This window comes from Rhizobium sp. CF122 (assembly GCF_000282035.1).
GTDB lineage: Bacteria > Pseudomonadota > Alphaproteobacteria > Rhizobiales > Rhizobiaceae > Rhizobium.
This window is the reverse complement of record NZ_AKKA01000082.1, coordinates 1-89,999: the sequence shown is the minus strand read 5'-3', so window position 1 is coordinate 89,999 and position 89,999 is coordinate 1. Positions and strand designations below refer to the sequence as shown.

Here is an 89,999-nt window from a genome sequence, read left to right as displayed (position 1 = left end):
GTTTCTCCACTTCGCTTGCCGCGGATCCGTGATCCGTCAAAATTGGCCCATTTTGAGGTGCCCCCGAAATTGGCCAGCGGCCAGCGGGAGGCGGTACTTCCTTGTGCAGGTTGCATCGTTGCCCTTGCCCTGTTGTACGGTAAGCGAATCGTTGCCGCGGCCGAACTGGGCTGTGCCGGATTCATTGTATTTGCCGCTTTGGACGGTCGTCGAGCTGTTCCGTACACCGCGCTGCCCGGTGTACGCTGAAGTTACGGAAGCCGTTCTGGAATGTGCCGGCGCTGTTGCCCCAGCCGCTCTGGTCCGTGATGGACTCATTGTCCGCCGCGTAGACTGCGGAAACCGATGAAGGTGCAAACACGGTTGCAGTTACTAGGCCCTTGATTTTCATTGTATCTCTCCTCTTCCTCCCGCCGGAATTGACGGTTGAGAGACACTACCGCATCGCCAATCGCGCAAGGGCTGCAAAGCCTGCCTAACGCAAGAGGGAAGTTTCTAGTTTGAGCCAAGCAATATGGCACCAAATTGGTTGGAGAGCATGGCACGTGGTCTGTTGCGCCATGCAAATAGGGACCTTCGCCAGAAAATTGGGACAGAGTAGCGGCAGGGTTGTCCTGGGTTGTCCGCGCAACGCAGGCAGCACCTCAGTTATGCGCTTGCGAAGCCGGCCCTGCGTCGCACGATCCGCTACCTGCACTAAAGGGCGGCTGTGGACACCGAGAAAGGTTATCCGGCAAGACGATGATTGGGGGATCGGCCGGAACCCTCGATCAGGGTAATGTTCCTGCCCTCTGATTTCGCCCGTAGCAGTGCCGCGTCCGCCCTTTGCAATAATGTGGCGGCTGGCTTGCCATCTTCCGTCGAGGCAATCCCGATTGACACGGTCACCGTGCCCAGCGGTCGTCCCTGATAGGTAATGGGGGTGGCCTCCACCTCCGTGCGAAGCTTTTCCGCAATCCCGAAACCGGCGTCCTTTGTTGACTCGGGCAGAATGATCGTGAACTCCTCGCCGCCGAAGCGATAGACGGAGCCTGATTTGCCGGCCGTTTCGGTCATGAGCGTCGCGACTTGCCGCATCACGTGATCGCCGGCATCGTGTCCGAACTCGTCATTGAAGTGCTTGAAGTGGTCGATATCCACCATCAGGCACGCGCTCGGACGATCCAGGGAATCTCGGCGCAGGCGGTTCATTTCGTCATCCAGCGAGCGTCGATTCAAAAGGCCCGTGAGAGGATCCCTCACGGCAAGGTGCGTCAACCGATCTCTGAGCTGCAAATTGGCGATCGCCAGCCCGATATTCTCGGCGATGATTTCGATGTAGAGCCTAGCGCTTTCCATCGCTTTGCCGCCATCCGCTCCCTCGAAATAAAGGAGACCGACCGTGTCGCCTTGGGCAGACAGCGGTATGCAGATACAAGCATCATCCCCGGCCTCCAGATGTTGACAGGGCACATCGCCGCCCGAATGATCGCTGACATGGGGCCTGCCTCGCCTCAACCCCCAGCATTCCGCCGGCGCCAAGATGTCGTGTGACCGTCTCGGCTGGCGCCATTGGCTGGCAGATGTTAGTGCCGACCGGCTGCTGTTCATGAGGTAGAGCTGCCCGGCGAGGTGTGGAAAAATCCGTGGCGCGAAAAGTGAGACCACCTCGGCAAGCTCCTCGTGTTGCTGGCAGGCCTGAAGCCGATGCATCATTTGAAGGATGTGGTCCTTCGTCTTCTGGTCACGGCGCCGCTCGGCATCCAGGCGCTCTCGTTCGAGGCCATTGTCTCGGAAGATCTGGATCGCCTCGTTCATCTCCCCGATTTCGTCGCGACGACTATCGGGGAGCACCTCGACGTCGTAGTCCTGCTTCGCCAGTCGATTGACGATGCCGGTCATTCGGAGCAGCGGTGTTGCAACCCGACGCTTCAAGACAAAATACAGAACCCCGATGAAAACGGCGGCGGTTAGCCCGAGCATGGATTTGGCTATGTTGTCCCAGAGATCGGTGCGCGCCCTTGCGCCAGCGAACTCGTCGGCGGCGCGGGTTGCGACAAGATCGATGAAATGCTGAACGCTTGTGAGCAGGTCGGTCTGCAAGCGTTCGTGCTCCGGTCCGAAAAGGGTTTGCCGGGCGCCATCGCTATCGCCGTCTCCGTAGTCAGCAACCGCTTTTTCCTCGATCTGGTCCAATGCTTCCGCATCAGTTTCCAGGCGGCGCAGTGCAAAGAGCTCCTGTGGCGACAGGTCGGTCGACTTCAAGCCCTTGATTGCCTCTTCGCGAGCGCGTTCCTCTCCCTGGGCGCCGCGAAATGCCTGAAGATGGCGCTCTTCTCCCCGCATCACGAACAGACGAGCATCCTCGGTGGTCTGTTCGGCTGCTAGGGCGAGCTGATCGACAAGTTCGTCGAGCCGCTGCCGCGTCTCCACCGCGGCTCGTTCACGCACGGCACTGTGGGCGGACAAAATGAAGGCTCCGCCCGAGAGAACAGTGAGCACAACCGTAACGGCATATGCCCAGTTGGTGATCGTGCTGATCCGCATCTTGTCCCGTGCTCCGCGACACGTTGGTTCGCCTGCGTAGGCGTCCTGCAATGCTAAACTAGAGCGATAAATGAGCACTTAATTCAGACTAGCCAGTAGAAACGCCTGGCTGGCGCTAGCGAAAGCGTCGCCGGCAGTCTAACACGTTGTCGATGGTTACCGCCGCCCTTTTGTCTATTTGACGCGACGCCCTGGCCTTCGCTCGCCGGGGTTGCCGACTATTGATCCGACGCGCAAGAAAAAGTATTCCTTTTGTCGACAAAAGGATTCCAGATGACTGACAGCGACACGAATTCCACTCCCGAACGCAAGCGCGGTTCTGGCGTCAAGATGGTCTATGACCTCCTGCGCGACGAGATCCTTGATCTGGTTCTACCGCCCGGCAGCCCGATCGATGAGGTACAGTTGGCCGAGCGGTTCAAGATGTCGCGCACACCGATCCGCGAGGCGCTGGTGCGGCTCGCGGGCGAGGGGCTGATAGATACGTTGCCCAATCGTTCGACCATGGTCTCGAACATCGATTTCCTTAACATGCATACCTTCTTCGATGCCTTGGTGCTGATGTATCGCGTGACCACGCGTCTAGCCGCCCAGTATCACCGCGCCGAGGATCTGCAGGTGATCCGCGCACATCAGGCTGATTTTGCTGCCGCCGTGGCAGCACAGGACGCCTTGGCAATGATTGCCACCAATGCCGCCTTCCATTCGGCCATCGCCGAGGCTGGACGCAACGCCTATTTCACGGGCCTCTTCAATCGCCTTCTCGATGAAGGACGGCGCATTCTGCGGCTCTATTACCAGTCTTATGAGGATCGCTTGCCGCAACGTTTCGTCGAAGAGCACGAGGACATTATCGCTGTCATCGCCGCGCGCGACAGTGAGGCCGCCGACCGCTTGGCGACAATCCATGCTGAGCAGATCGTACAGCAAATACAGAAGCTTTTTGCGCGCGGCGGAAAGTTGGATATCGCCCTTTGATCAGCTGCATAATTTTTGTCGACAAATAATATGCAAGTGGTATAACCGCCTTCGAAGACACGGGGACGGCGCCATTGGACGCTCGACTGTCCCTGTCCGTCCCGCCAGGCAACAGGAGTTTCCCAATGAAGGCCAAGATTTTCTCCGGTGTAATTCCGGCTCTGATGACCCCCTGCAAGGAGGATCGTACCCCCGATTTCGACGCCCTCGTTCGCAAGGGACAGGAGTTGATTGCCCAGGGCATGTCGGCCGTCGTTTACTGCGGCTCCATGGGCGACTGGCCGCTGCTGAACGATGCGCAGCGCATGGAAGGTGTCGAGCGTTTAGTAAAGGCCGGTATCCCGGTCATCGTCGGCACCGGCGCTGTCAATAGCGCATCTGCCGTCGCGCATGCGGCTCATGCTCAGAAGGTCGGAGCAAAGGGCCTGATGGTCATCCCGCGCGTCCTGTCGCGTGGTTCGGTAATTGCCGCCCAGAAGGCGCACTTCAAGGCAATCCTCGCTGCCGCCCCGGACCTTCCGGCGGTCATCTACAACAGCCCCTACTATGGCTTCGCCACTCGCGCGGATCTGTTCTTCGCGCTGCGTGCCGAACATCCGAACCTCGTCGGCTTCAAGGAGTTCGGCGGCGCGACTGATATGCGTTACGCAGCAGAGAACATCACCAGCCGCGATGATAGTGTTTCGCTGATGATCGGCGTCGATACGGCCGTCTTCCACGGCTTCGTGAACTGCGGTGCGACCGGCGCCATCACCGGCATTGGCAACGTGTTGCCGAAGGAAGTGCTGCATCTGTGCAACCTGGCGCAGGCGGCGGCTTCCGGCGATGCTGATGCCCGTCAGCGGGCACTGGAGCTCGAGCAGGCGCTTGCCGTCCTGTCTTCGTTTGACGAAGGCCCGGACCTCGTGCTCTTCTTCAAGCACATGATGGTGCTGAAGGGAGACAAGGAATACACGCTTCACTTCAACGAAACCGACGTCCTGATGGACAGCCAGCGCGGTTACGTCGAATCTCAGTTCAAGCTCTTTAACACTTGGTACGCTGAATGGAGCAGGCTCCCCGGTGCCGTTGAGAAGTACAAGGCCTGATTTCAAAAGCTCTCAAATCGAAAGGCCCTCCGTTTGGAGGGCCTTTTTGCATATCGGCAATCATCGGCGGTGGCTCAGGCCACTGCCTCCAAACCGAGCGCGAAAAGCCGTTCGAGCTGCTTGATTTCGACGTCGGTCAGCGTGATGCCGTCGGCCTCCGATTTTGCGCGCGCCACATAGCGGCGCTGCGAGGGCAGGCGGGCGCCCTGACCAACGATCGCCTCGAACAATGTCTCTGCTCGCGCAAATGGATTGCCCGGCCGGCCGGCGGCGAAGGCTTCGGGGGAGAAGGCAATGATCAACTCACCGTGGAAGGGGGCAAGCGTCGTTGTGCCGAGGTAGTCCAGGACCTCAGGGCTTGTCAGGTCGCCGATCATGATGCCGGCCAGCAGCTCGATCATCGTGCCGATAGCCGACCCCTTATGTCCGCCGAACGGCAGCATGGCGCCGGCAAGCGCAGCTTCCGGATCGGTCGTGGGATTACCGTCGGCATCGATCGCCCATCCCTCGGGCAACGACTTGCCGGCCCGCCGATGCAGTTCGATTTCCCCGCGCGCAGCGACAGACGTTGCAAAATCGAAGACATAGGGCGGCTGGCCGACGCGCGGCCAGGCAAAGGCGAAGGGATTGGTGCCGAGCAGCGGCTTGTTGCCGCCGGTCGGCGCAACGGTCGCATAGCTCGGGCACATGACCAGGCCGGCAAGCCCCTGTTCGGTCAGCGCTTCCGCTTCCGACCAGAGCGCGGAGAAATGCGTGCAATCGTTGATGACGAGTGCGGCAAGTCCGCAGGAGCGGGTACGCTCAACGAGGGCCGGTAGGCCGAGTTCGAAGGCCGGATTGGCAAAGCCGCCCTTGGCATTGACCTTTACAATGGCCGAGCCCTCCTGCAGCAGCAGCTCCGGCACCGCATCCGGCTTCACCTTGCCAGCCTTGACGGTACGCAGAGCACCCTCGATCCGATAGATACCGTGCGATTTGCAGGCATCCCGCTCCCCGGCCACGATCACGCGAGCGAGTGCGCCGGCTTGGGTCTCGTTGAGGCCGGCGTTGCGGAAAATCGCATTGACCCTTTCCTGCAGGGCCGGGACGGTCAGGGTGGTGTTATCGCTCATCTTGTGTCTCTCATGGATGGCCCGGCCGCCGATGGCGATCGAGTGTTGATGTTATAAATACATAGAGTATACAAAGATCCGGAGTGCGCAATTCGCCTGCGAATGGATTTTCGCGTAAAGCACCCCGGGCTCTCAAGAAAGGAATCGCAGATGGTCTTCACTCCCAATGGAAAACACCTCGTCGCGGGCGAATGGCTCGACGGAGCGGGTACTTTTGCATCCGCGCCGGCGTATGGTCCAGTGCATCAGTTCGCCGTCGGTACGGTCGACTTGGTGAATCGCGCTTGCGAGGCAGCAGAAGATGCGTTCTGGAGTTACGGCTACTCCACGCGCGCAGAGCGGGCGGCGTTCCTTCGCGCCATCGCTGACGAGATCGAGGCTCGCGCCGAGGCAATCACAGAGATCGGTAGCCAGGAAACGGGGCTGCCTGAAGCCCGCTTGCAGGGCGAACGCGGTCGCACGACCGGCCAGCTACGGCTCTTCGCCGACCATATCGAAAAGGGTGAATATCTCGACCGCCGCCGCGACACAGCACTGCCCGACCGCCAGCCCGCACCGCGGCCGGAGATCCGGCTCATTCAGCGCCCTGTCGGCCCGGTCGCCGTCTTCGGCGCTTCGAACTTCCCGCTGGCCTTCTCGACCGCCGGCGGTGATACTGCGGCAGCACTTGCCGCGGGTTGCCCTGTTGTGGTCAAGGGCCACTCGGCGCATCCGGGGACTGGCGAAATCGTCGCGCAGGCTATCGAGGCGGCCATCCGCAGGACGGGTGTCCACCCGGGCGTATTTTCGCTGATCCAGGGCGGCAGCCGCGACGTCGGCCATGCGTTGGTGCAGCACCCACGGATCAAGGCGGTCGGCTTCACCGGCTCGCTCGCCGGCGGGCGCGCACTCTTTAATCTCTGCGCCGCGCGGCCGGAACCTATTCCGTTCTTTGGCGAGCTCGGCTCGGTCAATCCGATGTTCCTGCTGCCCGAAGCGTTGAAGGCACGTGCCGAAACGCTCGGCCAGGGCTGGGCGGGGTCTCTGACCATGGGTGCGGGCCAATTCTGCACCAACCCCGGCATTGCCGTGGTGACAGAGAGCGCTGATGCCGATCGCTTTATCGCCGCGACAGTCGAAGCACTCGGCAAGGTGGCGCCGCAGACCATGCTGACGGATGGGATCGCGAAGGCCTATCAGGACGGGCAGGCGCGCTTTACAACTCGCAACACGGTCAAGTCCCTGTTCACCAGCGAATCCTCCGGCCGCTCGGCCGCTCCCAACCTGTTTGAGACGACTGGCGCACAGTTCCTCGCCGATCACGCTCTAGGCGAAGAGGTCTTCGGGCCGCTTGGCCTCGTGGTTCGTGTGCAGACGATCGATGAGATGGAGCAACTGGCTCGCGGTTTCGAAGGTCAGTTGACGGCGACGATTCATATGGATGCAGGCGACATTCCCGACGCACGCCGTCTGCGCCCCGTGCTGGAGCGCAAAGCAGGACGCGTACTGGTCAATGGATTCCCGACCGGGGTCGAGGTGGTCGATTCTATGGTTCACGGCGGACCCTATCCGGCTTCGACGAACTTCGGGGCCACCAGCGTCGGCACGATGTCGATCCGGCGCTTCCTGCGCCCGGTCTCGTACCAGAACATGCCCGAAGGACTTCTGCCGGAAGATTTCCTCGGCTGATTCCCATCAAGGGTAGAAAAGCAAGGGCGGCCACGACTTGGCCGCCTTTTTTTGTCGACATGACCGCTATTTGACTTATACTTTTTGCATACTTTATGTATTTTAGCATTGATTTGCGCGCGCCGACGGGGAATAGTGCGCCTCGCTGTCAATGGACAATCCAACTCTGGGAGAGAGAAAAAATGAAATCCTCGGTCCTCGCCTTCGGTCTTCTGGCCGCCACCCTTCTGACCAGCCCGGCCGAGGCCGACAAGCTGGACGACATCATCGGCTCGGGCACGCTGCGTTGCGCCGTCGTGCTGGACTTCCCGCCGATGGGTTCGCGCGACGAGAACAACAATCCGATCGGCTTCGACGTGGACTATTGCAACGATCTGGCCAAGGCGCTCGGTGTAACAGCCGAAGTCGTTGAGACACCGTTCCCCGAGCGCATTCCGGCACTGATGTCCGGCCGCGTCGATATCGGCGTTGCCTCCACGTCCGACACGCTTGAGCGTGCCAAGACCGTCGGCATGACGGTTCCCTACTTTGCGTTCGAAATGGCAGTTACAGCCAACGAGAAATCGGGCGTTAAGTCCTTCGAAGACATGAGGGGCAAGGTCGTCGGCGCCACGGCGGGCACCTATGAAGCGATCGCGCTCGAGCAACAGGTCAAGGCCTGGGGCACCGGCGAGTTCCGTCCTTATCAGACGCAGGCAGACGTCTTCCTCGCGCTGAGTCAGGGCCAGATCGATGCCACCGTTTCCACCTCGACGGTTGCGCAGGCAAACGTCAAGACCGGCAAGTTCGCCGGCATCGCAGTGGTCGGCAAAGCCCCATTCGACATCGACTACGTCTCGCTTTTCGCCAACCGCGAGGAATACGGCCTGATCAACTACCTGAATCTGTTCATCAACCAGCAGGTTCGTACTGGCCGCTACGCCGAACTTTACAAGAAGTGGGTCGGCGGCGACGTCCCGTCGCTCGCGGTCAACGGCGTCTACCGCTAATCCGGACCGTTTCTCCCACGGCGCGAGGTTATCCCTCGCGCCGTAGCTTTACGAAAAGGTGAGACGGGCATGTTCAACTACACCTTCCACTGGAACCAGGCGCTCAAGGCATTGCCGCAAATGCTCGACGGCGCGCTGGTCACGCTGCAGATTGCGCTCTTGTCCATGATCATCGGGCTTGTTTGTGCGATCGCGCTGACTTTGTTCCGGCTATCCGGCAACCGCATCCTTGGTGGCTTCGCCACCGCCTGGGTCGAGATCGCGCGCAACACGCCAGCGCTGTTCCAGATCTATATGACTCATTTTGGTCTCGGCAACTTCGGCATTCACCTCACCCCGTTCACCGCGCTCCTGGTTGGCATTGCTTTCAACAACGCCGGTTACCTGGCCGAGAATTTCCGCGGCGCCCTGAAGGCGATCCCAGACACGCAGACACGCGCCGGACGTTCGCTTGGCATGACGTCCATGCAGGCTTTTCGCCTGATTGTCTTGCCACAGATGCTGCGGGTGGCCTTTCTGCCGGCGACCAACCAGATGGTCTGGGCCGTCCTGATGACATCGCTCGGCGTGACCGTCGGCATGAACACCGACCTTGCCGGCGTGACGCAGGAACTGAATGCGCGCTCCTTCCGCACCTTTGAATTCTTCGCCTTGGCCGCCGTGATCTACTACGTCATCGCCAAGGTTCTGACCCTTGCTGCCCGGGCGCTTGCCTGGCGTATGTTCCGCTACTGAGAGAGGTGAGAGATGTTTAACACTGCCCTCACCTGGGGTGACCTGGCCTTCCTGGCGCAGGGCGCGGGGATGACGCTTGCAGTCACCGCCGTTTCAGTCGCTGCGGGAACGGTCCTCGGAATCCTTTTCGGGACGATGCGTGTCGAACTCGGACCCTATTGGTCGGCACCGCTGACCTTCGCGCTCGACGTCTTCCGCTCGGTGCCTCTGTTGATCCAGCTTGTGCTCGGCAATGCTTTGCAGTCGATCATGCGGCTTGGCTGGCCTCCGTTCACCACTTCCTGCGTGGTGCTGTCGCTCTATACGGCCGCCTATTGCACGGAGATCGTGCGCGGCGGCATTTCCTCGGTGCCACCAACCACGCGTCGTGCGGCTCGCTCACTCGGCCTGACCTGGTGGCAGGATATGCGCTATATTGTTGCGCCGCTTGCTACCCGCGTTTCGCTGCCGTCCTGGATCGGCCTGACGCTCGGCGTCATGAAGGATTCCGCGCTGGTGCTCTGGCTCGGCCTGATCGAGTTGCTGCGCGCGTCGCAGATTCTCGTCACCCGGCTGCAGGAGCCGCTATTCATTCTGATGATCTGCGGCGCCGTCTACTTCATCATCAGCTTCCCTATCGCCCGGATTGGCCGGTATCTCGAAAAACGGTGGTCCCCCAATGATTGAGATTGAAAACGTCCGCAAATCCTTCGGCCCGTTGGAGGTACTGAAGGGCATCAACCTCACTGTCCCGAAGGGCGAGGTGCTGACCATCATCGGCGGCTCCGGTTCGGGGAAGTCGACGCTGCTGACCTGCATCAACGGTCTTGAAGGCATCGACAGCGGCCGCATCGTTGTCGATGGGACCGACGTGCATGCCAAGTCCACCGACCTCAACAAGCTCCGTCGCAAGCTCGGCATCGTCTTCCAGCAGTGGAATGCGTTCCCGCATCTCACGGTGCTCGAAAACGTCATGCTCGCGCCACGCAAGGTACTCGGTCTTTCCAAGGCCGAAGCCGAAGCGATCGCCGTAAAGCAGCTCACCCACGTGGGCCTCGGGGAGAAGCTCAAGGTCTATCCGAACCGCATGTCCGGCGGCCAGCAGCAGCGCATGGCGATTGCCCGCGCGCTCGCCATGTCGCCGGAATACATGTTGTTCGACGAGGTCACCTCGGCGCTTGACCCGCAGCTGGTTGGCGAAGTGCTCGACACGTTGCGCATGCTCGCCTCCGAGGGGATGACCATGATATGCGTCACCCACGAAATGAAGTTCGCGCGTGAGGTTTCAGACCGGGTTGCCTTCTTCCACAAGGGCGTGATGGCCGAGATCGCTCCGCCGGAAGAGCTGTTCGGCGCGCCGAAGCATCCGGAGCTGCAAGCTTTCCTTGCTGCCACCCATTGAGGCTATGATGAACAATCAAACCCAACCTGATGTCATCGTGATCGGCGCGGGGGTCGTTGGGCTATCCGCGGCGATCGCAGCGCAGGCAAGAGGGCTTTCGGTGGTCGTACTCGACCGAGAGGGGCCCGCTGCCGGAGCATCGGCAGGCAACGCCGGCGCTTTTGCCTTCACCGACATCCTGCCGCTTGCCTCGCCCGGTATTCTGAAGAAGGCGCCGAAGTGGCTGCTCGATCCGCTCGGGCCGCTGTCGGTACCGCCCGCCTATGCCTTGCAGATCGCGCCCTGGATGTTCCGGTTCTGGCGCGCCTGTGCGCCGGGCCGCGTCGCCCATTCCACAGCGGCGCAGACAGCGCTGATGGATCTTTCGAAGGCGGAGCTTGAGCCGTTCCTGCAGCAGACCGGCACCGCTGCCATGCTGCGGAAGGATGGCAATCTGCAGGTCTACGAGGGCGAAGCTGAATTGAAGGCCTCGCTCGCCGGCTGGAAGGCGCGGGAAGCGCACGGCGTCGAGTTCCATCACCTGGATGCGGCCGGGATCGCGGAGATCCAACCCGGCCTCGCCCCGCGCTTTACGCATGGCACCTTCACGCCCGGGTGGTATTCCATCGCCGATCCCAAGCTCTATACACTTGCCCTGGCGGATCACTTCCGCGCCATGGGCGGCACGACTGAGCGCGCGGAGGTAACGGCATTGCGTCCCGTCGAGGGCGGCGTCGATGTTGTGAGCACCGGCGGCGGTTCGCGACGTGCCGCGCGGGTGGTCCTGTCGGCAGGCGCCTTTTCCCATCAAGTGACCCGCACGATCGGCGAAAACATTCCGCTCGAAACGGAGCGCGGCTACAACACCACGCTTCCTCTCGAGGCTTTCGATCTGCGAACGCAGATCACGTTCGGTGGCCACGGCTTCGTCGTTACCCGGCTATCGACGGGTATCCGCGTCGGTGGCGCCGTCGAGCTTGGAGGGCTCAAGCTTCCGCCGAACTTCCGTCGCCCAGAGGCGATGCTGGAGAAGGCGCGCAGTTTCCTGCCCGGGCTGGAGCCCCAGGGCGGCGTGCAGTGGATGGGGTTCCGCCCGTCCTTGCCCGACAGCTTGCCCGCCATCGGCCAAGCGCGCGACACGCAGCGGGTGATCTATGCTTTTGGTCATGGCCACCTCGGCCTGACGCAGTCGGCAGGCACCGCGCGGATCGTCGCGGATCTGCTGACAGGCAAGAAGCCCGCCATCGACATCGCGTCCTTCTCGCCGCAAAGATTCTGACGAAGGCCAAAAGCGCGCCAACCGCGATGTTGGTTCGCAACGCCCCCGTTGGTGACCGTCCTCTCTCCGCTCAAGGCTTCGCGTGAAATGAACCAGTCCGCGCTCGATCGCAGCATTCTCGGCGGCTTCGCCAAAGGTCCAGTCATTGCCACCAAGGAGGCCTTGAGCTTCTGGGGTGGGGTCGACCCGGCGACCGGCAGCGTGATTGACGTGCACCACCCGCTTCACGGGACCTGCCTGACCGGTGGCATCCTGATGATGCCGTCGAGCCGCGGGTCCTGTACGGGTTCCGGTGTTCTCCTCGATCTTGTACTGACAGGGCGTGCACCGGCGGCTTTGGCTTTCTCCGAGGCCGAAGATGTGCTGACGCTCGGCGCGCTAATCGCGTCGGAAATGTTCGGCAAGCCGCTGCCCGTCCTGCGGCTTGGGCCGGAAGCCTTCGCCGCGCTCGCCCGCGCGAAGACCGCTGCGCTCAGCGATACGGCCGTTGTCGCTGACGGGTTGGAGATTCCGATTGCTCCGCCGGCGACCGCTGCGCTCGACCTCACCGATTCCGATCGCGCCATGCTTGAAGGACGGCAGGGCATCGCCGTGCAGCAGGCCATGCGCATCATCTGCGCGATGGCGGCGCAGCAAGGTGCGCACGGGCTCGTGGATGTTATGCAGGGCCACATCGACGGGTGCATCTACGCCAGCCCGGCAAATCTGACGTTTGCCGAGAAGATGGCCGATATGGGCGCGCGGGTTCGCATACCGACAACCATGAACGCCATCTCCGTGGATCGTGCCAATTGGCAGACGCAAGGCGTACCGTCGACCTTCGGCGCCCCGGCTGCGCGGCTCGCCGATGCCTATGTCCGGATGGGCTGTCGGCCGACTTTCACGTGCTCTCCCTACCTGCTCGACAGCGCGCCAAAGGCGGGCGAATCCATTGCATGGGCGGAATCCAACGCGGTGATCTTCGCCAACACGGTCCTCGGGGCGAGGACGGCAAAGCACCCCGACTTCCTCGATCTCTGCATCGCGCTGACGGCCCGCGCACCGCTCTCCGGCGTCTATCTTGACGAGCACCGGAAGGCTCGGCGGATCATCGATATCGAACTGCCTGAACAGGTCGATGACGCCTTCTGGCCGCTGATCGGCTATCTCGCCGGTCGCGCGGCGCCGGACCGCATTCCGCTTCTGCGCGGTCTTGGCCCCGCCCAGCCGACGCAGGACGATCTCAAGGCTCTGTGCGCCGCCTTCGGCACCACCTCTGCGGCGCCCATGCTGCATGTCGAAGGTGTTACGCCCGAATCTGCTGGCGCTGCGCGGGACGATGCCGATCGTGCATCGATCTCCCGCGCCGACATGGCTGCGGCCTGGACGGTTCTGAATGGCGGGCCTGAAGAGGTGGAACTCGTCGCTATCGGCAGCCCGCATGCCTCCTTGTCCGAGTGCCGCGCTTTGGCGGAGGTTCTGGCTGGCCGCCGCCGGCATGCCGACGTCGCGGTGATCGTCACAGCCGGTCGTCAGGTCATCAGTGATGCCCGCAACGAAGGCCTGCTCGGCAGGCTGGAGGAAGCGGGCGTGCAGGTTTTGCCTGATCTTTGCTGGTGCTCGATTTCCGAGCCGCTATTCCCGACGCACACGCGTGCCCTGATCACGAATTCGGGCAAATATGCTCATTACGGTCCCGGACTTTCGGGGCGGGCCGTTCGTTTTTCCAATCTTGCCGATTGCGTCACGGCGGCCCTGACGGGCCGCGTCGCCGCCCGGCTCCCCGAGTGGCTTTCCTGAGGAGGTATTATGCGCAGCACCAAGACCATCCATGTGATTTCCGCCCATGCGGAAGGCGAGGTGGGCGATGTCATCGTCGGCGGCGTCACGCCCCCTCCGGGCGAAACGATCTGGGAGCAGAGCCGCTGGATCGCCCGGGACGGGACGTTGCGCAATTTTGTGCTGAACGAACCGCGCGGCGGCGTCTTCCGTCACGTCAACCTGCTGGTGCCCCCAAAGCATCCCGATGCCGATGCCGCCTTCATCATCATGGAGCCGGAAGACACGCCGCCGATGTCCGGATCGAATTCGATCTGCGTGTCCACGGTGTTGCTGGACAGCGGCATCCTGCCAATGCAGGAGCCGGTCACTGAGATCACTCTGGAGGCCCCCGGTGGCCTTGTTCGCGTACGTGCCGAGTGCCACAACGGCAAGGCCGAGCGGATCTTCGTACAGAACCTACCGAGTTTCGCGGAACGGCTAGATGCGAAGCTGGAGGTCGAGGGCCTGGGCACGTTGACCGTCGACACGGCCTATGGCGGCGACAGTTTCGTCATCGTTGATGCGGCCGCTATGGGCTTCAGCCTGTCGCCTGACGAGGCGCATGATATTGCCAAGCTCGGTGTGCGCATCACCAATGGCGCCAATGCCGCACTCGGATTTCATCACCCTGAGAATCTGGATTGGAAGCACTTTTCCTTCTGCCTTTTCGCCGGTCCCGTAGAGTGCACCGCCGAGGGCCTGCGTGCCGGCGCAGCGGTTGCGATCCAGCCCGGCAAGGTCGACCGCTCGCCGACCGGCACGGCGCTATCGGCGCGCATGGCCGTGCTGCACGCGCGTGGTCAAATGAAGCTCGAAGATCGTCTGACGGCTGTCTCGTTGATCGGCTCCACCTTCTCCGGCTGCATTGTCGGCACCACGGAAGTCGGCGGCCGCCCGGCCATCCTGCCGGAAATTTCCGGCCGCGCCTGGATCACCGGCACGCATCAGCACATGCTCGACCCATCGGACCCCTGGCCGGAGGGCTACCGCCTCACCGACACCTGGGGCGCCCGCTGAACGTAAAAGAGGCCTGCCCGACGGCGGGCCTTCTTTCCAGAACTCGCTTGCTCAACGATCCATGTGATAGCAGGCAGCAGTCTGCCCTGGCCGAACCTGCTCCGTTGACGGCATTTCCTTGCGGCAGATATCCGTCGCCTTCCAGCAGCGCGGAGAAAACACACAGCCCGGGGGCGGATTGAGCGGCGAGGGAGGATCGCCCTGAAGCCGGATGCGCTGACGGTTCCGCGCGAGCTTCGGGTCGGGCACCGGTGCGGCCGAGAAGAGGGCCTGTGTGTAGGGATGCGCTGGCCGGTCGAACACGGTGGCGCAATCACCGGCCTCGACCACCTTGCCGAGATAGAGCACCAGAACGTCGTCGGAGATCAGCCGGACAACCGAAAGATCGTGGCTGATGAAGATCAGCGTCAGCCCGAATTCCTTCCGGAGCTTGCGCAGGAGGGTGATCACCTGCCCCTGGATCGACACGTCGAGCGCCGAAACGGGCTCGTCGCAGATGATGAGCTTCGGTCGCGTCACGACAGCGCGGGCGATGCCAATACGCTGTGCCTGGCCACCCGAGAACTCGTGCGGATAGCGGTTGATCATCTCCGGCACTAGGCCGACGGCACTCATGATTTCCCGTACGCGCGTCAGCCGCTCCGCTTTCGTGAGCTTCGGTTCGAAGACGGTGAGCGGTTCGGCAATAATGTCGCCGACGGTCATACGCGGGTCGAGGGAGGCGATCGGATCCTGAAAGATGATCTGCATGTCGCGGCGAGCGGCACGCATTTCCTCGTTCGACAGGTCGAGTAGGTTGCGCCCCTGCCACAGGATGCGTCCCTTCTGCGACTTCAGGAGACGCAGGATCGAGCGGCCGAGCGTCGACTTGCCGCAACCGGACTCGCCGACGATGCCGAGCGTCCGGCCCTCTCTCAGGTCGAAGCTGACGTTGTTCACGGCGGTCAGCAGCGTCGGCGGTTTGAAAAAGCTCTTTGACGCAATCTCGAACTGGGTGGTGAGGTTCTCGACTCTCAAAAGCGATCGGTCAGCCATGGTTCAGAACCTCCTCACGGCGCGGGAAGGGATGAAAGCAGGCCGCGGAATGGCCTTGCGCCAGCATCTCGAGCTTCGGCGACGTGTCGATGCAATCGTTCTGCACCAGGGGACAGCGCGGCGAGAAGCTGCAGCCCTTCGGCAGGTGTTGAAGATTGGGTGGGCGGCCGGGGATGACGGCGAGCTGATCGACGTCCTGGTCGGGCCGGGGGATCGAGGCGTGCAGCGCCGCTGTATACGGATGCGCTGGTACCTCGAAGAGCTCGTCGACCGGCGCTTCCTCGACGATCCTCCCGGCATACATGACGGCCACCCGGTCCGCGAGGCCCGCAACGACGCCCAGATCATGGGTAATCATGACAAGAGCCGTGTTCATTTCCGCCGTCAGATCGTTAAAGAGATCGAGGATCTGCGCCTGGATCGTTACATCAAGCGCCGTCGTCGGTTCGTCGGCGATGAGCAGCTTCGGTTTGGTCAGCAGCGCCATGGCAATGACGATGCGCTGGCGCATGCCGCCCGACAGCTCATGTGGGTAGAGGTTGAAGCGCCGCGACGGGTCGGGAATGCCGACACGCTTGAGCATATCCAGCGCCTCGGCAGAGGCGGCCCGCGCCGTAAAGCCGCGGTGGACTTCCAGCTGTTCCGTCAATTGGCGGGAGATCCGCAGCGACGGATTGAGTGCCGTCATGGGGTCCTGGAACACCATGGCCATGTCTTTTCCGCGGAGATGGTCGAGCTCGCGCGGCTTCAGCGCCAACACGTCCTTTCCTTCGAGCAGCGCCTTGCCGCTGGTGCGGCCGTTCTTGGCGAGCAGCCCCATGACGCCGAGAAAGGTCTGGCTCTTGCCCGATCCGGATTCGCCCACGATCGCCACGCGCTCGCCGCGCCGGATCGAAAGGTTCATGTTCGACACGGCTTTCACCTCGCCATCCGGCGTCGCAAAGGTGATTGAATAGTCTCTCAGTTCGAGAAGCGTATCGTTTTTGGTTTCTTGTTGCATTCTATCGATCCTTCGGGTCGAACGCGTCGCGCAGGCCGTCGCCGATGAAAAGCAGGCTCATCAGCAGGGCGACGAGGAAACAGGCCGGGAAGATCAAGAGCCACGGCATGCTTTCCATGGCGTCGGTGCCCTCGGCGATCAGCGTGCCGAGCGAGGTCAGCGGTTCCTGAACGCCGAAGCCAAGATAGGACAGGAAGCTCTCTGTCGCGATGATTTCGGGGACAGTCAGCGCGGCAAAGATCACGACCGGCCCGACGAGGTTCGGAATGATGTGTTTGAGGATGATCTTGAACGGCTTCTGACCGGACGCGCGGGCGGCTTCGATGAACTCGCGCTGCTTGATCGAGAGTGTTTGTCCGCGCACGATTCGCGCCATGGTCAGCCATTCCAGCGCACCGATTGCTGCAAACAGCAGGTAGACGTTGCGGCCGAACACCACCATCAGCAGGATCACGAAGAGAATGTAGGGCAGCGCATACATGATATCGACGAAGCGCATCATGATCGCATCGAGCCTGCCGCCGATGTAGCCGGAGACTGCTCCATACAGTACGCCAATCACCACCGAAACGATGGTGGCGGTCGCCGCAACCGCCAGCGAAACACGGGTGCCGTAAAGCACGCGCGCAAGTAGGTCTCGGCCATTCGGATCGGTTCCGAAATAGTGGCCACTCTCCATATCAGGCGGCATCCGGAAAGCCGCCCAATCCGGTTCCTCATAGTCGAACGGAATGAGGTACGGGCCCAGAAACGCGGCCAGGATCAGGAGGACGAGAACAATAATGGCAACGACGGCTGCCTTGTTGCGGGAAAGACGACGCAAGGCATCGCCGGTCAGCGAGCGGCTCTTGTGGGAGAGCCCTTCGGCCTCGAGAAGTTCGGCCGCGAGCAGCTCTCTCTTTGCGGGATTGAGGATCATCGATTTCTCACTTTCGGATCGAGCCACGCATAAGCGATGTCGACGAGAAGGTTCAGAAAGACGATCAGGACCATGTAGAAGATGACCGTGCCAAGAACCATGCCGTAGTCGCGATTCAGCGCTGCGTTGACAAAATAGCGGCCGATGCCGGGCAATCCGAAGATGCTCTCGACAACGAGTGAACCAGTGAGGAGGTAACTCGCGGCCGGACCGAGATAGGAAACAACCGGCATCATGGCAGGCTTCAGCGCGTGACGCATCACGGTCAACCGCGGACCGATGCCCTTGGCCTTGGCGGTGCGGATGTAGTTCTGGTTCATCACTTCGATCATCGAGCCGCGGGTCATGCGCGAGATGCGACCCGCATGCGGCAATGCCAGCACGACGATCGGGATGACGAGGTACTTGAACGAGCCGTCACCCCATCCGCCGACAGGCAGCCAGCCGAGACGGATGCCGAAAATCAGCTGCAGGATGGGCGCGATCAGAAAGTTCGGAAGAACCAGGCCGACGAGAATGACCAGGCCGAGGAGATAGTCAGGCGCCTTATTCTGATAAAGCGCCCCAAGACAGCCGACGGTCACGCCGATGAGGATGGCAAGGATGAAGGCGAGGCCACCAATCGTGAACGTGTAGGGCAGGCCGATCATGATCTGCTGGGCAACGGTAAAGTCTTCGTTGGCAAACGATGGCCCAAGGTCGCCCTTCAACACGTCGAATAGGTAGATCAGGTATTGGTCGATCAGCGGCTTGTCGAGATTGTAGTGAGCCGCGAGGTTCTTCAGGATCACCGGCGGCAATGGCCGTTCGCCATCGAATGGGCCGCCGGGAGCAAGGCGCAAGACAAAAAAGCTGAGTGTAACGGCGATCCACATGACGGGGATCGTCGACAGCAGACGACGGAGTGCGTATTTGATCATGGTCTTGGATCGGCCCTTCCCACAGCAGGCGGGAAGGGCCGGCGTTCCTTATTCTTTGATCGACAGCCAGCGCGTGCGATGGATGTCCTGAATATTGTCTTCGAAGCCCTGAACCTTCGGCGAGACGACATTCTTCGAGACATAATAGTACAGCGGAATGGCGGCGCTGTCGTCGAGCGCAAGCCGCTCAGCCTTCTTAAAGATCTCGGCGCGCGTTTTCAGGTCGGTCTGAGCGTTGGCCTCCTTGATCAGCTTGTCATATTCCGGATTGCTCCAGCGGCCGTAGTTCATCGAGACGCCGGAAACGAGCAGGCCGAGGAAGTTGTCCGGATCGTTATAGTCCGCGATCCAGCCGGCGCGGCCGATCTCCACCTGACCATGCTGCATTTCGTCGTAATGCACCTTGGTTTCGGTGTTGTAGAGCTCGATCTGAACGCCGAGCGGCTTCCACATCGAGGCGATGGCGACCGCCACGCGCTTGTGGTTGTCGTTGGTGTTGTAGCGAAGCTGTGCCTTCAGCGGGTGGTCAGGTCCGAAACCTGCTTCCTTAAGCAGCTTCTTCGCCTCTTCAACCTTCTCCTTATATGGCATGTCCTTCCAGCTGATATAGGCTGGATCGCCGTAGTTGGCCGTTCCCGGCGGCACCCAGGAGTAAGCCGGCAGTTCGCCGGTGCCGAGAATCTTCGGACCGATCACTTCGCGGTTGACGGCCATCGAGAGGGCCTGACGGACGCGCTTGTCGTCGAATGGCGGCTTCGTGGCATTGAGGACGTAGTAGTAGCTCGCGAGGAATGGCGTGACGTGCGCCTGACCCGGCAGGTTCTTCTTCATCCACTCGTATTGATCGGTCGGGAAGTCGGTCATGATGTCGAACTCGCCGGCGCGATAGCGCTTCAGAGCCGCTTCCTGGTCTTCCAGGGTGAAGAACTTGACGCCGTCGATCTTCAGGTCCTTCTCGCCGTAGTACTGGTCGTTCTTGACGGTCGTGACGGACGCGCCCGGGATCCATTCGGTCGGCTTATACGGACCGTTGGTGACGATGTTGCCAATCTTGACCCAGTCATTGCCCTTCGCCTCGACCACGTGCTTCGGCAACGGATAGGCGGTGTAGTGCATCAGCGAGTTGACGAAGTAGGGCGTCGGGTTCTCGAGCGTGATCTCGAGCGTCTTGTCGTCGATCGCCTTGACGCCGAGTTGGCTGAAATCGGTGATCTCGCCCTTGTTGATCTTCTCCGCGTTCTTGATCGTGAACTGCAGATAGGCGTATTCCGCGGCATTCTTCGGATCGAGAAGGCGCTGGAAGGCGAAAACGAAATCCCCCGCGGTCACCGGCTGGCCGTCCGACCACTTGATACCGTCGCGCAGCTTAAAGGTATAGACCTTGCCGTCCGGCGAGACAGTCCAGCTTTCGGCCTGGCCCGGGATTGGATCGTCCTTCGGGTCTTCCGTTACGAGGCCCTCGAAGATGTCGCCTGCAATGCGGTTCTCATAGTCGCTCGACAGCTTCTGGGGGTCGAGCGACTGCGGGTCGCCACCATTGTGGATATTGAGCGTCGCTGCATGCGCCGACACGGCCAGCAGTGAGCCAAACACTGCTGAAGCCAGGAATTTTTTCGTAAGGAAGTTCATTTGGGGGCCACCTTTCTAGGCTTTGCGCCTTTTATTAGTCGTTTGTTCCCGTGACCAGTTACGTTCAGGTCAATGCGCAACCTATCGTAAAGGTCTGGCGTTGCAAGCCCCCAAATGAATCAGCGAACGACGCTTCCTGAGGCTGTGATTTTTGGTCTCCATCCCATCACCAGGCCACAAAATGGGCGATTTTTCGCGGCAGCGAGGCATTTCGATCGAATGGGCGTGTTGCGCGAGTAGCAATCCGTGGTTGAATAAACTGACTCTAGCCGGCTTAGCTTTTGACGCCTTTGCGGTGAATTGCATTGATAAATCAATGGCGAATGCGTCCATTTGGCGTCTGTTTGCGACATGTGGTCGCCATCGATTTTTGAAATGTTGCGTTGTCCCCGGAGGTCCCACGAAAGACCAGGCCAAAATCATCCAAAGGGACTCAGAGAATCATGATCCGAACAAGGCCCCGCTTGTCTATGAACCAGGCGCCGCCCGAACGATACCCGCACCTGAGCTCCACGTCGTTGACGGCAGGTTTAAAAAAGCCCTTCTGTAGGACAGGGCGTGTGAGCCTGGAAAAGTAGAGCGATGCTGGCCAGCATCGCTCTACGCCAATCTCAAAGAATCTGCAGCGTCGGGATCGCCACCACGAAACGTCCGTCCCATGCTCGGATGTAGTCGTTCGATCTGACGATCTCTTCTGTAAGATTCCAGGGCAGGATAACGAGATAGTCCGGCTTTGCGACTTCGATATGGCTCGGCGCATAGACAGGAATATGGCTTCCCGGCAGCAACTTGCCCTGCTTGATGTCGCTGCGATCGACGACAAAGGCGATGTCGTCGGCGCTGACGCCGCAGACGTTCAGGAACGTGTTGCCCTTGGCTGCGGCGCCATAGGCGGCGACCGTTTTGCCTTCGGCCTTCGCACGACGAAGGAAGTCTTTGAACGCCTCGCACACACCCTCGATCCGGGTACCAAACCGTTCGTAGGTCGCCATCTCCTTGAGGCCGAAAGCCTCTTCCTTTGCACGGAGCGCAAGCAGCCTGTCCGTCACAGCGCGGGTGCCTTCCGCCTTTTGAGCGAAGATGCGCAGCGAACCGCCATGCGTCGGAATTTCCTCGACATCGAAGACCTTCAGCCCGCAGGCGCCGAAAATGCGCTCGACCGCGAGCAGCGACATGTACGAGTAATGTTCGTGATAGATCGTGTCGAATTGGATGCCATCGATCATCGTCAGAAGATGCGGGAATTCGAATGTCGAGACGCCGTCCGGCTTCAATAGGATCGCAAAACCACTGACGAAATCGGCGATATCAGGCACGTGCGCGAGGACATTATTGGCGGCCGTCACGTCGGCGCGTACGCCGCCCTCGACCAGCGCCTTAGCGGTTTCCCTGCCGAAGAAGGCCACCTTGGTCGCCACGCCGCGGGCTTCCGCGATCTTCGCAGCGTTGGCGGCCGGCTCCACGCCGAGCACCGAGATGCCTTTGGCTGCGAAATATTGCAGGAGATAGCCGTCATTCGACGCGACTTCGACCACTGTCGAATCCGCCGAAAGTCCGAAGCGTTCCGTCATCATCTCGGCATAGCGCTTGGCATGCTCGAGCCAGCTGGTCGAGAACGAAGAGAGGTAAGCGTAGTCGGCGTTGAAGATTTCGTCCGCCGGCACGTTCTCGGTCGTCTGGACCAGAAAGCACTCCGAGCAGACCATGACCTTCAACGGGAACGCGCGCTCTTTGGCGATCGCTGCCGCGTCCGGCAGAAAGGAGTTGGACCACGGTGTCGATCCAAGATCCGCGACAACGGTCGTCAGCGGCGCTGAGCAGAAACGGCATTGGTGAGACATGTGGTTAGGAGCCTTTCGTGAAAGCATCAATCTGGCCCGCGACGAGCGAGAACACGTCTTCGCCCCGGCGCCATTGATCGTACCAGCGTGCAGCCCAGTCTATCGCCTCGGCTTGGCTCAGCCTTGCCCGCCACGCCAGGCAGCGATAGGCTTCGGCAGGATCGAGACCAAGCGCATGCATCTCTCGCGGCTTGTCTGACGCCGAGGTGTCCTGCCAGTTCTGTCCGAGCCCCATGGCTGCTTGGACCGATGAGGCGACAACGCCGACGGGGATTTGAGCTTCGCCGGGCGATGGGCCGAAATTAAGCGCGTCTGCCGATGCCGTGCCGGCATACAGGGCCTCGCAGAACAGGAAATAGCCGTTTAGGCAATCGAGCACATGCTGCCATGGGCGCGTTGCAAGCGGGCTGCGGATATCAAGAATCTGTCCGGCAACGGCGGCGCGGACGATGTCGGGAACCAGGCGGTTCTCCGAGAAGTCACCGCCGCCGAGCACGTTTCCGCCGCGTGCCGTGCCGACATGCACTCCCTTCTGGTGGAAAAAGGAATCCCGATAGGTCGCGGTAGCGATCTCGGCTGCGGCCTTCGAGCCGGAGTAGGGGTCATGCCCGCCAAGTCGATCCGTTTCGACGAAATGCCGCCCGCTTTCGTCGTTGCTGTAGACCTTGTCGGTCGTCACGACGAGGATGGCCCTAAGCGCCTCTAGCGGACGCGCTGCCTCGAGCAAGCGTATCGTTCCCATGACGTTGACATCGAACGTATCAACCGGCTCGAGATAACTGCGTCGCACCAGCGGCTGCGCGGCCATATGCAGGATGATATCGGGATTGCACTCGCTGAGCGCCTCCGTGAGCCTCGTTCCGTTGCGAATATCGCCGATCGTTTCGGCAGCCAGTCCGGCGGGGCCTGCCAGTGCATGCAGCGATGGTGTCGCCGCCGGCGCGAGCGCATAGCCTGTTACCTCAGCGCCAAGCCGTGCAAGCCATATCCGCGCCCACGTCCCCTTGAAGCCGGTATGGCCTGTCAGGAAGACGCGCTTGCCTGACCAGAAACGCTGATCCGGCAGCCGGCTCATGACCAGACTTTCCACGGCGCATGGCCGCTCTGCCAGAGCTCCTCGAGCTGGTTCTTGTCCCGCAGCGTATCCATTGGGCGCCAGAAGCCGTCATGCGGGAAGGCCATCAACTGGCCGTCGCTGGCAAGTCCTTCAAGCGGCGCACCCTCAAACGGAATGAGATCTCCCTCGATGCGATCCAGCACCGTGCGGTTGAGCACGAAGAAACCGCCATTGATGCGTCCGTTGTCGCCTGCTGGCTTCTCGGTGAAGCTCTTGACCTGCCCGCCCTCGGTCAGCAGCGCGCCATAGCGTCCGGGGGGCACGACGCTGGTCACCGTTGCCTCGCGTCCGTGGCTTCGGTGGAATTCGGTCAACGCCTTGATGTCGACATCGGCAACGCCGTCGCCATAAGTCAGACAAAACGTATCATCGAGATAGTTGGCGACACGTTTCAGGCGTCCGCCGGTCATCGAACCCTCGCCTGTTTCCACAAGCGTCACGCGCCAAGGCTCGGCCTTGGTGGCGTGATAGGTGGTCTCGCCGCGCTCCATGTCGAAGGTCACGTCCGCCGAATGCAGGATGTAGTTGGCGAAGTATTCCTTGATCATGTAGCCGCGATAGCCAAGGCAGATCACGAAATCGTTGAAGCCGAAATGGCTGTAGATCTTCATGATGTGCCAAAGAATCGGTCGCCCCCCGATCTCGATCATCGGCTTCGGTCGCAGGTGGCTCTCTTCGGAAATGCGGGTACCGTATCCACCCGCGAGAATGACGATCTTCATAGCAGTGTTACCTAGGCTCGACGCCGAAGAAAACCATCCGGCGCGACAGTTACCATCAGTTTGCTTTCAAAGTCGCGATCGATCTCGAATTCCGAATGCGACTTGAGATAGGTGTGTACAGCCGTTTTCGGATTATCGCCGACATTCCAAGGACGATCGGCAAAAAAGCCTGGCGGCAGATCTTCGACGAAGGTATCGAAAACGACACAGTAGCAGTCGGGGGTAACGAGCGGCGCGTAGGCTTCGAGTTCCGCCAGAACATGCTCATGAGTGTGCATCGAATCGAGGCAGACCATTACGCGTTCGTAGCCGCGTGCCATCGCCTTGACCTGATCGACGACGTCACGGGCAATCGACGAGCCCTGCAGCATCGAAATTCTGCTGGACATCGGATGAGCTTCGATCGCCGCCCTGTTATGGGCACGGATGTCGATATCGATGCCGATGACCTTCCGCTTTGATACCCTCGGGTCGATCGTAGCTCCCGTGGCGATCGCGTCACACATGTCAAGCATTGCGAGGAGCGAAGCACTCAGAACCAGCGAGCCGCCATGCGCAATGCCAGTTTCGATGATGAGGTCTGGCCGCGTGCGCCAGACCAACTCCTGCACTGCCTGGATATCCTGCGGGTACTGGATGATCGGGCGGCCCAACCAATCGAAGTTATAGACATAACGCTTATCCATAGACAGTTCGCGCCAATGGCGGGATGCCTTCTGGAAGTCGACGTCTGCGTTGTAGGTGGCAGCTGTTGCTGCTCGCTCGTCCATGAATTGCTTGATGGGATCCATATGAAATCCTCTGTTGCCGCCGTGTTCGTGCGCGGATCCTAAAATGTTGCGGACGAATGTTCCAGAATCGTCGAAATCCGCTGCAACACGGGTTGTGGGTGAAAGCCAAACTCCTCGCGTATGCGACTCGTAGCAATTGGCGGGAAGCTGCTCATGGGAGCGTTGTCGTCTACCGAAAAAGAGCAACCGGTTTGTGTCGAGATTGCTGAGATCCATTGTGCGTGACTGATCTGCATGCCACTTGCGACATTGTAGATCTTGTGCTGCCCTGCCAGGCTGATGCGGAGCAATAGAGCCGCAACATCGTCTATCCAGATGTAGTCTTTGGAGGAGTTGAGGTCGGTCTTGAGCTGGATATGGCCACTTGCTCCTTCGCGGCACAGAGCGCCTGCGAAGCTCTCTGTCGCTGCAGTTTGCGGCCCCACCACATTGGATAGCCGTGCGATCCGAACGTTGGTTCGTCCGCTGGCCAAGCATACCGCCTCACCGGCCAGCTTCGAAATGTTGTAAAGGTCGGATGGATCCTCGGGCAAAACTGAAAGCGACCTATCCTCTGATGTATCCGAACTGCGGACGTAAACGCGCGTGGAGGAAAGATAAAGGAATGACTTGAAGTCCGCCTGCCTGAGGAGGTCCGCTGCGACGCTGACATGCGCTTCAATTGTGTCAAACGGCCGCTCTCGAAAATCCGCCGTTAGGCCGATGGCGTAGATAACGTGCGCCCCATTGCAGGCATCCACCAGGGACTGGGAGCGACCGGGCACGAGAGCAGTATGCCCCAATCCTGTGAGGTAGCGCGCCACGTGGCTGCCGACAAAGCCAGTTCCTCCCAGAATGGTAAAGTTCAATTTCGCTGCCCCACGACCTTCAACGGATTGCCCGCGCAAACGGTAAACGGCGCCACTTCGCCGCGAACCAATGATCCGGCTGCGATCACACAGCCTTGACGCAAGATCGCTCCATCCAGGATAACGCAGTTTGCGCCAATCCAGACATCATCCTCGACAATGATACCTCCCCGGCTCGGCAGAAATCCCTGCTCCCGAATCAGTTTCCCGCTATCCTTATAGGCATGGTTGACGGGCGCAAACGTGCAGTTAGCGGCAATAAGAACATTGTCTGAAATCGAGATGCCGTTACCGGTGTAGAACACGCAACCGCTGTTGACGTAGGAGAAACGTCCGATCTGGAGATCTCCCGTTCCACCGGCCGGCTTGATCTTGACGAAGCTGTCGATCATCGATCCTTCACCGATGGAAATCGAAGTTCCTCGTGTTGAATCCTCGATATCGGCCAAGGCACTTATCCGTGCCGTGGGATGGATAGTGATCACAGCGTTTCTCGTTCTCGATTCGCGCAGGGGACTGCTCGCTTATACAGATGTGCGTAGCCAACTCAATGGCCTGAGGCGAACTTGGTGTACGTCTTGAATTGCCGGCGCTATGGAGTATGACGCTAGATAGCGTGCTTGCTTCTCGGTCGCGAACAGATGTCCCGTTTCACCCGCATCCCCACTGCCCTCAGCAACCTCGTCGTCATCGAGCGTCAGCGCCTCGGCGATGAGCGCGGCTTCTTCTCGCGTTTCTTCTGCACTGAGGAGCTTTCCGATTTCGGCGTCGGCTGCATCGCGCAGATCAATCACACGATGACACAGGCAAAGGGGGCCATTCGCGGGATGCATTTCCAGCAGGCCCCGCACGACGAGGCGAAATTCGTCTCCTGCCTCGCCGGAGCCGTGTTCGATGTGGCTGTCGATCTGAGGCCGGGTTCGCCGACCTATCGCCAATGGCATGGTGAGGTTCTCTCCGGCGAGAACGCTCGTTCGATGATGATCCCGCCTGGTTTTGCCCATGGCTTCCAGACGCTGACCGAAAACTGCGAGCTGATCTATCTGCACGACAAGCCTTACGCGCCGGGGGCCGAAGGCGGGGTCAACGCGCTCGACCCCAGGATCGCGATAGCCTGGCCGTTGCCCGTCGCGCAGATGTCCGAGCGGGATCGCAACTTCCCGATGCTCTAGGAAGCGCTGCGGCTGTCGGTACGTTTGCCGTTCGCGGCTGTTAGGTTTGACGCCGGACTGCCTGCCGCTAGATTGAGCATGACGAAAGGAGGACGTGATGAGCGAAGTCATTCTGCCTTGGGAGGGCGGCTGCCGATGCGGCCGCGTGCGACTGAAGATCAGCGCCAAGCCGCTGCTGACCATGGCCTGCCATTGCACGGGCTGCCAGAAGATGTCGTCGAGCGCCTATTCGCTGAGCGCCGCGATTCCGGCGGAAGGTTTTGCGATCACGGAAGGGGAGCCCGTGATCGGCGGTCTGCACGGTGCCGAGGCGCATCACTATTTCTGTGGCCACTGCATGACGTGGATGTTCACACGGTCGGAGGGAATGGATTGGTTCGTCAACCTTCGTCCGACGATGCTGGACGATCCGCGCTGGTTCGAACCGTTTATCGAAACCTGGACGCGCGAAAAGTTGCCCTTCGCCGAAACCGGCGCCGTCCGCAGCTATGAGGCGCTGCCCGAGATGGACGCCTATGAAGGACTGGTGAAGGAGTACATGGCCTGCAACTGAGGCAAGGCGGGATATGTAGCAGCCCGGCCATGCGTCGCGCCGGCCGGGCTGAAAATGGTTCCTTACTCGTCGCCCATCTTGAGCGCAGCGATAAAGGCTTCCTGCGGGATCTCCACCTTGCCGAACTGGCGCATGCGCTTCTTTCCTTCCTTCTGTTTTTCCAGAAGTTTGCGCTTGCGGGTGGCGTCGCCGCCGTAGCACTTCGCCGTCACGTCCTTGCGCAGCGCCGAGATGGTCTCGCGGGCAATGACGTTGCCGCCGATCGCTGCCTGGATCGGGATCTTGAACATGTGCTTTGGGATCAGCTCCTTTAGCCGCTCGCACATGTCGCGGCCACGCTTTTCGGCGGCGGCGCGGTGTACCAGCATCGAGAGAGCATCGACCGGCTCGCCGTTGACGAGGATCGACATCTTTACGAGGTTGCCGGCGCGATAGCCTTCGAGGTGATAGTCGAAGGACGCGTAGCCCTTCGAAATCGACTTCAGACGGTCGTAGAAGTCGAAGACGACTTCGTTGAGCGGCAGCTCGTAGGTCACCATCGCGCGGGTGCCGACATAAGTGAGTTCGGTCTGGATGCCGCGGCGGTCCTGGCAGAGCTTGAGGATGCCGCCGAGATAGTCGTCGGGCGTCATGATCGTCGCCTTGATCCAGGGTTCGCGAATCTCGTCAATCTTGACGACATCGGGCATGTCGGCCGGGTTGTGCAGCTCGCGCTCGCTGCCGTCCGTCATCGTCAGCTGGTAAACGACCGAAGGCGCGGTGGCGATCAGGTCGAGATTGAATTCACGTTCAAGGCGTTCCTGGATGATTTCGAGGTGCAGCAGGCCGAGGAAGCCGCAGCGGAAACCGAAGCCGAGGGCAGCCGACGATTCCATCTCGAAAGAGAAGGACGCATCGTTGAGGCGAAGCTTGCCCATGGCCGCGCGCAAGTCTTCGAAATCGGCCGCATCGACCGGGAAGAGGCCGCAGAAAACCACAGGCTGGGCCGGCTTGAAGCCGGGCAGGGCTTCGGCGGTCGGGCGCTTGTCCTCGGTGATTGTATCGCCGACGCGGGTATCGGCGACTTCCTTGATCGAGGCGGTGATGAAGCCGATCTCGCCGGGGCCGAGGCTGTCGGCATTGACCATCTTCGGCGTCAGTACGCCGACGCGCTCCACCTGGTACTTGGCATCCGTGCCCATCATGCGGATCGTCTGACCCTTGGTCAGCACGCCGTCGATGACACGGACAAGAACCATGACGCCGAGATAGGTGTCGTACCAACTGTCGACGAGCAGTGCCTTCAGCGGCGCCTTTTCGCCGCCGGGGCTCTTTGGCGCCGGCAGCTTCTGCACGATCGCTTCCAAAACGTCGGGGATGCCGAGGCCGGTCTTTGCCGAAATAAGCACTGCTTCGGAGGCATCGATGCCGATCACTTCCTCGATCTGTTCCTTGATGCGGTCAGGCTCGGCTGCCGGCAGGTCGATCTTGTTGAGGACAGTGACCAGCTCGTGGTTGTTGTCGATTGCCTGATAAACGTTCGCAAGCGTCTGCGCCTCGACCCCTTGGCTGGCATCGACGACGAGCAGCGAGCCTTCGCAGGCAGAGAGTGAACGGGAGACTTCGTAGGCGAAGTCGACGTGGCCGGGCGTGTCGATCAGGTTCAGGATATAGGTTTCGCCATCCTTGGCCTTGTAGTGCAGGCGCACCGTCTGGGCCTTGATGGTGATGCCGCGCTCGCGCTCGATATCCATGTTGTCAAGCACCTGCTCGGACATCTCGCGCTCGGCCAGGCCGCCGGTCGATTGGATCAGGCGGTCGGCAAGCGTGGATTTGCCGTGGTCGATGTGGGCCACGATCGAGAAGTTGCGGATATGGGAAAGCGGAGTCGTCGGATTGGTGCTCATGCGCGCCATATAGCAGCGCCGCCCCTTGCCGCAAAGCGGAAAAGCAGGAGTTCGTTTACGATAAATGACTGTTTCTCGGACGGAAACGCAGCGCTTGATTCCATCATCAGACTATGCATTTCTATTATAGTGGAGAAAGTGGATTCGGTGATGGATCAGGGATTGGAAATGGCGATCGGCGTTCGCATCCGCAAGCTGCGAGTGCAGAAGAAGCTGACGCTGGATGATCTCGCCAACGAGTCGGGCGTCAGCCGCGCAATGATCTCGCGTATCGAGCGCGGCGAGGCGAGCCCGACCGCGTCGCTGCTGGCGCGGGTCTGCGCAGCACTCGGTCTATCGCTTTCCGCCTTCTTTGCAGAGGAGGGCGAGGTTTCGCCGCTGTCGCGCCGGCAGGAACAGCAGGTCTGGCGGGATCCGGAGACGGGTTATGTCAGACGCTCCGTCTCGCCGCCGGGAACCGCCTCGGACGTCGATATCGTCGACGTCGAATTCCCAGCCGGTGCCCGCGTCAGTTTCCCGCCGCATGCGGCCAGCAGCGGCATGATGCAGCATATCTGGCTGTTTGATGGCGAAATGGAGATGACGACAGGCGAAACGGTCTACCGTCTTCTGCCTGGCGACTGCCTGTTCATGCCGGTCAGCGAAGGCCATGTTTTTCACAACCCCGGCAACACTCCCGCCCGCTATTGCGTCGTGCTCGACCGGCACGGGCGCTAATTCATTTCAGGAGAAAATGATGACAGCAATAATTCGCCTGCTTGATGCGGCAGAAGCCCGAACGGCGATTCCTGACCTTTGCGAGGTGCTGACCGATTGCGTGAATGGCGGCGCCTCGGTCGGCTTCATGCAACCCTACACCAACGCCGATGCCGAGCCTTATTGGCAGGGCGTCGCCGATGCCGTTGCGTCAGGCGCGACGCTGCTCCTCGTGGCCGAGATCGACGGCAGGGCAGTCGGCACGGTGCAGGTCGGGGCGGCGCAGATGCCGAACCAGCCGCATCGTGGCGATCTGAAGAAGCTGCTGGTGCATCGCTCCGCTCGCGGCAAGGGACTGGCGCGCCTGCTGATGGATGCCGCGGAACGCGAAGCCGCCGGGCGCGGCAAGACGCTCCTCGTGCTCGACACGGCAACCGGCAGTAACGCCGAGGCGATCTATCCGCGGCTTGGCTGGCAGCGGGTCGGTGTCATCCCGGATTATGCTCTGTGGCCGGAAGGCGGCCTCTGCGCTACGACGCTTTTCTACAAACGTGTTGCTTGAAATCGCCTAGGCGGGCTTGCGCTGCGGGTCGTCGAGCGCGGGATTGTAGAACAGCGATAGCGTCAGGCTCCTGGCGATCCGTTCGGCGGTCGCCATGAACCAGGCTTTGGCATCCAGGCTCGGGGCGATATCGCTGAGCGTCTCGGAAAACAGCGCCAGCCATTGCGGGAAGAGATCGGGTGACATGTTCGCAACACCGGTATGCGCCTGAACCGGCTTGCCGCCATAGGCGCCACTGCGGAACGCGACAGACGACCAGAAGCTCTTCATCTTCTGCATATGCTCGGGCCAACGGCCGGAAAGCCGGGCGTCGAACACCGGTCCAAGCGTCGGATGCTGCAGCACGCGGCCATAGAACGTCTCGACCAGCCGATCAATGAACGCTTCGTCGATGCCCATCGCGTTCATTTCGGCTTCGGCGCGCTCGCGAATGGCGGCCGCATGCGCTGCACGGCCCTGTATTTCGGTACCCATCATGAACTCCGGCACGTCGCAACCCGCGACCTCGCTCATATAGGCGGTTGACGCCTGAAGATGAAGGCACTGCGACGCAAGGCAGCATTGCGCGTCAATAGCCGCTTCTGTTTTCGCTTCTGGGATCGTCGACCATCTTCTCGCGATAGATGTCGCCCTGCCGCGCCCTCAGCCGCCATGGCCGGGCCCTCTGAAGCGGAATGTCGTAGAGAGGGTCATCGCAATTGAGCACGGCGATGGCCAAGCTTGGTTCGGGAGCGGCCGGACACTGCGTCACCCATTTTCCATCCGGGCCGATGACGCCGGCCGGCCCTTTGGCAGCCTTCTGCGCCGGCGTCGCACCGCCTATCCAGATGCAGTTCAGCCCCGCATGGGCGCGGAGCACAACCCGGAAATACTCGGCAATGCCATACGAGGAAGAGCACGGCATCGACACCGAGATTCGCATATTCCTGGAACACCTCAGGAAACGTAGATTCGATGCAGATAGCGCAACCGAATCGATAGCCGTCAACATCGAAGGTGATCGGTGCGGTGCCAGGAGAATACCACCCGCCAAGTTCGCTGTTCGACAAGAACCTCTTGTCGTAGCGGGTGAGAAGTGTCCCGGTGTCGGAGAAGACATAAAGGCTATTGTGCGGCGGGTGGTCTCCGGCCAGCCGATGTGCGCCACCGACGACCGCAAAGATGCGAAGATCGCTGCACAGATCCGCGACCGCCCTCAGTTTGCATCTGGAACTTCGAATATCCCGAAAGCGAGCCTTCACAGAAGTTGATGACACGCACGCCGCTGGCGGCCGCGGCTGCTATGATGCTTCCGACTGCGCTGCCATTCGCCGTGATGTCGGGAGAAACCGAGGTCTGTGCTGCGGCGATCTTCAACGGCGCACCTCTCGTGATTCGCTCCGCATCTTCCGCCGATTTCACGCGGCGTGGAAGCGAGGTTAGGGTGTAGCAACGCCGCGTAGCACGCCGACCAGCGCTTTCCCATCGGTGAAATAGGGATCGCCGCCACCGTTGCGGCCGGTCTTCGTGGCGCCTATGCCCGCGATCTCGTAGGTCGACGACAATTGCCCGGCTGTCTGAAGATCACCGATGGTCAGATCCCGTTCGGCGTCGACATCGGGTGCAATGTGATGGGTGATCTGGCCGGTGTCGTGGCTGAAACCGACCCCGCGGTCAAAGCTCGCCGAGCCGAGCCACAGTGGGCGCCCACCTTCACCGGTACTCTTAGTTTCCCAGAAACGGACGTGGTTGCGCTCGTCGGCGCTCTTGCCCACGGCCTTTTCAAACGCCAGATCCTGCTTGCGGCCCTCGAACAGCAATGGGCTCACGGGAGCGTCGAGGTCGGGTCGATCGAGCACGACGCTCAAGCCGATTTCGGCCGATGTCCGCAGCGTGATCTTGTCGGCTGGATCCCATCCTGCCGCTGCGAATGCTCGAAGCACTTCCTCCCTCGAGCCGACAAGCCCCACATTGATGGGGTCGCCGGGAATGTCCTGTTCGGTGGTTGTCACCATCGGACCGAATTCCGCGACGCGGCCGGCATCGCGATGGATCCATATTTCAGGAATGAAGAAATAGGCGACAACCAGATACGCAACCAACAGGGCCGCTACACCGCCAATCGCTGTCCGCGTTCTCGTCAAACGTCTCATCACACACCCCACCCGGTCTCCACATTATCATACGATCGTCCGGCGATGCACCATCTATCGCGTCGATGCCGCGTCCGCATGTGCGCTCATGCGCACATCGGCATCGCTACTGCGTCTCGCACCCTTGCCATCCGCCCCCGTTGCGCTTAGCTCTCGGGCATCACGAATCCGGATGTCGAATGCCGCGCAAGGTCTCCCTGTCCCGTCTCAAGCTGACCGACTTTCGCAACTACGCGTCGGTCTCGCTGTCGCTCGACGGTCGGCATGTGGTGTTGACAGGAGACAATGGCGCCGGCAAAACCAATCTGATGGAAGCCGTTTCCCTCCTGTCGCCGGGCCGCGGTTTGCGCCGTGCTACCTATGGCGACATTACCCGCGTCGGCGCGAATGGCGGCTTTTCGATTTTCGCTGAACTCGACGGCATGGAAGGCGAGGTGGAGATCGGTACCGGCGTCGACACCACCGATGATAGCGCCTCCCGGCGGTTGCGCATCAATGCCACGCCGGCAAAGTCGGCCGACGAACTGACCGACCATTTGCGCCTCCTGTGGCTGACGCCCTCGATGGATGGCCTCTTCACCGGCGGCTCGTCCGAGCGCCGCCGTTTTCTCGATCGCTTGGTGCTCTCGCTCGATCCTGCTCACGGCCGTCGCGCCAGCGATTTCGAGCGCGCCATGCGCAGCCGCAACAAGCTGCTCGACGAGCGCCGCTTCGATCCCGCTTGGCTTTCCGGCATCGAACAGCAAATGGCGAGCCTTGGTATTGCCATGGCGATGGCGCGCCAGGAGATGCTCGGCCTTCTCGCCCGCCTCATAGAGGAAACGCACGATACCTCCCCATTTCCGGCTGCGGCGCTCGAACTCGCTGGCTTTATGGACAGCCAGTTCTCGCGGCCCGCTGTCGATCTCGAGGACGAGTACGCCGCCATGCTTGCCGAAAGCCGTTATCGCGATGCCGCCGCCGGCCGCACGCTCGACGGCCCGCATCGCGGCGATCTCATCGTCCGCCACCGGCAAAAGCAGATGGAAGCGGCGCGCTGTTCGACCGGCGAGCAAAAGGCGCTGTTGGTGGGGCTGATTCTCGCCCATGCCCGGCTGGTTGCCAATCTCACCGGCCACGCGCCGATCTTGCTGCTCGACGAGATCGCCGCGCATCTTGACGAAGGCAGGCGTGCTGCCCTTTTCGACCTCATCGACGCACTGGGCGGTCAGGCCTTCATGACGGGTACAGACCGCGCGATGTTTTCCGCCCTCGGTGAGCGTGCGCAATTCTTCACCGTTGCCGACGGAAAGGTTTTCGAATGACCGATGTCGCTTCCCCCTCAGCCAAAGGCCGTGTTAGCATCGCGCTTATGGAACCCCTCAGCCCGGAAGAAATCGCGCGATATCAGCGTCATATCCTGCTTCCCGAGATCGGTGGCGCAGGCCAGCAGAAACTGAAAGCCGCCCGTGTGCTGGTCGTCGGCGCCGGTGGACTGGGAGCGCCGGTCCTGCAATATCTCGCCGCCGCCGGTATCGGCACGCTCGGCATTGCCGATGACGACCGGGTTTCGCTTTCCAACCTGCAACGGCAGGTGATCCACGATTCCGGCACGATCGGCGAGCTGAAGACGGAAAGTGCGGCCTTCGCGATCGCCCGATTGAACCCGCACGTCAATGTGATCCGCTTCGAGGAGCGCTTTTCACCGGACTCTGCCCGCCGCCATCTCTCGGGTTTCGACCTCCTGATCGATGGCTCGGACAATTTCGATACCCGCTATACTGCAGCTGACGCCGCCGAGACGGCACAAATCCCGTTGGTGACGGGTGCCGTCGGACGCTTCGACGGCTCCGTCACGGTGCTCAAACCCTATGAGACGGCGGAGGATGGCACGCCGAACCCGACCTATCGCGATCTCTTTCCGGAGAAGCCACCGGCTGGTCTGATCCCGGCCTGTGCGCAAACCGGCATCATCGGCGCGCTGACCGGCGTGATTGGCACGCTGATGGCGATGGAGGCAATCAAATTGATTACCGGCACCGGTGAACCGCTAATCGGCCGGCTACTGCTCTACGACGCGCTTGCTGCGCGCTTCGACACGATTCGCTATAAGCGGCGGCGCCCGAGGCAGAGCCAAGCGTCATGAAGATCGTCCGCATCGACGAAGGCTTTCAGCGATGGGACGAGCTACTGGCACTGATCCTGTCGTCGTTCGCCTATATGAACGATCGCATCGATCCGCCATCCTCTGCCTTGAAGCTCACGCCGGCGACGCTTGCCGACAAGGCGTGCGCCGAAATCGCCTATGCGGCGATGCAAGGCGACACCTTGAGCGGCTGCATCTTCCTGCGGCCGGAGGAGGATTGCCTTTACATCGGTAAGCTGGCGATCGCGCCGGAGTCGCAAGGCCGGGGCGTCGGCCGTCGGCTGCTGGCGGTGGCAGAACAGGCGGCGCAGGACCGCGGTCTCGCGTCGCTGCGGCTCGAGACACGCATCGAGCTCGTCGAAAATCACGACGTCTTCTCGCGCTGGGGATTTGAGAAAGTCGCCGAAAACGCACATCCCGGCTTCACCAGGACCACCTCGATCGAGATGCGCAAGCCGGTCTCGGCCTAAAGCAATTCCAGGAAAAGTGCGGCGCGGTTTCTGTCCGGAATTGCGTAAAAACAATAGGATAAGCAGATCAGTGATTCCGCGAAGCACTGAACTGCTTTAGCGGCCTGGCAGCACGCGGTTCGGCGGACGATGGCCGTCGATGAAAGTGCGGATATTGATGATCACCTTGTCGCCCATGTCGATGCGGCCTTCGATCGTCGCCGAACTCATGTGCGGCAGAAGTACGACCTTGCCTTCATTGGCCAGCTTGATCAGCTTCGGATTGACCGCCGGCTCGTTCTCGAACACGTCGAGACCAGCGCCTGCCAGCTTGCCCTCTCGCAGGCTCTTGATCAGCGCCGCCTCATCGATCACGTCGCCACGGGCGGTGTTGACAAGATAGGCCGTCGGCTGCAGCAGCGCCAGACGGCGCGCCGACAGCAGATGAAAGGTCGCCGGTGTCGACGGGCAGTTGACCGAGACGATGTCGACACGTGCCAGCATCTGGTCGAGGCTCTCCCAATAGGTTGCCTCCAACTCGTCTTCCGTTGCCGGGTTGACCCGCTTGCGGTTGTGGTAGTGGATTGAGAGTCCGAAAGCCTTGGCGCGGCGGGCGACGGCGGTGCCGATCCGGCCCATGCCGACGATGCCGATGCGTTTGCCATGGATGCGCCGCCCGAGCATCCATGTCGGTGACCATCCAGCCCATTCACCCGGCTGATCGGTCAGCACGCGCGCACCTTCCCCCAGCCGGCGCGGCACGGCGAGGATGAGCGCCATGGTCATGTCGGCCGTGTCCTCGGTCAGCACGTTCGGCGTGTTGGTAACCGTGATACCCTTGCGAGCTGCCGCCTCCACGTCGATGTGGTCGGTGCCGTTCGAGAAGCTCGCAATCAGCTTCAGCTGTGGTCCGGCCTCCTCGATCAGGGCCGCGTCGATCCGGTCGGTGACCGTCGGAACCAGTACATCGGCGCTTCTGACGGCAGCAATCAGCTCGGCTTTGGAGCGCGGCGCATCGTCGATATTGAGTTCCGCGTCGAAGAGTTCGCGCATACGCGTCTCGACCGCATCGGGCAGCTTCCGCGTGATGTAGACCTTCGGTTTTTTCTTCGTCGTCATGTGCGCTGGCGCTAACTTGTTCAGAGGTCCTTAACCAAGACGCGGGATAATTTTCCCGTTCCGGGCAATTTCTACCAGACCCGCGCGCGAAGACAAACAAAACTCGTCCAGCGTGCGTAGGAATGTCGAATTCCCGGAATCAGGCAGCAGTCCTGCCCTCCTCTGAGCAAACGGAAGCCCCATGCATAGCAAAGTCCTGAAATCTTGCCTCGCCCTTGCGATCGGTTTCGTACTTTCGGCGGGAACTGCTGAAATGGCCACCGCACAGGCGGCAAAGGGACCGAGCGGCCTGCCGCTGCCGCGTTTCGTCACGCTCAAGTCCAAGCGCGTCAACCTGCGCATTGGCCCCGGCACGGACTATGCCGCCTCGTGGATGTATCTGAAGGCCGGCCTGCCCGTCGAGATTATCCAGGAATACGATAACTGGCGTCAGATCCGCGATGCGGACGGCACCGAGGGTTGGGTCAACCAATCGTTGCTGTCGGGTTCGCGTGCGGCGATCGCTGCCCCGTGGATGAAAGGCAAGGGCAAGTCCGTCTACGTCAACATGCGCCGCGACGCCCTGCCGTCGGCAAGCGTCGTTGCCAAGCTGGAGCCCGGCGTCATGATGAACATCGGCGAATGCAATGGCGACTGGTGCTTCGCCAAAACCGACGGCGCCGAAGGCTGGGTGGCGCAGTCGGAAATCTGGGGCGCTTATCCGGGCGAAGCCTTTAAATAAGGTTCGCCTGCTTGCCGGCCTCGGCTAGCGACTTCATCGGACGCGGGCCGATCTGCTGGATCACGATGCCGGCCGCAAGGCAGCCGAGCTTGCCGCACTCTTCCAGCGTCCGGCCCTGCGTGTAGCCATAGAGGAAGCCGGCGGCGAACAAATCGCCCGCGCCGGTCGTATCCACCAATTCCTTGATCTTGATCGCATCCACATAGAAGCGATCGTTGCCCTTCAGGATCACCGCGCCGTTCTCGCTCATCGTCACGGCTGCGATCTTGCAGTCCTTGGCGATGCTGTTCAGCGCTTCTTCGAAGTCGTCGGTTTCGTAGAGCGCCAGCGCTTCCTGGCGATTGGCGAAGACGATATCGATAGTGCCGGAGCGCATCAGGTCGAGGAATTCGCCGCGATAGCGATCAACGCAGAAGCTGTCGGAGAGCGTCATCGACATCTCGCGGCCGTTCTCATGAGCGATGCGAGCGCATTCACGGATCGCTTCCTTGGCGCGCGGCGGATCCCAGAGGTATCCTTCGAAATAAGTGACCTTGGACTGGGCAACCACCTCGGCCTCGACGTCCTCAGGCCCGAGTTCGACGCAGGCGCCGAGGTAGGTGTTCATCGAGCGCTCGCCGTCGTCGGTGACGAAGATCATCGAGCGCGCGGTCGGCGGGAACGTCCCCTTCGGCTGCGTCTGATAGTGAACGCCCTGCGCGCGGATATCGTGGGCGAAGATCTCGCCGAGCTGGTCTTCCGCGACCTTGCCGAAATAGGCCGCTTTGCCACCGAAGCTCGCGACGCCTGCTGCCGTGTTGCCAGCGCTGCCGCCGGAGGCTTCCACTGCCGGTCCCATGCGCGCATAGAGAAGTTCGGCGCGCTCGGCGTCGATGAGATTCATTGCCGCCTTGGTGATCTCGTTGTTAATGAGGAACTGGTCGTCGCAACGCGCGATGATATCGACGATGGCGTTGCCGACAGTCAGAACATCGAATTTGGTCATGAAAGGGAAGGTCCCGGTTTTGGTGATAGCCGGTGACCGGTCTTAGCGAATTTTTGCCGCATGGGAAGCGGAAATGCCGCTTCGAGCGTCCATCCTGTCACAAAAATCCGCTCCTGCCGATGCGACGAGCCCTCCGTGGCATTGTAGTGGTCCGGCGAGAGGTTATTCAGGCGACCGCGGCATAGATGAGGTCGGGGACCACAAGCCACTCGTTCTTGCGCAAGGCGGACACATCGAGCCTGCCACGTCGATCGCGGCGGACAACGCCGACGAAGCGATAGCGGCTGCCTCGAATGTCGATCACGCGAGCGGGGATCGGCTTGCCGTCGATATGGCCGATAACCGGTCCGTCGGACCGCAAGCCGTTGAGGAAAAAATACTCATGAGGGAGGCTCCTGCTTACCATCCTAATTGCCTTTCGTCGTTTGGTCGCGCGCCCGGTGCAAACTCGTTGCGGACGCGCTTCTCATCGTCGAGGTTGGCCTTCTCCAAAGGAACGTCGCTTTTTGATGGCGGCCTGGGAAAAAGCCGGCGTGTTTTCTTGATCTCCACGACAAATGGCTTCCTTTGGCGACGCATGTACGGTTCCTGCCGGTTGGCAAACGGCGATGTGAAGATGCCGTCGACCGTTGACCGACGTTCGCCACGTCCCGTCATAAGGATGGGGACAAAGCCATAGTCATGCCATTCGGACGCCGGGCGCCCGGAATTAAAATCTCATATAACCTGAAACGGCCGCATGGCCTGTGGCGGGCGATCTAGTGCTCGATCTGCTGCTCTGCCACAGCGCTGGCGATAATCTGATCGGAGCCCTTTGCATAGAGCGGAAGTGTCAGGGTGATCGCTTCGCTGCGCCCGTTGATGGTGGCGGTATAACGCTTATAGACGCGATCCTGTCCTTGCTCTTGACCTGCCGAGATAGCGTTCGCCTTCTCGACCAAGGCCGTCTCGAAGACGGCTGCGTCGACGTCGCCCAATGCGACCGTGCAGCCTTCGACGATCTTGCCGCCGACCTCCGCCCGTGAGATCACGAGCGCTCGAAAGCTCTCAGCTTCGCCACCATTGACGATCCATCCTTCCAGCGTCTCCGGGTTTTCCATCGGTGTGAAAGTCAGCGCCAGGTCCTGTGCCATTGAAGGCCATTCCTCTGCCTTCGCGCGCTCGGACGTGCGCTCGAAATCTGGACCGGAGGAAACGCAGCTGTCGTAGAAAAACGCAAGTTTGGAGCTCGCATCATCGGCAAATGACGGTCCGGTAGCCGCAAGCATGAAGAGGCCGACAGTAAAGCTACGCTTCATATTGTCTCCGCACGTCAAAGCCAGTGCGGCCCTTCGGCCGCACTGATCATTTCAAAGCTGCCGGATATTATCGGCAGAGGTTCTGCCGGTCCGACGATCCTGCGCCACTTCGAACGCTATGTTCATGCCTTCCTTCACGGCGTCGATTCCGCCTCTTTGAGCCGCCGTGATGTGCAAGAAAATATCGGTGCCTCCGTCATCCGGCGTGATGAACCCAAAGCCCTTGTCCTGGTTGAACCACTTGACTTTACCTGTTGGCAAAACTTACCCCCATGTTGGTCTCCCCAGCCATAATGGGACATCGCACGATTTTGCCGGCCGGCACAAGAGCGTTGACGACAGGGATGTTGTGGCCGGCCGCGCCGGCGACATTTCATGCGTCGATCAGCGTTGTGCCTTTGGTGGGAAGCAGTCGCTTTGCGCCGCCGACTTCTTCGCAAAAATGCCGTCCTGATGTCATCCCCGCGTCATTTTCCGTCCCTATAAAATCCTCAACGAGATTGGCATGAGCGGCTTGCGGGCCGCAGCCAATGAAGAAGAGATGATGCCCTTCGACGATACCGGAGCGACGCTGACCACGGATGGACTGGCAGTATCGCGAACCGGCTGTCCGGCAAGGCCGGATGCGAAAAGCGGGCGAGGCCCGCTTTTTTTGTTTTTGTGACCAGCGTGTTTGTCATCCCGTCCGATTTGCTGCTACGCATAATCATCTCTCGCAAGGCAGCCGCATTGAATGACAGCCATCATCTTCGACGTCCTTCCCATCTTCATCATGATCCTTATCGGTTGGTTGACCGTGAAATTGCGGCTGATGAAAGCGGAGATCGGCGATGCGCTGAGCGAATTCGTCTTCAAGATCGCCGTGCCGCTATTGTTGTTCCGCACGATCGCCGAGGCCGATTTTCACGGTGCTTCGCCGTTCCGCCTCTGGATCGCCTATTTCGCCGGTGTTGCAGTGACATGGGTCGCGGCCCATATCGCCGCGACGCGTTTCTTCGGGCGCGATGACCGCATTGGCGTGCTCGCCGGCGTGTCGTCAGCCTTCGCCAACACAATCTTCATCGGCCTACCGCTTGTTCAGCGAACGGTAGGCGACAAGGGCCTCGTGCCGCTCTCCATCTTGATCGCGGTCCATCTGCCTGTGATGATGATCATCGGGACCATCATGATGGAGCGCGCCGAACACAAGATCGCCGGCAAACAGGAGCGCAGCATCGCCAAAGTGGTGCGCCAGATCGCTCAGAATCTCCTCAGAAACCCGCTGGTGATCGGCCTAGCCGGGGGTGCTGCGATGCATCTTGTAGGCCTCACCATGCCAGGGCCCGTGGAATCCATCGTCGATCAGATTGCCGGCGTTGCCGGGCCGGTTGCGCTGATCTCACTCGGTATGGCGCTCGAAAAATACGGACTATCCGGCAACGCGGGCATCGCCAGCGTCACCTCTGCCTTCAAGCTGCTGCTGTTGCCCGCCTGCGTCTGGACGGCCAGCCATCTGGTCGGGCTCGCCAGTGACTGGACGGCCGCCCTTGTACTGATTTCGTCCGTTCCGACGGGCGTCAACGCATGGCTGATCGCCAATCGTTTCGGCGTCGGCCACAGCCTAGCGGCATCGACGATCACGCTGACGACGGCGCTTGGTGCCATCTCCGTATCGTTCTGGGCGTTCTTGCTCGGCGCCTAGCGCAAAGAAAAAGCCCGGCTTGGGGCCGGGCTGCAATGTTCCTTCTGGAACCGAGTAGCACTTACTGCGTCGCGCTATCCGGTGCGTTTGCATCGGGAAGCGGAACCGGCGAATCGGCCAGAGTGTGAAGGTAGAGGATGACGTTGGCGCGATCCGTGTCCTTCGGAAGCCCCGCAAAGCCCATTGCCGTGCCGGCAACATACTTCTTCGGCGCTGTCAGGAAGTGGTTCAGATGGTCGAAAGTCCACTTCTCGCTGCCGCCCTTGGAGAAGTCCTTCATAGCTGACGAATAGGCAAAGCCCTCGTGTGTGCCGATTGGACGATCGACGAGACCATAGAGGCCCGGGCCAACTTTGTTTGGCCCCCCCTTGGTCGCGTCATGACAGGCCTGACACTTCTTGAATACAGTTTCACCGGCCTTGGCGTCCGCCTTTGCAAGCAGCTGCGCGATCGGAACGGCTGCAGCCGGTGCGGCCTCGCCGCCACCAGAGGCGGGGGCCTCTTCGGCGACGATCGCGAAACCTTCCTTCTCGGGCGTCTCCGAATGAAAGATCCCCTCCGACGCGATGGAGATAGACATCAGGACGAAAACCGTCCCGAGCAGTGCCCCCACCGCCGTATTCACGTATGAATTCATCTGCAATGCTCCCCTTGCAGCCGGCAGACATAAAACCGGACCATCTTGAAATCGCGCGGAACCTATGTCTTTTGGCTATTCGTTGCAACAGTCTAAATGGGCTGCTGCGTGAGACTTTTTGACACCTTTCCGCCCGGATTAGAAGGCCCGAACAATGACCAGTCCAAATTTAGATGACGTGCTCGTGCTGATCCCGGCCCGCATGGCGTCGACCCGTCTTCCGGGCAAACCGCTTGCCGATATTTGCGGCCTGCCGATGATTGTTCAGGTGGCCCTGCGTGCCAGGGAGGCTGCGATCGGTCGTGTTGTCGTCGCGGTTGATGATCAGCAGGTCTACAATGTCGTCGCCGAGGCGGGCTTCGAAGTCATCATGACAAGCAAGGATCATCAGTCCGGTTCGGATCGTATCTATGAGGCTCTCATAAAGGTGGATCCGGAAGGGACGGCCAAGTTCGTCGTCAACGTGCAGGGCGACTTGCCGACTATCGAACCGGAAACCGTTCGTGCCGCGCTGCGCCCGCTGGAGGACCCGAGCGTCGACATCGCAACACTCACGATCGCGATCGATAACGAGGCAGACAAGACCGCGCCGCATATCGTCAAGGTCGTCGGTTCACCGCTCTCCGAAAGCCGTCTGAAGGCTCTCTACTTCACGCGCGCGACAGCACCCTACGGCGACGGACCACTCTATCACCATATCGGCCTCTATGCTTACCGCCGGTCGGCCCTGGAGCGTTTCGTCACGCTTGGACCATCGGCGCTGGAAAAGCGCGAGTCGCTCGAACAGCTGCGTGCTCTGGAGGCTGGAATGCGCATCGATGTCGAGATCGTTGACACGGTTCCGCTCGGTGTCGATACTCCCGCCGACCTTGAAAAGGCGCGGCGCATTCTCTCCGCAAGATCGAAGTGACGGATTTTCCATGAATATCAAGACCAACAGGATCGCCTTTCAGGGTGAATTCGGCGCGAACTCGGACATGGCGTGCCGCGACATGTTTCCGACCATGGAACCGCTGCCATGCCAGACGTTCGAGGATGCATTCGTGGCGGTTGAGAATGGCGATGCCGATATCGGGATGATCCCGATCGAGAACACGATCGCTGGTCGCGTTGCCGACATCCATCACCTTCTGCCGGAGTCCCGCCTGCACATCATCGGCGAGTATTTCATGCCAATCCGCTTCCAGCTGATGGTGCTTCCAGGCGTCACCAAGGATGAGATCCGCACGGTTCACAGTCATATCCATGCGCTCGGCCAGTGCCGCAAGATCGTTCGCTCGCACGGCTGGAAGCCAGTGATCGCCGGCGACACCGCGGGCGCCGCAAAGCTCGTCCAGGAGACCGGAGACCGCTCGATGGCGGCGCTTGCGCCGCGTCTTGCTGCGGATCTCTATGGCCTCGACATCGTGGCCGAGAACGTCGAGGACACCGAAAACAATGTCACCCGCTTCGTCGTCCTCTCGCGCGACGAGGAATGGGCGCATCGCAACTCGGACGAAGAGAAGCTTGTCACCACGTTCGTCTTCAACGTCCGCAACATCCCGGCCGCGCTCTACAAGGCGCTCGGCGGCTTTGCGACGAACAACATCAACATGACCAAACTGGAGAGCTATCAGCTCGGTGGCAAGTTTGTTGCGACGCAGTTCTATGCCGACATCGAAGGACATCCGAACGATCCAAACGTCCGGCGCGCACTGGAGGAACTGCGCTTTTTCTCCGAGAAGGTCCGCATCCTGGGCGTCTACAGGGGCCATCCGATGCGGGGCCAGCTACAAAAATGAAAGGGCGCCTCCGGGCGCCCTTTTTTGTTTACTTATCTGGCTCACACACACGCAAGCGATGCCCGTCCGGGTCGAGAACGACGAAGGTCGGACCGAAATCCATGTCTGTTAGATCCTGCGCGATGGGCAGCTGGCGTTTGCGCCAGTCCTCGTAAAGCGTTGACACGCCGTTCTCTCCGGGAACCATGAAGGCGATCTCGGCGCGGCTGCCGGTGGCGGACGGCTGCGGCGTAACCTTGCTCAGGCGCCAGAGGCCGAGCGTAAAGCCGCCGTCGAGTGCGAAAGCGACGAAGTTCGGGGCTTCGGCCACCGGCTCGCGGTTGAGCAGGGACTTGTAGAAACTAGCGCTTTCGGCGGGGTCCTTGACGTAGAGAATGATAAGGTTCGGGCTATTCATCGGGTGATCCTCGTCGTGAGATGATGGCAGGCGAAGAAATGCCGCTGCACTCATCGGCAGCGGCGGCGGTCGGTTATGCGTCTTGGGAGTTCGATCTTGCAGTCTATCCTTCGTGGCAGGGGCGACCCCAGTCCACAAAGCCGAGATCGCGTTTCATCGTCTCGGACAACGCTTCCGGATCGAGCCGTGGATACTTGCTCCGTGCCATCTGGCGCGACGCGTTCAGCATCATGCGAAGGAGCGTGGATTGCGGGTATCCTGCATGGTCGGGGCTGTCCTCGACCGGATCAATTCCACGCGTCGATCGGGAGAGTTTCAAGCTCGTCATCATCGGTCCTCCTGTTGGATTGGTACCGATAGTAGCGCTGACTACTGTCAGTTTATGGCAGTAGCATCGAGATCAGTGCGCAATTTCCTGCTGGTCCCGCCATTCCTTCAGAAGCACCGCGCGTCGGCGCGGATAACGCCCGTCCTGTGGGATCATCTCGACGATTCGGTCGGTGCGGAAGTGACGGTAATCCTGACGCAATTCGCACCAGGCGACAACAACGCGCACCTGTTCGAAATAGCTCAGCGCGAAAGGCCAGATATTGCGGACGGAGACGGTGCCGCTCTCGTCGGAATAAGTCAGCGTGAGGATGCGTTCACTGCGGATTGCCTTGCGAATGGCGCCGAGGTCGGCCTTGTCGGCGACGGGCGGCTTTAGGTGGACGAGCAGCGTCGATGTTTCGATTTCGTCGCGCATCTCTTGCGGTAGCACATCCCCGATCTTGGCCAGCGCGTCTGTACCGGCAGCGGCAAGCCGCGGATCTGCGGCACGCGCGACCCATCGCGAACCGAGTACGAGCGCCTCGATCTCGTCCTGTGAAAACATCATCGGCGGCAGCATGAAGCCCGGCTTAAGTACATAGCCGAGGCCCGGCTCTCCTTCGATCAAAGCGCCCTGCGCCTGCAGGCTCGAAATGTCCCGGTAAAGTGTGCGGATGCTGACGCCGGTCTCCGTTGCGAGCACGGCACCACTGACCGGGCGGCGATAGCGTCGCAGGGTTTGCAGCAGCGTCAAAAGGCGTTCGGAGCGCGCCATGTCATTGGCCTTATTCTATCTGGCCTTATTGCCTTTTCCACTCTACCCAATCGCGCATCAGCCGATGGGCGATTGCCCCCTTGGGAGGCGGTGCCTTGCCGGTTGCACTGGGGCGCTCGAGCATCTCCAGCGTTTCCTCGCACGTGAACCAACGGCAGTCTTCCAGCTCCTGGCTGTCGAACTTGACGTCCTTGGACTTGGCTTCGGCGTAGCAGCCGATCATCAGTGTATGCGGCATCGGCCAAGGCTGCGAGGCGTGATAGCGGATTCTTCCCGTATGAATTCCGGATTCTTCCAGTGTCTCGCGTCGCACGGCGTTCTCGATCGTCTCTCCCGGCTCCACGAAACCGGCGAGACAGGAATACATGCCCGGCGCAAAATGAGGGCTGCGGCCAAGAAGGCAGAGATCGCGCTCCTCGTCGATGACAAGCATGATCACGACGGGATCGGTGCGCGGGAAGATTTCGTGTCCGCAGGCAGCGCACACGCGCTTGTAGCCGCCGATATGGATCTCCATGGTCGAGCCGCAGCGCCCGCAGAACTTGTTGTCCCGATTCCAGCGGATGAGGCTTGCTCCCTGGGCGAACTCCCCGAGCAGGACTTCGTCGATCAGCATTTCGCGGAACAGCGAACGTCCATCTGAGGGCTTGTAATGGCTGGCGAGTTCCTCTTCCGCCACACCCACCGGCACGGCGAGACGCGGCTCCCCGGTCTTGCGATAGCCGAGCAGCACCGTTTCGTCCCAGTTCGGCTGCAGGTCCTTCAGTTCATAGCGTGCAAACAGCGGATCGAGCACCTGCCCGTCATGTTTGAGGACCAGCTTGTCGCCGGCGAAGGCGAAGATATGCGTCCCTTCCTTGGCCAGGGCCTTGTCGACTGACGTCTCGTCGCGATGTTCGGAATCGCGGATCAGGTCGTTGGCAGCAAAGGCAGTCAGGCTGCTGGGTTCCGGATGCGGAACATCCGAATCGAAAAGCGAACGGCTCATGATGAAAGGGCTTCCCGCAACTTCTCTATAAGGTCATCTCTCTTATCCGCCGCATAAGGTTCCGCCTTGCCAAAGCCCCAAACCGGATTTGGCCAATTGGCGTCGCCTTCGAAGCGGGCAATGACATGAACATGAAGCTGGCGGACGATGTTGCCAAGAGCCCCGATATTGATTTTTGTGGCGCCGGTCGTCTTCTTCAGCGCGGCGGCGACCATCTCTGTCTCGAACGTCAGCAACACCTGATCGAGTGGGGTCAACTCGAACACTTCGGTGACCTCGGACCTCCGCGGCACGAGGATCAGCCACGGCCAGCGGGCATCCTTCGACAGCCGGAGATCGCACAGCCCCGTCTGCATGACGCTGTCGCTGTCGCTTTCCAACCGACGGTCGAGCTTGAAATCATCCAACAGGCATTCCTCCATGTTTTCTTGAGGCTAGCAGTTTTTTTTGAGCTTGGCTTGCTTTTGATGGCGATATTGCCGATATGTGCATCCGGGAGGTTGGTGGTGGACGAGCCACTCGCCAACCGGGTCAGGTCCGGAAGGAAGCAGCCCTAACGAGCCCGGCACGGGTCATCGTGCCAGCCTCCCACCCTTCTCTCCATCCTTTGCCCGATTAGTCCGGGCGCTAAGCAGGGCGATGAGCGACACCGAGCGACAGTCAAAAGATGCCGCCTCGACTGGCACCGGATACCGGGTGCTGGCACGCAAATACCGCCCCAAGGATTTCACGGATCTGATGGTCGGCCAGGAGCCGATGGTCCAGACCCTGACCAACGCCTTCGAGACCGGCCGTATCGCGCAGGCCTACATGCTGACCGGCGTTCGCGGGGTCGGTAAGACGACGACTGCCCGCATCCTTGCTCGCGCCCTGAACTACAAGACGGCCGAGATCGACAAGCCGACGATCGATCTGCGCATCCCCGGCGAGCATTGCCAGGCGATCATGGAAGGCCGGCATGTCGACGTCATCGAGATGGACGCCGCCTCTCATACCGGTATCGATGACATCCGCGAGATCATTGAGCAGGTGCGCTACCGCCCGGTTTCGGCGCGCTACAAGGTCTACATCATCGACGAAGTGCATATGCTCTCGACGCAGGCCTTTAACGGCCTGCTGAAGACGCTCGAAGAGCCGCCGGAGCATGTGAAGTTCATCTTCGCCACCACCGAGATCCGCAAGGTTCCGATCACGGTCCTGTCGCGCTGTCAGCGCTTCGACCTGCGCCGCATCAGCGCCTCTGATCTCGTCGGCCTTTTCACCACGATCGCATTGAAGGAAGGCATCGAGGCTGAGCCCGATGCGCTGGCGATGATTGCCCGTGCCGCCGAGGGCTCGGCGCGTGATGGCCTATCGCTGCTCGATCAGGCAATCGCCCATGGTAGTGGCGCGGTGTTGGCTGAAACGGTGCGTGGCATGCTCGGCCTTGCCGACCGCGCCCGCATCGTCGATCTCTTTCATCACATCGTCAAAGGCGATGTCGCAGCAGCGCTCAGCGAATTCGAGAGCCAGTACGAAGCCGGCGCCAACCCGGTTGCGGTGCTGACCGACCTTGCCGATTTCACGCATCTGGTCACCCGGCTGAAATATGTGCCGGATGCGGCGAACGATCCTTCGCTGAGTGAAATCGAACGCACCAAGGCTGCGGAATTCGCACAGGGCGTGGCAGTGACCGCGTTGTCGCGCATCTGGCAGATGCTGCTGAAAGGCATTCCGGAGGCCGAAGGCTCCTCGCGCCCGGCCGGAGCCGCTGAGATGGTACTGATCCGACTGGCGCATGCCGCGCATCTGCCGGCGCCTGAGGATGCTGCCCGTCGTCTCGCCGAGTTTTCCGAGACGAACGGTGACCGGCGTCCGTCCGCCCCATCGGGCAATGGCGGTGGCGGCGCAACGGTGAACTATCAGGGCAATCTGGCGGCACGATCGACGGAGTCGATCCCGCGTCCGCAGCCCGCCGGCCCGACCGCCATGCTGCGTGCGGTGCCCAATCCGGATCCCCAGAGCATGCCGGTCGGTCGCGTTGAGACAAAGCCCACCGAGGCGCCGAAGCCATCGGTGCCGGTCAATTCCATCTCTGATATCGCCAATCTGGCCGGCGAAAGGCGCGACGCCAAGATCAAGGCACTGGTGCGCAACTTCGTTCGCCCTGTTCGCATTGAGCCCGGCCGCCTCGACGTCAATTTGACGGAAGGCGCCCCTGGTACGCTGTTGAATGAACTGGCGGTCAAGCTCAAGGAGTGGACTGGCATCCATTGGATTGTCAGCCTCAGCCGCGAGGCGGGGCAGCCGACGATTGTCGAGGCCGAAGCCAGCGCCAAGGCGCAGCAGGTCAGCGACGCCCGCCAGGATCCGGATGTGGCGGCGATCCTCGCACAGTTTCCGGGCGCCAAGATCATCGACGTTCGCGTGCGGGCGCCGGAGCCCGATGAGGAAGAGGAGGCTAAAGCGCCCGCCGCTGCCGAATCCGACGAGGGCGATATCCTACCAGGCGACGACATAATTTTCTAAAGTATCGAGAAGGAGCGAGACGATGCGCGACATCATGGGCATGATGGGCAAAGTCAAGGAAATGCAGGCCAAGATGGAGAAGATGCAGGCGGAGATCGCCGAACTCCATGCGGAAGGCAAATCGGGTGGCGGTCTCGTCACCGTGATTCTCAACGGCAAGGGCGAGATGCAGAGCCTGAAGATCGACCCGTCGCTGTTCAAGGAAGACGATGTCGAGATTCTCGAAGACCTGATTGTTGCCGCGCACAAGGATGCCAAGGACAAGGCGGAAGCTGCTGCTGCTGAAAAGACCAAGGCGCTGACCGCCGGCCTGCCGATTCCTCCCGGCTTCAAGATGCCGTTCTGACCCGCCAGTGGATCAAAAAGGGCGGTGTCGGTTGCGCTGGCATCGCTTCCGTCACGCAATAAGGAGGATTGCAGATGACGTTGACCAGTCTGTTTGTCTTTGCCTGCGCGTTGTTCGTGGCGGCCGGCTCTCCGGGCCCGAGCGTCGCTGCGCTCGTCGCCCGTGTCATCTCCAAGGGCGCGCGCGACGTTCTTCCCTTCTTGGCGGCCATGTGGCTTGGTGAGGCGATCTGGTTGACCTGCGCCGTCGCCGGTCTCGCCGCAATTGCCGAAACCTTCCATTATGCTTTTGTTGCCATCAAGTGGCTCGGCGTCTGCTATCTGCTTTATCTCGCCTGGAAGATGTGGTTCGCCTCGCCGGATAGTGACGGTGAAACGCTGCCTGATGCGCAATCACCCTTGAAGCTTTTCCTTGCCGGCATGACGGTGACGCTCGGCAACCCGAAGATCATGATGTTTTACATGGCGCTGCTGCCGTCGATCATCGATATCCGCGCTGTGACCATTGTCGGCTGGGCCGAACTCGTGGCGACGATGTTTCTGGTGCTGATCGTCATCGATATCAGCTGGGCACTGCTTGCAGCCAAGGCGAGGGGGTTCCTGAAGAGCCGCCGCGCCGTGCGTATGGCCAATCGCGCCAGCGCCGGCACGATGGCCGGCGCTGCAATGGCAATCGCGATGCGCTAGGCTATCTCTGTGAGATGTGCCGCTTGGGGGCCGGTGGCGGTGGTGCCGGCGGTACCCAGGTCAGGATCATATTGGCAACGCCGGCCGCAATATTGAGCCCGGATGTGCCCTCCGCCGAGACCGGTTGCAGAGCGATCGAGCCTTCGAAGCCGCCGATAAGGACATTGGCTCCGACACCGAGGCCGACCGTCGCGTTGGCCGCAACGCCGGAGTAACTGCCCTGCAGAGCCCCGTCGAGCCGGTTGGTCGGTGCATAGACGAGCCAAATCATTCCTCCGCCGGCGAGAGTGCCAATATCGATGCCGAGTTTGGTGATGGTACCAGTATAGCGTTCGCTCGGCCGTCCCGGTGAAGATGGAGTGAAGATGCAGTTGAGCGTCCGTTTCGAACCGATGATGACGCCGAATCCAGGAGAAATGTCACAGCCCAGCGAGCCGACCTTGACGCGGGCTGCCGCCGGCGTTGCTGATAGGAAGGTCGTGGCTGTTGCGGCGATAACTGCAGCCGCGATAAATCGTGCGATGGACATGCGAGCCTCCTTCGATTTACACCCCGTGCGTGAAAATCTAGGACCCTCGGCCTCGTCAACAAGTGGCAGTGGTCGAAATCACGTTAGAGGTAGTGTCGCGCCAGTTTCACCAGTTCGCGGCCGATCGGCTTCATCGGTTCGCCGCGCAATACGAGGGAGGTCGTGACCGCGCCATAACGCGCGATGCTGTCGACGATGATTTCAAGCTCGGATGGTGAAGGGACCAGAACCTTGAGCACGAAGCAATCCTCGCCTGTCAGTCTGAGAACCTCGACAATCTGTGGCATTTCCGAGAATTGCTTAAGACAGGCGCGGATATGTTCGTGGGTGGTACGCAGCCGAATGACTGCCATCATGCCCAGCCCGAGTGCCGCAGCATTAACGCGAGCGCCATAACCCTCGATGATTCCCCGTTCTTCCAGACGCTTCAGCCGCTCGGACGCGGCCGGCTGCGAAAGACCGACCTTGCGCCCCAGTTCGGAAACGGAAATGCGCCCGTCTGCCTGCATGATCTCGACGATCAGCATGTCAGTCGGGTCGAGTTGTCGGTTCACGAAATCGGCCATCTTTATTCGCCTTTAATTCATCGGTTGAACGATGGTTTCTCCGATGATTTCCTATGTCGTTTGCCGACTATCTCACGCAGCTTATGCGCGGAGCAACAGGAAGGAAGCGATGAGAGATATCATCATGGTGCCTGGCATTGGCGGATCTGGCGAAACACATTGGCAGTCGCGATGGGAGGCGACCGACCCGCGCATGCGTCGTTTTTCGCCCTCGAGTTGGGATCTGCCGGATCTTGACGATTGGATTGCTGCGCTGGACTGGGCTGTCGGCCGATCGAAGGCCGAACCGCTTCTCGTCGCCCATAGTCTTTCCTGCCTGCTGGTTGCGCACTGGGCACAGCGTACCACGCATCGCGCCAGCGGTGCCTTGCTGGTTGCGCTGCCGGACCCGCGCTCGGCGGCTTTCCCCCCGGAGGCTGCCGGCTTTGCCGATCCACCTGTCGCGGCCCTTCCATTCCCGTCGCTTGTCATCGCCAGCAGCAATGATCCTTTCGGCTCGATCGACTACGCGCGAGCAAAGGCTGATGATTGGGGCAGCCAATTCGTCGATCTCGGCGCCCGCGGTCACATCAACGGGGCGAGTGGGCTGGGCGATTGGCCTGAGGGGAGGGCAGCTTTGGCGGAGTTTGAGGCACACTTGCGCTAGGCGCTAGACTGTGCCTCCAGAATATTGCGCAGCTTGTAGTGAATCGGAGCCGAAAGATAGCGGCTGCGATCTTGCGCTGTGAGCATCCTACCAAAGGTGGCGATCATCTCCGGCATCGTGACCTTCTCGCCGTTATAGGGCAGATAGTCGACCGTCATTCCGGCCGCGACTGGGCCACCGTGAAGAACGCGGCAATAGACGCCTGGCCGCGCTGCCTGCGTATAGCGCTTGATGAACCGGGGGTCGCCCATGCGAGCGGCAAATGTAGAGCAAGGAATGCGCGCGCTGGTGACCTCCAGAACAAGATCGCCGGCTATGAATCGATCACCGACAGACACGATGCGGTTATCGAGACCGTCGATCACCATGTTCTCGCCGAAAGTGCCCGGCTCGATCGGTCGCCCAAGCTCCTTCGTCCACCAGTCAAGGGTCAGCGATCCCTCGAGATAGACGGCCTGGTCGACACCGCCATGGTGCTTCCGATTACAGATGGCGTCGCTCACAAGCCCCTCGGCGTCGACGAGCACGCTGCCGCCGACCCGATGCTTGTAGATGCCCGTCTTGTAGCTCTTGCCGGGCAGCCGCTCGGCATTGCCGATGCAGACGGCGAGGATTTTCATCGAGCGGCGCTCCCAACATGTTTCCGTTTTTGCAGCATATGGGCTAATAACCGCTCATGGCAAAGCGAGTCACCGGCCCCGAAATCGAAAAACTGATCCAGCTTCTGGCAAAGGTGCCCGGCCTCGGGCCGCGCTCCGCGCGCAGGGCTGCGCTTCACCTCATCAAGAAGAAGGACCAACTCCTCGGCCCTTTGTCGAATGCGATGGGTGAGGCCTATGACAAGGTCAAGATCTGCTCCCATTGTGGCAATGTAGATACGGTTGATCCCTGCACGGTCTGCACGGACGACCGGCGCGACCAGTCCGTCATCATCGTCGTTGAAGATGTCTCCGATCTCTGGGCGCTGGAGCGCGCGGGCGCCTTGAACGCGGCCTATCATGTCCTCGGCGGCACCCTGTCGCCATTGGATGGCGTTGGGCCCGACGACCTCAACATCCGCGGCCTGATCGAGCGCGTCAGCGCCGGCGGCATCCGAGAGCTGATCATTGCCGTCAATGCGACCGTCGAGGGACAGACAACAGCACACTATATAACCGACCAGCTGAGCGGCCTGGACGTGAAGATCACGCGCCTCGCCCACGGCGTCCCGGTTGGCGGCGAACTCGACTATCTCGATGAAGGGACGCTCCAGGCGGCGCTCAGGGCACGCACGGCAATCTAGGGGGAAGCATGAACAAGCGCATTTTCGGCCGCCTTTTGATCGCAACGGCGGCGCTGCTGCCGCTGCTGTGCTCGCCGGCGCTCTCTGCATCCAAAGCCGATGTCGAGGCGCAGTTTGAAAGATGGGTGCAGACCGATCTTTGGCCGGAGGCGCAGAAGAATGGAATTTCCGAGAAGGCGTTTCGCGCAGCCTTTGCGGGCGTCGAACTGAATTGGGGCCTCACCGATCTCGCTCCTCCCGGCTTCCCGCCGCCGAAGCAGCAGAAGCAGACGCAGGCCGAATTTTCTTCCCCGGCACCGTATTTCAACGAGGATCGGCTGAAGCGGCTGGCCGCTACCGGTCGTAGTTTTGCCTCGCAATATGCCTCGACGCTGAAGAAGATTGAAAGAACCCACGGAGTTCCCGGTTCGATCGTGTTGGCCGTCTGGGGGCGTGAAACAGGCTTCGGGGCCGCCAAGATCCCGAACTCTGCGATTGAGGTGCTGGCGACGAAGGCCTTCATGTCGACGCGCAAGGAAATGTTCCGCACTGAACTGCTCGCCGCCCTGCACATCATCGATCGCGGTGATGCGACGCCAGCTGAATTCAAAGGATCATCGGCCGGCGCGCTCGGCCAACCGCAGTTCATGCCGACCAGCTATCTGAAGTATGCCGTCGATTTCGACGGCGACGGCCATCCCAATATCTGGACCTCGGTGCCCGACACGCTTGCCTCGATCGCCAATTTCCTCGTCCAGAAGGGGTGGCAGCGCGGCCGTGGCTGGGGCTATGAAGTAACGATTCCCGCTCAGGTTTCCTGCGCGCAGGAGGGGCCGGATCTCGCCAAGCCCGTCTCGCACTGGGCCTCGCTCGGTATCGAGCGCATATCAGGCAATGCCTTCCCTTCCGACGAAGGCAAGGCGTCCGGCATGATGCTCGTTCCGGCCGGCCGCGACGGGCCGGAATTCGTCGTTACGCCGAACTTCTACGTGATCAAGGAATACAACAACTCCGACCTCTACGCGCTCTATATAGGCAACCTCGCGGATCGGATTGCGTACGGTTCCGGCGCCTTTCAGGGGCCGTGGGGTGATGTCGGCAGGATGCTGCGCTCCGACGTCGCAGCCATGCAGAAGGCGTTGGAGAAAAAGGGGTACGATGTCGGCGGCTCTGACGGGCTGCCCGGCTACAAGACGCGTCGGTCCATCGGCCAGTGGCAGGAAAAGAACGGCATGAAGCCGACCTGCTATCCGGAGGCGTCGATGATCGGCAAGTTGAAGTAAGTCTATAGGTTGCGCTTCAGGCCTTCGTGGCTCGCGACAAACCCCAGCTTCTCATAGAACCGGATCGAATCCGTCCGTGATTTGTCGCAGGTCAATTGTACTAGACCGCAGCCGCGCTCGGCGCAGCGCGCCATAGCCCATTCGATGAAATCGGAGCCGAGGCCTAAGCCGCGTGCATCTCTGGCAATCCGCACGCTTTCGATCTGCCCGCGCCACATACCTGTCCGCGACAGGCCGGGAATGAACGTCAACTGCAAGCAGCCGATTACGCGATCATGCTGATCCGCCGCGACGGCGAGCAGTTGGTTGGCATCGGATTCGATTGCCTTGAGTGCGGCAACATACCTGGCATCTGGTGGATCCGAGACAATTTCGCGCGTGGCTCCGAGATCGTCATCTGAAAGCAGGCCGATGATATCAGTCAGATCGGAATGACGGGCAGGGCGGAAGGAATACATGTCTTGCCTCAATGGTGCAGATCGATCGGCGCCTTGTAGAAGACGTCATCATTGGGTGGAATGGCTTGGCGCTCGATCAGCCGGTGCACCTGCGGCAGTTGCTCGCCGCGGTGGAGCGCCCGCAGCCCTTCGATGTTTTCCGCATCAGCCTGCGTGCGGCGCTGATTGTGCCTGATGTATTCGACCCAGGTCGGCGTGTGATAGGTCTCCGTCCATCGGCCCGGCTTTTCGAGATCGCGCATCAGCGCCCAGTTGCGGGCGCCATCGCGAATGCGTATGCGCCGCCGCTCGCCCATTAGCGCCAGAAATTCGCGAACATCCGCATCCGCGATTTCATAATCGATCTGGACGACGATCGGGCCGCTGCGCGGCGTAATATCAAGGCCGAGCGCCGGCTCCGTGAAGCGGTTCAGCGGATCGAGATTGAGCGAGGCGAAGGCCGGCATGGCAAAGCGCAGCCCGACTACGATGCCGAAGAGCATGACAACGGCGGAGACCAGCAAGGCGTCGGAGACACCATAGCGATCGGCGGCCACGCCCCAGAGCCAGCTGCCGCCGGCAATGCCGCCAAAGGTCACCGTCTGATAAAGCGACAAGGCGCGACCGACGACCCAGCGCGGCGTCGACAGCTGCACAATCGTATTGAACAGCGACAGCGCCAATACCCAGCACGCGCCCGATATCATCAGTCCGGCACAGGTCAGGACGGCAATCGCACTGAAGGCGGCGATCGCGGCGCTCAGCGCAAAGCCTGCGAAGGAAATCCGCACGATCGTCTCGCTCGAAAAGCGTTCGCGCAGCCGATCATTCAGCATCGCGCCGCCGATTGCGCCGATGCCGAAAGAGCCGAGCATGAGACCGTAGGTCAGCGGCCCGCCGACAACGAGGTTGATCGCCACGATCGGCAGCAGGGCGAGAATCGAGCTGGCGCTGATCCCGAAGATCAGGCCACGCAGGAGCACCTTTTGCAGGTTGGGTGACATCGCCACATAGCGAAGACCCGCAAACACCGCGCTGCCCAGCGTCTCCCTCGGGAGGGTGGAGGCCGGCAGGCTCGGCTTCCAGCCCATCAGCGCGTAAATCAGCGCGAAGTAGCTCAGGGTGTTGACGGCAAAGGCCGCTGCCGCGCCGGCTGCGGCGACGATGACGCCGCCGATCGCGGGGCCGACGCTGCGAGTGATGTTGAAGCCGACGCTGTTCAACGTGACTGCGCCCGGCAGGTCGGCGCGCGGCACCATGTCGCCGACGGACGCTTGCCACGACGGATTGTTCAGCGCCGTACCGCATCCGATCAGAAACGTGAAGAAAAGGAGCAGCCACGGCGAAAGCCAGCCGAGGTAGGCTAAGACGGTGAGTAGCGCAGAAACCGCGAGCATGAAGTATTGCGCCGTCAGCATGACGCGGCGCCGGTCGAAGCTGTCGGCAAGGGCACCCGACACGAGAGAGAAGAGCATGATCGGCAGCGCTGTCGACGTCTGAACCAGCGCGACCATATTCTCGGATGCCGTGATGGTCGTCATCATCCAGGCGGCGCCGACCGCCTGTATCAATCCCCCGAAATTCGAGGCAAGGCTTGCAAACCAGATCGTCCGGTAGGTTTCGTGCCGCAACGGCGCCAGTGTTGACGAAGTGTAAGGCACGATCCCTCCCGATGCCGGTCCCTCAAAGCCAATATATGGCGAAAGATGCCTCTGGCTAGCGCCGGGGCGCATCCGGAAGGTTGGCGACGGAGCTTGCAATTCTGGAAAAATCGGCCTATATGGCTCTCAAATCTTGATCGTTTTGATGAAGAGTGGGCCGCAAGGACCCGCTCTTTTTTATTACTGCGATCATCCACAATGCATGAAATTGCGAGGAGCGCATCGCTTGTCGGATCCGACGAAAGCAGACAATGAATTTGAGCCGCGGTTGATCACCGAGACCGGTCTCGACCAGCGTCTTGCCGACATTATAGAGCCCGTATTGGTGGATATCGGGTTTCGCCTGACCCGCGTGCGGATGCTCAACCAGAACGGCGCCACCCTACAGATCATGGCCGAGCGCAACGACGGAACGATGACTGTGGAGGACTGCGAGGCGGTCTCGATGGCCATTTCTCCGGTGCTGGATGTGGAAGATCCGATCGATCGGGAGTATCATCTCGAGGTGTCTTCGCCGGGTATCGATCGTCCGCTGGTGCGGAAATCGGATTTCACCCGCTGGCAGGGACACCTTTTGAAGTGCGAAACGTCGATCATGATCGGCAACCGCAAGCGCTTCCGCGGCAAGATCGTGGAGAGCGATGCGGATAGTTTCACGCTCGAGCGTGACCAGGTTGCCTATGGCGAAGAGCAGAAGGTTGTTATCCCCTTCACCGCGCTCAGCGATGCGAAGCTCATTCTGACCGACGATCTGATCCGTGATTCACTGCGCGCCGACAAGCTGGCGAAGGCAGAGGCCGCGAACCAGAACGAAGCGGAAGACGAAGAATAAACCGATCAACTTGTGGCTCCAGGGACGGGAACCCGGGACGCCTAGACGGAGAGAAAAGACATGGCAGTCAGTGCGAACCGGCTCGAACTCCTGCAGATCGCAGATGCAGTGGCGCGCGAAAAGGTCATCGACCGCGAGATCGTGCTTGCCGCAATGGCAGACGCGATCCAGAAGGCAGCGCGCTCCCGCTACGGCACCGAGTCCAACATCCGCGCCGACATCAACCCGAAGACCGGTGAAATCCGCCTTCAGCGTCTGCTGGAAGTTGTCGACAAGGCCGAGGACTATTCGACCCAGATCCCGCTCGAGCTGGCCCGCGACCGCAACCCGGATGCTGCCCTTGGCGATTTCATTGCCGATCCGCTGCCGCCGATGGATTTCGGCCGGATCGCTGCCCAGTCCGCCAAGCAGGTGATCGTCCAGAAGGTTCGCGAAGCCGAGCGTGATCGCCAGTTCGACGAATTCAAGGATCGCGTCGGCGAGATCGTCAACGGCACAGTCAAGCGCGTCGAGTACGGCAACGTCATCGTCGACCTCGGCCGTGGCGAAGGCATCATCCGCCGCGACGAAATGATCCCGCGCGAAAACGTCCGCTATGGCGATCGCGTCCGTGCGTACGTATATGATGTTCGCAGAGAGCAGCGCGGCCCGCAGATCTTCCTGTCGCGCACGCATCCGCAGTTCATGGTCAAGCTCTTCACCATGGAAGTGCCGGAAATCTACGATGGCATCATCCAGGTGAAATCGGTCGCCCGCGATCCGGGTTCGCGCGCCAAGATCGCCGTGATCTCCAACGACTCGTCGATCGATCCGGTTGGCGCCTGCGTCGGTATGCGCGGCTCGCGCGTTCAGGCCGTCGTTGGCGAGCTTCAGGGCGAAAAGATCGACATTATTCCGTGGTCGCAGGATCCGGCAACCTTCGTCGTCAATGCCCTGCAGCCGGCCGAAGTCGCCAAGGTCGTTCTCGACGAAGATGCAGAGCGCATCGAAGTCGTGGTTCCGGACGAACAGCTGTCGCTGGCCATCGGCCGCCGCGGCCAGAACGTTCGCCTGGCCTCGCAGTTGACCGGCTGGGACATCGACATCATGACGGAAGCCGAAGAGTCCGAGCGCCGTCAGAAGGAATTCAACGAGCGCACCAACCTGTTCATGGATTCGCTCGACGTTGACGAAATGGTCGGCCAGGTTCTGGCGTCGGAAGGCTTTGCGGCCGTCGAAGAGCTTGCCTACGTCGACCTTGACGAAATTGCTTCGATCGACGGTTTCGACGAAGACACGGCACAGGAAATCCAGACGCGCGCCCGCGAATACCTCGAGCGCCTGGAAGCCGAAATGGACGAAAAGCGCAAGGCGCTCGGCGTTTCCGACGAGCTGCGCCAGATCGACGGCATGACCGCCCAGATGATGGTCGCGCTCGGCGAAGACGGCATCAAGACGATCGAGGACTTTGCCGGCTGCGCCGCTGATGATCTCGTCGGCTGGAGCGAACGCAAGAACGGTGAGACCAAGAAGTTCGAAGGCCTGTTCTCCAAATTCGACGTTTCGCGCGTCGAGGCCGAACAGATGGTCGTTCAGGCTCGCCTTGCGGCAGGCTGGATCACCGAAGAAGACCTCGCCAAGGACGCGGAAGCTGAAGAAGCTCCCGAGGCCGAGCAGGAAGTATAATGTCCGCGCGTGAGCCGACCGTTTCTCCTGAGGACGACGATCTTGCAGGATATGACGTGAATGGTCGCATGTGCATCGTGACGCGCGAAAGCGGATCGCCGGATGAGCTGATCCGCTTCGTCGCAGCTCCCGATGGGACTGTCGTCGCCGACCTGAAGCGCCAGCTTCCGGGACGCGGCTGTTGGGTCAAAGTCGACCGTTCGCTGGTCGACAAGGCGGTGGCGAAGAAGCTCTTCGCCCGCGCTTTAAAGGCGGATGTGAAGGCGGCAGCCGATCTCGGCGAAACCGTCGAGACGCTGCTCGGGCAGCAATTGATGCAGATGATGAACATGGCTCGCAAGGCGGGCCAGTTCGTCACAGGCTCCGCGAAAGTGGATGCCGCAGTCAGGAGTGGAGCCGCGATCGCCGTGTTCCACGCAACGAATGCCGCCGAGGATGGCGTGAGAAAAATAGACCAGGCTCGCAAGGCTTGGCATCTCGGAATGGAAACCGAGGAAGAAATACCTTCCTTCCGTCTCTTCTCGGAGGACGAAATGGAAGGGGTGATGGGCCAGAACACTTTTATCCATGCTGCAGTGCTTGCAGGGCAGGCGGGTGAGGGTGTAGTGAAGCGCGCAAAGATGCTCGAACAGTACCGTAGTGGCGGTCAGTCCCGGGCACCGGGCGGCGCTGGCCGGCAAAAACAATGATACGGTCACCGGCATCGGCCGGCTGCTACATCATTGATCGACAGTATTTGAACGACAGGGTCTGATGACGTCATCGCTCCCTGTCCGAAGGAACGGGAACGAATGACCGATAGCAATGACGACAAGACACTGAACGGACCGGGCAAGAAAACTCTGACCCTGAAGCCGTCGGGAATGAGCCAGGGCACCGTGCGCCAGGACATGGGCCGCGGTCGCACCAAGGCGGTCGTTGTCGAGACCCGCAAGCGGCGTCCGATGCGTCCGGAAGACGAACGCCCGATCACGCCCGTAGGCTCCGCCCCGGCTCGCACCGAAGCTGCTCCGAGCACGCACCAGCCGCGCGCACCGCAGGCGCCGCAGCCGCGTATTCATCCGTCGGGTGGCCAGCAGTCACGTCCGCAGCAGCCGTCTTCGCAGCCGCCGCGCCAGCAGGATCGTCCGCGTCCGGTGGTATTGAATCATCTTTCGCCGGAAGAAATGGATGCACGCCGTCGCGCACTTGCCATGGCGCAGGTTCGCGATGCCGAGGATGCGGTCCGCCGCGCCGAGGAAGAAAAACGTCGCGCCGCCGAAGATGCTGCACGCCAGGCCGCGGAAGCGGAAGAGGCCAAGCGCCGCGCTGCCGAAGAGGCCCTGCGCGCTGCCGAAGCTGCTATTGCTCCTGCTCCTGCTCCGGCTGCGGTCGAAGCACGTACGGAAACGCCGCGCGTTCAGCCATCGGTCCCGGTCGCGCGCCGGCCTGATGCTGCGCCAGCCGCGGCTCCGGCAAGGCCTTCTCCGGCCGGCGCCCCTGCACCGGCCGCCGCTCGTGGTCGTCGCGAAAGCGAAGATGATGACCGCGGTGCACCACGTGGTGCACCGGCTCGTGGCCGCGTCGTTCGTCCCGAACCGGCCAAGCCCGTAACGACCCGTCCGAAGACCGACGAGGAGCGTCGTCGCGGCAAGCTGACGATCAGCACCGCGGGTGTTGACGATGACGGCAGCGCACGCGGCCGTTCGCTCTCGGCCATGCGCCGCCGCCAGGAAAAATTCCGCCGCAGCCAGATGCAGGAAACCCGCGAAAAGGTTGTTCGCGAAGTCATCCTGCCGGAGACCATCACCATTCAGGAACTGTCGCAGCGCATGTCCGAACGTGCCGTCGACGTCATCAAGTACCTGATGAAGGAAGGCCAGATGATGAAGCCGGGCGACGTCATCGACGCCGACCTTGCTGAACTCATTGCCGGCGAATTCGGCCACACCGTCAAGCGCGTCTCCGAATCCGACGTCGAACTCGGCATCTTCAATGTTGCCGACCAGGAAGGCGATCGCGTTTCGCGTCCGCCGGTCGTCACCATCATGGGCCACGTCGACCACGGCAAGACCTCGCTGCTCGACGCTATCCGTCATGCCAACGTGGTTGCCGGCGAAGCCGGTGGTATCACGCAGCATATCGGCGCCTATCAGGTCGAACAGAACGGTCAGAAGATTACCTTCATCGACACCCCCGGCCACGCCGCCTTCACGGCAATGCGTGCCCGCGGTGCGCAGGCGACCGACATTGCGATCCTGGTCGTTGCAGCTGACGACAGTGTCATGCCGCAGACGATTGAATCGATCAACCACGCCAAGGCGGCCGGTGTTCCGATCATCGTGGCGATCAACAAGGTCGACAAGCCGAGCGCCGATCCGCAGAAGGTGCGTACGCAGCTCCTACAGCACGAAGTCTTCGTGGAATCGATGGGCGGTGAAGTTCTCGATGTCGAAGTTTCGGCCAAGACGGGCTTGAACCTCGACAAGCTGCTGGAAGCCATCCTGCTGCAGTCCGAAATCCTCGATCTCAAGGCCAATCCGAACCGCACGGCGGAAGGTACGGTCATCGAAGCCCAGCTCGACCGCGGCCGCGGTTCGGTCGCCACGGTTCTTGTCCAGAACGGTACGTTGAGGCCGGGCCAGATCATCGTCGCTGGCGATGTCTGGGGCCGTGTTCGCGCGCTCGTCACCGACAAGGGCGAACACGTCAAGGAAGCCCCGCCGGCCATGCCGGTCGAGGTGCTCGGCCTTTCCGGTACGCCGCAGGCCGGTGACAAGTTCGCCGTCGTCGAAAACGAAGGCCGCGCCCGCGAGATCTCGGAATACCGCCAACGTCTCGCCCGCGACAAGGCCGCGGCCCGCCATTCGGGCCAGCGTGGCTCGCTGGAACAGATGATGACGCAGCTGCAGTCCGCCGGCGTCAAGGAGTTCCCGCTGGTCATCAAGGGCGACGTGCAGGGTTCGATCGAAGCGATCGCCGGTGCTCTCGAAAAGCTGGGCACGGACGAAGTTCGCGCCCGCATCGTTCACTCCGCCGTCGGCGGGGTCACGGAATCGGATATCTCGCTTGCCGAGGCATCAGGCGCCGCGATCATCGGCTTCAACGTCCGCGCAAACGTGCAGGCTCGCACGCTGGCAGAGCGCCAGGGCATCGAAATCCGCTACTACAACATCATCTACGACCTCGTTGATGACGTGAAGGCGGCGATGTCGGGTCTGCTTTCGCCGGAGCGCCGCGAAACCTTCCTCGGCAATGCCGAGATCCTCGAGGTGTTCAACATCACGAAGGTCGGCAAGGTCGCGGGTTGCCGCGTTACCGAAGGCAAGGTCGAGCGTGGCGTCGGCGTCCGCCTCATCCGCGACAACGTCGTCATCCACGAAGGCAAGCTCAAGACGCTCAAGCGCTTCAAGGACGAAGTCTCGGAAGTGCATTCCGGCCAGGAATGCGGTATGGCTTTCGAGAACTACGAAGACATCCGCGCCGGTGACACGATCGAGTGCTTCCGCGTCGAGCACATCACCCGTACGCTCTGATCGTGTGATATTGGAAATTTGGACGGGCGCCGGATCATGTGAGGCCGGCGCCCGAACCTTTTGAGGCAAAGAAAAATGGCAACAAGACCAACAACCTCCGCACCTTCGCAGCGCATGCTGCGCGTCGGCGAGCAGGTTCGCGCCGCTATCACGCAGGTTCTGCAGCGCGGCGAAGTGCGCGATGACGTGATCGAGAAGACCGTCATTTCAATCTCGGAAGTCCGCATGTCGCCCGACCTGAAGATCGCGACGGCCTATGTGACGCCGCTCGGCGTGACGGATCATGATGCGGTAATTGGTGCGCTGAACCGCAATGCGAAGTTCATCCGCGGCCGGCTCGGCCCGCAGCTGCGGCAGATGAAATACATGCCGGAAGTTCGCTTCCGTGACGATACGAGCTTCGACAATTATAAGAAGATCGACGAATTGTTGCGCTCGCCAGAGGTGAGCCGCGACCTCGATCACGATACTGAAGACGAATAGTAGAAGAGACTGATGTCCAAACCACGTAAACCGAAAGGCCGCCCGGTCTCGGGTTGGCTGATCCTTGATAAGCCGGTCGATTTCGGCTCAACTGAAGCCGTTTCCAAGATCAAGTGGCTGTTCAAGGCGCAGAAGTGCGGTCACGCCGGTACGCTCGATCCGCTGGCCTCGGGCATGCTGCCGATCGCCCTTGGCGATGCGACGAAGACTGTTCCCTACGTGATGGACGGTCGCAAGATCTATGAGTTCACCGTGACCTGGGGCGAGGAGCGCGCAACCGACGATCTCGAGGGCGATGTGACGGAGAGTTCCGACAAGCGCCCGAGCGAACAGCAGATCCGCGACCTCCTGCCCAAGTATACCGGCGTCATCAGCCAGGTTCCGCCGCAGTTTTCTGCCATCAAGATTGCCGGCGAGCGTGCCTACGATCTGGCGCGCGATGGTGAAGCCGTGGAGATCCCCTCGCGCGAGGTCGAGGTTTTCCGTCTGACGCTGTTGTCCTGCCAGGATGCCAATACCGCGCATTTCGAAGTCGAATGCGGCAAGGGTACCTATGTACGCGCGCTGGCGCGCGATTTTGGTCGTGAACTCGGCTGTTATGGTCATATATCAGGTCTGCGCCGCAGCTTCGTTGCGCCCTTTGCCGAAGAGACCATGGTACCGCTCGCCGATCTCGTCGCGCTTGAGGCGATCGAAGACACGGATGAGCGGCTTGCTGCCCTGGATGCTCTGCTGATCGATACCAGCGAAGCGCTTTCCTCGCTGCCGCATCTTGTTGTCAATGACGACCAAGCGCATCGGTTGAAGATGGGTAATCCGATCCTCGTGCGTGGTCGCGACGCGCCGGTTGCCGAAAGCGAAGCCTACGCCACGTCCCGTGGCAAGCTGATCGCGATCGGCGAGATCGGCCAGGGCGAGTTCCGTCCGAAGCGCGTCTTCGGCTGAGGTTTTATAAACCTCCGGTTTTGGCCCGCTGCAGGCCGACCAAACCACAGATAGCAATTGTCAACTTTCGCCATTGGGATATGTTTCCCTGATCTGGGCCAAGGGTCCTTCAGATCAGGGAGACAGTCATGCGCAGACTTGCAGCCGGCATCCTGATGTTCTTCGCAGCGGTTTTGATGGCCGCCAACGCTTACGCTGCGGAGCGCTGGGCGACGTTGCCAGCCTTTCCGGCAATGCCCACTGCAAAGACGAGTGGCATGGCCCCCGCCAACGACATCAAGATGTATTATGCCGAATACGGCGAGGGTGATCCGATCCTGTTCATTCACGGCGGGCTCGGTAGCGCCGATGTCTGGGGCTATCAGGTGGCTGAGTTTGCGAAGGATCATCGCGTGATCGTGGCCGACAGTCGCGGACACGGTCGTTCGACGCGCAACGGGCAGCCGTTCGGCTATGATCTGATGACCTCAGATTATGTCGCTTTGCTCGAATACCTGAAGCTCGACAAGGTGACACTGGTCGGATGGTCGGATGGCGGCATCATCGGGATCGATATGGCGATGAAGAATCCGGAGAAGTTGACGCGCGTGATTGCGCAGGCTGCGAACGTGACGACCGATGGCGTGAAGCCCGACGTTATGACCAATAAGACCTTCAGCGACTACATCAATACGGCCGGCGAGGCTTACAAGAAGCTCTCGCCGACGCCGAACGATTACGATGCTTTCGTCACCCAGATCTCGGCGATGTGGGCGAGCCAGCCGTCGTGGACTGCCGATGACCTCGGCAAGATCAAAGTACCCGTCACTCTGGCGATTGGGGATCATGACGAGGCTGTCAAGCTTGACCACACCGAGATGATGGCCAAACAGATTCCAGGGTCGAATCTGGTCGTCCTCAAAGACGCGAGCCACTTCGCCATGCTGCAGGATCCCGAGGGGTACAACGCAATGATACGCGAGGCGATGGCCGGCCGGTGACGAATCGGCCATCTGCGGCATGCCTCTTTCCATTGCAGCGCATTTGGTTTATACGCAGCGCCAGCAATCGGGCTCTGCCCGGATGCATTCGCGGCCGAAGCTGGACGACATCCCGGCTTTTGGCGACCTAATCTCCTCTCATAGAAAGGAACATCCGATGTCGATTACTGCTGAGCGCAAGACGGCTCTCATCAAGGAATACGCAACGTTCGAAGGCGACACCGGTTCTCCGGAAGTTCAGGTTGCCATCCTGACCGAGCGTATCAACAACCTCACGGAACACTTCAAGGGTCACAAGAAGGATAACCATTCCCGCCGTGGCCTGCTGACGATGGTTTCGAGCCGCCGCTCGCTTCTTGACTATCTCAAGAAGAAGGACGAAGGCCGCTATACCAAGCTGATCGGCAGCCTGGGTATCCGCCGCTAAGGCTTCTCGGCGGGCGCTCCTCTTTCGGACGCCCGCCGGATTTTTTCGGGGAGACTTCCCCATCCCGCCACGCGTGGCGGACTGCCCGGCAGACCCGGATGGGCCGGTTCTGCCAAACCAACCGTTGACCTGTCATGGGGCAGGATTGCCGGATGCTTTTGGCCAGAGCTTCACAAGCTTTGGCCCGGTCTCTTCGGAGATCGATGATGCAAAGCCTCCCGTTGTCTTGCCCATGATGCGTCACACCGATTGCAGTTGACCGTGCGCCGTGCCTTGGAAGGCGACGTGCATGTTCCTGCATTGAAGGACAAGACATATGTTCGATACTCATAGTGTGGAAATCGAGTGGGCAGGCCGCCCGCTGAAGCTCGAAACCGGTAAGATCGCCCGCCAGGCTGATGGCGCCGTTCTCGCGACCTACGGCGAAACCGTGGTTCTCGCCACGGTTGTCTCCGCCAAGGCGCCGAAGCCGGGCCAGGACTTCTTCCCGCTGACCGTCAACTACCAGGAAAAGACCTACGCAGCCGGCAAGATCCCCGGCGGCTATTTCAAGCGCGAAGGCCGTCCGAGCGAAAACGAAACCCTCGTTTCCCGCCTCATCGACCGCCCGATCCGCCCGCTCTTCCCGGAAGGCTACAAGAACGACACGCAGGTCGTCGTCACCGTCATCCAGCATGACCTGGAAAACAACCCGGACATCCTGTCGATGGTTGCTGCCTCGGCAGCTTTGACCCTCTCCGGAGTCCCCTTCATGGGCCCGGTCGGCGGCGCTCGCGTCGGCTACATCAACGGTGAATACGTCCTCAACCCGCATCTCGACGAGATGGACGAGTCGATCCTCGACCTCGTCGTTGCTGGCACGCACGATGCTGTTCTGATGGTTGAATCCGAAGCCAAGGAACTCAACGAAGAAATCATGCTCGGCGCCGTCATGTTCGGCCACCGCGGCTTCCAGCCGGTTCTCGACGCGATCATCAAGCTCGCCGAAGTGGCCGCCAAGGAGCCGCGCGACTTCCAGCCGGAAGACTATTCCGAACTCGAAGGCGAAATGCTGAAGCATTTCGAAGCCGAGCTTCGCACCGCCTACAAGAACACGCAGAAGGCTGAGCGCTACGCTGCCGTCGACGCCGTCAAGGCGAAGGTCAAGGCGCACTTCCTGCCGGAAGAAGGCGAAGCCAAGTACACGGCCGAAGAAGTCGGCGCGATCTTCAAGCACCTGCAGGCAAAGATCGTTCGTTGGAACATCCTCGACACCAAGAGCCGCATCGACGGTCGCGATCTCGAAACCGTTCGCCCGATCGTCTCCGAAGTCGGCCTCCTGCCGCGCACCCACGGCTCGGCGCTCTTCACGCGCGGTGAAACACAGGCGATCGTCGTTGCGACGCTTGGCACCGGCGAAGACGAGCAGTATGTCGACTCGCTCACGGGCATGTACAAGGAGCGCTTCCTGCTCCATTACAACTTCCCTCCCTACTCGGTTGGCGAAACCGGCCGCATGGGCTCCCCGGGCCGCCGCGAAATCGGCCACGGCAAGCTCGCATGGCGCGCTATCCGTCCGATGCTGCCGACTGCTGAGCAATTCCCCTACACCCTGCGTGTCGTTTCCGAGATCACCGAGTCGAACGGCTCGTCCTCGATGGCAACCGTCTGCGGCACCTCGCTTGCTCTGATGGACGCCGGCGTTCCGCTCGCTAAGCCGGTTGCCGGTATTGCCATGGGCCTGATCCTCGAAGGCGACCGCTTTGCGGTCCTCTCCGACATCCTCGGTGACGAAGACCACCTCGGCGACATGGACTTCAAGGTCGCTGGTACGGCCGACGGCATCACTTCGCTGCAGATGGACATCAAGATCGCCGGCATCACCGAAGAGATCATGAAGGTCGCTCTCGGCCAAGCTCAGGGCGGTCGCGCCCACATCCTCGGCGAAATGGCAAAGGCCATCACCGAGAGCCGCGGCCAGCTCGGCGAATTCGCTCCGCGCATCGAAGTCATGAACATCCCGGTCGACAAGATCCGTGAAGTCATCGGCTCCGGCGGCAAGGTCATCCGCGAAATCGTTGAAAAGACGGGCGCAAAGATCAACATCGAAGACGACGGCACGGTCAAGATCGCCTCTTCTTCCGGCAAGGAAATCGAAGCGGCCCGCAAGTGGATCCACTCGATCGTTGCAGAACCGGAAGTCGGCCAGATCTACGAAGGCACGGTCGTCAAGACCGCCGACTTCGGCGCGTTCGTCAACTTCTTCGGCGCCCGCGACGGCCTCGTCCACATCTCGCAGCTTGCTTCCGAGCGTGTTGCCAAGACGCAGGACGTCGTCAAGGAAGGTCAGAAGGTCTGGGTCAAGCTTCTCGGCTTCGACGAACGGGGCAAGGTCCGCCTGTCGATGAAGGTTGTCGATCAGGCGACCGGCCAGGAAATCCCTGCCGACAAGAAGAAGGAAGAAGCTGCAGCCGAGTAAGCTGCGCCTTCCCAAGACGTCATGGGCGCGGGGTAATTTCCGCGCCCTTTTTGTATTCGAGGACGAGATAGATCCATGAGCAGCGAGACGCTGAAGACACTGTTCCACCCCTTTGTAAGCGGTACCGTCGAGGCGCCTGGCGAGGGCGAGCACGTGCTTTTCCTCGGTGCCGAGGCGGGCTTCGCGCTGCCGGAGGCCTTTGCCGCCTCGCTGAGCGCGGTACAGGGCCTTCGGCCACTTTACCGGCAATTGCTCGCCCAGCGCATCGAAACCGCACCTGAGATCGAAGGCGAGGGCTACGACGCCGTTCTGGTGCTGTGCAACAAGCATAGGGGCGAGAACGAGGCGAATATCGCGGCTGCCCTTCAGCGTGTTAAGGTCGACGGCCTCATCGTGATTGCCGGCGGCAAGGAGGATGGCATCCAGTCGCTGCGCAAGCGGATGGAAAGCCTCGGCCTCGAGATCGAGCATATGCCGAAGTATCACGGCGTCGCACTGTGGTTCGCGCGGCCGGCCGATATCAGTGAGATCGTCGGCAAGTTTGCCAAACCGCCGGTTCGTGTCGACGGTCGCTTCGTGGCCGCGGCGGGCATGTTCTCGCACGACCGCATCGATGACGGATCCGAGCTGCTCGCCTCGCGCCTGCCTTCTGATTTCACCGGCGATGTCGCCGATTTCGGCGCCGGTTGGGGTTATCTCTCGGTCGAACTGGCGCAGCGCTCGCCCGGTGTCAGCCGTCTCGACCTCTACGAAGCCAATCACGCCGCTCTGGAGGCCGCCAAGGCAAATCTGGCGGAGAACTGCCCCGATGTGCCTGCACGCTTCTTCTGGCTTGATCTGGCGGGCGAACTGGTCAAGGACAAGTACGACCTCATCATCATGAACCCGCCCTTCCATGAGGGCCATGCGGCGGAGCCGTCGCTCGGTCAGGCGATGATAAAGACGGCTGCGTCTGCACTGCGCGGCGGCGGCCGCCTGCTGCTGGTTGCCAATCGGGGCTTGCCCTATGAGCCCGTGCTGGCTGCGAACTTTAAGGAAAGCGGCGAGACGTGCCGCAATGCCCGCTTCAAGGTACTTTGGGCGAAGAAGTAAGCTGTCCGCATGGGCAGCCTTGGGAGATCTGCCAGACTTGCTGCAGATGGAGAGACAACGGGAAAGAGGCATGGAGACGGAAGCCAACAAGACGCTCGTGAGGGCGTATGTTGAGGCATTCAATCGCTTCGACATGGCGGCACTGCGAGAGCTGTTTGCCGCCGATGCGCGGGTTTACGGTGTCTTGGGATATGGAGGCCTGGATGACGTCGAACCCATCTGGCGTGAGCTCCATGAGGGTATGAATACAGATCTCGAGATCCTCGATATCGCCGCCGAGGGAAGGAATGTCGTGGTCCGCTTCAGGGAAAGCGGGCGCTATTCCGGCTTCTTTCGTGGTCTCGTTGGTCATGACCCGACCGGCAAAAGCTACGAGGTCACTGCAATGGAATGGTTCGTCGTCGAAAACGGAAAGATTACGACCCGCTGGGGCGCCAGGGATACTGCGGCTATCTTGCGGCAGGTCACGCATCCCTAGAGGATGGGTTTTGAAGAAAAGCCGGGCTCGTCCTCAAGCCCGGCTTTCCGTCTTTATTCCACGTCTGCCCTGCGCAGCGCGTCGAGCGTCGGCATCGAGGTGATGTTGAACCCGGCGTCGACGAAATGGATTTCGCCGGTCACGCCAGCGGAAAGGTCGGACAGCAGGTAGAGGGCGGAATTGCCGACCTGATCAATCGTCACCGTCTTGCGCAGCGGCGAGTTGCGCAGGTTCCACGAAAGGATCGCGCGTGCATCGGAAATGCCGGCGCCGGCAAGCGTCCGGATCGGGCCGGCGGAGATCGCGTTGACACGGATGCCGCTCGGGCCGTAGTCCGCAGCCAGATAGCGCACCGACGCCTCGAGAGCGGCCTTCGCAACGCCCATGACATTGTAGTTCGGGATGACGCGCGTCGAGCCGTTGTAGGTCAGCGTCAACATAGAACCGCCTTCATTCATCAGCGGTGCGCAGCGCTTGGCGATTTCCGTGAAGGAGAAACAGGATATCACCATCGTGCGGCTGAAGTTGTCGCGTGTCGTGTCCGCGTAAAGTCCCTTCAACTCGCTTTTGTCGGAGAAACCGATGGCATGAACGATGAAATCGAGGCTGCCCCACCGCTCCTTGATAGCATCGACGGTGGCATCGACAGAGGCGATGTCCTCGACGTCGCAAGGCAGAACGAATTCGGATCCGACTTCAGCGGCCAGCGGCTTGACCCGCTTGCCGAGAGCGTCACCTTGATAGGTGAAGGCGAGTTCGGCGCCCTGCGCTGCCAGAGCCTTCGAAATTCCCCACGCGATGGAATGGTTGTTCGCGACGCCCATAATGAGGCCGCGCTTACCCTGCATAATTCCCGTCATACTATTATCCGTTGTAGCGCTGGAAGACGAGCGTGGCGTTAGTGCCGCCAAAGCCGAAAGAGTTGGAAAGGGCGATGTCGATCTTGGCATCGTCGATGCGCTTGCGAACAATCGGAACGCCGTCGAATTCCGGGTCGAGCTCGGTGATATGCGCGCTTTCGCCGATAAAGCCGGCCTGCATCATCAGCAAGGAGTAGATCGATTCCTGCACGCCCGCTGCGCCCAGCGAGTGGCCCGTCAGCGACTTGGTCGACTGGATGTGAGGAATCTTGTCGCCGAAGACTTCGCGGATCGCGCCGATCTCCTTGCTGTCACCAACAGGGGTCGAGGTGCCGTGCGTATTGATATAGTCGACATCGCCCTTAACGGTCGCGAGCGCCTGGCGCATGCAGCGGATCGCGCCTTCACCCGACGGAGCGACCATATCGTAGCCGTCGGAGGTCGCGCCGTAGCCGACGATTTCGGCGTAGATCTTCGCCCCACGCGCCTTGGCACGCTCTAGCTCTTCCAGGACGAGGACGCCCGCGCCGCCGGCAATGACGAAGCCGTCGCGGCTCACATCATAGGCGCGCGAAGCCGTATCAGGCGTGTCGTTGTACTTGGAAGACATGGCGCCCATGGCGTCGAAGAGATTCGACATCGTCCAGTCGAGGTCTTCGTGGCCGCCAGCGAACATGACGTCCTGCTTGCCCCACTGGATCATTTCCGCGGCGTTGCCGATGCAGTGCGCCGAGGTCGAGCAGGCCGACGAGATCGAGTAGTTGACGCCATGGATCTTGAACCAGGTGGCAAGCGTCGCCGATGCCGTCGAGGACATCGCCTTCGGCACGGCAAACGGACCGATGCGCTTCGGACTGTTGTTTTTGATGGTGATGTCGGCCGCTTCGATCAGCGTGCGCGTCGACGGGCCGCCGGAGCCCATGATGATGCCGGTGCGTTCGTTGTTGCTGATATCGCCTTCTTCCAGACCGGAATCCGCGATCGCCTGCTTCATGGCGACATGGTTCCAGGCGCCGCCCTGCGACAGGAATCGCATGGCGCGGCGATCGACCAGATCGGTCGGATCCAGCGTCGGGCGACCCCATACCTGGCATTTGAAGCCGTGTTCAGCAAAATCGTTGGAGAAGGAAATGCCGGACTTGGCATCGCGCAGCGAGGCAGTGACCTCGGCAGCATCATTGCCGATCGAGGAAACAACGCCCAGACCTGTGACAACTACCCGTCTCATGTGTTTCGACCTTTTCGTTTTTTCTAACTTGGAAACCGGACATGCATGCCCGGTGCAATCAGGCTTCTTTGTCCTTGGACAGGCCGACGCGCAGGTCGGTGGCCTGGTAGATGGTTTCGCCGTCGGCCTTCAGCCAGCCATCGGCGGTGCCGAGAACCAGGCGGCCGCGCATGACGCGCTTGAAATCGATGCCGTACTCAAGGAGCTTCGTTGTCGGGCGGATCATGCCCTTGAACTTCACTTCGCCTGTTGAAAGCGCCATGCCGCGCCCGGGCTCACCCAGCCAGCCCAGGAAGAAGCCGGTCAGCTGCCACATGCCGTCAAGGCCAAGGCAGCCCGGCATGATCGGGTTGCCCTGGAAGTGGCAGGGAAAATACCAGTCGTCAGGCTTCACGTCGTATTCAGCGCGAATGTAGCCCTTGTCGAAGGTGCCACCGGTTTCGGAAATGTCGGTAATGCGATGAACCATCAACATCGGGGGGAGGGGAAGCTGCGCGTTGCCCGGACCGAACAGTTCGCCGCGGCCGCAGGCCAGAATTTCCTCGTAGTTGAAGCTGGATTGTTTCGTCGCCATGAAAACTCTAATTCCCCCCGCAACTATGCCGATGGATGTGAACGTTTAGTCCAACTTCAGCAGAAAATGAAGCATAAGCATGACTGAGCTTCACCCACCTTCGGAGGACCGGCTGCGCGCCTTATTTGGTGGTCGCATACAGGAAGGCCAAGCCCCCGGCCAGCACTAATTGCGTCAAAAGCCCGATTTTACGGCGCTTTAGCACTCTTTGTCCCCATTGAAACTATTGAAACGCTTTTGCGCAAAAGTTATATGGCTAATGAAACCTGATTGCTTGACGCTAGATTAACCGGAGTTCGTTGGATGGTGGCAGAGGCCCCGCTTACCATTGAGGCACGGCTGAGGCACGCCGGCCTACGTCCGACGCGCCAGCGCGTCGCGCTCGGCGACCTGCTCTTTGCTAAGGGTGATCGGCATTTGACGGTTGAAGAACTCCATGAGGAGGCTGTGCAGGCGGGCGTGCCGGTGTCACTGGCGACCGTCTACAACACGCTGCACCAGTTCACCGAGGCCGGCATGATCCGGGTTCTTGCGGTCGAAAGCGCCAAGACCTACTTCGATACCAACGTCTCCGACCATCACCACTTCTTCATCGAAGGCGAAAACGATGTGCTCGATATTCCGGTCAGCAACCTGACCATCGGCAATCTGCCGGAGCCGCCGGAAGGCCTCGAAATCGCGCATGTCGACGTGGTGATCCGCCTGCGCCAGAAGCGGCGCTGATTCACATCACATCATCAGGGTGCCGGCCGGGCTTGGCTTTGTAGGTTGGGAAGGTCCAGCCGAAATACAGCGCGCCGCCGCGCACGGAGAAGGCTCCGATGACACCGACCGCGGAGGCTGCATAAAGCGGTAGGTCGAGCGCGTTCGCAGCTGTAAACAGGCCGCCGCCGACGAGTGCTGCCGTGATATAGATTTCCGGCCGCAACAATACTGACGGCTCATTGGCCAGAAGATCGCGCAAGATCCCGCCGAAGGTTGCCGTCAGTGTTCCGGTGACGATGCCGATCGTTGGCGAGCCGGTGGCCGCGAGGCCCTTTGCCGCACCCATCACACAATAGGCGGAGAGCCCGATGGCATCCAACCAGATCAGCAAGCGATAGCGCGACTCGACAAGGTGGGCGGTAAAGAACACCAGGATGCCGACGGCGCAGCAGACGATGACATAGGTCGGGTTCAGAACCCAGAATACCGGCACGCGGCCAAGGACAATGTCGCGCACCGTGCCGCCGCCAGTGCCGGTAACGATCGCAAAGAAGAGAAAGCCGATCAGGTCGAGCTGCTTGCGCGAAGCCGCAAGCGCGCCTGTTGCCGCAAAGAGCGCAACGCCGGCATAATCCACGTAGACGAACAGCGGCATGCAGTCCTCCAGAACCGACGTGTATCTTTGCGAAATGAATCACGGCGGCAAGGGCGGCGCAAGGCGGATCAAGCAAACTGCGCGGCCAACAGCGTCCTTATCCGACCAAAAGAGAAGCCCCTCGTGAAAACGCTCCTGATCGCTCTGAACATTGCCGCGTTGCTCGCCGCCCCGGTTGCGGCCTTCGCCCAACAGTCGCTTATCTCGGACCCGGAGATCTATGAGAAGAAGCACTTTCAGGAGCAGTGCACCAAGGCCGAGTTTTCGGATGGCTACGTCATCCGCCAGGATATCAACAACGACGGCCTGATAGACGCCGTCGTCAACGAGGGCGAGCTGACTTGCGACGGAGAGAAGGGTCCGCAGTGCAATGACGACGGCTGCACCTACAATTTCTATCTGCAGGTCGCCGAGGGCGGCTATTTCATGATCGCGACCGCCCAGATCTACGGCTATGATTTCGTGAAGCGCTTCGGCAACATGGTGCTGGCGATGAAAATGCACCCGCGCTTCTGCGATCGCCCGGATGTCGACAAGGAGAAGGAGCCCTGTATCGTCACGGCCCGTGTGCGCGGCACCAAGTTCGTGACGATCTCCAAGAAATAGCGCGTTCAGCCGGGATAGAATTCTGAGGTCCGGCCGGCAAGATAGTAGCCGACAAGCCCGAACCATTCGCGGATTGCTGTCGCCAGGTTCTGAGCGTTTCGGCTCGGCTGTGTGAAATCGAGGCTAAGGCTCTCCCGCCCGTCGGTCCGGTAGTCGGTCGGCCAGGGCACGACGTCGATACCAAGCTTTCGGAAAATGCCGACCGACCGCGGCATATGATAGCCTGAGGTGATCAGCAGGCAATTCGAAAGGCCTTGGCTCGCCAGGAGTTCCTTGGTGTTCATGGCGTTTTCGAACGTCGTCCGCGACGTCGTTTCTTCGACCAGGCGTTCCCCGCCGATACCAAACATCGGGAAGAAGCGCGCCGAAATCACCGCGTCGCCTTCATAGATTCCGGAGATCGATCCATCGCCGCCCGAAATCAAGATTCGCGCCTGCGGATATTTCTGTGCCAGACGCAGCGCCTCGACGAAGCGATCGCCACCGGCATTGAGCTCGATGCCGTGGCGGGCGGTGTTCACCTCGTTCTCGAAAGCGCCGCCGAGCACGATCATGCACTGCAGATTTGCCGGATCCTGCGGTTTAACAAACCGATCCTCCAGACCCTGCAGAAGGTAGTTGCCGGCGGTCGTGTAGAGCGTGACGAACAGGATGAGGCCCGCAATCGCGGAGGAAACGAGGCTTGTCGCGCGCCAGCGGAAAAGACCCCCTACCAGGGCAAACACGACGAAAAGAAAAGCGAGCGACAAAGGTTGCCCGAACACCCAGACGAGCTTTGAAAAGAGAAACAAGGATGCCTTCCTCTAGCGGTTTCCGCGTGCCCTCTATCTGATTCGATGGGGTTTTATTGCGACCGTGACTTCATATGCACTGGCGAACGTGGCGCGGCGTTGAACCGGCGTTGCGTGCGTTTCGGAATTAAAAGGGTGGCGAGCGCAACCAGCATCGCAAAAACGGCAATCAGCCAGAGCGCCGCTGCCCCGGCGATATGTGTCAGCAGCGCCCCAACGATAGCCCCACCCAGCATGCCGACCCAAGGTACGATCTGGATCGTCCAATCCGATCGCCTGTCGCCAACGATCCAGCGTCCGAGACCGCGTCCGAAACGCGAAAGTGCCCCTGTCACATAGGTCAGCCCGATCGGCAGCCCTTCGATCTGCTCCACGGCCGCGTTCACCATCCCCATGGAGGCAACGATGAGATAAAAGCGCGGCATCGCCAGGTTCGCGCCCGCCATGAGGGAGGCCGTTGCCAGCGCGATGCTGACGCATGAAAGCACGGCGAAGGTGCGCCGGTCCGAGAAATGTGCGATCACGATGCCAACGGCATTGCCAAGCACGAAGACCATGATCGCCGAGAGAAGAATGGCTGCATGACGCAAATCCCCATTTCCGAGCGACAGGGCAGCACGGGTCGTGTTTCCCGTCATGAACGACACGAAGTCTCCCGTCAGTGCAAGGCCGGTCGCATCGGTCATACCGGCCAGAAAGGAGATCGCGCCGGCAAGAGTCAGGCCCGTTGCCGTTCTGCGTGTATGGATAAGCCGCCGTCGTCTTTCTCGTGTCATTGAACCAAGGCTCCAGTCCGCCGGAAGTCGGCATGGAAACCATAGCCGCCGTTGCTAAAAATTTGGCAAAGCATCGGCGTGCGAAGCGCCGCGGCAAGCTGTTTCTTCAGTTGATCGTGACTCTGCCCGAATTCGGCGCACTTAACATGTAGTGCTGCTCTATTGGGTCACGGTGGCTCGTCGGCCAAGCCAAACCCGTGAGGGCTGGGAGGTAGGTGTCCAGAAGGAACTTGTCTTCGGTCTCCTTGCGATTCAGCATGCCTACCAATTCGCCGCCTTCCTCAGCGGTCACCATATCCATGACAAACCCGTCGAGCACGGCCTTCTGGCCGGTGACGTCGTCAAACACTGTCCAATAGATGTTGAGGTTCTTGTGCAGGCTGTATCTCTGGGCTTCCATGGGAAAATCCTCCGGCTTTCCAATATCGCCAGGCTTCCGCGCAGAATTGGCTGGTGGCGCAGAACCTTTGAACACCCGGTAAGAAGACCATGATTGCTCCGCGAAATGAATCGCACGCGCGTATAGGCAGCCTATCCATTCGGATAGGATCCTGAGTACAGGGAAACCCGAAGGATCTGCTCTGGCCCTTTGCCAGCAGGCGTTAAGACGCAGGCCTTTCAATGCAATAAGACAGTCGAAGATTTGGTGGAGCTAAGCGGGATCGAACCGCTGACCTCTTGCATGCCATGCAAGCGCTCTCCCAGCTGAGCTATAGCCCCATCAAGGCGGTCCGGCGAGCCGGTCCTGGGATGCTTCGCGAAGGCTTGCCTCGCGGAGTGGCGGCTTCTTACTTCCGGTTTTTGGAGATAGCAAGCCAAAAAAATCGGCCCGGCGAAATTTTCTCGTCCGGGCCGACACTTAATCGGATCAGACTTCGTCTTCGTCGCCGGTGACGCCGATGATGTCGCTCATGTCGTCGTCATCATCATCTTCGTCGGCTTCAAGGAAGGTGTCGTCGTCATCGCCTTCGATTTCGACATCGTCATCGCCCATATCTGGAATGTCGTCGCCGGATGCGCCTTCATCGGCGTCCTCGAGCGAAACGAGTTCGACTTCCGTGCTTTCGGTATCGACTTCCGCCACTTCCTCTTCATCCTGGGCTTCAGCCGCTGCAGCAGCAGAGGTTTCCTCGAAGAAGGAAAGGGGATAGGACTTGCCGGTGTAAGGAGAAACAATCGGATCCCGGTTCAGGTCGTAGAACTTCTTGCCGGTTTCCGGATCGGTACGCTTCGTTCCAAGTTCAGCTTTCGCCACTGTAAGCCTCATGAGAATGGCCGAATCAAGATTCGACAAATGCCGTGAAAACCGGCGTTCTATTCGGAATTTATAAGCCGGTCCCCATAATCGTTGCAGCACGGCATGTCAAAGCCAAACTTCATGCATCGCTCATGCGCGCCGGATGACCGGCGCCGCCATTTGTGGTAGTGAGCCGGCGATTGTTCGTTTGCAAGGCAGATCGGCGTGTCGCCGACTGCCGGAATGGGTGTAAGGCAATGTACCAGCCGCCGCATTTTCGTGAGGAAGACCTAAGCGTCCAGCACGCCTTGATCCGGGCGCATCCGCTCGGCTTGCTGATCACCGCGGGTGCTGCGGGTCTCATGGCAAATTCGGTTCCCTTTCATCTCGATGCAGCAGCTTGCGAGAAGGGCACGCTGCGCCTTCACCTCTCCAAGGCCAATCCGCAGTGGCGCGATATCGGGGCGGGCGCCGACGTGCTTGCAGTGTTCCAGGGTGCCGATGCCTACATCACCCCGTCCTGGTACCAGACGAAGCAAGAGACCGGCAAAGTCGTGCCGACCTGGAACTACGCCATCGTGCAGGTGAGGGGCAGGGCGCGTGTCATCGACGATGCGGCCTGGTTGCTTCAGCAGATCAACGCGATCACCACGCAACAGGAAGGGCCACGTGACAGGCCCTGGGCGGTCGGCGACGCGCCGGATGATTTCATTCGCGCGCAGTTGAAAGGCATCATCGGCGTAGAGATCGAGATTGCCGCGATCGAAGGCAAGTGGAAGGTAAGCCAGAACCGACCCGTTGCCGATCGCCAGGGCGTTGCTGCCGGTCTCGGCGAAGAGGCCGGTCAGGCAGACATGGTCGATCTCGTCCGTCGTTACGGCGGACTGGCAGAGAAATGAACGGATAGATGAGCTCCAAACAGTTTACGATTGCCATCGATGGACCTGCCGCGGCCGGCAAGGGAACACTCTCGCGCCGCATCGCGGAGACCTACGGATTTCATCATCTCGACACGGGACTTACCTACCGCGCGACTGCCAAGGCTTTGCTGGATGCTGGCCTGACGCTCGACGACGAGGCCGTGGCGGAAAAGATGGCGCGCGAGGTTGAACTGGCCGGACTCGATCGCGATATACTCTCGAAGCACGAGATCGGCGAGGCGGCCTCGAAGATCGCCATCATGCCCGCGGTGCGGCGTGCACTGGTAGAGGCACAGCGGCGGTTTTCGGAAAAGGCGCCCGGAACGGTGCTCGACGGCCGTGATATCGGCACCGTCGTTTGCCCGGCAGCGCCGGTGAAGCTCTATGTGACGGCAAGTCCCGAGGTTCGGGCGAAGCGCCGCTACGACGAAATAAGAGGCAAGGGAGGAATTGCCGATTTCGATGCCATTTTCGACGACGTCAAGCGCCGCGACGAACGCGACATGGGACGGGCCGACAGCCCTTTGAAACCAGCCGAAGACGCGCACTTGCTTGATACGTCGGAAATGAGTATAGAGGCCGCGTTTCAAGCTGCGAAATCGATCATCGATGCAGCTTTGAGCCGAAGTACCTGAATTCGAGCGATTTGCCCAAGCTTTGCCTGGGTCGCTTTTGAAGACTAAGCCTGAAATTCCGTCCAAGCGCCGGATTGCTTCCCGACAGGAGGCGGACTGGGTTCAGGCCCGTTCAACACGAACCAACCGGCGCATACGTATCCGGATTCGGATATGCAGGAGATTACATGTCAGTAGCTACTCCCTCTCGCGAAGATTTCGCGGCCCTTCTCGAAGAGTCCTTTGCCAAGCACGACCTGGCTGAAGGCTATGTCACCAAGGGCATCGTAACGGCAATCGAGAAGGACTCTGCCGTTGTCGACGTCGGCCTGAAGGTCGAAGGTCGCATCCTACTCAAGGAATTCGGCGCCAAGGCCAAGGACGGCTCGCTCAAGGTCGGCGACGAAGTCGAAGTTTACGTTGAGCGCATCGAAAACGCTCTCGGCGAAGCTGTTCTGTCGCGCGAGAAGGCTCGCCGCGAAGAAAGCTGGATCAAGCTCGAAGCCAAGTTCGAAGCTGGCGAGCGCGTTGAAGGCGTCATCTTCAACCAGGTCAAGGGCGGCTTCACGGTCGATCTCGACGGCGCGATCGCCTTCCTGCCGCGTTCGCAGGTCGACATCCGTCCGATCCGCGACGTCACCCCGCTGATGCACAATCCGCAGCCCTTCGAAATCCTCAAGATGGACAAGCGCCGCGGCAACATCGTCGTATCGCGTCGTACGGTTCTGGAAGAATCCCGTGCCGAGCAGCGTTCTGAAATCGTTCAGAACCTCGAAGAAGGCCAGGTTGTTGACGGCGTTGTCAAGAACATCACCGACTACGGTGCGTTCGTTGACCTCGGCGGCATCGACGGCCTGCTGCACGTCACCGACATGGCATGGCGCCGTGTGAACCATCCGTCGGAAATCCTGTCCATTGGCCAGCAGGTCAAGGTTCAGATCATCCGCATCAACCAGGAAACCCACCGCATCTCGCTCGGCATGAAGCAGCTCGAGTCGGATCCGTGGGATGGCATCCAGGCCAAGTATCCGGAAGGCAAGAAGATTTCCGGTACCGTCACGAACATCACCGACTACGGTGCGTTCGTCGAGCTGGAGCCGGGCATCGAAGGCCTGATCCACATCTCGGAAATGTCCTGGACCAAGAAGAACGTACACCCCGGCAAGATCCTGTCCACGAGCCAGGAAGTCGAAGTCGTCGTTCTCGAAGTCGATCCGTCCAAGCGCCGTATTTCGCTCGGCCTCAAGCAGACGCTGGAAAATCCGTGGGCGGCATTCGCTCGCAACCATCCAGCCGGCACTGAAGTCGAAGGCGAAGTCAAGAACAAGACCGAATTCGGCCTGTTCATCGGCCTCGACGGCGATGTTGACGGCATGGTGCACCTCTCCGACCTCGACTGGAACCGTCCGGGCGAACAGGTCATCGAAGAGTTCAACAAGGGTGACGTCGTCAAGGCTGTCGTTCTCGATGTTGATGTCGAAAAGGAGCGCATCTCGCTCGGCATCAAGCAGCTCGGCAAGGATGCTGTCGGCGAAGCAGCAGCTTCCGGCGACCTGCGCAAGAATGCAGTCGTTTCCTGCGAAGTTATCGCAGTCAACGACGGCGGCATCGAAGTGAAGCTCGTCGACCACGAAGACATCACCTCGTTCATCCGCCGCGCAGACCTGTCGCGCGACCGCGACGAGCAGCGTCCGGAACGCTTCTCGGTTGGCCAGGTTGTTGACGCCCGCGTCACCAACTTCTCCAAGAAGGACCGCAAGATCATGCTGTCCATCAAGGCTCTGGAAATCGCGGAAGAGAAGGAAGCTGTCGCTCAGTTCGGTTCGTCCGACTCCGGCGCTTCGCTCGGCGACATCCTCGGCGCGGCTCTGAAGAACCGCGGCGGCGAATAATCGCCAGCCTCAGGCTTGAAGAATAAAAGAACCCGCCGGAGCGATCCGGCGGGTTCTTTGCATTTCCGCTGCTGGTGTAGGGTCGCGGGCTATTCCCAGTCGACCTTGCGCCGATAGCGCGTATAGGCTTCGTCTGCGCTCGCAGCCATTGGCAGGGCCGGTGCCGGACGGTGAGGCGGCGTCCCAGCCTTGATCTGGCTTTCTCGGGCGGCCACGGCAGCGGCGGTTTCGTCGTCGACTGTGACACCCGTCTCGTCCTCGTTCGGCGGCTCGCCTTGCTGGTCCGCATCCTCCTCCGACGGCTCGCCGCCGTTGTGATCTTCGCGGTACATCTCACGGGCGCCGCTATCGTCGGCCTCGTCCTTTGAGAATTCGTAAGGCTGCGTCGCGTAGGGAACGCCCTCGACGATCTTCATCAGCACCGGCACATAGGTTTCGTCGATGGCCTGCTGTACGATCAGGGGTATTGGGATTTCCGGAGCCGGATGTTTCTTCGCTGTTGCGATAGCGGCTTCGCCTGCCGGCTGTTCCGCGAGAAGCGGCGATTGGCGCGCCACGCTTTCCGGCAGGGAGGCGCGATCAGGCAGTGCAGTCAACTCCTCTGGTAGATCGGTCAGGATAGTCTCATCGAGGATGATGTCGATTTCGACTGCCGGATCCGGTTCGGCTGCCTCGAGCAATACTTCTGTCTCCTGGTCCTGAATGATTGTTACGATCAGCTTCGTCGTATCGTCCGAGAGGGATGCAGGTATCGCCGGCCAACTCTTTGGAATAATGGGATCGACCTTGGATGCTGGCCCGTGCGTGTTCGCTTGCACTGCTACGTGCGCCGACTCGACCTCTTCCTCTAACGCTACACTCTCTTGTAAGTCTTCGCCGAGCTCAGGGAACACTTCTTCGCCGGCTGCCTCGACAGCCGACTTGGCGAGAGGCTCGTCGGCAGGGACAGATCCTTTGATGAGTTGGACCTGTTCGCCGTCTGCATCGAGATAGGCGGCGGCAACGAGCGCCGTCTGCGGCCGCAGAGCTTCCGGCTCCTGCCTCGTTGCGACAGGAGTTCGCGCAGCGCCAGCCAGATTGTCCCGATGGATGCTGATTTCGGTCCGCTGCTCCTGGCGCAGCGGCGAGGCATCATTCTGGCCGTAGGAGCGAACCACGGCGCGCGCCGCGAGATCGCGATCCTTGTAGCGAATGGTTTCGAGATAGGTGGCAATGCGGGCGGCCTCCGGTCCGGCCGGGTTTCGGAGCGCCTCAGCGAGCTGGCGAAGCGGGACTGCATGGCCCTGCATTGCAAGCTGACGCTCTACCTGCTCGATTTTCGCCGGCGGCAACTTCTGTATCGCGGTCGCAAGGCGGGAGGCAAAGACAAGATCTGTTTCGTCGTCCTCCCGCGGGATTGAAAGCGCCTCGCTGGTCGCATTGAGCACATCAAGAAGGGCATCGACCATGCGTGCACGCACGGCCAGCAGGAGGATGTTGAGTTTGCCGGCAACCGAGGAGTTGAGATCCGCGCCCTGGATCTGGCTGACCGGAGCAACGGCGCTGGCAGCGCGCACCAGGCCGTCGGTGCTGACGACGGTCGTCTGGCTCTGGGTGGATAAACTCGCATTTGACGCTGAACGAACCGGAGTCAACATGCCATGCTCCTTCTTTCGTAAAGTGCGATGAAAGCAGGTTACAAGAAGGCCGCGCTCATCCGGCCCGTCGCATTCCCCGGCAGTTCCTTCCTGCGCGACGTGACGCTCCATCGCGCCGTCGAATGCATAAAAATTGGTAAAGAATTTAACGAAGCGACAGTTAACGAATTGCTAATGGCCGGTGCGCGGATGGCCGCGCCCGGTTCTATCTTTGCAAAATCCAGAAATGTCTCAGCTATGCGCGAAGATGTCGGCTTCTTCCCAGCCGAGCAGATCGAGCTTGGCGCGTGTCGGAAGGAATTCGAAGCAGGCATTGGCGTGATCCATGCGGCCGTCGCGCACCAGCCGTTCCGTCAGCTTGTCGCGCAGCGCATGCAGATAGAGCACATCAGAGGCGGCGTATTCCAATTGTGCCTGAGATAGCGTCGCGGCTGCCCAGTCGGACGACTGTTGCGTCTTGGAAATATCGACGTCCAACATTTCCTTGAGGTTGTCCTTGAGGCCGTGCCGATCGGTGTAGGTGCGGATGAGGCGTGAGGCGATCTTCGTGCAGAAGACCGGTTGGGCGGTGACGCCGAAGGTATGAAACAGGACGGCAATATCGAAGCGGCCATAGTGGAAGATCTTCTGACGGGAAGGGTCGGCCAACATTGCAACGAGGTTTGGCGCATCCTTTTGGCCCGCAGCGATGCGGATTACATCGGCTGAACCGTCGCCCGACGAAAGCTGCACGACGCACAACCGGTCGCGGCGCGGCACAAGCCCGAGCGTTTCGGTGTCGATGGCAATGGCTCCGGTGTAGCGCGCAGCATCCGCCGCGGAAATATCACCTTCATGGTAACGTATGGTGGCTGCCATCGATCTCGTCTCTCACTCAAACTGTCACTTGTGGCGCTATAGCGCAAAGCCATGGCGGGCGATACCGCCAAGGCTCAGAATGTCGGCGGTGTATTGATCCAGATGAGAATGGTTTCGCCGTCGTGACGGTTGCGCCAGGAATGGTAGCGGCGGCTCTCGAAGTAAAGCGAATCGCCAGGCCCGAGGTCGAAAAACTGGTCGGAATCGAGCACGAGTTCGAGCCGTCCCGACAGCACGTGCATGAACTCTTCCCCTTCGTGCCGGTAGGCGCCCTCGCTTGTCGCGCCGGGCGCGAGCACGAACCGGTGGCAATCCATCATGGTTCGGCCCTCGGCCAGAAGCTGGACCGAGACACCAGGCGTCGTCTCCGGCCATGTGCGCCAGGCGCCGGCGCGGACGACCACAGGCACGTCGTCGCGTTCTTCGCCGGACAAGCGGGAAACCGTTGTGCCGTAATATTCGGCAAGGTCGTGCAGCGTCTTGAAGCTCACGCCTTGCGAGGTCCGCTCAAGCGTCGACAGCGTCGAGGCGGCAATACCGATGTCACCTGCGACATGATCCAACGTCTTTCCCGTGCCATGGCGAAGGCTGCGCAGCCGCCGCCCGAGATCCGACGAGTCCGCTGTGTCCGAGTTTTCCGACGGTTCCTCGCCTTCCAGCGCCTCGCGAATGGCCGCCGGATTGAGGCCACGCTCGGTTCGATACCAGGCTATCTTTTTCAACCTGGCCACGTCTTCGGCGCTGTATTGCCGGTGTCCGGTCTCTGAACGGTCCGGCACGACGAGGCCCTGGCTTTCCCAAAGGCGCAAGGTGGATGCGGAAACGCCCGCTGATTTCGCCGCCTCCGCCACCTTGTAGCGCACGGCCGTCCCATTGCTCATAAGCCAAATATTCCCGGTTCGTTTGTCTTCTGGAGGACGTCTCCCGGCCCTTCTTTTCTTGAGCGACCATCGCCGAAAACAGCGACGGTTTGAAGCGGAAAATGCCGCTTGCTTTCTTGCAGGAAAAATGTAGGAATTTTCTACACGTCTTGCCGAAGTTATGCAAGATAGTTCATCCATTCCAGAGCGCAGGAACGCACCGATGACCGCGACCACCCTCACAGACCGGAAGAATGCCGCCATTTCGCGCGGCGTTGGCATGACCACGCAGATCTATGCCGACCGCGCAGAGAATGCCGAAATCTGGGACAAGGAAGGTCGCCGCTATATCGACTTCGCGGCTGGCATCGCCGTTCTCAATACCGGCCATCGCCATCCGCGCGTGATCGCCGCCGTCAAGGATCAACTCGATCACTTCACCCATACCTGCCATCAGGTCGTGCCCTACGAAAACTATGTGCATCTTGCTGAGCGCCTGAATGCGCTGACGCCGGGTAATTTCACCAAGAAGACGATCTTCGTCACGACAGGGGCCGAAGCCGTCGAGAATGCCGTGAAGATCGCGCGTGCCGCAACCGGTCGCTCGGCCGTCATTGCCTTCGGTGGCGGCTTCCACGGCCGCACCTTTATGGGCATGGCGCTCACAGGCAAGGTCGTGCCCTACAAGGTCGGTTTCGGCGCGATGCCGGGCGATGTCTTCCACGTCCCGTTCCCGGTCGAGCTCCATGGCGTGACACCGGATCAGTCGCTGGCCGCGCTGAAAAAGCTGTTTGCCGCCGATGTCGATCCGCAGCGCGTTGCCGCAATCATCATCGAGCCGGTGCAGGGCGAGGGCGGCTTCTACGCGGCGCCGGTTTCGTTCATGAAGGCACTGCGCGAACTCTGCGATCAACATGGTATCCTGTTGATTGCCGATGAGGTCCAGACCGGCTTTGCCCGGACTGGCACGATGTTCGCTATGGATCAGCACGAAGTCGCGCCCGACCTGATGACCATGGCCAAGAGCCTCGCCGGCGGCTTCCCGCTGGCGGCCGTCACCGGCCGTGCCGAGATCATGGATGCGCCTGGACCCGGCGGCCTTGGTGGCACATATGGCGGCAATCCGCTCGGCATCGCGGCTGCTCACGCAGTTCTTGACGTCATCAAGGACGAAGATCTCTGCAACCGCGCCAATCAGCTCGGCAGCCGGTTGAAGCAGCGTCTGGAATCGTTGCGCGAAAGGGCGCCGGAGATTGTCGATATCCGTGGCCCGGGCTTCATGAACGCGGTCGAGTTCAACGACAAGACGACAAAGCTGCCGAGCGCGGAATTCGCCAACAAGGTGCGTCTGATCGCGCTCGATAAGGGCCTGATCCTTTTGACCTGCGGCGTCCACGGAAACGTCATCCGCTTCCTCGCCCCGATCACCATCCAGGACAACGTTTTCGGTGAAGCGCTCGACATTCTGGAAGCCTCGATCCTCGAAGCAAGCGGCAAGTAAGGCGATAGCTTCTTTGCCCGGAGTTACATGACATGGCATTCACGACTGCACTGACAAAGTACGTTCCGTTTTCCTCGCCCTTCCTGCGCGACGCCGGTTACATCAACGGTGTCTGGACAGCCGGTGGCGCGACGAAGACCTTCGACGTCCTCAACCCTGCCACGGGCGAGGTTCTCGCCTCGCTGCCCGACATGGGCGGCGCCGAAACGCGAGAAGCGATCGATGCCGCCTATGCCGCGCAGCCGGCCTGGGCCGCGCGTCCTGCCAAGGAACGCGCCGGTATCCTGCGCAAGTGGTTCGACCTTATGGTCGCCCATGCCGATGAGCTGGCCGCCATCCTTACCGCTGAAATGGGCAAGCCCTTCGCGGAGGCCCGTGGCGAAATCCTTTACGCCGCCGCCTATGTTGAATGGTACGCAGAAGAAGCTAAGCGCATCTATGGCGAGACGATCCCCGCGCCGTCGAACGATAAGCGCATGATCGTCATCAAGCAGCCCGTCGGCGTCGTCGGCACGATCACGCCCTGGAATTTCCCAGCCGCTATGATCACCCGCAAGATCGCACCGGCGCTCGCCGTCGGCTGCACCGTCGTTTCCAAGCCGGCTGAGCAGACGCCGCTGTCGGCACTGGCGCTCGCGGTTCTTGCCGAGCAGGCCGGCATCCCGGCCGGCGTCTTCAACGTCATCGTCGGCGAAGACGGCCCGGCGATCGGCAAGGAACTCTGCGGCAACGACAAGGTGCGCAAGATCAGCTTCACCGGCTCGACCGAGGTTGGCCGCATTCTAATGCGTCAGTGTGCCGATCAGATCAAGAAGATCAGCCTCGAGCTCGGCGGCAATGCACCCTTCATCGTCTTCGACGACGCGGATCTCGATGCAGCCGTCGAGGGCGCTCTGGCGTCGAAGTACCGCAATGCCGGTCAGACCTGCGTCTGCGCCAACCGCCTCTACGTGCAGTCGGGCGTCTATGACGCCTTTGCCGCCAAGCTTGCCGCCAAGGTCGAGACGATGGCGGTCGGGGACGGTTTCAAGGCAGGCGTAAGCATCGGCCCGCTGATCGACGAGCAGGGGCTGGCGAAGGTCGAAAGCCACGTCGCGGATGCGGTGTCGAAAGGGGCCAGGATCCTGACGGGCGGTAAGCGCGTCGAAGGTGCCGGCACCTTCTTCACCCCGACCGTGCTCACCGGCGTCACCCGCGAAATGAAAGTCGCGCGTGAAGAGACATTCGGTCCCGTTGCCCCGCTGTTCCGCTTCGATACCGCCGCGGATGTGATTGCTCAGGCGAACGACACCGAATTTGGTCTTGCTGCCTATTTCTTTGCTGGCGATCTGAAAAAGGTCTGGCGCGTCGCCGAGGCGCTGGAATACGGCATGGTCGGCATCAACACCGGCCTCATGTCGACGGAAACGGCGCCCTTCGGCGGCATCAAGCAATCCGGCCTCGGTCGCGAAGGCTCGCGTCACGGCGCCGAGGATTATCTCGAGATGAAGTATCTCTGCATGGGCAATGTCTGAGCGACATCTGGCTCAGATGCGTTGAGACAACAAGAAAGGGATCGCCGGCAGCGGCGATCCCTTTCTCTTCGGCTGCGTGATGCCTAGGTTTGCGATGCTTGCGTGGCAGGCTGCCAATCCGGCAGTGGGAAGACACGGTCATAGGCCCAGTTGAAGACGAAGGCGTAGACCATGTAGAAAAGCGCGAAGGATACGTCCATCATCAGCGCTTGAACGACACTGATGCCGAGGTACCACGCAATCATCGGCAGCAGCGCCAACAGCAATCCCACCTCGAACATGACAGCATGCAGCACGCGGGTCGCGACACTCTTCTGCGTGCCGCCGGTCAGGCGCTGCATCAGGTGGTCGAAGCCGAGATTATAGATATAGTTCCACATCGTCGCCAGCGTTGCGCCGGCAACGCCGACCACGCCGATATCGGCCATGGGCATACCGAAGGCCAGCGCACCGAGCGGCGTGACGAGCGCTAATCCAATGAGTTCGAAGCTGATGGCGTGACGGATACGGTCTGCGGTTTTACGCATAGTTACCCCCAACGGGAATGCTCGGGTCGTCCCGAGTTAATGCCCGTACTGGGGGAGGTCGTCCTCACGACCCTTTAATAGGTAGTCCGGCCGCCGAAAACAAGGGTCGGAGCTTTGTTCAGTAGTGCGGGGGTCGCGTAATGGCGGGGGCTTCCAGTGATTGCTCCTCGAGCGACAGAAACCGCTCCGTCAGCCTGTCGAGCTTGGCGCGTGTCTGCTCCATCACCTTCCACTGTTCGGCCAGTTGATCGGACAACTCCTCGATCGTCTTCGCCTGATGGGCGACGATTTCCTCGAGCTTCGTCACGCGGCTCGTCTCTTCGGACATGGAACCTCCTTGCCGCAAGCGGCCAAATTTCATCCGCATCTGAAAAGCGGAAATAGTCCATGCGGTCAATCATTTCGAGGGTTGGGCAGGGCGATTTGCGAAAGCGAACTGTTTGGTTACTAAAAGCCCTTGCCGCATTCCGACTTGTGGGGTAGGCCGGTAGCCCTTCAGGGAGGAATTCTCATGGATGTTGGAAACGGCTTTCTTCATCCGGACCGGCTCTTTCCGGCCGATCCGACAACACGCACGATCGCGCGGGACCTTTACGAGACGGTTCGCACGTTACCGATCGTAAGCCCGCACGGGCATACGGAACCGTCGTGGTTTGCCGAAGACAAGCCATTCGAGGATGCGTCTTCGCTCCTTGTCATCCCAGATCATTATCTCTTCCGCATGTTGCATAGCGTCGGCGTCAAGCTTGACGATCTCGGCGTACCGCGCCTCGACGGCAAGCCGGTCGCCAAGGGCCGCGACATCTGGCGCGCTTTCGCCACGCGGTACCATCTCTTCCGCGGCACGCCCTCCAGCCTGTGGGTCGATCACGCAATGTCGGCCGTCCTCGGCTGTGAGGAACCGCTGACGCTTGAAAATGCGGATGCGCTCTACGACCATATCAATGCGCAGCTGGCGCTTCCCGCGTTTCGCCCGCGCGCCCTGCACAAACGTTTCGGTATCGAGACGATCGCCACGACCGAAGGCGCGCTCGACCCGCTGGTGCATCACCAGAAGATGGCGGAAGACGGCTGGATCGGCCGCGTCCGCACCACCTACCGGCCGGATAGTGTCACCGACCCGGATGCCGTCGGCTTCCGCGAAAATCTCGTTCGGCTTGGTGAACTGACCGATTGCGACGTGACGAAGTGGGATGGGCTGATCGATGCCCATCGCAAGCGCCGCGCCTATTTCCGCAAATACGGCGCGACCGCCACCGACCATGGCGTGCCGTCGGCCTTCACGGCGGACCTGCCGCTTGCCGACAAGCAACGCCTGCTCGACAAGGCGCATAAGGGTACGCTGAGCGCCGAGGACGCTGAGCTTTTCCGGGGACAGATGCTGACCGAGATGGCCGGACTTTCGGCCGAAGACGGCATGACGATGCAGATCCATGCCGGCTCGCGCCGCAACACCGATCGTGAACTGTTCCAGACCCGTGGTCCGAACATGGGTGCGGACATCCCAACGCCGACCGATTGGGTCGGCGGTCTCTCTGCCATGCTCGCAAAGTACGGCCATGCGCCAGGTCTTCGCGTCCTCCTATTCACCCTCGACGAGACAACCTATGCCCGCGAGCTGGCGCCGATGGCCGGCCATTGGCCGTGCCTGATGATCGGCCCGCCCTGGTGGTTCCACGACAGCCCGAACGGCATTCGCCGCTATCTCGATCAGGTGGTGGAAACGGCCGGTTTCGCCAATCTGGCAGGCTTTAACGACGATACGCGTGCTCTTCTGTCGATCCCGGCTCGCCATGATGTCTGGCGCCGCGAGGTTTGCCGCTTCTTGGCGCAGTTCGTGACGGAACACCGAATGTCCCGCAAGGAAGCCGAGATTGTCGCCGGCGAACTCTCCTACGGAAACGCGAAGAAGGCATACAAGCTGTGATCGAACGTCTGACGAGCCTTTCCGGCCTCGCGCCGACAGCAAAGCTTCCCGGCTATGATCGCAAGGCGCTGAAGCCGGGTATCCTGCATCTCGGTCCGGGCGCATTCTTTCGCGCCCACTTCGCTCCGTTCACCGATGCCGCGATTGCGGTCGCCGGCGGCGACTGGGGCATCGAGGTCGCGAGCCTGCGCACGGCCGATGTTGCCGATCACCTGAACGAGCAGAACGGTCTCTATACCATGCTCGTGCGCGACACCTCGGGCACGACGGCGCATGTCATCGGCCCGATCCTGCGCGCCCATGTCGCGACCCGCAACCCCGGCGATCTGCTCGCCAGGCTCGAGGATCCTGCCATCCGCATTGTCAGCCTGACGGTGACGGAGAAGGCTTATGGCTTCGACCCCGCCACGGGCGGGCTCGACCTGAAGCATCCCGACATTGACGCCGACCTTGCCGACCGGCATGCACCCCGCGGCGTCATCGGCTATCTCGTGGAAGGTCTTGCGCGCCGCCGCACCAAAGGTATTGCGCCGTTTACTCCACTCAGCTGCGATAATCTGCCGAGCAACGGCGCCGTGCTGAAGCGGCTCGTACTCGAGTTTGCCGGTCGCATCGATCCGGACCTTCGGCAGTGGATCGAAGTCAACGTACCCTTCCCATCGACCATGGTCGATCGCATCACGCCGGCAAGCACGGATGCCACCTATCGCGATGCCCAAAGGCTCACCGGCAGGCAAGATCTGGCGGCGATCGAGACGGAACCCTTCACGCAATGGGTGATCGAGGATCACTTCGCCAACGGCCGCCCGGAATGGGAAAAGGCCGGTGCCCTGATGGTCGAGGAAGTCTCCGCTTACGAAAAGATGAAGCTGCGCATGCTGAACGGCGCGCATTCGCTGCTCGCCTATCTCGGTTATATCGCCGGCTATGAACTCATTCGCGACGTCATGGATGATACCGGCCTGGCAGCCCTTGCGCGTCGCCACATGAACGCGGCAGCCGCTACGCTCGATCCCGTTCCCGGCATCGATCTCGAAGCCTATGCCGACGAGTTGATCGCACGCTTTGCAAACAAGGCGATTGCCCACCGCACCTATCAGATCGCCATGGATGGCACGCAGAAACTGCCGCAGCGTCTTCTGGAGCCCGCGACCGAGGCTTTGGCGCATGGCGCCAAGGCTGAGACCTACGCGATCGCCGTGGCAGCCTGGATGCGCTATGCCCTTGGCGTTGACAGGAACGGTAAAAGTTACGAATTGCGCGATCCCCGCGCGGCGGAAATTGCTGCGCTGTTGGCCGACGTGCCGCGCAACGGCGGCGCGGTGTCGAAAGCGCTGTTCGGGCTGCCGGGTCTCTTCCCGGCGGCGCTGTCCGGCAATCTCGCGTGGACGGAGGATGTGGCGAACAAGCTGGAGATCCTGATCCAGGACAACAAGCTGCCGCTGTTTTGAGAACGGCGCGGCGATGGGCGCGCTCGTCGCAGCATGGTTTTTCCGGGCAGGTTATTGGCGACTGCGCATCCGGGGTGATCGATGGGCGGCTGCCCGCGTTCAGCCCGTCATCCCTGTGCTTGTCACAGGGATCCAGCACGCCCGTGTCCTTGGGCGCGGAAGACTCTTTTCCATAAGTCATTCATCGCGCCGACGCGCGATGGCTAGATTCCTGTGACAAGCACAGGAATGAAGGCCTAAGGGCTCAGCGCCGATCATCCTTTCACGCGCACCATCTCTGGATCGTAGAGCGGCTTCAGCGCGACCCGGCAGGGCACGCGCTCGCGCGCCACGTCAAGCTCGTAGTTGCCGGACAGTACGAAGTCTTCGCTCACACCTTCCGGGTTGCGGACATAGCCGTAGCCGATCGGCTTGCCGATCGTGTAGCC

The 89,999-nt window shown here is 60.8% G+C and carries 95 protein-coding genes, 1 tRNA gene, 1 other RNA gene and 1 pseudogene; 49 read left to right on the top strand and 49 right to left on the bottom strand.

Going from position 1 to position 89,999, the window contains the following annotated elements; translation table 11 throughout:
- The coding region (locus tag PMI09_RS31865; RefSeq protein ID WP_210160821.1) for a hypothetical protein at positions 1 to 249 on the top strand (249 nt) is incomplete at its 5' end.
- Positions 250 to 726: 477 nt separating this feature from the next.
- On the opposite strand, the gene PMI09_RS20910 is transcribed toward PMI09_RS31865, so the two are convergent.
- Complete coding sequence (locus tag PMI09_RS20910) at positions 727 to 2,526, bottom strand: diguanylate cyclase (protein WP_007799113.1); 1,800 nt, start codon at positions 2,524 to 2,526, stop codon at positions 727 to 729.
- A 273-nt stretch (positions 2,527 to 2,799) separates the two neighbouring features.
- Here PMI09_RS20910 and PMI09_RS20905 point away from each other — a divergent pair, with 273 nt between their 5' ends.
- A complete protein-coding gene (locus tag PMI09_RS20905) occupies positions 2,800 to 3,504 on the top strand; it encodes a GntR family transcriptional regulator (protein WP_007799107.1) in 705 nt (234 codons plus the stop codon).
- A 125-nt stretch (positions 3,505 to 3,629) separates the two neighbouring features.
- A complete protein-coding gene (locus PMI09_RS20900) occupies positions 3,630 to 4,592 on the top strand; it encodes a dihydrodipicolinate synthase family protein (protein ID WP_007799106.1) in 963 nt (320 codons plus the stop codon).
- A 74-nt stretch (positions 4,593 to 4,666) separates the two neighbouring features.
- On the opposite strand, the gene PMI09_RS20895 is transcribed toward PMI09_RS20900, so the two are convergent.
- Positions 4,667 to 5,704, bottom strand: coding sequence for an Ldh family oxidoreductase (locus tag PMI09_RS20895; protein WP_007799104.1), 1,038 nt, complete (start codon positions 5,702 to 5,704; stop codon positions 4,667 to 4,669).
- A gap of 150 nt (positions 5,705 to 5,854) precedes the next feature.
- Here PMI09_RS20895 and PMI09_RS20890 point away from each other — a divergent pair, with 150 nt between their 5' ends.
- From PMI09_RS20890 to PMI09_RS20855, 8 genes are all read left to right on the top strand, one after another.
- The gene (locus tag PMI09_RS20890) at positions 5,855 to 7,372 is read left to right on the top strand and encodes an aldehyde dehydrogenase (NADP(+)) (RefSeq protein ID WP_007799102.1); all 1,518 of its coding nucleotides are present in this window, start codon (positions 5,855 to 5,857) and stop codon (positions 7,370 to 7,372) included.
- Positions 7,373 to 7,554: 182 nt separating this feature from the next.
- A complete protein-coding gene (locus PMI09_RS20885) occupies positions 7,555 to 8,361 on the top strand; it encodes an ABC transporter substrate-binding protein (protein ID WP_007799100.1) in 807 nt (268 codons plus the stop codon).
- Between the two features lie 69 nt (positions 8,362 to 8,430).
- Entirely contained in the window at positions 8,431 to 9,096 is a 666-nt protein-coding gene (locus tag PMI09_RS20880; protein ID WP_007799097.1) for an amino acid ABC transporter permease, read from the top strand.
- Between the two features lie 12 nt (positions 9,097 to 9,108).
- Complete coding sequence (locus PMI09_RS20875; protein WP_007799095.1) at positions 9,109 to 9,762, top strand: amino acid ABC transporter permease; 654 nt, start codon at positions 9,109 to 9,111, stop codon at positions 9,760 to 9,762.
- Positions 9,755 to 10,477, top strand: a complete 723-nt coding sequence (locus tag PMI09_RS20870) for an amino acid ABC transporter ATP-binding protein (protein WP_007799092.1) — start codon at positions 9,755 to 9,757, stop codon at positions 10,475 to 10,477. The genes PMI09_RS20875 and PMI09_RS20870 overlap by 8 nt, the downstream gene beginning before the upstream one ends.
- A gap of 7 nt (positions 10,478 to 10,484) precedes the next feature.
- Complete coding sequence (locus PMI09_RS20865) at positions 10,485 to 11,735, top strand: NAD(P)/FAD-dependent oxidoreductase (RefSeq protein ID WP_007799090.1); 1,251 nt, start codon at positions 10,485 to 10,487, stop codon at positions 11,733 to 11,735.
- A gap of 87 nt (positions 11,736 to 11,822) precedes the next feature.
- Positions 11,823 to 13,514 carry a cis-3-hydroxy-L-proline dehydratase gene (gene lhpI, locus PMI09_RS20860; RefSeq protein WP_007799088.1) on the top strand — a complete coding sequence of 564 codons (1,692 nt, stop codon included), beginning with the start codon at positions 11,823 to 11,825 and terminating at the stop codon, positions 13,512 to 13,514.
- Between the two features lie 9 nt (positions 13,515 to 13,523).
- A complete protein-coding gene (locus PMI09_RS20855; RefSeq protein ID WP_007799085.1) occupies positions 13,524 to 14,552 on the top strand; it encodes a trans-3-hydroxy-L-proline dehydratase in 1,029 nt (342 codons plus the stop codon).
- Between the two features lie 51 nt (positions 14,553 to 14,603).
- Here the strand turns inward: PMI09_RS20855 and PMI09_RS20850 are convergent, their stop codons facing one another.
- The 11 genes from PMI09_RS20850 to PMI09_RS20800 all read right to left on the bottom strand — a co-directional run bounded on the left by PMI09_RS20850 (position 14,604) and on the right by PMI09_RS20800 (position 25,823).
- Entirely contained in the window at positions 14,604 to 15,587 is a 984-nt protein-coding gene (locus PMI09_RS20850) for an ABC transporter ATP-binding protein (RefSeq protein ID WP_007799083.1), read from the bottom strand.
- Positions 15,580 to 16,587, bottom strand: a complete 1,008-nt coding sequence (locus PMI09_RS20845; protein WP_007799081.1) for an ABC transporter ATP-binding protein — start codon at positions 16,585 to 16,587, stop codon at positions 15,580 to 15,582. Before PMI09_RS20845 ends, PMI09_RS20850 begins: the two co-directional genes overlap by 8 nt.
- Before the next feature lies 1 nt (position 16,588).
- Entirely contained in the window at positions 16,589 to 17,506 is a 918-nt protein-coding gene (locus PMI09_RS20840; protein WP_007799080.1) for an ABC transporter permease, read from the bottom strand.
- Entirely contained in the window at positions 17,503 to 18,426 is a 924-nt protein-coding gene (locus tag PMI09_RS20835; RefSeq protein ID WP_007799079.1) for an ABC transporter permease subunit, read from the bottom strand. The genes PMI09_RS20840 and PMI09_RS20835 overlap by 4 nt, the downstream gene beginning before the upstream one ends.
- Positions 18,427 to 18,474: 48 nt before the next feature.
- Positions 18,475 to 20,055: a peptide ABC transporter substrate-binding protein gene (locus PMI09_RS20830; RefSeq protein WP_007799077.1), complete on the bottom strand. Its 1,581-nt coding sequence runs from the start codon at positions 20,053 to 20,055 to the stop codon at positions 18,475 to 18,477.
- Between the two features lie 611 nt (positions 20,056 to 20,666).
- Positions 20,667 to 21,896 (bottom strand): class I SAM-dependent methyltransferase, encoded by a 1,230-nt coding sequence (locus tag PMI09_RS20825; protein WP_007799074.1) that lies wholly within the window; start codon positions 21,894 to 21,896, stop codon positions 20,667 to 20,669.
- Positions 21,897 to 21,900: 4 nt separating this feature from the next.
- Positions 21,901 to 22,971 carry a CDP-glucose 4,6-dehydratase gene (rfbG, locus tag PMI09_RS20820; RefSeq protein ID WP_007799072.1) on the bottom strand — a complete coding sequence of 357 codons (1,071 nt, stop codon included), beginning with the start codon at positions 22,969 to 22,971 and terminating at the stop codon, positions 21,901 to 21,903.
- A complete protein-coding gene (gene rfbF, locus PMI09_RS20815) occupies positions 22,968 to 23,735 on the bottom strand; it encodes a glucose-1-phosphate cytidylyltransferase (RefSeq protein ID WP_007799070.1) in 768 nt (255 codons plus the stop codon). The genes rfbG and rfbF overlap by 4 nt, the downstream gene beginning before the upstream one ends.
- Before the next feature lie 11 nt (positions 23,736 to 23,746).
- Positions 23,747 to 24,526, bottom strand: a complete 780-nt coding sequence (locus tag PMI09_RS20810; RefSeq protein WP_007799069.1) for a cephalosporin hydroxylase family protein — start codon at positions 24,524 to 24,526, stop codon at positions 23,747 to 23,749.
- Between the two features lie 38 nt (positions 24,527 to 24,564).
- On the bottom strand, positions 24,565 to 25,374 hold the full coding sequence (locus PMI09_RS20805; protein WP_007799068.1) for an NAD-dependent epimerase/dehydratase family protein: 810 nt from the start codon (positions 25,372 to 25,374) through the stop codon (positions 24,565 to 24,567).
- Complete coding sequence (locus PMI09_RS20800; RefSeq protein WP_244423797.1) at positions 25,371 to 25,823, bottom strand: acyltransferase; 453 nt, start codon at positions 25,821 to 25,823, stop codon at positions 25,371 to 25,373. The genes PMI09_RS20805 and PMI09_RS20800 overlap by 4 nt, the downstream gene beginning before the upstream one ends.
- A gap of 192 nt (positions 25,824 to 26,015) precedes the next feature.
- Here PMI09_RS20800 and rfbC point away from each other — a divergent pair, with 192 nt between their 5' ends.
- Together rfbC and PMI09_RS20790 are read left to right on the top strand one after the other, a co-directional pair.
- Positions 26,016 to 26,546, top strand: a complete 531-nt coding sequence (gene rfbC / locus PMI09_RS20795) for a dTDP-4-dehydrorhamnose 3,5-epimerase (RefSeq protein WP_007799066.1) — start codon at positions 26,016 to 26,018, stop codon at positions 26,544 to 26,546.
- Between the two features lie 97 nt (positions 26,547 to 26,643).
- Positions 26,644 to 27,099 carry a GFA family protein gene (locus PMI09_RS20790; protein WP_007799064.1) on the top strand — a complete coding sequence of 152 codons (456 nt, stop codon included), beginning with the start codon at positions 26,644 to 26,646 and terminating at the stop codon, positions 27,097 to 27,099.
- 62 nt (positions 27,100 to 27,161) lie between these two features.
- Here the strand turns inward: PMI09_RS20790 and lepA are convergent, their stop codons facing one another.
- Complete coding sequence (gene lepA, locus PMI09_RS20785) at positions 27,162 to 28,994, bottom strand: translation elongation factor 4 (RefSeq protein WP_007799058.1); 1,833 nt, start codon at positions 28,992 to 28,994, stop codon at positions 27,162 to 27,164.
- Positions 28,995 to 29,135: 141 nt separating this feature from the next.
- Between lepA and PMI09_RS20780 the strand changes: the two genes are divergently transcribed.
- Positions 29,136 to 29,702, top strand: coding sequence for a helix-turn-helix domain-containing protein (locus PMI09_RS20780; RefSeq protein ID WP_007799057.1), 567 nt, complete (start codon positions 29,136 to 29,138; stop codon positions 29,700 to 29,702).
- Between the two features lie 19 nt (positions 29,703 to 29,721).
- On the top strand, positions 29,722 to 30,243 hold the full coding sequence (locus tag PMI09_RS20775; RefSeq protein ID WP_007799056.1) for a GNAT family N-acetyltransferase: 522 nt from the start codon (positions 29,722 to 29,724) through the stop codon (positions 30,241 to 30,243).
- Between the two features lie 6 nt (positions 30,244 to 30,249).
- On the opposite strand, the gene PMI09_RS20770 is transcribed toward PMI09_RS20775, so the two are convergent.
- The 4 genes and pseudogenes from PMI09_RS20770 to PMI09_RS20760 form a co-directional block, all read right to left on the bottom strand.
- On the bottom strand, positions 30,250 to 30,717 hold the full coding sequence (locus PMI09_RS20770) for a group III truncated hemoglobin (RefSeq protein ID WP_007799055.1): 468 nt from the start codon (positions 30,715 to 30,717) through the stop codon (positions 30,250 to 30,252).
- A gap of 94 nt (positions 30,718 to 30,811) precedes the next feature.
- Entirely contained in the window at positions 30,812 to 31,102 is a 291-nt protein-coding gene (locus PMI09_RS32280) for a hypothetical protein (protein WP_244423798.1), read from the bottom strand.
- Between the two features lie 91 nt (positions 31,103 to 31,193).
- Positions 31,194 to 31,484, bottom strand: a pseudogene (locus tag PMI09_RS32275) (carbon-nitrogen hydrolase family protein); the annotation flags it as partial.
- A 177-nt stretch (positions 31,485 to 31,661) separates the two neighbouring features.
- Positions 31,662 to 32,375 (bottom strand): LssY C-terminal domain-containing protein, encoded by a 714-nt coding sequence (locus PMI09_RS20760; RefSeq protein WP_007799045.1) that lies wholly within the window; start codon positions 32,373 to 32,375, stop codon positions 31,662 to 31,664.
- A 179-nt stretch (positions 32,376 to 32,554) separates the two neighbouring features.
- Here PMI09_RS20760 and recF point away from each other — a divergent pair, with 179 nt between their 5' ends.
- Genes recF through PMI09_RS20745 form a run of 3 tightly spaced genes read left to right on the top strand, consistent with a single transcriptional unit; the run spans position 32,555 to position 34,970 of the window.
- Positions 32,555 to 33,679 carry a DNA replication/repair protein RecF gene (gene recF, locus PMI09_RS20755; RefSeq protein ID WP_007799043.1) on the top strand — a complete coding sequence of 375 codons (1,125 nt, stop codon included), beginning with the start codon at positions 32,555 to 32,557 and terminating at the stop codon, positions 33,677 to 33,679.
- Positions 33,676 to 34,500 carry a molybdopterin-synthase adenylyltransferase MoeB gene (locus PMI09_RS20750; RefSeq protein WP_007799041.1) on the top strand — a complete coding sequence of 275 codons (825 nt, stop codon included), beginning with the start codon at positions 33,676 to 33,678 and terminating at the stop codon, positions 34,498 to 34,500. The genes recF and PMI09_RS20750 overlap by 4 nt, the downstream gene beginning before the upstream one ends.
- Positions 34,497 to 34,970, top strand: a complete 474-nt coding sequence (locus tag PMI09_RS20745) for a GNAT family N-acetyltransferase (RefSeq protein ID WP_007799039.1) — start codon at positions 34,497 to 34,499, stop codon at positions 34,968 to 34,970. The genes PMI09_RS20750 and PMI09_RS20745 overlap by 4 nt, the downstream gene beginning before the upstream one ends.
- Before the next feature lie 96 nt (positions 34,971 to 35,066).
- Here PMI09_RS20745 and PMI09_RS20740 read toward each other — a convergent pair whose 3' ends face one another.
- Entirely contained in the window at positions 35,067 to 36,068 is a 1,002-nt protein-coding gene (locus PMI09_RS20740) for a 2-hydroxyacid dehydrogenase (protein WP_007799037.1), read from the bottom strand.
- A gap of 181 nt (positions 36,069 to 36,249) precedes the next feature.
- Here PMI09_RS20740 and PMI09_RS20735 point away from each other — a divergent pair, with 181 nt between their 5' ends.
- The gene (locus PMI09_RS20735; RefSeq protein ID WP_007799031.1) at positions 36,250 to 36,789 is read left to right on the top strand and encodes an SH3 domain-containing protein; all 540 of its coding nucleotides are present in this window, start codon (positions 36,250 to 36,252) and stop codon (positions 36,787 to 36,789) included.
- Here the strand turns inward: PMI09_RS20735 and PMI09_RS20730 are convergent.
- The 4 genes from PMI09_RS20730 to PMI09_RS20710 form a co-directional block, all read right to left on the bottom strand.
- Positions 36,782 to 37,774 carry an adenosine kinase gene (locus tag PMI09_RS20730; protein WP_007799030.1) on the bottom strand — a complete coding sequence of 331 codons (993 nt, stop codon included), beginning with the start codon at positions 37,772 to 37,774 and terminating at the stop codon, positions 36,782 to 36,784. The genes PMI09_RS20735 and PMI09_RS20730 overlap by 8 nt on opposite strands.
- A 166-nt stretch (positions 37,775 to 37,940) precedes the next feature.
- Positions 37,941 to 38,180 carry a hypothetical protein gene (locus tag PMI09_RS20725; RefSeq protein WP_007799029.1) on the bottom strand — a complete coding sequence of 80 codons (240 nt, stop codon included), beginning with the start codon at positions 38,178 to 38,180 and terminating at the stop codon, positions 37,941 to 37,943.
- A 352-nt stretch (positions 38,181 to 38,532) separates the two neighbouring features.
- Entirely contained in the window at positions 38,533 to 39,072 is a 540-nt protein-coding gene (locus tag PMI09_RS20715; RefSeq protein ID WP_007799028.1) for a hypothetical protein, read from the bottom strand.
- A 51-nt stretch (positions 39,073 to 39,123) separates the two neighbouring features.
- On the bottom strand, positions 39,124 to 39,333 hold the full coding sequence (locus PMI09_RS20710) for a cold-shock protein (RefSeq protein ID WP_037083657.1): 210 nt from the start codon (positions 39,331 to 39,333) through the stop codon (positions 39,124 to 39,126).
- A gap of 472 nt (positions 39,334 to 39,805) precedes the next feature.
- On the opposite strand from PMI09_RS20710, the gene PMI09_RS20705 reads away from it, so the two are divergent.
- Positions 39,806 to 40,753, top strand: a complete 948-nt coding sequence (locus PMI09_RS20705; protein ID WP_007799027.1) for an AEC family transporter — start codon at positions 39,806 to 39,808, stop codon at positions 40,751 to 40,753.
- 61 nt (positions 40,754 to 40,814) lie between these two features.
- Here the strand turns inward: PMI09_RS20705 and PMI09_RS20700 are convergent, their stop codons facing one another.
- Positions 40,815 to 41,390 (bottom strand): c-type cytochrome, encoded by a 576-nt coding sequence (locus tag PMI09_RS20700; RefSeq protein ID WP_007799026.1) that lies wholly within the window; start codon positions 41,388 to 41,390, stop codon positions 40,815 to 40,817.
- A gap of 154 nt (positions 41,391 to 41,544) precedes the next feature.
- Here PMI09_RS20700 and PMI09_RS20695 point away from each other — a divergent pair, with 154 nt between their 5' ends.
- Positions 41,545 to 42,300: a 3-deoxy-manno-octulosonate cytidylyltransferase gene (locus tag PMI09_RS20695; protein ID WP_007799025.1), complete on the top strand. Its 756-nt coding sequence runs from the start codon at positions 41,545 to 41,547 to the stop codon at positions 42,298 to 42,300.
- A gap of 10 nt (positions 42,301 to 42,310) precedes the next feature.
- Positions 42,311 to 43,171 carry a prephenate dehydratase gene (locus tag PMI09_RS20690; protein WP_007799024.1) on the top strand — a complete coding sequence of 287 codons (861 nt, stop codon included), beginning with the start codon at positions 42,311 to 42,313 and terminating at the stop codon, positions 43,169 to 43,171.
- A 28-nt stretch (positions 43,172 to 43,199) separates the two neighbouring features.
- Here the strand turns inward: PMI09_RS20690 and PMI09_RS20685 are convergent, their stop codons facing one another.
- The 5 genes from PMI09_RS20685 to PMI09_RS20665 form a co-directional block, all read right to left on the bottom strand.
- Complete coding sequence (locus tag PMI09_RS20685) at positions 43,200 to 43,568, bottom strand: VOC family protein (protein WP_007799021.1); 369 nt, start codon at positions 43,566 to 43,568, stop codon at positions 43,200 to 43,202.
- 103 nt (positions 43,569 to 43,671) lie between these two features.
- Entirely contained in the window at positions 43,672 to 43,896 is a 225-nt protein-coding gene (locus tag PMI09_RS20680) for a hypothetical protein (RefSeq protein ID WP_244423796.1), read from the bottom strand.
- A 72-nt stretch (positions 43,897 to 43,968) separates the two neighbouring features.
- Entirely contained in the window at positions 43,969 to 44,652 is a 684-nt protein-coding gene (locus PMI09_RS20675; protein ID WP_007799018.1) for a helix-turn-helix transcriptional regulator, read from the bottom strand.
- Between the two features lie 25 nt (positions 44,653 to 44,677).
- Positions 44,678 to 45,640 (bottom strand): NAD(+) diphosphatase, encoded by a 963-nt coding sequence (gene nudC / locus PMI09_RS20670; protein WP_007799017.1) that lies wholly within the window; start codon positions 45,638 to 45,640, stop codon positions 44,678 to 44,680.
- A complete protein-coding gene (locus PMI09_RS20665) occupies positions 45,637 to 46,047 on the bottom strand; it encodes an HIT domain-containing protein (RefSeq protein WP_007799015.1) in 411 nt (136 codons plus the stop codon). Before PMI09_RS20665 ends, nudC begins: the two co-directional genes overlap by 4 nt.
- A gap of 88 nt (positions 46,048 to 46,135) precedes the next feature.
- On the opposite strand from PMI09_RS20665, the gene ffs reads away from it, so the two are divergent.
- The 4 genes from ffs (at position 46,136) to PMI09_RS20650 (ending at position 49,180) form a co-directional block, all read left to right on the top strand.
- An RNA gene (gene ffs, locus PMI09_RS29775) (signal recognition particle sRNA small type) lies at positions 46,136 to 46,232 on the top strand.
- Positions 46,233 to 46,279: 47 nt separating this feature from the next.
- Entirely contained in the window at positions 46,280 to 48,148 is a 1,869-nt protein-coding gene (locus PMI09_RS20660; protein ID WP_007799013.1) for a DNA polymerase III subunit gamma/tau, read from the top strand.
- Between the two features lie 22 nt (positions 48,149 to 48,170).
- Positions 48,171 to 48,494 (top strand): YbaB/EbfC family nucleoid-associated protein, encoded by a 324-nt coding sequence (locus tag PMI09_RS20655; RefSeq protein ID WP_007799011.1) that lies wholly within the window; start codon positions 48,171 to 48,173, stop codon positions 48,492 to 48,494.
- Between the two features lie 74 nt (positions 48,495 to 48,568).
- Positions 48,569 to 49,180, top strand: a complete 612-nt coding sequence (locus tag PMI09_RS20650) for a LysE family translocator (RefSeq protein WP_007799009.1) — start codon at positions 48,569 to 48,571, stop codon at positions 49,178 to 49,180.
- A 1-nt stretch (position 49,181) separates the two neighbouring features.
- Here PMI09_RS20650 and PMI09_RS20645 read toward each other — a convergent pair whose 3' ends face one another.
- Positions 49,182 to 49,709 (bottom strand): DUF992 domain-containing protein, encoded by a 528-nt coding sequence (locus tag PMI09_RS20645; protein ID WP_007799007.1) that lies wholly within the window; start codon positions 49,707 to 49,709, stop codon positions 49,182 to 49,184.
- 83 nt (positions 49,710 to 49,792) lie between these two features.
- The gene (locus PMI09_RS20640; RefSeq protein WP_007799005.1) at positions 49,793 to 50,275 is read right to left on the bottom strand and encodes an Lrp/AsnC family transcriptional regulator; all 483 of its coding nucleotides are present in this window, start codon (positions 50,273 to 50,275) and stop codon (positions 49,793 to 49,795) included.
- Positions 50,276 to 50,384: 109 nt separating this feature from the next.
- On the opposite strand from PMI09_RS20640, the gene PMI09_RS20635 reads away from it, so the two are divergent.
- The gene (locus PMI09_RS20635; protein WP_007799003.1) at positions 50,385 to 50,921 is read left to right on the top strand and encodes an RBBP9/YdeN family alpha/beta hydrolase; all 537 of its coding nucleotides are present in this window, start codon (positions 50,385 to 50,387) and stop codon (positions 50,919 to 50,921) included.
- Here the strand turns inward: PMI09_RS20635 and PMI09_RS20630 are convergent.
- Positions 50,918 to 51,541, bottom strand: coding sequence for an MOSC domain-containing protein (locus PMI09_RS20630; RefSeq protein WP_007799000.1), 624 nt, complete (start codon positions 51,539 to 51,541; stop codon positions 50,918 to 50,920). The two genes, PMI09_RS20635 and PMI09_RS20630, sit on opposite strands and share 4 nt — an antisense overlap.
- A 56-nt stretch (positions 51,542 to 51,597) precedes the next feature.
- On the opposite strand from PMI09_RS20630, the gene recR reads away from it, so the two are divergent.
- Together recR and PMI09_RS20620 are read left to right on the top strand one after the other, a co-directional pair.
- A complete protein-coding gene (recR, locus tag PMI09_RS20625) occupies positions 51,598 to 52,203 on the top strand; it encodes a recombination mediator RecR (RefSeq protein WP_007798999.1) in 606 nt (201 codons plus the stop codon).
- An 8-nt stretch (positions 52,204 to 52,211) separates the two neighbouring features.
- Positions 52,212 to 53,465: a lytic murein transglycosylase gene (locus PMI09_RS20620; protein ID WP_007798997.1), complete on the top strand. Its 1,254-nt coding sequence runs from the start codon at positions 52,212 to 52,214 to the stop codon at positions 53,463 to 53,465.
- Between the two features lie 2 nt (positions 53,466 to 53,467).
- Here PMI09_RS20620 and PMI09_RS20615 read toward each other — a convergent pair whose 3' ends face one another.
- Both PMI09_RS20615 and PMI09_RS20610 read right to left on the bottom strand, forming a co-directional pair.
- The gene (locus PMI09_RS20615) at positions 53,468 to 53,923 is read right to left on the bottom strand and encodes a GNAT family N-acetyltransferase (RefSeq protein ID WP_007798994.1); all 456 of its coding nucleotides are present in this window, start codon (positions 53,921 to 53,923) and stop codon (positions 53,468 to 53,470) included.
- 8 nt (positions 53,924 to 53,931) lie between these two features.
- Positions 53,932 to 55,563, bottom strand: a complete 1,632-nt coding sequence (locus PMI09_RS20610; RefSeq protein ID WP_007798992.1) for an MFS transporter — start codon at positions 55,561 to 55,563, stop codon at positions 53,932 to 53,934.
- Between the two features lie 226 nt (positions 55,564 to 55,789).
- Between PMI09_RS20610 and rimP the strand changes: the two genes are divergently transcribed.
- The 11 genes from rimP (at position 55,790) to PMI09_RS20555 (ending at position 68,438) form a co-directional block, all read left to right on the top strand.
- Entirely contained in the window at positions 55,790 to 56,395 is a 606-nt protein-coding gene (gene rimP, locus PMI09_RS20605; protein ID WP_007798990.1) for a ribosome maturation factor RimP, read from the top strand.
- A gap of 60 nt (positions 56,396 to 56,455) precedes the next feature.
- Positions 56,456 to 58,060 carry a transcription termination factor NusA gene (gene nusA, locus PMI09_RS20600; RefSeq protein ID WP_007798988.1) on the top strand — a complete coding sequence of 535 codons (1,605 nt, stop codon included), beginning with the start codon at positions 56,456 to 56,458 and terminating at the stop codon, positions 58,058 to 58,060.
- Positions 58,060 to 58,749, top strand: a complete 690-nt coding sequence (locus PMI09_RS20595; protein WP_007798986.1) for an RNA-binding protein — start codon at positions 58,060 to 58,062, stop codon at positions 58,747 to 58,749. The genes nusA and PMI09_RS20595 overlap by 1 nt, the downstream gene beginning before the upstream one ends.
- 102 nt (positions 58,750 to 58,851) lie before the next feature.
- Positions 58,852 to 61,575 carry a translation initiation factor IF-2 gene (infB, locus tag PMI09_RS20590; protein WP_007798985.1) on the top strand — a complete coding sequence of 908 codons (2,724 nt, stop codon included), beginning with the start codon at positions 58,852 to 58,854 and terminating at the stop codon, positions 61,573 to 61,575.
- 75 nt (positions 61,576 to 61,650) lie between these two features.
- On the top strand, positions 61,651 to 62,058 hold the full coding sequence (gene rbfA, locus PMI09_RS20585; protein WP_007798984.1) for a 30S ribosome-binding factor RbfA: 408 nt from the start codon (positions 61,651 to 61,653) through the stop codon (positions 62,056 to 62,058).
- 12 nt (positions 62,059 to 62,070) lie between these two features.
- A complete protein-coding gene (truB, locus tag PMI09_RS20580; protein WP_007798982.1) occupies positions 62,071 to 63,003 on the top strand; it encodes a tRNA pseudouridine(55) synthase TruB in 933 nt (310 codons plus the stop codon).
- A 128-nt stretch (positions 63,004 to 63,131) separates the two neighbouring features.
- Positions 63,132 to 63,983 (top strand): alpha/beta fold hydrolase, encoded by an 852-nt coding sequence (locus PMI09_RS20575; RefSeq protein ID WP_007798979.1) that lies wholly within the window; start codon positions 63,132 to 63,134, stop codon positions 63,981 to 63,983.
- A gap of 157 nt (positions 63,984 to 64,140) precedes the next feature.
- On the top strand, positions 64,141 to 64,410 hold the full coding sequence (gene rpsO, locus PMI09_RS20570) for a 30S ribosomal protein S15 (protein ID WP_007528962.1): 270 nt from the start codon (positions 64,141 to 64,143) through the stop codon (positions 64,408 to 64,410).
- A gap of 316 nt (positions 64,411 to 64,726) precedes the next feature.
- On the top strand, positions 64,727 to 66,868 hold the full coding sequence (gene pnp, locus PMI09_RS20565; RefSeq protein WP_007798977.1) for a polyribonucleotide nucleotidyltransferase: 2,142 nt from the start codon (positions 64,727 to 64,729) through the stop codon (positions 66,866 to 66,868).
- Between the two features lie 75 nt (positions 66,869 to 66,943).
- Positions 66,944 to 67,960, top strand: a complete 1,017-nt coding sequence (locus tag PMI09_RS20560; RefSeq protein ID WP_007798974.1) for a class I SAM-dependent methyltransferase — start codon at positions 66,944 to 66,946, stop codon at positions 67,958 to 67,960.
- A 70-nt stretch (positions 67,961 to 68,030) separates the two neighbouring features.
- On the top strand, positions 68,031 to 68,438 hold the full coding sequence (locus PMI09_RS20555) for an ester cyclase (protein ID WP_007798973.1): 408 nt from the start codon (positions 68,031 to 68,033) through the stop codon (positions 68,436 to 68,438).
- A gap of 53 nt (positions 68,439 to 68,491) precedes the next feature.
- On the opposite strand, the gene fabI is transcribed toward PMI09_RS20555, so the two are convergent.
- Genes fabI through fabA form a run of 3 tightly spaced genes read right to left on the bottom strand, consistent with a single transcriptional unit; the run spans position 68,492 to position 71,100 of the window.
- On the bottom strand, positions 68,492 to 69,298 hold the full coding sequence (fabI, locus tag PMI09_RS20550) for an enoyl-ACP reductase FabI (protein ID WP_007798971.1): 807 nt from the start codon (positions 69,296 to 69,298) through the stop codon (positions 68,492 to 68,494).
- Positions 69,299 to 69,302: 4 nt separating this feature from the next.
- Positions 69,303 to 70,526 carry a beta-ketoacyl-ACP synthase I gene (gene fabB / locus PMI09_RS20545; protein WP_007798970.1) on the bottom strand — a complete coding sequence of 408 codons (1,224 nt, stop codon included), beginning with the start codon at positions 70,524 to 70,526 and terminating at the stop codon, positions 69,303 to 69,305.
- A gap of 58 nt (positions 70,527 to 70,584) precedes the next feature.
- Positions 70,585 to 71,100, bottom strand: coding sequence for a 3-hydroxyacyl-[acyl-carrier-protein] dehydratase FabA (gene fabA, locus PMI09_RS20540; RefSeq protein ID WP_007798967.1), 516 nt, complete (start codon positions 71,098 to 71,100; stop codon positions 70,585 to 70,587).
- 303 nt (positions 71,101 to 71,403) lie between these two features.
- Between fabA and irrA the strand changes: the two genes are divergently transcribed.
- The gene (irrA, locus tag PMI09_RS20535) at positions 71,404 to 71,823 is read left to right on the top strand and encodes an iron response transcriptional regulator IrrA (RefSeq protein WP_007798965.1); all 420 of its coding nucleotides are present in this window, start codon (positions 71,404 to 71,406) and stop codon (positions 71,821 to 71,823) included.
- Position 71,824: 1 nt separating this feature from the next.
- On the opposite strand, the gene PMI09_RS20530 is transcribed toward irrA, so the two are convergent.
- Positions 71,825 to 72,460, bottom strand: coding sequence for a trimeric intracellular cation channel family protein (locus tag PMI09_RS20530; RefSeq protein WP_007798963.1), 636 nt, complete (start codon positions 72,458 to 72,460; stop codon positions 71,825 to 71,827).
- Positions 72,461 to 72,583: 123 nt separating this feature from the next.
- Between PMI09_RS20530 and PMI09_RS20525 the strand changes: the two genes are divergently transcribed.
- A complete protein-coding gene (locus PMI09_RS20525; protein ID WP_007798961.1) occupies positions 72,584 to 73,066 on the top strand; it encodes a hypothetical protein in 483 nt (160 codons plus the stop codon).
- Positions 73,067 to 73,071: 5 nt separating this feature from the next.
- Here the strand turns inward: PMI09_RS20525 and PMI09_RS20520 are convergent, their stop codons facing one another.
- The 5 genes from PMI09_RS20520 to PMI09_RS20500 form a co-directional block, all read right to left on the bottom strand.
- Positions 73,072 to 73,857 (bottom strand): YdcF family protein, encoded by a 786-nt coding sequence (locus PMI09_RS20520; RefSeq protein ID WP_007798957.1) that lies wholly within the window; start codon positions 73,855 to 73,857, stop codon positions 73,072 to 73,074.
- 53 nt (positions 73,858 to 73,910) lie between these two features.
- Positions 73,911 to 74,633, bottom strand: a complete 723-nt coding sequence (locus PMI09_RS20515) for a YoaK family protein (protein ID WP_007798955.1) — start codon at positions 74,631 to 74,633, stop codon at positions 73,911 to 73,913.
- A gap of 106 nt (positions 74,634 to 74,739) precedes the next feature.
- Positions 74,740 to 75,033 carry a hypothetical protein gene (locus tag PMI09_RS20510; protein WP_007798952.1) on the bottom strand — a complete coding sequence of 98 codons (294 nt, stop codon included), beginning with the start codon at positions 75,031 to 75,033 and terminating at the stop codon, positions 74,740 to 74,742.
- Positions 75,034 to 75,277: 244 nt separating this feature from the next.
- Positions 75,278 to 75,353 (bottom strand) — tRNA-Ala (locus PMI09_RS20505).
- Between the two features lie 148 nt (positions 75,354 to 75,501).
- Entirely contained in the window at positions 75,502 to 75,888 is a 387-nt protein-coding gene (locus PMI09_RS20500) for a TIGR02300 family protein (RefSeq protein ID WP_007798949.1), read from the bottom strand.
- A gap of 239 nt (positions 75,889 to 76,127) precedes the next feature.
- Between PMI09_RS20500 and PMI09_RS20495 the strand changes: the two genes are divergently transcribed.
- From PMI09_RS20495 to rpsA, 3 genes are all read left to right on the top strand, one after another.
- Entirely contained in the window at positions 76,128 to 76,769 is a 642-nt protein-coding gene (locus tag PMI09_RS20495; RefSeq protein WP_007798947.1) for an FMN-binding negative transcriptional regulator, read from the top strand.
- 8 nt (positions 76,770 to 76,777) lie between these two features.
- On the top strand, positions 76,778 to 77,425 hold the full coding sequence (gene cmk, locus PMI09_RS20490) for a (d)CMP kinase (protein ID WP_007798945.1): 648 nt from the start codon (positions 76,778 to 76,780) through the stop codon (positions 77,423 to 77,425).
- 167 nt (positions 77,426 to 77,592) lie between these two features.
- On the top strand, positions 77,593 to 79,296 hold the full coding sequence (gene rpsA, locus PMI09_RS20485) for a 30S ribosomal protein S1 (RefSeq protein ID WP_007798943.1): 1,704 nt from the start codon (positions 77,593 to 77,595) through the stop codon (positions 79,294 to 79,296).
- 89 nt (positions 79,297 to 79,385) lie between these two features.
- Here the strand turns inward: rpsA and PMI09_RS20480 are convergent, their stop codons facing one another.
- From PMI09_RS20480 to PMI09_RS20470, 3 genes are all read right to left on the bottom strand, one after another.
- Positions 79,386 to 80,933, bottom strand: coding sequence for a hypothetical protein (locus PMI09_RS20480; RefSeq protein ID WP_007798940.1), 1,548 nt, complete (start codon positions 80,931 to 80,933; stop codon positions 79,386 to 79,388).
- Positions 80,934 to 81,164: 231 nt separating this feature from the next.
- Positions 81,165 to 81,791 (bottom strand): ribonuclease D, encoded by a 627-nt coding sequence (locus tag PMI09_RS20475; RefSeq protein WP_007798932.1) that lies wholly within the window; start codon positions 81,789 to 81,791, stop codon positions 81,165 to 81,167.
- Between the two features lie 74 nt (positions 81,792 to 81,865).
- Positions 81,866 to 82,672: a MerR family transcriptional regulator gene (locus PMI09_RS20470; RefSeq protein ID WP_007798929.1), complete on the bottom strand. Its 807-nt coding sequence runs from the start codon at positions 82,670 to 82,672 to the stop codon at positions 81,866 to 81,868.
- Between the two features lie 202 nt (positions 82,673 to 82,874).
- On the opposite strand from PMI09_RS20470, the gene PMI09_RS20465 reads away from it, so the two are divergent.
- Both PMI09_RS20465 and PMI09_RS20460 read left to right on the top strand, forming a co-directional pair.
- The gene (locus tag PMI09_RS20465; protein WP_007798927.1) at positions 82,875 to 84,152 is read left to right on the top strand and encodes a 4-aminobutyrate--2-oxoglutarate transaminase; all 1,278 of its coding nucleotides are present in this window, start codon (positions 82,875 to 82,877) and stop codon (positions 84,150 to 84,152) included.
- Between the two features lie 32 nt (positions 84,153 to 84,184).
- Complete coding sequence (locus tag PMI09_RS20460) at positions 84,185 to 85,666, top strand: NAD-dependent succinate-semialdehyde dehydrogenase (protein ID WP_007798924.1); 1,482 nt, start codon at positions 84,185 to 84,187, stop codon at positions 85,664 to 85,666.
- A gap of 83 nt (positions 85,667 to 85,749) precedes the next feature.
- On the opposite strand, the gene PMI09_RS20455 is transcribed toward PMI09_RS20460, so the two are convergent.
- Together PMI09_RS20455 and PMI09_RS20450 are read right to left on the bottom strand one after the other, a co-directional pair.
- A complete protein-coding gene (locus tag PMI09_RS20455) occupies positions 85,750 to 86,193 on the bottom strand; it encodes a PACE efflux transporter (RefSeq protein ID WP_007798921.1) in 444 nt (147 codons plus the stop codon).
- Positions 86,194 to 86,311: 118 nt separating this feature from the next.
- Positions 86,312 to 86,521, bottom strand: coding sequence for a SlyX family protein (locus PMI09_RS20450; protein ID WP_007798918.1), 210 nt, complete (start codon positions 86,519 to 86,521; stop codon positions 86,312 to 86,314).
- Positions 86,522 to 86,704: 183 nt separating this feature from the next.
- Between PMI09_RS20450 and uxaC the strand changes: the two genes are divergently transcribed.
- Both uxaC and PMI09_RS20440 read left to right on the top strand, forming a co-directional pair.
- Positions 86,705 to 88,120 carry a glucuronate isomerase gene (uxaC, locus tag PMI09_RS20445; protein WP_007798915.1) on the top strand — a complete coding sequence of 472 codons (1,416 nt, stop codon included), beginning with the start codon at positions 86,705 to 86,707 and terminating at the stop codon, positions 88,118 to 88,120.
- The gene (locus PMI09_RS20440) at positions 88,117 to 89,571 is read left to right on the top strand and encodes a mannitol dehydrogenase family protein (protein ID WP_007798912.1); all 1,455 of its coding nucleotides are present in this window, start codon (positions 88,117 to 88,119) and stop codon (positions 89,569 to 89,571) included. The genes uxaC and PMI09_RS20440 overlap by 4 nt, the downstream gene beginning before the upstream one ends.
- Positions 89,572 to 89,825: 254 nt before the next feature.
- Here PMI09_RS20440 and PMI09_RS31600 read toward each other — a convergent pair.
- The coding region (locus PMI09_RS31600) for a glycine cleavage T C-terminal barrel domain-containing protein (protein WP_007798909.1) at positions 89,826 to 89,999 on the bottom strand (174 nt) is incomplete at its 5' end.

Excerpts from the sequence above, each read along its gene's own strand:
- PMI09_RS20910 (WP_007799113.1), bottom strand. The coding sequence starts at position 2,526 with ATGCGGATCAGCACGATCACCAACTGGGCATATGCCGTTACGGTTGTG.
- PMI09_RS20905 (WP_007799107.1), top strand. The coding sequence starts at position 2,800 with ATGACTGACAGCGACACGAATTCCACTCCCGAACGCAAGCGCGGTTCT.
- PMI09_RS20900 (WP_007799106.1), top strand. The coding sequence starts at position 3,630 with ATGAAGGCCAAGATTTTCTCCGGTGTAATTCCGGCTCTGATGACCCCC.
- PMI09_RS20895 (WP_007799104.1), bottom strand. The coding sequence starts at position 5,704 with ATGAGCGATAACACCACCCTGACCGTCCCGGCCCTGCAGGAAAGGGTC.
- PMI09_RS20890 (WP_007799102.1), top strand. The coding sequence starts at position 5,855 with ATGGTCTTCACTCCCAATGGAAAACACCTCGTCGCGGGCGAATGGCTC.
- PMI09_RS20885 (WP_007799100.1), top strand. The coding sequence starts at position 7,555 with ATGAAATCCTCGGTCCTCGCCTTCGGTCTTCTGGCCGCCACCCTTCTG.
- PMI09_RS20880 (WP_007799097.1), top strand. The coding sequence starts at position 8,431 with ATGTTCAACTACACCTTCCACTGGAACCAGGCGCTCAAGGCATTGCCG.
- PMI09_RS20875 (WP_007799095.1), top strand. The coding sequence starts at position 9,109 with ATGTTTAACACTGCCCTCACCTGGGGTGACCTGGCCTTCCTGGCGCAG.
- PMI09_RS20870 (WP_007799092.1), top strand. The coding sequence starts at position 9,755 with ATGATTGAGATTGAAAACGTCCGCAAATCCTTCGGCCCGTTGGAGGTA.
- PMI09_RS20865 (WP_007799090.1), top strand. The coding sequence starts at position 10,485 with ATGAACAATCAAACCCAACCTGATGTCATCGTGATCGGCGCGGGGGTC.
- lhpI (WP_007799088.1), top strand. The coding sequence starts at position 11,823 with ATGAACCAGTCCGCGCTCGATCGCAGCATTCTCGGCGGCTTCGCCAAA.
- PMI09_RS20855 (WP_007799085.1), top strand. The coding sequence starts at position 13,524 with ATGCGCAGCACCAAGACCATCCATGTGATTTCCGCCCATGCGGAAGGC.
- PMI09_RS20850 (WP_007799083.1), bottom strand. The coding sequence starts at position 15,587 with ATGGCTGACCGATCGCTTTTGAGAGTCGAGAACCTCACCACCCAGTTC.
- PMI09_RS20845 (WP_007799081.1), bottom strand. The coding sequence starts at position 16,587 with ATGCAACAAGAAACCAAAAACGATACGCTTCTCGAACTGAGAGACTAT.
- PMI09_RS20840 (WP_007799080.1), bottom strand. The coding sequence starts at position 17,506 with ATGATCCTCAATCCCGCAAAGAGAGAGCTGCTCGCGGCCGAACTTCTC.
- PMI09_RS20835 (WP_007799079.1), bottom strand. The coding sequence starts at position 18,426 with ATGATCAAATACGCACTCCGTCGTCTGCTGTCGACGATCCCCGTCATG.
- PMI09_RS20830 (WP_007799077.1), bottom strand. The coding sequence starts at position 20,055 with ATGAACTTCCTTACGAAAAAATTCCTGGCTTCAGCAGTGTTTGGCTCA.
- PMI09_RS20825 (WP_007799074.1), bottom strand. The coding sequence starts at position 21,896 with ATGTCTCACCAATGCCGTTTCTGCTCAGCGCCGCTGACGACCGTTGTC.
- rfbG (WP_007799072.1), bottom strand. The coding sequence starts at position 22,971 with ATGAGCCGGCTGCCGGATCAGCGTTTCTGGTCAGGCAAGCGCGTCTTC.
- rfbF (WP_007799070.1), bottom strand. The coding sequence starts at position 23,735 with ATGAAGATCGTCATTCTCGCGGGTGGATACGGTACCCGCATTTCCGAA.
- PMI09_RS20810 (WP_007799069.1), bottom strand. The coding sequence starts at position 24,526 with ATGGATCCCATCAAGCAATTCATGGACGAGCGAGCAGCAACAGCTGCC.
- rfbC (WP_007799066.1), top strand. The coding sequence starts at position 26,016 with ATGTCCCGTTTCACCCGCATCCCCACTGCCCTCAGCAACCTCGTCGTC.
- PMI09_RS20790 (WP_007799064.1), top strand. The coding sequence starts at position 26,644 with ATGAGCGAAGTCATTCTGCCTTGGGAGGGCGGCTGCCGATGCGGCCGC.
- lepA (WP_007799058.1), bottom strand. The coding sequence starts at position 28,994 with ATGGCGCGCATGAGCACCAATCCGACGACTCCGCTTTCCCATATCCGC.
- PMI09_RS20780 (WP_007799057.1), top strand. The coding sequence starts at position 29,136 with ATGGATCAGGGATTGGAAATGGCGATCGGCGTTCGCATCCGCAAGCTG.
- PMI09_RS20775 (WP_007799056.1), top strand. The coding sequence starts at position 29,722 with ATGACAGCAATAATTCGCCTGCTTGATGCGGCAGAAGCCCGAACGGCG.
- PMI09_RS20770 (WP_007799055.1), bottom strand. The coding sequence starts at position 30,717 with ATGGGTACCGAAATACAGGGCCGTGCAGCGCATGCGGCCGCCATTCGC.
- PMI09_RS20760 (WP_007799045.1), bottom strand. The coding sequence starts at position 32,375 with ATGAGACGTTTGACGAGAACGCGGACAGCGATTGGCGGTGTAGCGGCC.
- recF (WP_007799043.1), top strand. The coding sequence starts at position 32,555 with ATGCCGCGCAAGGTCTCCCTGTCCCGTCTCAAGCTGACCGACTTTCGC.
- PMI09_RS20750 (WP_007799041.1), top strand. The coding sequence starts at position 33,676 with ATGACCGATGTCGCTTCCCCCTCAGCCAAAGGCCGTGTTAGCATCGCG.
- PMI09_RS20745 (WP_007799039.1), top strand. The coding sequence starts at position 34,497 with ATGAAGATCGTCCGCATCGACGAAGGCTTTCAGCGATGGGACGAGCTA.
- PMI09_RS20740 (WP_007799037.1), bottom strand. The coding sequence starts at position 36,068 with ATGACGACGAAGAAAAAACCGAAGGTCTACATCACGCGGAAGCTGCCC.
- PMI09_RS20735 (WP_007799031.1), top strand. The coding sequence starts at position 36,250 with ATGCATAGCAAAGTCCTGAAATCTTGCCTCGCCCTTGCGATCGGTTTC.
- PMI09_RS20730 (WP_007799030.1), bottom strand. The coding sequence starts at position 37,774 with ATGACCAAATTCGATGTTCTGACTGTCGGCAACGCCATCGTCGATATC.
- PMI09_RS20725 (WP_007799029.1), bottom strand. The coding sequence starts at position 38,180 with ATGGTAAGCAGGAGCCTCCCTCATGAGTATTTTTTCCTCAACGGCTTG.
- PMI09_RS20715 (WP_007799028.1), bottom strand. The coding sequence starts at position 39,072 with ATGAAGCGTAGCTTTACTGTCGGCCTCTTCATGCTTGCGGCTACCGGA.
- PMI09_RS20705 (WP_007799027.1), top strand. The coding sequence starts at position 39,806 with ATGACAGCCATCATCTTCGACGTCCTTCCCATCTTCATCATGATCCTT.
- PMI09_RS20700 (WP_007799026.1), bottom strand. The coding sequence starts at position 41,390 with ATGAATTCATACGTGAATACGGCGGTGGGGGCACTGCTCGGGACGGTT.
- PMI09_RS20695 (WP_007799025.1), top strand. The coding sequence starts at position 41,545 with ATGACCAGTCCAAATTTAGATGACGTGCTCGTGCTGATCCCGGCCCGC.
- PMI09_RS20690 (WP_007799024.1), top strand. The coding sequence starts at position 42,311 with ATGAATATCAAGACCAACAGGATCGCCTTTCAGGGTGAATTCGGCGCG.
- PMI09_RS20685 (WP_007799021.1), bottom strand. The coding sequence starts at position 43,568 with ATGAATAGCCCGAACCTTATCATTCTCTACGTCAAGGACCCCGCCGAA.
- PMI09_RS20680 (WP_244423796.1), bottom strand. The coding sequence starts at position 43,896 with ATGACGAGCTTGAAACTCTCCCGATCGACGCGTGGAATTGATCCGGTC.
- PMI09_RS20675 (WP_007799018.1), bottom strand. The coding sequence starts at position 44,652 with ATGGCGCGCTCCGAACGCCTTTTGACGCTGCTGCAAACCCTGCGACGC.
- nudC (WP_007799017.1), bottom strand. The coding sequence starts at position 45,640 with ATGAGCCGTTCGCTTTTCGATTCGGATGTTCCGCATCCGGAACCCAGC.
- PMI09_RS20660 (WP_007799013.1), top strand. The coding sequence starts at position 46,280 with ATGAGCGACACCGAGCGACAGTCAAAAGATGCCGCCTCGACTGGCACC.
- PMI09_RS20655 (WP_007799011.1), top strand. The coding sequence starts at position 48,171 with ATGCGCGACATCATGGGCATGATGGGCAAAGTCAAGGAAATGCAGGCC.
- PMI09_RS20650 (WP_007799009.1), top strand. The coding sequence starts at position 48,569 with ATGACGTTGACCAGTCTGTTTGTCTTTGCCTGCGCGTTGTTCGTGGCG.
- PMI09_RS20645 (WP_007799007.1), bottom strand. The coding sequence starts at position 49,709 with ATGTCCATCGCACGATTTATCGCGGCTGCAGTTATCGCCGCAACAGCC.
- PMI09_RS20640 (WP_007799005.1), bottom strand. The coding sequence starts at position 50,275 with ATGGCCGATTTCGTGAACCGACAACTCGACCCGACTGACATGCTGATC.
- PMI09_RS20635 (WP_007799003.1), top strand. The coding sequence starts at position 50,385 with ATGAGAGATATCATCATGGTGCCTGGCATTGGCGGATCTGGCGAAACA.
- PMI09_RS20630 (WP_007799000.1), bottom strand. The coding sequence starts at position 51,541 with ATGAAAATCCTCGCCGTCTGCATCGGCAATGCCGAGCGGCTGCCCGGC.
- recR (WP_007798999.1), top strand. The coding sequence starts at position 51,598 with ATGGCAAAGCGAGTCACCGGCCCCGAAATCGAAAAACTGATCCAGCTT.
- PMI09_RS20620 (WP_007798997.1), top strand. The coding sequence starts at position 52,212 with ATGAACAAGCGCATTTTCGGCCGCCTTTTGATCGCAACGGCGGCGCTG.
- PMI09_RS20615 (WP_007798994.1), bottom strand. The coding sequence starts at position 53,923 with ATGTATTCCTTCCGCCCTGCCCGTCATTCCGATCTGACTGATATCATC.
- nusA (WP_007798988.1), top strand. The coding sequence starts at position 56,456 with ATGGCAGTCAGTGCGAACCGGCTCGAACTCCTGCAGATCGCAGATGCA.
- PMI09_RS20595 (WP_007798986.1), top strand. The coding sequence starts at position 58,060 with ATGTCCGCGCGTGAGCCGACCGTTTCTCCTGAGGACGACGATCTTGCA.
- infB (WP_007798985.1), top strand. The coding sequence starts at position 58,852 with ATGACCGATAGCAATGACGACAAGACACTGAACGGACCGGGCAAGAAA.
- rbfA (WP_007798984.1), top strand. The coding sequence starts at position 61,651 with ATGGCAACAAGACCAACAACCTCCGCACCTTCGCAGCGCATGCTGCGC.
- truB (WP_007798982.1), top strand. The coding sequence starts at position 62,071 with ATGTCCAAACCACGTAAACCGAAAGGCCGCCCGGTCTCGGGTTGGCTG.
- PMI09_RS20575 (WP_007798979.1), top strand. The coding sequence starts at position 63,132 with ATGCGCAGACTTGCAGCCGGCATCCTGATGTTCTTCGCAGCGGTTTTG.
- rpsO (WP_007528962.1), top strand. The coding sequence starts at position 64,141 with ATGTCGATTACTGCTGAGCGCAAGACGGCTCTCATCAAGGAATACGCA.
- pnp (WP_007798977.1), top strand. The coding sequence starts at position 64,727 with ATGTTCGATACTCATAGTGTGGAAATCGAGTGGGCAGGCCGCCCGCTG.
- PMI09_RS20560 (WP_007798974.1), top strand. The coding sequence starts at position 66,944 with ATGAGCAGCGAGACGCTGAAGACACTGTTCCACCCCTTTGTAAGCGGT.
- PMI09_RS20555 (WP_007798973.1), top strand. The coding sequence starts at position 68,031 with ATGGAGACGGAAGCCAACAAGACGCTCGTGAGGGCGTATGTTGAGGCA.
- fabI (WP_007798971.1), bottom strand. The coding sequence starts at position 69,298 with ATGACGGGAATTATGCAGGGTAAGCGCGGCCTCATTATGGGCGTCGCG.
- fabB (WP_007798970.1), bottom strand. The coding sequence starts at position 70,526 with ATGAGACGGGTAGTTGTCACAGGTCTGGGCGTTGTTTCCTCGATCGGC.
- fabA (WP_007798967.1), bottom strand. The coding sequence starts at position 71,100 with ATGGCGACGAAACAATCCAGCTTCAACTACGAGGAAATTCTGGCCTGC.
- irrA (WP_007798965.1), top strand. The coding sequence starts at position 71,404 with ATGGTGGCAGAGGCCCCGCTTACCATTGAGGCACGGCTGAGGCACGCC.
- PMI09_RS20530 (WP_007798963.1), bottom strand. The coding sequence starts at position 72,460 with ATGCCGCTGTTCGTCTACGTGGATTATGCCGGCGTTGCGCTCTTTGCG.
- PMI09_RS20515 (WP_007798955.1), bottom strand. The coding sequence starts at position 74,633 with ATGACACGAGAAAGACGACGGCGGCTTATCCATACACGCAGAACGGCA.
- PMI09_RS20510 (WP_007798952.1), bottom strand. The coding sequence starts at position 75,033 with ATGGAAGCCCAGAGATACAGCCTGCACAAGAACCTCAACATCTATTGG.
- PMI09_RS20495 (WP_007798947.1), top strand. The coding sequence starts at position 76,128 with ATGTACCAGCCGCCGCATTTTCGTGAGGAAGACCTAAGCGTCCAGCAC.
- cmk (WP_007798945.1), top strand. The coding sequence starts at position 76,778 with ATGAGCTCCAAACAGTTTACGATTGCCATCGATGGACCTGCCGCGGCC.
- rpsA (WP_007798943.1), top strand. The coding sequence starts at position 77,593 with ATGTCAGTAGCTACTCCCTCTCGCGAAGATTTCGCGGCCCTTCTCGAA.
- PMI09_RS20480 (WP_007798940.1), bottom strand. The coding sequence starts at position 80,933 with ATGTTGACTCCGGTTCGTTCAGCGTCAAATGCGAGTTTATCCACCCAG.
- PMI09_RS20475 (WP_007798932.1), bottom strand. The coding sequence starts at position 81,791 with ATGGCAGCCACCATACGTTACCATGAAGGTGATATTTCCGCGGCGGAT.
- PMI09_RS20470 (WP_007798929.1), bottom strand. The coding sequence starts at position 82,672 with ATGAGCAATGGGACGGCCGTGCGCTACAAGGTGGCGGAGGCGGCGAAA.
- PMI09_RS20465 (WP_007798927.1), top strand. The coding sequence starts at position 82,875 with ATGACCGCGACCACCCTCACAGACCGGAAGAATGCCGCCATTTCGCGC.
- PMI09_RS20460 (WP_007798924.1), top strand. The coding sequence starts at position 84,185 with ATGGCATTCACGACTGCACTGACAAAGTACGTTCCGTTTTCCTCGCCC.
- PMI09_RS20455 (WP_007798921.1), bottom strand. The coding sequence starts at position 86,193 with ATGCGTAAAACCGCAGACCGTATCCGTCACGCCATCAGCTTCGAACTC.
- PMI09_RS20450 (WP_007798918.1), bottom strand. The coding sequence starts at position 86,521 with ATGTCCGAAGAGACGAGCCGCGTGACGAAGCTCGAGGAAATCGTCGCC.
- uxaC (WP_007798915.1), top strand. The coding sequence starts at position 86,705 with ATGGATGTTGGAAACGGCTTTCTTCATCCGGACCGGCTCTTTCCGGCC.